The sequence below is a fragment of the Streptomyces sp. CB01249 genome (assembly GCF_001905735.1).
Lineage (GTDB): Bacteria > Actinomycetota > Actinomycetes > Streptomycetales > Streptomycetaceae > Streptomyces.
Genome location: NZ_LISW01000002.1, coordinates 1170980 through 1284512, shown reverse-complemented (window position 1 = coordinate 1284512; position 113533 = coordinate 1170980). Strand labels below are relative to the sequence as shown.

General features: G+C 71.5%; 103 protein-coding genes and 1 tRNA gene (2 of these 104 cut by a window edge). 43 read left to right on the top strand and 61 right to left on the bottom strand.

Annotated elements, in window-relative coordinates; all coding sequences use genetic code 11:
- Positions 1-2035, top strand: partial view of a M4 family metallopeptidase gene (locus AMK18_RS14325; protein ID WP_073863060.1) — the 3' portion only. The gene continues 17 nt to the left of window position 1, outside the view; only the last 2035 of its 2052 coding nucleotides appear in the window; the start codon falls outside the window, past its left edge; the stop codon is at positions 2033-2035.
- Between the two features lie 107 nt (positions 2036-2142).
- Here AMK18_RS14325 and AMK18_RS14320 read toward each other — a convergent pair whose 3' ends face one another.
- Both AMK18_RS14320 and glgP read right to left on the bottom strand, forming a co-directional pair.
- Entirely contained in the window at positions 2143-3357 is a 1215-nt protein-coding gene (locus tag AMK18_RS14320) for an alginate lyase family protein (RefSeq protein WP_073863059.1), read from the bottom strand.
- Between the two features lie 178 nt (positions 3358-3535).
- On the bottom strand, positions 3536-6139 hold the full coding sequence (glgP, locus tag AMK18_RS14315; protein WP_198956994.1) for an alpha-glucan family phosphorylase: 2604 nt from the start codon (positions 6137-6139) through the stop codon (positions 3536-3538).
- Positions 6140-6694: 555 nt separating this feature from the next.
- Between glgP and AMK18_RS14310 the strand changes: the two genes are divergently transcribed.
- The 4 genes from AMK18_RS14310 to glgB all read left to right on the top strand — a co-directional run bounded on the left by AMK18_RS14310 (position 6695) and on the right by glgB (position 14541).
- Positions 6695-8728 (top strand): alpha-1,4-glucan--maltose-1-phosphate maltosyltransferase, encoded by a 2034-nt coding sequence (locus tag AMK18_RS14310; RefSeq protein ID WP_073863057.1) that lies wholly within the window; start codon positions 6695-6697, stop codon positions 8726-8728.
- A complete protein-coding gene (gene treS, locus AMK18_RS14305; protein WP_018102566.1) occupies positions 8725-10431 on the top strand; it encodes a maltose alpha-D-glucosyltransferase in 1707 nt (568 codons plus the stop codon). Before AMK18_RS14310 ends, treS begins: the two co-directional genes overlap by 4 nt.
- 227 nt (positions 10432-10658) lie before the next feature.
- Positions 10659-12053, top strand: a complete 1395-nt coding sequence (locus AMK18_RS14300) for a maltokinase N-terminal cap-like domain-containing protein (RefSeq protein ID WP_073863056.1) — start codon at positions 10659-10661, stop codon at positions 12051-12053.
- Between the two features lie 67 nt (positions 12054-12120).
- The gene (gene glgB, locus AMK18_RS14295; protein WP_073863055.1) at positions 12121-14541 is read left to right on the top strand and encodes a 1,4-alpha-glucan branching enzyme; all 2421 of its coding nucleotides are present in this window, start codon (positions 12121-12123) and stop codon (positions 14539-14541) included.
- Positions 14542-14586: 45 nt separating this feature from the next.
- Here the strand turns inward: glgB and trxA are convergent, their stop codons facing one another.
- From trxA to AMK18_RS14280, 3 genes are read right to left on the bottom strand one after another with little or no spacing between them, the layout of a single operon-like run.
- Entirely contained in the window at positions 14587-14919 is a 333-nt protein-coding gene (gene trxA, locus AMK18_RS14290) for a thioredoxin (protein ID WP_073863054.1), read from the bottom strand.
- A 3-nt stretch (positions 14920-14922) separates the two neighbouring features.
- On the bottom strand, positions 14923-15327 hold the full coding sequence (locus AMK18_RS14285) for a MerR family transcriptional regulator (protein ID WP_018102570.1): 405 nt from the start codon (positions 15325-15327) through the stop codon (positions 14923-14925).
- Between the two features lie 42 nt (positions 15328-15369).
- The gene (locus AMK18_RS14280) at positions 15370-16743 is read right to left on the bottom strand and encodes a cation:dicarboxylate symporter family transporter (RefSeq protein WP_073863053.1); all 1374 of its coding nucleotides are present in this window, start codon (positions 16741-16743) and stop codon (positions 15370-15372) included.
- Positions 16744-17041: 298 nt separating this feature from the next.
- Here AMK18_RS14280 and AMK18_RS14275 point away from each other — a divergent pair, with 298 nt between their 5' ends.
- The 3 genes from AMK18_RS14275 (at position 17042) to AMK18_RS14265 (ending at position 20118) form a co-directional block, all read left to right on the top strand.
- Positions 17042-18643 (top strand): sensor histidine kinase, encoded by a 1602-nt coding sequence (locus AMK18_RS14275; RefSeq protein ID WP_073863052.1) that lies wholly within the window; start codon positions 17042-17044, stop codon positions 18641-18643.
- The gene (locus AMK18_RS14270) at positions 18640-19314 is read left to right on the top strand and encodes a response regulator (RefSeq protein ID WP_018102573.1); all 675 of its coding nucleotides are present in this window, start codon (positions 18640-18642) and stop codon (positions 19312-19314) included. The genes AMK18_RS14275 and AMK18_RS14270 overlap by 4 nt, the downstream gene beginning before the upstream one ends.
- Positions 19315-19488: 174 nt before the next feature.
- Positions 19489-20118: a helix-turn-helix domain-containing protein gene (locus tag AMK18_RS14265; RefSeq protein WP_073863051.1), complete on the top strand. Its 630-nt coding sequence runs from the start codon at positions 19489-19491 to the stop codon at positions 20116-20118.
- 26 nt (positions 20119-20144) lie between these two features.
- On the opposite strand, the gene AMK18_RS14260 is transcribed toward AMK18_RS14265, so the two are convergent.
- Positions 20145-21170 (bottom strand): ATP-dependent 6-phosphofructokinase, encoded by a 1026-nt coding sequence (locus AMK18_RS14260; RefSeq protein WP_018102575.1) that lies wholly within the window; start codon positions 21168-21170, stop codon positions 20145-20147.
- A 263-nt stretch (positions 21171-21433) separates the two neighbouring features.
- On the opposite strand from AMK18_RS14260, the gene pta reads away from it, so the two are divergent.
- From pta to pyk, 3 genes are all read left to right on the top strand, one after another.
- A complete protein-coding gene (gene pta / locus AMK18_RS14255; RefSeq protein WP_018102576.1) occupies positions 21434-23506 on the top strand; it encodes a phosphate acetyltransferase in 2073 nt (690 codons plus the stop codon).
- Between the two features lie 5 nt (positions 23507-23511).
- Positions 23512-24753: an acetate kinase gene (locus AMK18_RS14250; RefSeq protein ID WP_018102577.1), complete on the top strand. Its 1242-nt coding sequence runs from the start codon at positions 23512-23514 to the stop codon at positions 24751-24753.
- 74 nt (positions 24754-24827) lie between these two features.
- On the top strand, positions 24828-26252 hold the full coding sequence (gene pyk / locus AMK18_RS14245; RefSeq protein ID WP_018102578.1) for a pyruvate kinase: 1425 nt from the start codon (positions 24828-24830) through the stop codon (positions 26250-26252).
- Positions 26253-26321: 69 nt separating this feature from the next.
- Here pyk and AMK18_RS14240 read toward each other — a convergent pair whose 3' ends face one another.
- Both AMK18_RS14240 and AMK18_RS14235 read right to left on the bottom strand, forming a co-directional pair.
- Positions 26322-27086 (bottom strand): hypothetical protein, encoded by a 765-nt coding sequence (locus tag AMK18_RS14240; RefSeq protein ID WP_073863050.1) that lies wholly within the window; start codon positions 27084-27086, stop codon positions 26322-26324.
- On the bottom strand, positions 27070-28026 hold the full coding sequence (locus AMK18_RS14235) for a hypothetical protein (protein WP_073863049.1): 957 nt from the start codon (positions 28024-28026) through the stop codon (positions 27070-27072). Before AMK18_RS14235 ends, AMK18_RS14240 begins: the two co-directional genes overlap by 17 nt.
- Positions 28027-28098: 72 nt before the next feature.
- On the opposite strand from AMK18_RS14235, the gene AMK18_RS14230 reads away from it, so the two are divergent.
- Positions 28099-28734 (top strand): hypothetical protein, encoded by a 636-nt coding sequence (locus AMK18_RS14230; protein ID WP_073863048.1) that lies wholly within the window; start codon positions 28099-28101, stop codon positions 28732-28734.
- 73 nt (positions 28735-28807) lie between these two features.
- Here the strand turns inward: AMK18_RS14230 and AMK18_RS14225 are convergent, their stop codons facing one another.
- The 4 genes from AMK18_RS14225 to AMK18_RS14205 all read right to left on the bottom strand — a co-directional run bounded on the left by AMK18_RS14225 (position 28808) and on the right by AMK18_RS14205 (position 33035).
- Positions 28808-30121, bottom strand: a complete 1314-nt coding sequence (locus AMK18_RS14225; RefSeq protein WP_073863047.1) for a hypothetical protein — start codon at positions 30119-30121, stop codon at positions 28808-28810.
- Complete coding sequence (locus tag AMK18_RS14220; protein WP_073863046.1) at positions 30111-30686, bottom strand: DUF6114 domain-containing protein; 576 nt, start codon at positions 30684-30686, stop codon at positions 30111-30113. The genes AMK18_RS14225 and AMK18_RS14220 overlap by 11 nt, the downstream gene beginning before the upstream one ends.
- A 96-nt stretch (positions 30687-30782) precedes the next feature.
- Positions 30783-31385 carry a DUF6230 family protein gene (locus tag AMK18_RS14215; protein ID WP_018102583.1) on the bottom strand — a complete coding sequence of 201 codons (603 nt, stop codon included), beginning with the start codon at positions 31383-31385 and terminating at the stop codon, positions 30783-30785.
- 678 nt (positions 31386-32063) lie between these two features.
- Complete coding sequence (locus AMK18_RS14205; RefSeq protein ID WP_073863045.1) at positions 32064-33035, bottom strand: tetratricopeptide repeat protein; 972 nt, start codon at positions 33033-33035, stop codon at positions 32064-32066.
- A gap of 318 nt (positions 33036-33353) precedes the next feature.
- Between AMK18_RS14205 and AMK18_RS14200 the strand changes: the two genes are divergently transcribed.
- Positions 33354-34013 (top strand): TetR/AcrR family transcriptional regulator, encoded by a 660-nt coding sequence (locus AMK18_RS14200; RefSeq protein ID WP_026171454.1) that lies wholly within the window; start codon positions 33354-33356, stop codon positions 34011-34013.
- On the opposite strand, the gene AMK18_RS14195 is transcribed toward AMK18_RS14200, so the two are convergent.
- The 4 genes from AMK18_RS14195 to AMK18_RS14180 form a co-directional block, all read right to left on the bottom strand.
- Positions 33989-35689 carry an acyl-CoA mutase large subunit family protein gene (locus tag AMK18_RS14195; protein WP_018102586.1) on the bottom strand — a complete coding sequence of 567 codons (1701 nt, stop codon included), beginning with the start codon at positions 35687-35689 and terminating at the stop codon, positions 33989-33991. The two genes, AMK18_RS14200 and AMK18_RS14195, sit on opposite strands and share 25 nt — an antisense overlap.
- Positions 35690-35768: 79 nt before the next feature.
- Positions 35769-36104 (bottom strand): DUF3817 domain-containing protein, encoded by a 336-nt coding sequence (locus AMK18_RS14190; protein ID WP_037785884.1) that lies wholly within the window; start codon positions 36102-36104, stop codon positions 35769-35771.
- A 65-nt stretch (positions 36105-36169) separates the two neighbouring features.
- Complete coding sequence (locus AMK18_RS14185) at positions 36170-36679, bottom strand: MarR family winged helix-turn-helix transcriptional regulator (RefSeq protein WP_026171455.1); 510 nt, start codon at positions 36677-36679, stop codon at positions 36170-36172.
- Between the two features lie 10 nt (positions 36680-36689).
- Entirely contained in the window at positions 36690-38000 is a 1311-nt protein-coding gene (locus AMK18_RS14180; protein ID WP_073863044.1) for an MFS transporter, read from the bottom strand.
- Between the two features lie 72 nt (positions 38001-38072).
- Here AMK18_RS14180 and AMK18_RS14175 point away from each other — a divergent pair, with 72 nt between their 5' ends.
- Positions 38073-39056, top strand: a complete 984-nt coding sequence (locus AMK18_RS14175) for an ArsR/SmtB family transcription factor (RefSeq protein ID WP_073863043.1) — start codon at positions 38073-38075, stop codon at positions 39054-39056.
- 45 nt (positions 39057-39101) lie between these two features.
- Here AMK18_RS14175 and AMK18_RS14170 read toward each other — a convergent pair whose 3' ends face one another.
- Positions 39102-39395, bottom strand: a complete 294-nt coding sequence (locus tag AMK18_RS14170; protein WP_018102591.1) for an MTH1187 family thiamine-binding protein — start codon at positions 39393-39395, stop codon at positions 39102-39104.
- Entirely contained in the window at positions 39392-39742 is a 351-nt protein-coding gene (locus AMK18_RS14165; protein WP_018102592.1) for a DUF3817 domain-containing protein, read from the bottom strand. Before AMK18_RS14165 ends, AMK18_RS14170 begins: the two co-directional genes overlap by 4 nt.
- A 259-nt stretch (positions 39743-40001) precedes the next feature.
- Here AMK18_RS14165 and AMK18_RS14160 point away from each other — a divergent pair, with 259 nt between their 5' ends.
- From AMK18_RS14160 to AMK18_RS14150, 3 genes are read left to right on the top strand one after another with little or no spacing between them, the layout of a single operon-like run.
- A complete protein-coding gene (locus AMK18_RS14160; RefSeq protein WP_018102593.1) occupies positions 40002-40634 on the top strand; it encodes an AIM24 family protein in 633 nt (210 codons plus the stop codon).
- Entirely contained in the window at positions 40634-41284 is a 651-nt protein-coding gene (locus AMK18_RS14155) for an AIM24 family protein (protein WP_018102594.1), read from the top strand. The genes AMK18_RS14160 and AMK18_RS14155 overlap by 1 nt, the downstream gene beginning before the upstream one ends.
- On the top strand, positions 41281-42045 hold the full coding sequence (locus tag AMK18_RS14150) for an AIM24 family protein (protein WP_018102595.1): 765 nt from the start codon (positions 41281-41283) through the stop codon (positions 42043-42045). Before AMK18_RS14155 ends, AMK18_RS14150 begins: the two co-directional genes overlap by 4 nt.
- Positions 42046-42079: 34 nt before the next feature.
- Here the strand turns inward: AMK18_RS14150 and AMK18_RS14145 are convergent, their stop codons facing one another.
- Positions 42080-43300 (bottom strand): RNA-guided endonuclease InsQ/TnpB family protein, encoded by a 1221-nt coding sequence (locus AMK18_RS14145; RefSeq protein WP_198956993.1) that lies wholly within the window; start codon positions 43298-43300, stop codon positions 42080-42082.
- A gap of 277 nt (positions 43301-43577) precedes the next feature.
- Here AMK18_RS14145 and AMK18_RS14135 point away from each other — a divergent pair, with 277 nt between their 5' ends.
- Complete coding sequence (locus AMK18_RS14135) at positions 43578-44045, top strand: MarR family winged helix-turn-helix transcriptional regulator (protein WP_018102598.1); 468 nt, start codon at positions 43578-43580, stop codon at positions 44043-44045.
- 5 nt (positions 44046-44050) lie between these two features.
- Here the strand turns inward: AMK18_RS14135 and AMK18_RS14130 are convergent, their stop codons facing one another.
- Both AMK18_RS14130 and AMK18_RS14125 read right to left on the bottom strand, forming a co-directional pair.
- Complete coding sequence (locus AMK18_RS14130) at positions 44051-45502, bottom strand: sensor histidine kinase (RefSeq protein ID WP_073863040.1); 1452 nt, start codon at positions 45500-45502, stop codon at positions 44051-44053.
- Entirely contained in the window at positions 45499-46158 is a 660-nt protein-coding gene (locus AMK18_RS14125; RefSeq protein WP_073863039.1) for a response regulator transcription factor, read from the bottom strand. Before AMK18_RS14125 ends, AMK18_RS14130 begins: the two co-directional genes overlap by 4 nt.
- A gap of 126 nt (positions 46159-46284) precedes the next feature.
- On the opposite strand from AMK18_RS14125, the gene AMK18_RS14120 reads away from it, so the two are divergent.
- Positions 46285-46641: a PepSY domain-containing protein gene (locus AMK18_RS14120; protein ID WP_073863038.1), complete on the top strand. Its 357-nt coding sequence runs from the start codon at positions 46285-46287 to the stop codon at positions 46639-46641.
- A 259-nt stretch (positions 46642-46900) separates the two neighbouring features.
- On the opposite strand, the gene AMK18_RS14115 is transcribed toward AMK18_RS14120, so the two are convergent.
- The 4 genes from AMK18_RS14115 to AMK18_RS14100 all read right to left on the bottom strand — a co-directional run bounded on the left by AMK18_RS14115 (position 46901) and on the right by AMK18_RS14100 (position 53957).
- Positions 46901-49135, bottom strand: coding sequence for a protein kinase domain-containing protein (locus AMK18_RS14115; RefSeq protein WP_073863037.1), 2235 nt, complete (start codon positions 49133-49135; stop codon positions 46901-46903).
- Positions 49136-49189: 54 nt separating this feature from the next.
- Positions 49190-51610 carry a protein kinase domain-containing protein gene (locus AMK18_RS14110; protein ID WP_073863036.1) on the bottom strand — a complete coding sequence of 807 codons (2421 nt, stop codon included), beginning with the start codon at positions 51608-51610 and terminating at the stop codon, positions 49190-49192.
- A gap of 152 nt (positions 51611-51762) precedes the next feature.
- The gene (gene meaB, locus AMK18_RS14105) at positions 51763-52722 is read right to left on the bottom strand and encodes a methylmalonyl Co-A mutase-associated GTPase MeaB (RefSeq protein WP_073863035.1); all 960 of its coding nucleotides are present in this window, start codon (positions 52720-52722) and stop codon (positions 51763-51765) included.
- A gap of 32 nt (positions 52723-52754) precedes the next feature.
- On the bottom strand, positions 52755-53957 hold the full coding sequence (locus AMK18_RS14100) for an acetyl-CoA C-acetyltransferase (protein WP_073863034.1): 1203 nt from the start codon (positions 53955-53957) through the stop codon (positions 52755-52757).
- A 134-nt stretch (positions 53958-54091) separates the two neighbouring features.
- Between AMK18_RS14100 and mce the strand changes: the two genes are divergently transcribed.
- The 7 genes from mce (at position 54092) to AMK18_RS14065 (ending at position 63642) form a co-directional block, all read left to right on the top strand.
- Entirely contained in the window at positions 54092-54520 is a 429-nt protein-coding gene (gene mce, locus AMK18_RS14095) for a methylmalonyl-CoA epimerase (protein ID WP_018102605.1), read from the top strand.
- 132 nt (positions 54521-54652) lie between these two features.
- Positions 54653-58450, top strand: a complete 3798-nt coding sequence (scy, locus tag AMK18_RS14090) for a polarized growth protein Scy (RefSeq protein WP_073863033.1) — start codon at positions 54653-54655, stop codon at positions 58448-58450.
- Positions 58451-58636: 186 nt separating this feature from the next.
- Positions 58637-59575 (top strand): hypothetical protein, encoded by a 939-nt coding sequence (locus tag AMK18_RS14085; protein ID WP_018102607.1) that lies wholly within the window; start codon positions 58637-58639, stop codon positions 59573-59575.
- 76 nt (positions 59576-59651) lie between these two features.
- On the top strand, positions 59652-60644 hold the full coding sequence (locus tag AMK18_RS14080) for an ABC transporter ATP-binding protein (protein ID WP_073863032.1): 993 nt from the start codon (positions 59652-59654) through the stop codon (positions 60642-60644).
- Between the two features lie 2 nt (positions 60645-60646).
- Positions 60647-61426, top strand: a complete 780-nt coding sequence (locus tag AMK18_RS14075) for an ABC transporter permease subunit (RefSeq protein WP_026171458.1) — start codon at positions 60647-60649, stop codon at positions 61424-61426.
- Positions 61427-61573: 147 nt separating this feature from the next.
- A complete protein-coding gene (locus tag AMK18_RS14070) occupies positions 61574-62779 on the top strand; it encodes an ABC transporter ATP-binding protein (RefSeq protein WP_073863031.1) in 1206 nt (401 codons plus the stop codon).
- Positions 62776-63642 carry an ABC transporter permease gene (locus tag AMK18_RS14065; RefSeq protein ID WP_073863030.1) on the top strand — a complete coding sequence of 289 codons (867 nt, stop codon included), beginning with the start codon at positions 62776-62778 and terminating at the stop codon, positions 63640-63642. The genes AMK18_RS14070 and AMK18_RS14065 overlap by 4 nt, the downstream gene beginning before the upstream one ends.
- A gap of 12 nt (positions 63643-63654) precedes the next feature.
- Here the strand turns inward: AMK18_RS14065 and AMK18_RS14060 are convergent, their stop codons facing one another.
- Positions 63655-63984, bottom strand: a complete 330-nt coding sequence (locus AMK18_RS14060) for a hypothetical protein (RefSeq protein WP_026171459.1) — start codon at positions 63982-63984, stop codon at positions 63655-63657.
- 198 nt (positions 63985-64182) lie between these two features.
- Here AMK18_RS14060 and AMK18_RS14055 point away from each other — a divergent pair, with 198 nt between their 5' ends.
- Positions 64183-65223 carry an LLM class flavin-dependent oxidoreductase gene (locus AMK18_RS14055; RefSeq protein WP_073863029.1) on the top strand — a complete coding sequence of 347 codons (1041 nt, stop codon included), beginning with the start codon at positions 64183-64185 and terminating at the stop codon, positions 65221-65223.
- A 99-nt stretch (positions 65224-65322) separates the two neighbouring features.
- Here the strand turns inward: AMK18_RS14055 and AMK18_RS14050 are convergent, their stop codons facing one another.
- Positions 65323-65715, bottom strand: a complete 393-nt coding sequence (locus AMK18_RS14050; RefSeq protein WP_018102614.1) for an SCO5389 family protein — start codon at positions 65713-65715, stop codon at positions 65323-65325.
- A gap of 266 nt (positions 65716-65981) precedes the next feature.
- Between AMK18_RS14050 and nucS the strand changes: the two genes are divergently transcribed.
- Positions 65982-66653 (top strand): endonuclease NucS, encoded by a 672-nt coding sequence (gene nucS, locus AMK18_RS14045; protein ID WP_018102615.1) that lies wholly within the window; start codon positions 65982-65984, stop codon positions 66651-66653.
- Between the two features lie 86 nt (positions 66654-66739).
- Here the strand turns inward: nucS and AMK18_RS14040 are convergent, their stop codons facing one another.
- From AMK18_RS14040 to AMK18_RS14025, 4 genes are all read right to left on the bottom strand, one after another.
- Positions 66740-69202: an ATP-binding protein gene (locus AMK18_RS14040; protein WP_073863028.1), complete on the bottom strand. Its 2463-nt coding sequence runs from the start codon at positions 69200-69202 to the stop codon at positions 66740-66742.
- Positions 69203-69458: 256 nt separating this feature from the next.
- Complete coding sequence (locus tag AMK18_RS14035) at positions 69459-69782, bottom strand: STAS domain-containing protein (protein ID WP_018102617.1); 324 nt, start codon at positions 69780-69782, stop codon at positions 69459-69461.
- Between the two features lie 237 nt (positions 69783-70019).
- The gene (locus AMK18_RS14030) at positions 70020-70868 is read right to left on the bottom strand and encodes a 3-hydroxyacyl-CoA dehydrogenase family protein (protein ID WP_018102618.1); all 849 of its coding nucleotides are present in this window, start codon (positions 70866-70868) and stop codon (positions 70020-70022) included.
- A gap of 132 nt (positions 70869-71000) precedes the next feature.
- Positions 71001-71642 carry a TetR/AcrR family transcriptional regulator gene (locus AMK18_RS14025; RefSeq protein WP_073863027.1) on the bottom strand — a complete coding sequence of 214 codons (642 nt, stop codon included), beginning with the start codon at positions 71640-71642 and terminating at the stop codon, positions 71001-71003.
- Between the two features lie 80 nt (positions 71643-71722).
- Here AMK18_RS14025 and AMK18_RS14020 point away from each other — a divergent pair, with 80 nt between their 5' ends.
- The 3 genes from AMK18_RS14020 to AMK18_RS14010 are packed head-to-tail and all read left to right on the top strand — an operon-like array spanning position 71723 to position 73870.
- Entirely contained in the window at positions 71723-72502 is a 780-nt protein-coding gene (locus AMK18_RS14020) for an ABC transporter ATP-binding protein (protein WP_073863026.1), read from the top strand.
- Between the two features lie 17 nt (positions 72503-72519).
- Entirely contained in the window at positions 72520-73269 is a 750-nt protein-coding gene (locus AMK18_RS14015; RefSeq protein WP_073863025.1) for an ABC transporter permease, read from the top strand.
- Between the two features lie 13 nt (positions 73270-73282).
- Positions 73283-73870: a cob(I)yrinic acid a,c-diamide adenosyltransferase gene (locus AMK18_RS14010; protein WP_073863024.1), complete on the top strand. Its 588-nt coding sequence runs from the start codon at positions 73283-73285 to the stop codon at positions 73868-73870.
- Here AMK18_RS14010 and AMK18_RS14005 read toward each other — a convergent pair.
- Complete coding sequence (locus tag AMK18_RS14005) at positions 73867-74412, bottom strand: hypothetical protein (RefSeq protein ID WP_073863023.1); 546 nt, start codon at positions 74410-74412, stop codon at positions 73867-73869. The two genes, AMK18_RS14010 and AMK18_RS14005, sit on opposite strands and share 4 nt — an antisense overlap.
- A 94-nt stretch (positions 74413-74506) precedes the next feature.
- Between AMK18_RS14005 and AMK18_RS14000 the strand changes: the two genes are divergently transcribed.
- The 3 genes from AMK18_RS14000 to AMK18_RS13990 all read left to right on the top strand — a co-directional run bounded on the left by AMK18_RS14000 (position 74507) and on the right by AMK18_RS13990 (position 78397).
- Positions 74507-75694: a sensor histidine kinase gene (locus AMK18_RS14000; protein WP_073863022.1), complete on the top strand. Its 1188-nt coding sequence runs from the start codon at positions 74507-74509 to the stop codon at positions 75692-75694.
- A complete protein-coding gene (locus AMK18_RS13995; protein ID WP_073863021.1) occupies positions 75691-76338 on the top strand; it encodes a response regulator in 648 nt (215 codons plus the stop codon). The genes AMK18_RS14000 and AMK18_RS13995 overlap by 4 nt, the downstream gene beginning before the upstream one ends.
- 178 nt (positions 76339-76516) lie before the next feature.
- Positions 76517-78397 (top strand): glycoside hydrolase family 18 chitinase, encoded by a 1881-nt coding sequence (locus tag AMK18_RS13990; RefSeq protein WP_073863020.1) that lies wholly within the window; start codon positions 76517-76519, stop codon positions 78395-78397.
- An 83-nt stretch (positions 78398-78480) separates the two neighbouring features.
- On the opposite strand, the gene AMK18_RS13985 is transcribed toward AMK18_RS13990, so the two are convergent.
- Positions 78481-79227: a TetR/AcrR family transcriptional regulator gene (locus AMK18_RS13985; RefSeq protein ID WP_073863019.1), complete on the bottom strand. Its 747-nt coding sequence runs from the start codon at positions 79225-79227 to the stop codon at positions 78481-78483.
- Positions 79228-79328: 101 nt separating this feature from the next.
- On the opposite strand from AMK18_RS13985, the gene AMK18_RS13980 reads away from it, so the two are divergent.
- Positions 79329-80396 carry an alpha/beta fold hydrolase gene (locus AMK18_RS13980; protein WP_073863018.1) on the top strand — a complete coding sequence of 356 codons (1068 nt, stop codon included), beginning with the start codon at positions 79329-79331 and terminating at the stop codon, positions 80394-80396.
- A gap of 15 nt (positions 80397-80411) precedes the next feature.
- On the opposite strand, the gene AMK18_RS13975 is transcribed toward AMK18_RS13980, so the two are convergent.
- The 24 genes from AMK18_RS13975 to AMK18_RS13860 all read right to left on the bottom strand — a co-directional run bounded on the left by AMK18_RS13975 (position 80412) and on the right by AMK18_RS13860 (position 105015).
- Positions 80412-80858, bottom strand: coding sequence for a DUF2550 domain-containing protein (locus AMK18_RS13975; protein WP_020207372.1), 447 nt, complete (start codon positions 80856-80858; stop codon positions 80412-80414).
- Between the two features lie 139 nt (positions 80859-80997).
- On the bottom strand, positions 80998-81372 hold the full coding sequence (locus AMK18_RS13970; RefSeq protein ID WP_073863017.1) for a F0F1 ATP synthase subunit epsilon: 375 nt from the start codon (positions 81370-81372) through the stop codon (positions 80998-81000).
- Positions 81373-81481: 109 nt separating this feature from the next.
- Positions 81482-82924 carry a F0F1 ATP synthase subunit beta gene (gene atpD / locus AMK18_RS13965; RefSeq protein ID WP_018102631.1) on the bottom strand — a complete coding sequence of 481 codons (1443 nt, stop codon included), beginning with the start codon at positions 82922-82924 and terminating at the stop codon, positions 81482-81484.
- Positions 82924-83838 carry a F0F1 ATP synthase subunit gamma gene (locus tag AMK18_RS13960; protein ID WP_018102632.1) on the bottom strand — a complete coding sequence of 305 codons (915 nt, stop codon included), beginning with the start codon at positions 83836-83838 and terminating at the stop codon, positions 82924-82926. Before AMK18_RS13960 ends, atpD begins: the two co-directional genes overlap by 1 nt.
- A 3-nt stretch (positions 83839-83841) precedes the next feature.
- A complete protein-coding gene (gene atpA, locus AMK18_RS13955) occupies positions 83842-85413 on the bottom strand; it encodes a F0F1 ATP synthase subunit alpha (protein WP_018102633.1) in 1572 nt (523 codons plus the stop codon).
- Between the two features lie 136 nt (positions 85414-85549).
- Complete coding sequence (locus AMK18_RS13950; protein ID WP_073863016.1) at positions 85550-86365, bottom strand: F0F1 ATP synthase subunit delta; 816 nt, start codon at positions 86363-86365, stop codon at positions 85550-85552.
- A complete protein-coding gene (locus tag AMK18_RS13945) occupies positions 86362-86907 on the bottom strand; it encodes a F0F1 ATP synthase subunit B (RefSeq protein ID WP_018102635.1) in 546 nt (181 codons plus the stop codon). Before AMK18_RS13945 ends, AMK18_RS13950 begins: the two co-directional genes overlap by 4 nt.
- A 37-nt stretch (positions 86908-86944) precedes the next feature.
- Positions 86945-87193 (bottom strand): ATP synthase F0 subunit C, encoded by a 249-nt coding sequence (gene atpE / locus AMK18_RS13940; protein ID WP_018102636.1) that lies wholly within the window; start codon positions 87191-87193, stop codon positions 86945-86947.
- Positions 87194-87260: 67 nt separating this feature from the next.
- Positions 87261-88082, bottom strand: a complete 822-nt coding sequence (gene atpB, locus AMK18_RS13935; protein WP_026171462.1) for a F0F1 ATP synthase subunit A — start codon at positions 88080-88082, stop codon at positions 87261-87263.
- Between the two features lie 226 nt (positions 88083-88308).
- Positions 88309-88746 carry a hypothetical protein gene (locus AMK18_RS13930; protein WP_018102638.1) on the bottom strand — a complete coding sequence of 146 codons (438 nt, stop codon included), beginning with the start codon at positions 88744-88746 and terminating at the stop codon, positions 88309-88311.
- Between the two features lie 260 nt (positions 88747-89006).
- Entirely contained in the window at positions 89007-90428 is a 1422-nt protein-coding gene (locus tag AMK18_RS13925; protein WP_073863015.1) for an MraY family glycosyltransferase, read from the bottom strand.
- A gap of 91 nt (positions 90429-90519) precedes the next feature.
- Positions 90520-91161 (bottom strand): arsenate reductase/protein-tyrosine-phosphatase family protein, encoded by a 642-nt coding sequence (locus AMK18_RS13920; protein ID WP_018102640.1) that lies wholly within the window; start codon positions 91159-91161, stop codon positions 90520-90522.
- Positions 91158-91805: an L-threonylcarbamoyladenylate synthase gene (locus tag AMK18_RS13915; protein WP_018102641.1), complete on the bottom strand. Its 648-nt coding sequence runs from the start codon at positions 91803-91805 to the stop codon at positions 91158-91160. The genes AMK18_RS13920 and AMK18_RS13915 overlap by 4 nt, the downstream gene beginning before the upstream one ends.
- A 46-nt stretch (positions 91806-91851) precedes the next feature.
- Positions 91852-92697, bottom strand: coding sequence for a peptide chain release factor N(5)-glutamine methyltransferase (prmC, locus tag AMK18_RS13910; protein WP_018102642.1), 846 nt, complete (start codon positions 92695-92697; stop codon positions 91852-91854).
- Between the two features lie 48 nt (positions 92698-92745).
- The gene (gene prfA / locus AMK18_RS13905) at positions 92746-93822 is read right to left on the bottom strand and encodes a peptide chain release factor 1 (protein WP_018102643.1); all 1077 of its coding nucleotides are present in this window, start codon (positions 93820-93822) and stop codon (positions 92746-92748) included.
- Positions 93823-93973: 151 nt separating this feature from the next.
- Positions 93974-94198 carry a 50S ribosomal protein L31 gene (gene rpmE, locus AMK18_RS13900; protein ID WP_018102644.1) on the bottom strand — a complete coding sequence of 75 codons (225 nt, stop codon included), beginning with the start codon at positions 94196-94198 and terminating at the stop codon, positions 93974-93976.
- A gap of 154 nt (positions 94199-94352) precedes the next feature.
- Complete coding sequence (locus AMK18_RS13895) at positions 94353-95453, bottom strand: LCP family protein (RefSeq protein ID WP_073863014.1); 1101 nt, start codon at positions 95451-95453, stop codon at positions 94353-94355.
- A 299-nt stretch (positions 95454-95752) separates the two neighbouring features.
- The gene (gene rho, locus AMK18_RS13890; RefSeq protein WP_018102646.1) at positions 95753-97780 is read right to left on the bottom strand and encodes a transcription termination factor Rho; all 2028 of its coding nucleotides are present in this window, start codon (positions 97778-97780) and stop codon (positions 95753-95755) included.
- A 404-nt stretch (positions 97781-98184) separates the two neighbouring features.
- A complete protein-coding gene (gene thrB, locus AMK18_RS13885; RefSeq protein ID WP_018102647.1) occupies positions 98185-99102 on the bottom strand; it encodes a homoserine kinase in 918 nt (305 codons plus the stop codon).
- 458 nt (positions 99103-99560) lie between these two features.
- Complete coding sequence (gene thrC, locus AMK18_RS13880) at positions 99561-100631, bottom strand: threonine synthase (protein WP_018102648.1); 1071 nt, start codon at positions 100629-100631, stop codon at positions 99561-99563.
- Between the two features lie 6 nt (positions 100632-100637).
- Positions 100638-101948: a homoserine dehydrogenase gene (locus AMK18_RS13875; RefSeq protein ID WP_018102649.1), complete on the bottom strand. Its 1311-nt coding sequence runs from the start codon at positions 101946-101948 to the stop codon at positions 100638-100640.
- 125 nt (positions 101949-102073) lie between these two features.
- On the bottom strand, positions 102074-103465 hold the full coding sequence (gene lysA / locus AMK18_RS13870) for a diaminopimelate decarboxylase (RefSeq protein WP_026171463.1): 1392 nt from the start codon (positions 103463-103465) through the stop codon (positions 102074-102076).
- A 25-nt stretch (positions 103466-103490) separates the two neighbouring features.
- The gene (gene nrtL / locus AMK18_RS13865) at positions 103491-104561 is read right to left on the bottom strand and encodes an ArgS-related anticodon-binding protein NrtL (protein ID WP_073863013.1); all 1071 of its coding nucleotides are present in this window, start codon (positions 104559-104561) and stop codon (positions 103491-103493) included.
- 55 nt (positions 104562-104616) lie between these two features.
- A complete protein-coding gene (locus tag AMK18_RS13860) occupies positions 104617-105015 on the bottom strand; it encodes a response regulator (RefSeq protein WP_018102652.1) in 399 nt (132 codons plus the stop codon).
- A 216-nt stretch (positions 105016-105231) separates the two neighbouring features.
- Between AMK18_RS13860 and AMK18_RS13855 the strand changes: the two genes are divergently transcribed.
- Positions 105232-105303 (top strand) — tRNA-Arg (locus AMK18_RS13855).
- Between the two features lie 118 nt (positions 105304-105421).
- Positions 105422-105676, top strand: coding sequence for a hypothetical protein (locus AMK18_RS13850; RefSeq protein ID WP_073863012.1), 255 nt, complete (start codon positions 105422-105424; stop codon positions 105674-105676).
- A 45-nt stretch (positions 105677-105721) separates the two neighbouring features.
- On the opposite strand, the gene AMK18_RS13845 is transcribed toward AMK18_RS13850, so the two are convergent.
- The 3 genes from AMK18_RS13845 to AMK18_RS13835 all read right to left on the bottom strand — a co-directional run bounded on the left by AMK18_RS13845 (position 105722) and on the right by AMK18_RS13835 (position 107066).
- Complete coding sequence (locus tag AMK18_RS13845) at positions 105722-106027, bottom strand: AbrB/MazE/SpoVT family DNA-binding domain-containing protein (RefSeq protein ID WP_079199281.1); 306 nt, start codon at positions 106025-106027, stop codon at positions 105722-105724.
- 56 nt (positions 106028-106083) lie between these two features.
- Positions 106084-106536 carry an ATP-binding protein gene (locus tag AMK18_RS13840; protein WP_073863011.1) on the bottom strand — a complete coding sequence of 151 codons (453 nt, stop codon included), beginning with the start codon at positions 106534-106536 and terminating at the stop codon, positions 106084-106086.
- Between the two features lie 86 nt (positions 106537-106622).
- Positions 106623-107066: an ArsI/CadI family heavy metal resistance metalloenzyme gene (locus AMK18_RS13835; RefSeq protein ID WP_073863010.1), complete on the bottom strand. Its 444-nt coding sequence runs from the start codon at positions 107064-107066 to the stop codon at positions 106623-106625.
- A gap of 81 nt (positions 107067-107147) precedes the next feature.
- Between AMK18_RS13835 and AMK18_RS13830 the strand changes: the two genes are divergently transcribed.
- The 5 genes from AMK18_RS13830 (at position 107148) to AMK18_RS13810 (ending at position 110313) form a co-directional block, all read left to right on the top strand.
- Positions 107148-107519 carry an ArsR/SmtB family transcription factor gene (locus tag AMK18_RS13830; protein ID WP_073863009.1) on the top strand — a complete coding sequence of 124 codons (372 nt, stop codon included), beginning with the start codon at positions 107148-107150 and terminating at the stop codon, positions 107517-107519.
- Positions 107516-108604, top strand: coding sequence for an ACR3 family arsenite efflux transporter (gene arsB, locus AMK18_RS13825; protein WP_073863008.1), 1089 nt, complete (start codon positions 107516-107518; stop codon positions 108602-108604). Before AMK18_RS13830 ends, arsB begins: the two co-directional genes overlap by 4 nt.
- Positions 108597-109004 (top strand): arsenate reductase ArsC, encoded by a 408-nt coding sequence (locus tag AMK18_RS13820; protein ID WP_073863007.1) that lies wholly within the window; start codon positions 108597-108599, stop codon positions 109002-109004. The genes arsB and AMK18_RS13820 overlap by 8 nt, the downstream gene beginning before the upstream one ends.
- Positions 109005-109207: 203 nt before the next feature.
- Positions 109208-110071: a helix-turn-helix domain-containing protein gene (locus AMK18_RS13815; protein ID WP_073863006.1), complete on the top strand. Its 864-nt coding sequence runs from the start codon at positions 109208-109210 to the stop codon at positions 110069-110071.
- The gene (locus AMK18_RS13810) at positions 110068-110313 is read left to right on the top strand and encodes a DUF397 domain-containing protein (RefSeq protein ID WP_073863005.1); all 246 of its coding nucleotides are present in this window, start codon (positions 110068-110070) and stop codon (positions 110311-110313) included. Before AMK18_RS13815 ends, AMK18_RS13810 begins: the two co-directional genes overlap by 4 nt.
- Positions 110314-110373: 60 nt before the next feature.
- On the opposite strand, the gene glyA is transcribed toward AMK18_RS13810, so the two are convergent.
- Entirely contained in the window at positions 110374-111645 is a 1272-nt protein-coding gene (glyA, locus tag AMK18_RS13805; protein WP_073863004.1) for a serine hydroxymethyltransferase, read from the bottom strand.
- Between the two features lie 391 nt (positions 111646-112036).
- Between glyA and AMK18_RS13800 the strand changes: the two genes are divergently transcribed.
- A protein-coding gene (locus AMK18_RS13800) for a S53 family peptidase (protein WP_073863003.1) crosses the window boundary here: on the top strand, positions 112037-113533 show its 5' portion. 414 nt of this gene lie beyond the right edge of the window; the window shows 1497 of its 1911 coding nt (coding positions 1-1497); its start codon is at positions 112037-112039; its stop codon lies beyond the right edge, outside the window.

Sequence of the window (113533 nt, the reverse complement as noted above, 5' to 3'; positions counted from 1 at the left end):
CCGTCGTGCCACCGCGACCGGCGCTCTTATAGCCGCAGCAGCCCTTCTCGCCGTCGGCGTCCAGTCCGGACCGGCCTCCGCCGCCCCGGACAACGGCACCGCCCGGACCGCCTCGGCGTCCAAGGCGAACCCCGGCGCCCTCACCAAGCAGCTCTCGCCCTCGCAGCGCGCCGAGCTGATCCGCGAGGCCACCGCGAGCACGGCGGCCACCGCGAAGGAGCTCGGCCTGGGGTCCCAGGAGAAGCTCGTCGTCAAGGACGTCGTCCAGGACAACGACGGCACCACGCACACCCGTTACGAGCGCACCTTCGACGGCCTCCCGGTTCTCGGCGGCGACCTGGTCGTCCAGGAGTCGAAGGCCGGCGCGACCGAGAGCGTCGTCAAGGCGTCCCGCGCCACCACCGCCCAGCTGAAGGCCGTCGACACCGTCGCGGACATCACCCCGGCGGCGGCCTCCAAGCAGGCGCTCGGCGCGGCGAAGGCGGCCGGCTCGGCCAAGGCCGAGGCGGACAAGGCGCCCCGCAAGGTCGTCTGGATGGCCTCGGGCACCCCGCAGCTCGCGTACGAGACCGTGGTCGGCGGCCTCCAGGAGGACGGCACCCCGAACGCGCTGCACGTCATCACCGACGCTTCCACCGGGGCCAAGCTCTACGAGTGGCAGGCCATCGAGAACGGCGTCGGCAACACCGAGTACAGCGGCCAGGTCACCCTGGGGACCTCCGGGTCCTCCGGCTCGTACAACCTGACCGACACGGCGCGCGGCAGCCACAAGACGTACAACCTGAACCACGGCACGTCCGGCAAGGGCACCCTCTTCTCCGGCGCCGACGACGTCTGGGGAGACGGCAACGGCACCAGCCCGGAGACCGCGGCGGCGGACGCCCACTACGGTGCGGCCGAGACCTGGGACTACTACAAGAACGTCCACGGCCGCAACGGCATCAAGGGCGACGGCGTCGGCGCGTACTCCCGCGTCCACTACGGCAACAACTACGTCAACGCCTTCTGGGACGACAGCTGCTTCTGCATGACGTACGGCGACGGCAGCGGCAACGCCCACCCGCTGACCGCGCTGGACGTGGCGGCCCACGAGATGAGCCACGGCGTCACCTCGAACACGGCCGGTCTGAACTACAGCGGCGAGTCCGGCGGCCTCAACGAGGCGACCAGCGACATCTTCGGCTCCGCCGTCGAGTTCTACGCCAACAACTCCACCGACGTCGGCGACTACCTCATCGGTGAGAAGATCGACATCAACGGCGACGGCACGCCGCTGCGCTACCAGGACAAGCCGAGCCGCGACGGCATCTCGCCCGACAGCTGGTACTCGGGCATCGGCAACGTCGACGTGCACTACTCGTCGGGTCCGGCCAACCACTTCTTCTACCTGCTGTCCGAGGGCAGCGGCGCGAAGACCATCAACGGCGTCAGCTACAACTCGCCGACCTCGGACGGCCTGCCGGTGACCGGCATCGGCCGCGCGAAGGCCGAGCAGATCTGGTTCAAGGCGCTCTCCACCAAGTTCACCTCCACCACCAACTACGCGGGGGCCCGCACCGGGACGCTCGCGGTGGCCGGTGAGCTGTACGGCACGACCAGCGCCGAGTACAAGGCCGTCCAGGACGCCTGGGCCGGGATCAACGTCGGTGCGCGCTCCGGCGGCACCGACCCGACGGACCCGGGCGACGGCACGGTCTTCGAGAACAAGACCGCCGTGTCCATCCCGGACGCCGGCTCGGCCATCACCAGCTCGGTCACCGTCACCGGCCGCACCGGCAAGGCGCCCAGCGCCCTGAAGGTCGGCGTGGACATCACCCACACCTACCGCGGTGACCTGGTCATCGACCTCGTCGCCCCGGACGGCAGCACCTACCGGCTGAAGAACTCGAGCATCAGCGACTCGGCGGACAACGTCAAGACGACGTACACCGTCAACGCCTCGTCCGAGACCGCCAACGGCACCTGGAAGCTCAAGGTCCAGGACGTCTACAGCGGGGACACCGGGAAGATCAACAGCTTCAAGCTGACCTTCTGAAACCCCTCGGCGCCACCCCCCACAGCGTGGGTCGCCGCATGACCCGTCGCTGACACGACACGGCCGCCCGGGAGAAGACCCCTTCTCCCGGGCGGCCGCGCGTGTGCTCAGTTCGGGTTGTTCGCGTGGGTCAGCGTCTCCCAGGCGACGAACAGGTTGTTGGACCCGGCGGGCCGCTGCCGTTCGGTGAGGGTCTGGGTGTTGGTCATCGCGATGCCCATCCGGTTGTGCAGCGCGTTGAACCCGACCTCGGTGACCGGCCCGAGACTGTCCTTCAGGCTGCCGCCGCAGAGATTGCCCGGGACGGGGTTGCCCACCTGGTACTTGGCGTGCAGCCCCAGCGCGTGGCGCAGCCGCTCGGCGATCTCCGGGTAGAGGTCCTGCCCCTGGATGCGGCTGGTCTCGGCGATGTGCGAGATGGCCGAGAGGCCGTATCCGGTGTGGGTGAGGTCGCGGCAGGTCTCCTGGGAGAGCCCGTCCATGAACGTGGACTGCCCCTGCCAGTAGTTGATGATCTTGTCGCGGGTGTCGAGCCCGCTGCCGGGCGCGGTCTTCGGCAGCGCGCCGTCCGCGCTCACATAGATGTACGCGGGGACCCTGCCCCGGAACTTGGCGACCGCCTTGTCGTAGGCGGTCCGGTCCTCCAGGAAGACCGCGATGCCGATCGCGGCCTCGGTCATGGACAGCTCCCAGTTGCCGTTGCTGTTCGAGCCGTTGATGACCTTCGGCAGATAGACGTCGCGCAGCATGGTGGCGAAGCGGCCGGAGTTCGGCCAGGAGTTGTACGTGTACTTGATGATCTCGGCGGCCCGCGGCCAGGAGGAGCCCGCCCAGCCGGTCTGGAGCGGGGCGTTGCTGTTGGTGTGGTCCCTGATCACGGCCGACCAGGCGTCCATGATCTCGATCGCCTTCTGCGCGTACCGGCTGTCCTGGGTGATGTACCAGGCCAGCGAGAGCGTGTACGCGGCGATGGCGTCCTCGCGCTCGTCGGTGCAGCCGTAGTTGGGGTTGGAGTACGAGCCGCACTCGACGACCGCGCGGGGCTTGGCGGTCCGGCTGAGCGAGGCGTACTTGCTGCCCATCATCTGGTCGTAGGCGCTCTTCCAGGGCTGGGCGCCCGCCTGGACCTTGGAGCGTACGAAGTCGAGCTGGGGGCGGCTGACGAGTACGCCGGGATGGGTGAAGGCCGCGGGGGCGGCGGCCCGGGCCGGGGCCGGGGCGGCGGCCGGGCCGGCGGAGGCGGGGGCCGTGAAGAGGCCGGAGGTGAGGGCCGCGAGGGCGGCGGCGAGGCCGAGGCCGCGCGCGATGGTTCCGGTGCGCATGTGGGGGTGCCTTCCGGTTCGATGTTCATGTGTGTGAACGATGGGCCGGGTTGTGAACACTGCGATGGGTGAGGAACCTAAAGGCATTTCATGGACACGTCAAGGTTCTGTCTTCAGAAAGCGAAGGGCCCGGCACGGGGAAGGTCTTTCCCGTGCCGGGCCCCGGGGGCCGCACGCCTCAGCGCAGCAGCACTCCCCCGCCGTCACCCGTGGCCCCGGTCGGCTGCGCGACCAGGCCGAGTTCGGCACCGCTGGCCAGCAGCCGGTGGGCGGGCAGCACGCGCACGGTGTAGCCGTACGGTCCCGTGCGGTCCAGGGCGAGCGGGCCCTCGTACAGCCAGTGGCCCTCCAGGTCCTGGCCGCCCGCCGGCTTCAGCGGGAAGACCTGGGCCTCGGTGATCGCGTCGGCCGAGTCGACCCGCCCGGCCACCGCCTGCACCTCCACGTCGTCCGGCGCCAGCGCGCCCAGCGAGACCCGGACCCGCAGCGCCAGCGTGGAGCCCAGCTCCGCCGTCGTACCGGAGGCGGTCGGGGTCACCGCCTCCACGTGGTCGACGGCCACCCTCGGCCAGGCGGCCCGGACCTTCGCCTTCCAGCCCGCCAGCTCCCGCGCCCGGGGCACGTCCAGCGAGCGCTGGGCCAGCGCGGCGGGGGCGTACAGCCGCTCCACGTACTCCGCGACCATCCGGTCGGCGAGCACCTTGGGCCCCAGGGTGCCCATCGTGCGGCGGACCATCTCGATCCAGCGGCCGGGCAGCCCCTCGTCCCCGCGCTCGTAGAAGTGCGGGGCGACCCGGTCCTCGATCAGCTCGTACAGGGCATTCGCCTCCAGGTCGTCGCGCTGGTCCTCGTCCAGCGCACCGCCCTCGGCCGTCGGGATCGCCCAGCCGAAGTCCGGCTCGAACCACTCGTCCCACCAGCCGTCCAGCACGGACAGGTTGAGACAGCCGTTGAGCGCGGCCTTCATCCCGCTCGTGCCGCACGCCTCCAGCGGGCGCAGCGGGTTGTTCAGCCAGACGTCGCAGCCCGGGTAGAGCTTCTGGGCCATCGCCATCCCGTAGTCGGGCAGGAAGACGATCCGGTGCCGGACCCGGGCGTCGTCGGCGAACCTGACCAGCTCCTGGACCAGCCGCTTCCCGCCGTCGTCGGCCGGGTGCGCCTTGCCCGCGACGACGATCTGGACCGGCCGCTCCGGATCGAGCAGCAGCGCCCGCAGCCGGTCCCGGTCGCGCAGCATCAGCGTCAGCCGCTTGTACGAGGGGACGCGGCGGGCGAAGCCGATGGTGAGGACGTCCGGGTCGAGCACACCGTCGATCCAGCCGAGCTCGGCGGGCTGGGCGCCCCGGTGGCGCCAGGAGGCGTGCAGCCGCTGCCGGACCTCGGCGACCAGCTGTTCGCGCAGGGTGCGGCGCAGGTCCCAGAGCCGTCGGGCCGGGATGTCCGCGACGGAGTCCCAGCGGCCCGGGGTGCCGCCCGACTCGGCGCGCAGCCGGTAGACCTCGGGGGCGACCCAGGTCGGCGCGTGGACGCCGTTGGTGACGGAGGTGATCGGGACCTCCGGCGCGTCGAAGCCCGGCCAGAGCCCGGCGAACATCTCCCGGCTGACCGCGCCGTGCAGCGTGGAGACGCCGTTGGCGCGCTGGGCGAGCCGCAGCCCCATGACCGCCATGTTGAAGACGCCCGGGTCGCCGCCGGGGTAGGTCTCGGTGCCGAGTTCCAGGACGCGGTCGGCGGGGACGCCGGGCAGTTCGCCGTCCTCGCCGAAGTGACGGGCGACGAGTTCGCGGTCGAAACGGTCGATTCCGGCCGGGACCGGGGTGTGGGTGGTGAAGACGGTGCCGGCCCGGACGGACTCCACCGAGGAGTCGAAGTCCAGCCCGGTCGTGGCGAGTTCGCGGATGCGCTCCAGGCCGAGGAAGCCGGCGTGGCCCTCGTTGGTGTGGAAGACCTCGGGGGCGGCGTGGCCGGTGAGCCGGCAGTACGCGCGCACGGCGCGGACGCCGCCGATGCCCAGCAGCATCTCCTGGAGCAGCCGGTGCTCGCTGCCGCCGCCGTACAGCCGGTCGGTGACCTCGCGCTCGCCGGGGGCGTTCTCCTCGACGTCGGAGTCGAGCATCAGCAGGGGGACCCGGCCGACGTGGGCCTGCCAGATCTGGGCGTGCAGGGACCGGCCGCCGGGCAGGTCCAGGACGACCTGGCTCGGGGTGCCGTCGGCCTCGCGGATCAGGGTGAGGGGCAGCTCGTTCGGGTCGAGGACGGGGTAGTGCTCCTGCTGCCAGCCGTCCCGGGACAGGCTCTGCCGGAAGTAGCCGTGGCGGTAGAGCAGCCCGACGCCGATGAGGGGCACGCCCAGGTCGCTGGCGGCCTTGAGGTGGTCCCCGGCGAGGATGCCGAGCCCGCCGGAGTACTGGGGCAGGGCGGCGGTCACCCCGAATTCGGGTGAGAAGTAGGCGATGGCGGCGGGCAGCGCGTCGTCCTGCTCGCGCTGCTCCTGGTACCAGCGGGGGCCCTGGAGATACGCGCGGAGGTCGGCGGACGCCTCGGCGAGCCGGCGCAGGAACGCTTCGTCCCGGGCCAGCTCGGCGAGCCGCCCCGCGGACACGGAGCCGAGCAGGCGTACGGGGTCGCACTCCGCGTCGGAGCCGGCCGCCGGGTCGACGGCCCGGAAGAGCTCGCGGGTCTCGGTGTGCCAGGACCAGCGCAGGTTCCGCGCCAGGTCGCTGAGGGGTTGGAGGGAGTCCGGAAGGACGGGACGCACGGTGAATCGACGAATGGCCTTCACGTATTCCACCTTTACAGGGGACGTACGAATCCGAGCGGGACGCACCTCCATGTGCGCCGCTCCGTCACCCTCGACGGTAGCCGGGTCCCCGGCGCGCCGGACACGGCGCATGGTTTTCCCGTATGCCTCTGCCGTCCCGGAAGGCTTCACCGGGCCCGTACGTCACAGGCGTTATGGCCGATTCCTTCTCCTCATTCGGTCTTGTGGGCCTTCGCGGCACAAGGAAAGCTGCCGGGTGGCGCCCATTCCCACGTCCCCCGTACGACCGAGCAGATGACATATCACCGGATTGGCCCACCACGTTGCGGGGAAAGGCTTCTCCGGCACGCATGTCTTTCATTCCCCGGCCAACGGTGATCGGTCCCCCGGTTCGTATACGACCTGTTTGGACTGCCATTCGAGTGAACGCGCACAGGAGCGGCCATGCCCACACCCCACCAGTCATCCACGGAGCGGCTAGAAAGGACGCATCCCCACCTTCGCGGCGCGCGCGTTCAGCCTTCGGCGCACGCTGCCCACTTTGCCGAGTCCCAGCTCCAGCCCCCAGGTGATTCCATGATCGGTCGCATTCCCGTTCTCGACGTCCATCCGCTCGTCGACTGCGGCAGAAGGCCCGCCAAGGCCGTTGCCGGTGAGACCTTCCAGGTCACCGCGACCGTCTTCCGCGAGGGCCATGACGCGGTGGCCGCCAATGTGGTGCTGCGCAGTCCGAGCGGCCGTCCGGGCCCCTGGACGCCGATGCGCGAGCTGGCGCCGGGCACCGACCGCTGGGGCGCCGAGGTCACCCCGGACTCGGAGGGCCGCTGGACGTACACGGTCGAGGCGTGGAGCGACCCGGTCGCGACCTGGCGCCACGCGGCGGGGATCAAGGTCCCGGCGGGCATCGACACCGCGCTGGTCCTCGCCGAGGGCGCCGAGTTGTACGAGCGCGCCGCCGAGGGCGTCCCGAAGCGCGACGGCCGGGAGGCGGTACTGGCGGCGGTGGACGCGCTGCGCGACGCGTCCCGGCCGGCCGAGGCGCGCCTCGCGGCGGCCCTGGCGCCCGAGGCCCGGGAGGCGCTGGACCGCCACCCGCTGCGCGAACTGGTCACCGCGTCCCGCCCGCACCCGCTGGTGGTCGAGCGCCGGCGCGCGCTGTACGGCTCCTGGTACGAGATGTTCCCGCGCTCCGAGGGGGCCAGGTACGAGACCCCGAAGCCGCGCAAGGGCCGGGGCGCCAAGGCCGCCGAGCCGCAGCAGCCCCGGCTGGTCAGCGGCACCTTCCGGACGGCGGCGGAGCGGCTTCCGGCGGTCGCCGCGATGGGCTTCGACGTGGTCTACCTGCCGCCCATCCACCCCATCGGCACGACGCACCGCAAGGGCGCGAACAACTCGCTGACCCCCTCCGCGCACGACGTGGGCGTGCCCTGGGCGATCGGTTCGGCGGAGGGCGGGCACGACGCGGTCCACCCGGATCTGGGCACGCTGGACGACTTCGTCCACTTCGTGGAGACGGCCCGCAACCTGCGCCTCGAAGTGGCCCTGGATTTCGCCCTCCAGTGCTCGCCGGACCATCCGTGGGTGGAGGAGCACCCCGAGTGGTTCCAGCACCGGGCCGACGGCTCGATCGCGTACGCGGAGAATCCGCCGAAGAAATACCAGGACATCTATCCGATCGCCTTCGACAAGGATCTTCCGGGCATCGTCGCGGAGAGCGTCCGCATCCTGCGGTTCTGGATGGACCGCGGGGTGAGGATCTTCCGCGTCGACAATCCGCACACCAAACCGGTGATCTTCTGGGAGAAGGTCATCGCGGAGATCAACCGCACCGATCCCGATGTGATCTTCCTGGCCGAGGCATTCACCCGGCCGGCGATGATGCGCACCCTCGGCGCCATCGGGTTCCAGCAGTCGTACACGTATTTCACCTGGCGGAACACCCGTCAGGAACTCACGGATTACGTGACCGAACTGGCCGGTGAGACCGCCGCGTTCATGCGGCCGAATTTCTTCGTGAACACGCCCGACATCCTTCCGGGATACCTTCAGGAAGGCGGCAGGCCCGCGTTCGAGGCCAGGGCGGTGCTCGCGGCGACCCTTTCCCCCTCCTGGGGGGTGTACGCGGGGTACGAGCTGTGCGAGAACACCCCGATCCACCACGGCAGTGAGGAGTACCTCGACTCGGAGAAGTACGAGATCCGGCCCAGGGACTGGGAAGCCGCAGAGCGCGAGGGCCGTTCGCTCGCCCCGCTCATCACCTCGCTCAACCGGATCAGGCGCCGCCACCCGGCCCTGCAGCAGCTGCGTGACGTGCACTTCCACGCGTCCGACAACGACGCGGTGATCGCGTACAGCAAGCGTTCCGGTTCGAACATCCTTCTGGTGGTCGTCAACCTCGACCCGCACCACACCCAGGAGGCGACCGTCTCGTTGGACATGCCGCAACTCGGCCTCGACCGGCACGAGAGCGTGCCGGTGCGCGACGAGCTCACCGGCACTTCCTATCACTGGGGCAGGACGTTCTACGTGCGCCTAGAGCCGGGCGTCACGCCCGCGCACGTCGCCGTCCTGCGACCGTCCCCGCCGACCGGAGGGTCACCCACACCATGATCGTCAATGAGCCCGTCCACGACACGTTCGAGGACACCCCGGCCAAGGACCGCGATCCCGACTGGTTCAAGCGTGCCGTCTTCTACGAGGTGCTCGTCCGGTCCTTCCAGGACTCCAACGGCGACGGCATCGGAGACCTGAAGGGGCTCACCGCCAAGCTCGACTACCTCCAGTGGCTGGGGGTCGACTGCCTCTGGCTGCCGCCCTTCTTCAAGTCACCGCTGCGCGACGGCGGTTACGACGTCTCCGACTACACCGCCGTACTGCCGGAGTTCGGCGACCTCGCCGACTTCGTGGAGTTCGTGGACGCCGCGCACCAGCGCGGCATGCGCGTGATCATCGACTTCGTCATGAACCACACGAGCGATCAGCACGAGTGGTTCCAGCAGTCCCGGACCGACCCCGACGGGCCCTACGGCGACTACTACGTCTGGGCCGACGACGACAAGCAGTTCCCGGACGCCCGGATCATCTTCGTGGACACCGAGTCGTCCAACTGGACCTTCGACCCGGTGCGCAAGCAGTACTACTGGCACCGGTTCTTCTCGCACCAGCCCGACCTCAACTACGAGAACCCGGCGGTGCAGGAGGAGATCATCTCCGCCCTCCGCTTCTGGCTGGACCTGGGCATCGACGGCTTCCGGGTCGACGCGGTGCCGTACCTCTACCAGCGCGAGGGCACCAACTGCGAGAACCTCCCCGAGACCCACAACTTCCTCAAGCGGGTCCGCAAGGAGATCGACGCCAACTACCCGGACACCGTCCTGCTCGCCGAGGCCAACCAGTGGCCCGAGGACGTGGTGGACTACTTCGGGGACTACGGCTCCGGCGGGGACGAGTGCCACATGGCGTTCCACTTCCCCGTGATGCCGCGCATCTTCATGGCCGTACGGCGCGAGAGCCGCTACCCGGTCTCCGAGATCCTGGCGAAGACCCCGGCGATCCCGGACAACTGCCAGTGGGGCATCTTCCTGCGCAACCACGACGAGCTGACGCTCGAAATGGTGACGGACGAAGAGCGCGACTACATGTACGCGGAGTACGCCAAGGACCCGCGGATGCGGGCCAACATCGGCATCCGCCGCCGGCTGGCGCCGCTGCTGGACAACGACCGCAACCAGATCGAGCTGTTCACCGCCCTGCTGCTCTCGCTGCCGGGCTCCCCGATCCTCTACTACGGGGACGAGATCGGGATGGGCGACAACATCTGGCTGGGCGACCGGGACGCCGTCCGCACCCCGATGCAGTGGACGCCCGACCGCAACGCCGGGTTCTCCTCCAGCGATCCGGGGCGGCTCTACCTCCCCACGATCATGGACCCGGTCTACGGCTACCAGGTCACCAACGTCGAGGCGTCGATGGCCTCCCCGTCCTCGCTGCTGCACTGGACCCGGCGGATGATCGAGATCCGCAAGCAGAACCCCGCGTTCGGCCTCGGCACCTACAACGAACTGCCGTCGTCGAACCCGGCCGTGCTCGCCTTCACCCGTGAGCACGGGGACGACCTGGTGCTGTGCGTCCACAACTTCTCCCGGTTCGCACAGCCGACGGAGCTCGACCTCAGGTCCTTCAACGGGCGTCATCCGGTGGAGCTGATCGGCGGGGTGCGCTTCCCCGCCATCGGTCAGTGGCCCTACCTGCTGACTCTCGCGGGACACGGCTTCTACTGGTTCAGGCTGCGCAAGGACGCGCCGCCGAGCTGACGCGTACGGCACCGTGCGGGGCGGTTTCCGCCGCCTCGCACGGGGCACTCGCACCCATACCGGGTGGTTCAGGAAGCTTCCTGGATCCTCCTGGCGTTTCTATCCCCTCATGTCGAGTCCGTACGGATCATCCTGACCCGACACGTCCCGCACAGCCGGACAGCCAATGCCGCAATCCGGGACACTCTTCGCATCCTGTGGTGTGCCCGGGGAAAGGACGCGATGCCATGTCGGAGGCTGCATCCGCTCAGGTCACCCTGGCGAACAGCACAGCCCTGATCCCGTCTCTCGGACCGCTGCTCCACGAATGGCTGCCCCGGCAGCGGTGGTTCGCGGGCAAGGGACGGCCCATCACCGCCTTCTCGCTCGTCTCGGCCACCGAGATACTGCCGGTGGACGGCGGCGACGGCACCACCCCCGGGCTGCTGCACCTGCTGGTGCGGGTCCACCAGCCCACCATGCCCGCCCAGCCCCCCGTGGACTGCTACCAGTTGCTCCTCGGGGTCCGCTCCGCGCTGCCCCAGCACCTCGCGCCCGCCGCCATCGGCCGGGTGCCCGACGGGCCGCTGGCGGGGCTCGCGGTCTACGACGGGCTGCACGACGCACGCCTCGCCTCGCTGCTGCTGGAACGATTGCGCACCCCCGGCCGGCTCGGCGCGGTCCGCTTCGACCGGGGCGCGGCCCCGATCCCGGAGGACCTGCCGCCCCGGGTGCTGGACACCGAGCAGTCCAACTCCTCGCTGGTGTACGGCAACGCGTACATCCTGAAGATCTTCCGCCGGGTCTTCCCGGGCACCAACCCCGACCTGGAACTGCCGCTCGCCCTCTCCCGCGAGGGGTGCGGGCGGGTCCCGGCACCCGTCGCCTGGTTCGAGGCGGCGACGCCGGAGCGGCTGACGCTCGGGGTGCTCCAGCCCTTCCTGCGCGGCGCCCAGGACGGCTGGCAGCTCGCCCTGCGCGCCCTCGCCACCGGCCACGACTTCCTGGCCGAGGCGAAGGCGCTGGGCCGGGCCACCGCCGAGGTGCACACCGCGCTCGCCGCCGCCCTGCCCACCCCGCTGCTCCGCCGCTCCCAGACCGACGAGCTGGCCGCCGCCATGGTGGAGCGCCTGGAGGCCGCCGCCCACGCGGTCCCGGAGCTGGTCCCGTACGTCCCCGGGCTGCGCACCGCCTTCGACGCGGTCGCCGCGCTCGGGCACGAGGGGCGCAGCTGGGCCGCCCAGCGGGTGCACGGCGACCTCCACCTCGGCCAGACCCTGCGGGGCGCCGACGGCTTCTGGTCGCTGATCGACTTCGAGGGCGAGCCGGCCCGGCCGCTCCCGGAGCGCCGCAGCCCGCAGCCCCCGGTGCGCGACGTGGCCGGGATGCTGCGCTCCTTCGACTACGCGGCCCGCTCGCACCGGCCCTGGAAGCCCGAGTGGGCCGCCCGCTGCCGGGACGCCTACTGCGACGGCTACGCCGAGGCGGCGGGCGCCGACCCGCGCGCCGAGCCGGAGCTGCTGCGCGCCCACGAGACCGACAAGGCGGTGTACGAGGTGCTGTACGAGGCCCGGCACCGGCCCGACTGGCTGCCGGTCCCGATGGCCGCGATCCACCGCCTGGCCGCGGACTCCGCCGGCTGAGGATGCCCCCTCCCCCGTACCGCCCCGCCCGTCCCACCCCGCCAACACCTCCGAGGAGGCTGTCCCTGTGACCGCCCGCAAGCCGTCCCGCAAGTCCGAGCCCGCCGTGTCCGCCACCCCCGCCGCGCCCGCCGCCGAGCTCCCGCTCACCGAGGAACCGATCGCCGCCACGCTGTCCTCCCCGCAGGCCGGGCCGCCCGCGAAGAAACGCGCCCCGAAGAAGACCCCCGCGACAGGGTCCGCCGCCGCCCCGCCGAAGCGCGCGAAGAAGGCCGCCGCGCCGCCCAAGCCCCGCAGCGCCGGAAGCCAGGAGCTGCGCCCCGCCACCCCGCTGCACGACGCCGACCGGGGCCGGCTGCTGGCCGGCGAGCACCACGACCCGCACGGCCTGCTGGGCGCGCACCAGGTGGGCGACGGGGTGGAGATCCGGGTGCTGCGCCCGTTCGCCCGGGCGGTCACCGTGCTCGCGAAGGGGCTGCGGGCGCCGCTGCACAGCGACGGGGACGGGCTGTTCTCCGGGGTGCTGCCGCTGCCGGAGGTCCCGGAGTACCGGCTGCTGGTCACGTACGACGACAACGAGATCGAGGTCCACGACCCGTACCGCTTCCTGCCCGCGCTAGGGGAGCTGGATCTGCACCTGATCCGGGAGGGGCGGCACGAGGAGCTGTGGACCGCGCTCGGGGCGCGGCCGATGGAGCACCAGGGGGTCGCCGGGACGCGGTTCACGGTGTGGGCGCCGAACGCCCGGGGCGTGCGGGTGTGCGGTGACTTCAACTACTGGGACGGCACGGGCTTCCCGATGCGGTCGCTGGGCTCGTCCGGGGTGTGGGAGCTGTTCCTGCCGGGGACCGGGGAGGGCGCGCTGTACAAGTTCGACATCTGCCGCCCGGACGGTTCGCACACGACGCGCTCGGACCCGATGGCCCGGCACACCGAGGTGCCGCCCGCCACCGCCTCGGTGGTGACGGCCGCGCACCACGTGTGGCAGGACGAGGAGTGGATGGCGAACCGCGGGAACGTGCCGGTGCACGAGGCGCCGTTCTCGGTGTACGAGGTGCACCTGCCGTCCTGGCGGCCCGGTCTCTCGTACCGGCAGCTGGCCGAGCAACTGCCCGCGTACGTCGCGGAGCTGGGCTTCACGCACGTCGAGCTGATGCCGGTGTCGGAGCACCCCTTCGGCGGCTCCTGGGGCTACCAGGTGACCGGGTTCTACGCCCCGACCTCCCGGATGGGCTCGCCGGACGACTTCCGCTTCCTGGTGGACGCGCTGCACCGGGCCGGGATCGGCGTGATCATGGACTGGGTGCCGGCGCACTTCCCGCGCGACGACTGGGCGCTCGCGGAGTTCGACGGGCGGCCGCTGTACGAGCACGAGGACCCGAAGCGGGCCGCGCACCCGGACTGGGGGACGCTGGAGTTCGACTACGGGCGGACCGAGGTCCGCAACTTCCTGGTCGCCAACGCCACGTACTGGTGCGAGCAGTTCCACATCGACGGGCTGCGGGTGGACGCGGTCGCCTCGATGCTCTACCTGGACTACTCGCGCGAGGACGGCCAGTGGTCGCCCAACGAGTTCGGCGGGCGGGAGAACCTGGACGCGGTCGCCTTCCTCCAGGAGATGAACGCCACGGTCTACCGGCGCAATCCGGGCGTGGTCACCATCGCCGAGGAGTCGACCGCCTGGGACGGCGTGACCCGGGCCACCGACCACGGCGGGCTCGGCTTCGGGCTGAAGTGGAACATGGGCTGGATGCACGACTCGCTGGTGTACGTCTCCAAGGAGCCGGTGCACCGCAAGTACCACCACAACGAGATGACGTTCTCGATGGTGTACGCGTACAGCGAGAACTACGTGCTGCCGATCTCGCACGACGAGGTGGTGCACGGCAAGCAGGCGCTGGTGAGCAAGATGCCGGGCGACTGGTGGCAGCAGCGCGCCAACCACCGCGCGTACCTGGGCTTCATGTGGGCCCACCCGGGCAAGCAACTGCTTTTCATGGGGCAGGAGTTCGCCCAGGGCGCGGAGTGGTCGGAGGGCCACGGCCCGGACTGGTGGCTGCTGGACCCGGCGTACGAGGCGTCCGGCGACCACCGCGGGGTGCGGGAGCTGGTGGGCGACCTCAACAGGGTGTACGGAGCGACGCCCGCGCTCTGGCAGCGCGACACCCGTCCGGAGGGCTTCGCCTGGGTGGACGGGGGTGCGGCGGAGGACAACGTGTTCGCGTTCCTGCGCCACGACGCGAAGGGCGCGCCGCTGCTGGCGGTCTCCAACTTCTCGCCGGTGGTGCGGCACGACTACCGGCTCGGGGTGCCGGAGGGTCCCCGGCTGTGGGCGGAGGTCCTGAACACGGACGCGGCCCGGTACGGGGGCGGCGGGGTGGTCAACGAGGAGCCGCTGAAGCCGGAGGACGTGCCGTCCCACGGCAGGCCGTCGAGCGTGTCGCTGACGCTGCCGCCGCTGGCGACGGTGTGGTTCAAACCGGCGTGACGCGGTGAGGGGGCGGGGCCGCGGTGGCCCCGCCCCCTCGGGCGGTCAGAGCACGTCCTCCAGCTCCTGGAGCAGCCGCCGCTTCGGGCGGGCGCCGACCATGGACTTCACCGGTTCGCCGTCCCGGAACACCATCAGGGTCGGCATCGACAGGACGCCGTACCGGGTGCTGGTCCCCGGGTTGCGGTCGACGTCGATCTGGACGACGCGGAGCCGTTCGCGCTCCTCCTCGGCGATGGCGCCCAGGACCGGGGCGAGCTGGCGGCAGGGGCCGCACCAGTCGGCGGTGAACTCCACCAGCACGGGCCGGGCCTCCCCCCGTACCTCGGCGTCGAAGGTCTCGTCGGTGAGCTCGTCGACGCCCGTGACGTGGATCATCTGTCATCCTCCCAGTTCGCAGCGTGGTTCGGGGCCGCCGGGCAGTTCGGCGGACGCCTCCAGCTCGGCGCGGGCCAGCTGGGCGCCCACCTCCGTGCGGACGGCCCGCAGCTGCTCGATGAGCCGGTCGAGCTCGCCGAGCTTGCGCCGGTAGACGGCGAGCGAGGCGGGGCAGGCGTCCCCGGCGGGGTGCCCGGCGCGCAGGCACTCCACGAAGGGCCGGGTCTCCTCCAGGTCGAACCCGAAGTCCTGGAGGGTCCGGATCTGCTGGATGAGCCTGAGGTCGCCCTCGTCGTACGTGCGGTAGCCGTTCACCGCGCGCCGCGCGGGCAGCAGCCCCCGCGACTCGTAGTAACGCAGCGTCCGCGTCGTCGTCCCGGCCCGTTCGGCCAGCTCCCCGATTCGCATACCGCGACCGTAATCCTTGACGCCGACGTCAAGGCAAGGGCGTCAGACCTTGGTGAGCGAGGGCCGGTCCTCGCCGCCCTCGCGGGCCTCGGGGACGTACGGCTCGGCCGGGCCCTCGTCGCTGAGCATCTTCTCGTCGAAGGGGATCGCGCCGGAGAGCACCTGGTCGACCCTTTCTCGGTCGATCTCCTTGGTCCAGGTACCGACGAGGACCGTGGCGACCGCGTTGCCCGCAAAGTTGGTCAGGGCGCGGGCCTCGCTCATGAAGCGGTCGATGCCGACGATCAGGCCGACGCCGTCCACCAGCTCGGGGCGGTGCGACTGGAGGCCGCCCGCGAGCGTGGCGAGACCGGCGCCGGTGACGCCCGCGGCGCCCTTGGAGGCGATGACCATGAAGACCAGCAGGGAGATCTGCTCGCCGATGCTCAGCGGGTCGCCGGTCGCGTTGGCGATGAACAGCGAGGCCATCGTCAGGTAGATCGCGGTGCCGTCCAGGTTGAAGGAGTAGCCGGTCGGCACGGTGATGCCGACGACGGGCTTGCTGACGCCCATGTGCTCCATCTTCGCGATCAGCCGGGGCAGCGCCGACTCCGAGGAGGAGGTGGACAGGATCAGCAGGAACTCGCGGCCGAGGTACTTCAGCAGCGCGAAGATGTTGACCCCCGCGACCAGGCGCAGGATCGCGCCGAGCACCACGAAGACGAAGAGCGCGCAGGTGACGTAGAACCCGATCATGATGACCGCGAGGGACTTCAGCGCGTCCACGCCGGTCTCACCGACCACCGCGGCCATCGCGCCGAACGCGCCGACGGGCGCCGCCCACATGATCATGGCGAGGATGCGGAAGACGAGGCGCTGGATGTGCCCGATGCCGCGCAGCACCGGCTCACCGGCCGAGCCCAGGGCCTGGAGTGCGAAGCCCGCGAGCAGGGCGATCAGCAGGGTCTGGAGGACCTCGCCCTCGGTGAAGGCGGAGACCAGGGTGGTCGGGATGATGCCGAGCAGGAAGTCCGTGGTGGACTCGCCGGCCCCCGCCGCCTGCTTCTCACCGGCGGCGCGGACCGCCTCGGTGATGTGAAGGCCGGAGCCGGGCTCCAGGATGTTGCCAACGATCAGGCCGATGGCCAGCGCGACGGTCGACATGACCAGGAAGTAGCCGAGGGCGAGCCCGCCGACGGCGCCGACCTTGGCGGCCTTGCGGACGGAGCCGACGCCCAGGACGATCGTGCAGAAGATGATCGGCGAGATCATCATCTTGATCAGGTTCACGAACCCGGTGCCGATGGGCTTGAGCTCCACGGCGGCGTCGGGGGCGACGAAGCCCACGAGGATGCCGAGGCCCACGGCCACGATCACGGCGAGATACAGATACTTCGTACGGTCCGGCTTGGTGCGTTCCGGCTCGGCGGCGCTCACAGCCACGGGGGTCTCCTCGGGTCGTCGTCGTCCCACCCCCGTGCCGGGGGTCCCGGCGACTATCCCGCCCGCTGTGACGCCGGTCACCGTTGCGTGCATTTCGTTCACAGGTGGGGCCGGCCACCGGGGGGTGGAAGAAGGAGCGGGGCTGGGTGCGTGCAGCTGCAAGGCGGAGGATTGAGCCAACGCGGAGCGTTGGTGATTGACGACAACGCCGCAGATGCGCGTGCCCAGCCCCGCGACGCCGCCCCCCGGTGGCCGGCCCCACCTAGGTTTTCGGCCAGGCACACTTATCCGCATGCGTTTTCCCCGTACCCGACCGCGCAGCCTGGCCGGCCAGCTGTTCGCGTGGCAGGTGGTGCTGGTGGCGGCCGTCGTGGCGGGGTGCGCGTTCTTCGCGTACGTCTCCGGACGCGGCCAGGCCGAGGAGACGGCGGCGCGGCAGGTGCGGGCGGTGGCCCTCTCGGTGGCCGGATCGCCGTCCGTCCGGGAGGCGATCCGCAGCGACGACCCGTCCGCCGCGCTCCAGCCGTACGCGGAGCGGGTACGCAAGGACACCGGGATCGCCTTCATCACGATCATGAGCCCGGACCGGGTCCGCTGGACGCACCCGGACGCCGACCGCATCGGCGAGACCTTCCTCGGGCACACCGCCCGGGCGCTGCGCGGGGAGACCTTCTCGGAGACGTACACCGGCACGCTCGGGCCCTCGATCCGGGTCGTCACCCCGGTCCGCGACGGCGGCCGGATCACGGGGCTGGTCAGCGCGGGCATCACCGTGGACCGGGTCTCCTCGCAGGTGCGGGCGCAGCTGGGCGCCCTCGCGCTGGCGGCCGGCGCGGCCCTGGTGCTCGGCGGGCTCGGCACGTACGTGATCAACGCGCGGCTGCGGCGGCACACGCACGGGATGAACGCGGCGGAGCTGAGCCGGATGCACGACTACCACGAGGCGACCCTGCACGCGGTGCGCGAGGGACTGCTGATGCTGGACGGGCAGCGCCGGATCGCCCTGGTCAACGACGCGGGCCGGGACCTGCTCGGCCTGGCCCCGGGCGCCGTCGGCCGCCGGGTCGCCGACCTCGATCTGCCGGCCCCGCTGACCGGGGCGCTGCTCGCCTCCGAGGAGCGGGTGGACGAGGTGCACCTGACGGCGGACCGGGTCATCGTCGTCAACACCCGTCCGGTGGTCGGCGGCGAACGGCGCGGGACCGTGGTGACCCTGCGCGACCACACCGAGCTCCAGGCGCTCTCCGGGGAGCTGGACTCGGAGCGCGGCTTCACCCGGGCGCTGCGCTCCCAGGCGCACGAGGCGGCGAACCGGCTGCACACCGTGGTCTCGCTGATCGAGCTGGGCCGGGCGGACGAGGCGGTGGGCTTCGCCACGGCCGAACTGGAGCTGGCCCAGGCGCTCACCGACCGGGTGGTGGGCGCGGTCGCCGAACCGGTGCTCGCGGCCCTGCTCCTGGGCAAGGCGGCGCAGGCGAACGAGCGGGGCGTGGAGCTGGTGCTCGCGGAGGACAGCCTGATAGACGACGGCGCCCTGCCCGCGTCGCTCCCCGCCCGCGATCTGGTGACCATCCTCGGCAATCTGATCGACAACGCGGTGGACGCGGTGACCCAGGAGGCGCCCGTGCGCGGCCGGGTCACCGTCACCGCGCTCGCCGACGGGGGCGAACTGCTGCTGCGGGTCGCGGACAACGGGGCCGGGGTCGCCCCGGCGGACACCGCCGAGGTGTTCCGGGCCGGCTGGTCGACGCACGGCGCGGGGCGCGGCCTCGGCCTGGCCCTGGTCCGGCAGGCGGCGCACCGGGGCGGCGGGACGGTGGCGCTGGAGCGGGGTCCGGGCGGGGGCGCGGAGTTCACCGTACGGCTGCCGCTGGGCGCGGGGGTGCGGTCGTGATCCGGGTGCTGGTCGTGGAGGACGACCCGGTGGCGGCGGACGCGCACCAGCTGTACGTGGGCAGGGTGCCGGGCTTCGCCGTGGCCGCCGTGGCGCACTCGCGCGCCGAGGCCGTACGCGCCCTGGAGCGCACCCCGGTCGACCTGCTGCTCCTCGACCTCTATCTGCCCGACGGGCACGGGCTCCAGCTGCTGCGCTCGCTGCGGGCGGCCGGGCACTCGGCGGACGTGATCGCGGTGACCTCGGCCCGCGACCTGGCCGTGGTCCGGGAGGGCGTCTCGCTGGGCGTCGTGCAGTACGTGCTGAAGCCGTTCACCTTCGCCACGCTGCGGGACCGGCTCGTGCGGTACGCGGAGTTCCGGGCGGCGGCCGGTGAGGCGAGCGGGCAGGACGAGGTGGACCGGGCGCTCGCCGCGCTGCGGGCCCCGGAGCCGGCCCGGCTGCCCAAGGGGCTGAGCGGTCCGACCCTGGAGGCGGTGACCGGGGCGCTGCGGGCGGCCCCGGACGGACTGACGGCTGCGGCGGCGGGCCTGGAGCTGGGGATCTCGCGCATCACCGCGCGCCGCTATCTGGAGCACCTGGTGACGGCCGGGCGGGCGGTGCGCAGTCCGCAGTACGGGCAGGTGGGACGGCCCGAGCTGCACTACCGGTGGCGGCCGGAGGGGCGCTGAGCGGGGGCGACCGGTCCCGTGGCGCGGCTTTTGTCCCTAGGACCTTCCTATGAGCCGTGTTCTCGGGCGAACACACCGTAGTCAGCGGGGCCCCGACCTCCTTACGGTGTCCCCGTGCACCCCTCTCCGCCTTTCAACGCCCCCGCCGCCCGAAGACTCCGCGAGGCCCTGGGTATGGCTCCCGGCCATGTCGCCTACGGCCTCGGCGCTCAGTACGGACTACGGATCACCGCCGAGACGGTGGCCGCCTGGGAGCGCGGGCTCGCGCTCCCCACGGAATACGAACTCACCGCACTGGCCGGGGTGCTGTGGTGTGCCCCGGGCGAGCTGCTGACGGCCGCGCGCAGCCTGCGCGAGCACCGGGTCTCCCGGGAGCTGTCGCCGGACGAGTTGGCCGCCCGGGTGGGAATGGCCACCTCCGCGTATCTGCGGATGGAGGAGTCGGGGCGCTGGCGGGGCAACGAGCGGCAGTCCGCCGCCCTGAGCGAGGCGCTGGGCCTGACGCCCGCGGACTTCGTGACGGCGACCGGGCGCGAGGAGGAGCTGGCGGACCTGCTGCGCAGCGCGGTGACGACGCGGTGGCAGGCGTACGCCCGGCCGGTGGCCAAGCTGGCACCGGTGGACCGGCGCCGCGTCCAGGAGGTCCTGGAGCGGCTGCACGGCGACTACCAGGCGCTGATGGTCTCCACGCTGAGCTGGAGCAGCGCGGGCACGGACCGGCCGGGCAACACCGGCGAGGAGGGCCGGGCCTTCCTCGCCGGGATCGTGCCCCGCTTCTGGGAGGCGGCCGGCCCTCCGGCGTAACGGGCCGCCCCTTCCGCGCAACGGACTCAGAAGACGGACTCGGCCTCGTGCATCCGGTCCAGCGGGACCGTCTTGAGCTGGGTGACGGCCTCGGCGAGCGGGACCATCTCGATGTCGTTGCCGCGCAGCGCGGTCATCCGGCCGAAGTCGCCGCGGTGCGCGGCCTCCACCGCGTGCCAGCCGAAGCGGGTGGCGAGGACGCGGTCGTACGCGGTCGGGGTGCCGCCGCGCTGGACGTGGCCGAGGATGACCGGGCGGGCCTCCTTGCCGAGCCGCTTCTCCAGCTCGACGGCCAGCCGGTTGCCGATGCCCTGGAACCGCTCGTGTCCGAACTGGTCGATCTCGCCCTTGGCGTACGGCATCGAGCCCTCGGCCGGGTGCGCGCCCTCGGCGACGCAGATGACGGCGAACTTCTTGCCGCGCGCGAAGCGCTCCTCGACCATCTTGACCAGGTCGTCCACCTCGAACTTGCGCTCGGGGAGACAGATGCCATGGGCGCCGCCGGCCATGCCGGACTCCAGCGCGATCCAGCCCGCGTGGCGGCCCATCACCTCGACCACCATCACGCGCTGGTGGGACTCGGCGGTCGTCTTCAGACGGTCTATGGCCTCCGTCGCGACGCCCACGGCGGTGTCGAAGCCGAACGTGCGGTCGGTGGAGGAGATGTCGTTGTCGATGGTCTTCGGGACGCCGACGACGGGCATTCCGGCGTCCGCGAGCATCCGGGCGGCGGTGAGCGTGCCCTCGCCGCCGATCGGGATCAGCGCGTCCATGCCGTAACGCCGGCTCAGCTCGGCGCAGTTCTCGGCGGCCTCGCGCAGCCGGGCGCGCTCCAGGCGGGCCGAGCCGAGGATGGTGCCGCCGCGGGCGAGGATGCCGCTGACCGCGTTCAGGTCGAGGGGCCTGAAGTGGCCGTCGAGAAGGCCCTTGAAGCCGTCCTCGAAGCCGATGACCTCGTCGCCGTGGCCGACGACGGCCCGGTGGACGACCGAACGGATCACTGCGTTCAGGCCGGGGCAGTCGCCGCCTGCGGTGAGAACTCCGATGCGCATCCTGTTCCGTCTCCTGCTCGCTGGGCCCGTCCACTGGCATCCGGAACGGGGGCTTCTTCCGCCTCCCCCGTACCGTGAGTCACGACGAGTGTCCCACGCCGGGCGCGCGGCTCGCGCTCCCGGCTGCTCCGGGGCGGCCTGCGGGCGCCTTCGCGGGGCAGTCGTCCGGCGGGCGGCCCCTCCGCCCCCACGGGTATCGTCAAACGGGCGATTACCACTCGAACCGGGCACCATACCGGACCAGAGACGACGGGAGAGCACGCGTGACGCGCAGCGTGTACGTGACCGGGATCGACCGGGGAGACGGCCGCCAGGTCGTGGACCTGGGCGTCATGGAGCTGCTGACCCGCCAGGTGGACCGGGTCGGGGTGTTCCGCCCCCTGGTGCACGACGACCCCGACCGGCTCTTCGAGCTGCTGCGGGCCCGCTACCGGCTCTCCCAGGACCCGGGCACGGTCTACGGGATGGACTACCACGAGGCCTCCGCGATCCAGGCCGAGCAGGGCACCGACGAACTCGTCTCCCGGCTGGTCGAGCGCTTCCACCGGGTGGCCGTCGACTACGAGGTGGTCCTCGTTCTCGGCACCGACTTCGCCGCCACCCAGCTCCCCGACGAGCTGGCGCTCAACGCCCGCCTGGCCAACGAGTTCGGCGCCTCGGTGATCGCGGTGGTCGGCGGCCAGGCCCAGAACGCGGAGTCGGTGCGCGCCGAGACCCGCAACGCGTACCGGGCCTACTCGGGCCTGGGCTGCGACGTGCTCGCGATGATCGTGAACCGGGTGGCCCCCGCCGACCGGGACGTCGTCGCGGAACGCCTCACCGCGACCCTGCCGGTCCCCTGCTCGGTGCTGCCGGACGAGCCGGCCCTCTCGGCGCCGACGGTCGCCCAGATCGCCGCGGCCCTGGACGGCACGGTGCTCCTCGGCGACGACTCCGGGCTCGCCCGGGACGCGCTGGACTTCGTCTTCGGCGGGGCGATGCTGCCGAATCTGCTGAAGGCGCTGACCCCGGGGTGCATGGTGGTGACGCCCGGGGACCGCGCGGACCTGGTGGTCGGCTCGCTCGCCGCGCACAGCGCCGGGACGCCGCCGATCGCCGGGGTGCTGCTGACCCTGGACGAGCGGCCCGGCGAGGAGATACTCACGCTGGCCGCGCGGCTCGCACCGGGCACCCCGGTCGTCTCGGTGGCCGGCGGCTCCTTCCCCACCGCCGCGGAGCTCTTCACCCTGGAGGGGAAGCTCAACGCGGCGACCCCGCGCAAGGCGGAGACCGCGCTCGGCCTGTTCGAGCGCCACGTCGACACCGCCGCCCTCCTCGACCGGATCTCGGTCGCCCGCAGCGGCCGGGTCACACCGATGATGTTCGAGCACGAGCTGCTGGAGCAGGCGCGCGCGGACCGGCGCCGGGTGGTGCTCCCGGAGGGCACCGAGGAACGCGTGCTGCGCGCCGCCGACGTGCTGATGCGCCGGGACGTCTGCGACCTCACGCTGCTCGGCGACGTCGACGTCATCCGCAAGAAGGCCGCGGACCTCGGCATCGACCTGGCCGAGACCCAGCTCATCGACCCGCAGACCTCGGAGCTGCGCCAGTCGTTCGCCGAGCGGTACGCACAGCTGCGGGCGCACCGCGGAGTGACGGTCGAGCTGGCGTACGACGTGGTCTCGGACGTCAACTACTTCGGCACCCTGATGGTCCAGGAGGGCCTGGCCGACGGGATGGTCTCCGGGGCGGTGCACTCCACGGCGGCGACGATCCGGCCCGCCTTCGAGATCATCAAGACCAAGCCGGACGCCTCGATCGTCTCCTCGGTCTTCTTCATGTGCCTCGCGGACAAGGTGCTGGTGTACGGCGACTGCGCGGTCAACCCGGACCCGGACGCCGAACAGCTCGCGGACATCGCCGTGCAGTCCGCCGCCACGGCCGCCCGCTTCGGCGTCGAGCCCCGGATCGCGATGCTGTCGTACTCGACGGGCACCTCGGGCACCGGCGCCGACGTGGACAAGGTGCGCGAGGCGACGGACCGGGTGCGCGGGAGCCGCCCGGACCTGAGGATCGAGGGCCCCATCCAGTACGACGCGGCGGTCGAGCCGAGCGTGGCCGCGACCAAGCTGCCGGGCTCCGAGGTGGCCGGGCAGGCGACGGTCCTGATCTTCCCGGACCTGAACACCGGCAACAACACGTACAAGGCCGTGCAGCGCTCGGCGGGCGCGGTGGCGGTCGGCCCGGTCCTCCAGGGACTGCGCAAGCCGGTCAACGACCTGTCCCGGGGCGCGCTCGTGCAGGACATCGTGAATACCGTGGCCATCACCGCGATCCAGGCCCAGGGCGAGGAGTGACCCGCATGACCACCCCGAACACCGAAGACGCGGCGGCGGCCCGGAAGCCGAGCCGGGTGCTCGTGCTCAACTCCGGCTCGTCCTCCGTGAAGTACCAGCTCCTCGACATGGACGACCGCTCCCGGCTGGCGTCCGGCCTGGTCGAGCGGATCGGCGAGGAGACCTCCCGGCTCGTCCACACCCCGCTGGCCGGGGGCGGCGAACCCCGGGAGCGCGAGGGCCGGATCGCCGACCACGACGAGGCGCTGAAGGCGGCGGCCGAGGAGCTGGCCGCCGACGGGCTCGGCCTGGACTCCCCCGAGCTGGCGGCGATCGGGCACCGGGTGGTGCACGGCGGGCTGCGGTTCACCGAGCCGACCGTGATCACCGACGAGGTCCTCAAGGAGATCGAGCGCCTGGTCCCCGTGGCGCCGCTGCACAACCCGGCCAACATCACGGGCATCCGCACCGCCCAGGCGCTGCGCCCGGACCTGCCGCAGGTGGCGGTGTTCGACACGGCCTTCCACACGACGATGCCGGAGTACGCGGCGCGGTACGCGATCGACGTGGAGACGGCCGACGCCCACCGCATCCGCCGCTACGGCTTCCACGGCACCTCGCACGCGTACGTCTCCCGCAGGGCGGCCGAGCTGCTGGGCAAGGAGCCGGCGGACGTCAACGTCATCGTGCTGCACCTGGGCAACGGGGCGTCCGCGTCGGCGGTCGCGGGCGGGCGGTGCGTGGAGACGTCGATGGGCCTGACCCCCTTGGAGGGGCTGGTGATGGGTACCCGGTCCGGGGACATCGATCCGGCCGTCACCTTCCATCTGAAGCGGGTGGCGGGGATGTCGGCGGACGAGATCGACGTCCTGCTCAACAAGAAGAGCGGCCTGGTGGGGCTGTGCGGTGACAACGACATGCGGGAGATCCGGCGCCGGGTGGACGAGGGCGACGAGCGGGCCGCGCTCGCCTTCGACATCTACGTCCACCGGCTGAAGAAGTACATCGGCGCCTATGCGGCGGTCCTCGGCCGGGTGGACGCCGTGGTCTTCACGGCGGGGGTGGGCGAGAACTCGGCCCCGGTGCGGGAGGCTGCCATCGCCGGTCTGGAGGAGCTGGGCCTCGCGGTGGACGCGGATCTCAACGCCGTACGGTCCGGCGTACCGCGGCTGATCTCGCCGGATTACGCACGGGTCGCGGTCGCCGTGGTGCCGACGGACGAAGAGCTGGAGATCGCCAACCAGACCTTCGCACTGGTCGACAACTGAGCGGACCCCCGCCCTTTTGTATCTTCCACCAGCCGGAATATTCCGCAGCGAAACAAACCGATAGGATCCGCCTCATGCGCCGTTCCAAAATCGTCTGCACCCTCGGCCCCGCCGTCGACTCCCACGAGCAGCTCGTCGCTCTGATCGAGGCCGGCATGAGCGTGGCCCGTTTCAACTTCAGTCACGGCTCCCACGCGGAACACCAGGGTCGTTACGACCGGGTCCGCAAGGCCGCCGCCGAGACCGGGCGGGCGGTCGGCGTGCTCGCCGACCTCCAGGGCCCGAAGATCCGCCTGGCGAAGTTCGCCGAGGGTCCGGTCGAGCTGGTCCGCGGGGACGAGTTCGTCATCACCGCCGAGGACGTCCCCGGGGACAAGTCGATCTGCGGCACGACCTACAAGGGCCTGCCCGGTGACGTCGCCAAGGGCGACCCGATCCTGATCAACGACGGCAACGTCGAGCTCAAGGTCGTCTCCGTGGACGGCCCCCGGGTCCACACCATCGTCATCGAGGGCGGGGTGATCTCCGACCACAAGGGGATCAACCTGCCGGGTGCCGCGGTCAACGTCCCGGCCCTGTCCGAGAAGGACGTCGAGGACCTGCGCTTCGCCCTGCGGATGGGCTGCGACCTGGTCGCGCTCTCCTTCGTCCGCGACGCCAACGACATCAAGGACGTCCACAAGGTGATGGACGAGGAGGGCCGCCGGGTCCCCGTCATCGCCAAGGTGGAGAAGCCGCAGGCCGTCGAGCACATGGAGGGCATCGTCATGGCCTTCGACGGTGTGATGGTCGCCCGTGGCGACCTCGCCGTCGAATATCCGCTGGAGAAGGTCCCGATGGTGCAGAAGCGCCTGGTGGAGCTGTGTCGGCGCAACGCCAAGCCGGTGGTCGTGGCGACCCAGATGATGGAGTCGATGATCACCAACTCCCGCCCGACCCGCGCCGAGGCGTCCGACGTCGCCAACGCGATCCTGGACGGCGCGGACGCGGTCATGCTCTCCGCGGAGTCCTCGGTCGGCGCGTACCCGATCGAGACCGTCAAGACCATGTCGAAGATCGTGGTCGCCGCCGAGGAGGAGCTGCTCTCCAAGGGCCTCCAGCCGCTGGTGCCGGGCAAGAAGCCCCGTACGCAAGGCGGTTCGGTGGCCCGCGCGGCCTGCGAGATCGCGGACTTCCTGGGCGGCGAGGCCCTGGTCGCCTTCACCAAGTCCGGTGACACCGCCCGCCGGCTGTCCCGCTATCGCGCCGCGCAGCCGATCCTGGCCTTCACCACGGACGAGTCCACCCGCAACCAGCTGGCGCTCAGCTGGGGCGTCGAGGCCCATGTCGTCCCGCACGTGGACACCACGGACGCGATGGTCGACCTGGTCGACTCGGAGCTGCTGAAGCTCGGCCGCTACAACGAGGGCGACACGATGGTCATCACGGCCGGCTCGCCCCCCGGTGTCCCCGGCACCACCAACATGGTCCGCGTCCACCACGTGGGCGGCCAGGACTGACCCGCTCCGCGCGGGCGGTGCCCCCGGTTCCGGAACGCTCCGGAACCGGGGGCGCCGCCGTTTCCGGGCTCAGACCGGCGGCAGCAGATCGCTCGCGCTGACGGTGCGGTCCAGTGCGGGGTACGCGAAGTCCGTCTCCTCGTTCTCGCGGCGCCGCAGCCCGTAGAACTCCCGGCCCCGCGCCTCGTCCGCGAGCGTGAGCGGTACGCCCTGCGGGAGGTACGGGACGCCGTCGCGGAAGCGGAGGAGGGTCTTCGACGTCCGGAACGTGAGGCCCAGCCACTCGTTGTCCCCGGCCCCGCCCGCCGGGTCCGCAAGGATCCGGTGCCGCAGGCGGCGGTTCGCCGCCACGGAGAAGGCGACCACGCCGTTGTGGACGAGCGGGATCTCCAGCGTCCCGGCGTCCGGCCGCTCCTTGGACTCGAAGACCAGCTTCCGGCGCGGGTACGCGTCCGGGTCCCGGTAGCAGGAGAAGACCGCGATGAAGGTGTCCTCGGCCAGGTCGAGCGCCTGGTCGCAGTGGCGGCCCATCGTCGTGTACGCGCTCGCGTAGCGCTCGGCCAGCGCGTTGTCGAAGGCGGCCGGGAGCCCCGCCCGTTCCCGCACCTCTGCGGCCAGCCGCGCGTGTACGTCCCGGAAGCGCAGCGCGGGACGCGCGTACCGCGTGGTCGTCCGTACGAGCGGCACGCCGCCGTCCGTGTCCGGCCTGGTGAGTACGGCGCCCTTCCGGCCCTTCCCCACGTCCTCCATGGGCGTCGCCGCGCACAGCTCCGCGAAGCGGTCCGCCTCCCCCGGCAGCGCGCACCGGACGATGTCCTCAGATCCGGGGAGCACGGTAGTCCCCCGCGTTCATGCTGAAGCGGAACCGGTCGCCGTACTCGATGAACGACGTGGAGCGGTTCTCCTCGGCGTACAGCCCGCGCAGCTCCGCCATGCCCTCCTCGGTGGGCTGCTCCAGCTCCACCGGTCCCGCGGCGCCCTTGAGGTACGTACGGCCGTCCCGGTGCACGGCCTCGGTGCTGGAGCAGCGCACCACGTATCCCAGGCGGGTCGGCAGGTACTCGGCGTTCAGCGTGGAGGGCCGGACCTCGTGCGTGTACAGGCGGTTGGTGGACAGCGGCATGAGGAAGACGGAGCCGGGGTGCAGCGTCAGCGTGAACTGCGCGGGCCGGTCCTCGCGTTCGGCGGCCGGGTCCTTGAGCCGGAAGCGGAGCCGGGTGAGCGCGCTGGCCCGCCCCACGCCGTAGTCGTAGGGGTCGTCGGCCATGGGGCTCAGCCCGTCGAGCCGGTCGTAGAAGGTGCAGAAGGCCATGATGCCGTTGCGGGGCATGTCCTTGGTCTTGTCGGCGTGCGACGAGATCCGGGCCTTGGTCTGCTTGCGCTCCGCGGTGGCACGGGTGTTGTGGTACGTCTGCGCCAGCACGTGGTTCAGCGGCGCGTGCCCCCGGAAGAGGCCGGCCGCCTCCCGGTTCAGCGCGTCCACGATCTCCGTATCGGTCGCCCGGAAGTTCTCGGTCGGCCCGGAGAGGTTCGTGGAGCACCGGAGCAGCCGGAAGTGCAGCGCGTCCCCCTCGCGGGTCACGGGCGTGAGGTAGACCCCGGTCCGGTGGGCCGTCCCGGCCTTGGTGGACTCGGTCAGCGACTGGAACGCGTGCTCGGCACGGATGCGCCCGAAGTGGTCGTCCCCCGGCTCGAAGAACCGCGGGTAATAAACCCCGCCCCCGAGCCCGCCCGGCGCCTCGCTCCGCGCTTCACCCGGCTGTGTCGCGTACAACGAAATCACGTCTCCCCCGTTGCGGCATCGCCCATACCCTCGTGCAGGCACATTCCACGCTAGGAGCATCGGGTGCATCGGTCCACTGAGTTCACTTTCGGCCTCCCCTGGGTCGCGAGCTTCTTCCATCAGGACTGGAAGCTGGACGCGTCCTCCGAAGCCCATGCCGTCGCCGGTCAGTTCGTGGAGGAACTGGACCCGGAATCGGTGCTGTTGGTACGCCGTGACGCGCGCATGCTCCACGAGCGGCTTTCCGCCGAGCGGATCACCACCCTGTGGAGTGGATGTGTGGAGAACGGCGAGCGCTTCTTCCTCAACAGTCGGCTCACCGACGGTGCCGAATGGGTGCGGCAGGTGATCGAGGTGTGCGACGCATGGCTCCTTCGCCATCCGCATGCGGTGACGCTCTCCGAGGCGGACCGGTACGAGGGCCGGGAATTGGACGGTCGGGTCGGGAACATGATCAAGGAATTCGCGGACTGGTTCGACCGGGATATGGTCCAGGCGCTCACCGAGTGCGTCGACCGCTGCACCCCAGATCTCGCCTTCAGGCTGTTCCTGCAGGCATTGCCCGAAGCAAGCATGGCGTTTTCTCCGGATTACCTGGAGCTGTCGCGGGAGCAGTACGCACGGCTGGCTTCCCTGGGACGGGAGTTCCGGTACGGCGAGTATGTCGTGAGCGATGTCGAGCATCTCGCAGGCGGCTAGCCTCAGCGAGAAAACGGCTGTGGGCCGCACCCTCGGAGTGCGGCCCACAGCCTTTGTGCGACTCCCGGACGCGTCAGGCGCCGTCCTTGGTGAAGTAGTTGTGCAGTCCCGGGACGGTCAGGGTGCCGCCGAACTGGCCGGCCTGGGTGACCTTGACCTTGGTGAAGAAGGCGAACGGGACGTTCAGCGGGGGCGGGGTCTCCGGGCTGAAGGTGATCGGGATGAGGCCGAAGAGGTTGCCCTTCAGCTCCTCCGTGTACATCGTCACCGTGCCGTTGCGGATGGTGGAGGTGGAGCCCTTCCGCGCCTGCACGTGGCCGGTGGTGCCCGGCATCGGGCCGGTCGTCAGCTGGTGCAGGTCCTTGATGTCGATCGAGGACGCGGTGAACTTCAGCACCTTCTTGGTGGCGCCGTCGCCCGTGCGCACCTCCACGATGCCCTTGTAGTCGAGCCCGTTCAGGGTGAGCAGCGAGCTCTCCAGGATCCACGGGTCGGTGGGCAGGTTCGGGATGCCCGGCTCCGCCTTCGCGTTGGCCAGGGCCTCCGGGTCCGCGCTGGGACACGGGAACGGCTGCTTGGCGCCGTCCGGGATGTCCTCGTCCTTCTTGGCGTCGGTGCCCTTGACGTCCTCGTCCAGGTCCTCGACCGTGCGGCCCGCCTTGCCGGCCGCGTCGCGGATGGCCTTGGTGGTCTTGTCGGCGGTGTCGGCGGTGTCCTTCACCGCGTCCTTCGCCGCGTCGGTGGCCTTGTCCGTGGGCTCGTCCTTGGAGTCCTCGGTGTCCGCGGTGGCGGACGGCTTCGGAGACGCCGTGGTGGGGCTCGGGGACGGGCTCGCCGTCTCCTTGTCCTTGTTGCCGTCGAAGAGGTCCTTGAGCGCGTCGCCGAGGCCCAGCGGGTCGAGCGGGTTCCTCGTCTTCGTGGGCGACGGCGTGGCGGCCGGGGTCTCGGCCGGGGCGGCGTCGGTGCTCTTCTTCGCGGCGTCGGTGCTCTTCGCGGTGTCGTCCGCCGAGCCCGTGGCCGTGGGCTTCGGGGTCGCCTTGTCGGTCGTCTCCGGCGTCGGCTTCGCGCTCTCGCTCGTGGACGGCGACGGCGTCTTCGACGCGGAGGGCGTCGGGTACGCCGACTCGCTCGGCTCGTCGGAGCGCGTGACACAGGGGCCGGGTGCGAAGGGGATGTCCGCCGTGTCGTCGGCCATCGCCAGGCGGGGCGTGAGGCCCATCCCGACGAAGACCGCCGTCGGCATCGCGGCGAGCGCGAACGCCTTCTTGCCGACGGGCATGTGGAGCTTCGTCAGCAGCGACTTCCTGGGGGCGGCGTGGCGGGGACCTCTGCGTTCGCGGGTCCCGTTCTCGTCCGCGCCGTTCATCTGCTCGTCGTCACCCCGCACGGTGCCTCCCGCCCTCGGCCTCGACCGTGGTGTCGTACGGGGCCTGCGGCTGCTCGGGAACACCGGCGCCGTGGAGCGCGCCCTCGGGGAACGGCTCGTCCTTCGCGAACGAGACGGTCTCCGGGGCCTCCTCGGCGGAAGCGGGCTCCGCCTCGGCCTCCGGCTGCGGTTCGCCCGGGGCCCAGGACACGGAGAGCGCGCCGCCGAGCAGGGCGAAGATGAAGCCGATCAGGAAGCCGCCGATGTTGGCGACGGGTATGGAGATGAGGGCCAGCAGAATCGCCGCGACACCGGCGAACACGCGGACGATGCTGTGGAACCACATCGTCAGGCCCAGCGTGACGAGCAGGACCCCGATGATCAGCGAACCGGCGCCGGCCGTGGTGGACATCGCCAGCGTCACGTTGCCGAGGTGCATGTTCGCGTACGGGAAGTACATGATGGGCACGCCGCCCAGCATGGTGAACAGTCCGGCCCAGAACGGCCGGTCACCCCGCCAGGTGCGGAAGCCTCGCCGGGAGAGGGTGAGGTAGTGCTCGTTCTGCCCTTGGGATTCGGGGCTCATGGAAAACAGCTCCCTGGGAACCGGTACTGCTGTGAGAAAGAGAAGGGTGGGCGGCCGGGGACCCGTTGTGCGCCCCCGGCCGCCCGGGCCAGTGCCCTAGTAGCACTCGTTGACGCCCTTGGACAGCCCAAGGTGCAGACCCGGCAGCTTGAACGTTCCTGCCGTGGTGGCCCACGCCCGCTGCTTGACGTTCGTCAGCTTGGCGGTCTCAGCGCGCTGCGCGAACCCGTTCGGGTTGACGTACTTGCCACCGTTGGGCTGGACGCCCGGGTTCTTCAGATCGCCCGTGCGCACACCGATGTCGATGTTGCCGAACTCGGCGTCACCCTGGAGATCCGAGACGTCGAGGTACAGGCCGGTGGCGTCGACCTTCTTGTCGGTGTCCTTCGGGTCACCGGCGGTCAGCCGCAGCGTCACGCTGCCCAGCCCGAACGGCAGGTTGGGGGTGACGACCGACTGGCACATCTTGGTGATGGTGGCGTGACTGAACCCCGAGACGGCAACGGCGTGCGCCTTGCCCTCCTTCGCGGGGTCGGCGCCGTCCTCGGTCGCGATGCTGCCGTACTGGACGAAGTTCTCGCCGTTCAGTTCGGCGGCCGTGACCTTGAACTCCTGGCCCGACACGCTGAAGGACGCGGCGAGCGCGCCCTGGGCCAGACCGACGCCGACGGCGGCGGTGGCTATGACGCTCGGCACCATGACGACAGCGAAACGCTTCCATCTCGTGCCACCGCGAACCTGGGAACTCATACTTTTCCTCCTTCTCGGACGTACATCTCCGGTCAGGCATCCTGCCCGACCCGGGATGGGAGAAGTGCTACGTCCTCGGAAAGGAGAGCGCCCGCGAACGGAGGCTGTACCGCGTCCGCTTCACCGGCGATCACCCCCGAGCGACAACCACTGGTCACGCACGTACGCGACCTGATCGGACAGGCCCTGCCGGCCGGCAGGAACCCCCCTGTCCGGAGCCGGCGCCACTGCCGCCGACCCGCCCGGCGGGGACCCAACGGAGCCGCCGCTCCCGACTGGCAGCCGGACTGGCGTTATTGGACCGAGCGTGGCCGATCGTGGTCCATTCCCGGCCGTGACACAAGGGGGTTCGTTACTCGCTGGTAACGCCCTCATAACCGGGCCACGACCTGCTGGCACCGAGCGGCCACGCAGGGTGGCCCCGGACCAACGGACGAAAAGGAGGAAGCGCGAGCGAAACGGGGCAGATCGCAAAGATCGATTTACTGCGAGTAACAGGCCGTGCTTTTATCAAGATTTGGTAAAGCAGGGCCCACTCTTATCGCCTGATCGCGAAAACGGCCGCGGCGCCCGGAGGCGGCCGCGGCCGTGTTGTCAGTTCAGAACAATCGGATCGGACAGACCGGATCAGAACAGGACGCGCGCGAGTGCGGTACGCGCGGCACCGACCCTCGGGTCCTCCGGGCCGATCACCTCGAAGAGGTCGAGCAGCCGCAGCCGGACCCGGTCGCGGTCCTCGCCGAACGTCCGGCGCACGGTCTCGACCAACCGGCCGAAGGCGTCCTCGACATGGCCGCCGACGAGGTCGAGGTCGGCCGCCGCCAGCTGCGCGTCCGCGTCGCCCGGCTTCTCCGCCGCCTCCGCGCGCACCTTCTGCGGGTCCGTCGCCCGGACCCGGGCCAGCAGCTCGGCCTGGGCGAGGCCCAGCTTCGCCTCGGTGTTGGCCGGGTCGTCGGACAGCACGTTCTTGTACGCCTGGACGGCGCCCGCGAAGTCGTTGGCGTCCAGCGCCTGCGCCGCCGCCTCCAGGAGGGAGTCGTAGGGGCCCGGCGGAACCGGTGCCGCCGCCTGGGCCGGCTCGCCCGCCGCCGGGTCGACCGCGATGCCGGTCAGGCCGAAGCGCTCCTCGCCGACCTGGATCAGCTGGTCCAGGGTCTGCCGGATCTGGGCCTCGGGGGCCGCGCCCTGGAAGAGGGGCAGCGCCTGTCCGGCGACGACCGCGAAGACCGCCGGGATGCCCTGGATGCCGAACTGCTGCATCAGCATCTGGTTGGCGTCGACGTCGACCTTGGCCAGCAGGAAGCGGCCGTTGTACTCGCGAGCCAGGCGCTCCAGGAGCGGGCCCAGCTGCTTGCACGGCTCGCACCACTCGGCCCAGAAGTCGATGACGACGGGCACTTCGGCGGAGCGCTGGAGGACGTCGTTCTCGAAGCCCGCCTCGTTGACGTCGATCACGAGGGAGGACGCGGGGACGGCCGCGGGGCCGCCCTGGCGTGCGGACTCGGCGCGCGCCTGCTCCGCCTTCGCCTTGGCCTCTCCGGCCGCCTTCACCGCGGCGAGGTCGACGACGCCGCTCATGGACATGTTTCTGGGCTGCATGCTTACATCCTCCCCCTTCGGTGCGCGGTTCCGGAAAGCGATACGTGAACCGCGCCCGTCCGCGACCCCCGCCGGTGTGCGGGGTGGGCGGACAGACACGGTTGTGGGGCCCCTGAAAGACCCGGTTCGGCGCCCGGTCCCCACCCGGCGCCTGTGGCTGTCGTTCGTTCGTGGCGTCCACGACGGTCCGGACCGTCGCCTTACGCTACGACCCGTAGCGTAACTGGCCACGCCCCCTCACGCACAAGAGTGTTCGGTGATCTGTCTCACGGCTTCGGGGGCCGGTCGGATTTACCTACTGACGGGTATGGTCGCCGCATGCTCAGCCGCAGCCACCCCAAACCCGCACGATCGGGACGTCCTCGCAGCACCGAGGCCGACGAGGCGATTCTGGAGGCGACCAGAGCCTCGCTCGTGGACCTCGGCTGGTCGAAGCTGACCATGGGTGACGTGGCGACGCGGGCCGGGGTCGCCAAGACGACCCTCTACCGGCGCTGGGCGGGCAAGAACGAACTGGTCGTGGACGCGGTGGCCGTCCTCTTCGACGAGTTGGAGATGCCGGACCTGGGCAGCCTGGCCGCCGATGTGGAGGCGGTCGTGCTGCAGTTCGCCGCACTGCTCGACCGGCCGGAGACCCGGACCGCGCTGATGGCGGTGGTCGCGGAGTCGACGCGGGACGAGGCGCTGCGGGCCCGCATCCGCGACTCGATCGTCAACCGGCAGAAGCGGCTCGTGCTCCAGGGGCGGCGGCGGGCGCAGGAGCGCGGCGAACTGCCCGTCGAGCCGGACGAGGCCACGGCCGACCTGACGGCGGACCTGATCTTCGATGTGATCGCCGGTGCGGTGGTGCACCGGACACTGGTGAGCGCCGAGCCCGTCGATGCCGACTGGGCCCGGCGCTTCACGCTGCTGCTGCTGGCGGGGCTTGGCGCGGCCGCCGGACAGCCGGTACGTCAGAAGCCCGCCGGCTCCGTGTAGACGCCCCACTCGTCGCGCAGGACGCCGCAGATCTCGCCGAGGGTCGCCTCCGCGCGGACCGCGTCGAGCATCGGCGCGATCATGTTGGAGCCGTCGCGGGCGGCGGCCAGCATCGCGTCGAGGGCGGTCTTGACCCGGGCGTCGTCGCGGGCCTCCTTGCGGCCGGCGAGGACGCGGACCTGCTCGCGCTCGACCTCGTGGCTGACGCGCAGGATCTCCAGGTCGCCGGTGACGGAGCCGTGCGCCACGTTGACGCCGACGACCCTCTTGTCGCCCTTCTCCAGGGACTGCTGGTAGCGGAACGCGGACTCGGCGATCTCGCCGGTGAACCAGCCGTCCTCGATGCCGCGCAGGATGCCGGAGGTGATCGGGCCGACCGGGTGCTGCCCGTCCGGGTGGGCGCGGGTGCCGCGCTCCTTGATCTGCTCGAAGATCTTCTCGGCGTCGGCCTCGATGCGGTCGGTGAGCTGCTCCACGTACCAGGAACCGCCCAGCGGGTCGGCCACGTTGGCGACGCCGGTCTCCTCCATCAGCACCTGCTGGGTGCGCAGCGCGATCTCGGCGGCCTGCTCGGAGGGGAGCGCCAGGGTCTCGTCCAGGGCGTTGGTGTGCAGCGAGTTGGTGCCGCCGAGGACGGCGGACAGGGCCTCCACGGCGGTGCGTACGACGTTGTTGTACGGCTGCTGCGCGGTGAGGGAGACCCCGGCGGTCTGGGTGTGGAAGCGGAGCCACTGGGCCTTGTCGGTCTTCGCGCCGTACGTCTCCTTCATCCAGCGGGCCCAGATGCGGCGGGCGGCGCGGAACTTGGCGATCTCCTCGAAGAAGTCGAGGTGCGCGTCGAAGAAGAAGGACAGGCCGGGCGCGAAGGTGTCGACGTCGAGGCCGCGGGAGAGGCCGAGCTCCACGTAACCGAAGCCGTCGGCGAGGGTGTACGCCAGCTCCTGCGCGGCCGTCGCCCCGGCCTCGCGGATGTGGTAGCCGGAGACGGAGAGCGGCTTGTACGCGGGGATGGAGGCGGCGCAGTGCTCCATCAGGTCCCCGATGAGGCGCAGATGGGGCTCGGGCTGGAAGAGCCACTCCTTCTGCGCGATGTACTCCTTGAAGATGTCGGTCTGGAGCGTGCCGTTGAGGACCGCCGGGTCGACGCCCTGGCGTTCGGCGGCGACCAGGTACATGCAGAAGACCGGGACGGCCGGGCCGCTGATCGTCATCGACGTCGTGACGTCGCCGAGCGGGATGTCCCGGAACAGGACCTCCATGTCGGCGGCGGAGTCGATGGCGACGCCGCAGTGGCCGACCTCGCCGAGCGCGCGGGGGTCGTCGGAGTCGCGGCCCATCAGCGTCGGCATGTCGAAGGCCACGCTGAGCCCGCCGCCGCCGGCGGCCAGGATCATCTTGTAGCGCTCGTTGGTCTGCTCGGCGTTGCCGAAGCCGGCGAACTGGCGGATGGTCCAGGTGCGGCCCCGGTAGCCGGTCGGGTGGAGCCCCCGGGTGAAGGGGTACTCACCGGGCCAGCCGATCCGCTCGAAGCCCTCGTACGCGTCCCCGGGGCGGGGGCCGTAGACCGGCTCGACCGGGTCGCCCGAGAGCGTGGTGAAGTCCGCGTCACGTTTGCGGGCCTTGTCGTAACGGGCCTGCCAGCGGCGGCGGCCTTCCTCGATCGCGTCAGCGTCCATGCCCTCCAATTTACTAGGACGTCCTAGTAAATGTCGATGACAAACCGCCCGGCGCTTCGCGCGGGGCGGTTCGGCGAGGTCAGACGTTCGCGGGGGCCGCGGGCGTCGCGTCGGCGACCAGCGGCTCGACCTCGCGGACGACCTTGCGCTCCACGAAGAACGCGGCCGTCGGGATCGTGCCCGAGAGCAGCACCCAGGCCAGCTTGCCCAGCGGCCACTTCGCCTTGGAACCCAGGTCGAAGGCGAAGATCAGGTAGATGATGTACAGCACGCCGTGGATCTGGGAGACGACGAGCGTCAGACCCTCGCCCTTGTCGAAGCCGTATTTGAAGATCATGCACACGCAGAGGATCAGCAACATGACGGCGGTGACGTAAGCCATCACCCGGTATCGGGTCAGCACACTGCGTTTCATGCCCACGAGCGTAACCGGACGTCCGGGGCGATCTTGCAGCGGGCCGGGCACCGGAACGGCGCCTCTCAGATCTCCTCGAAGTCCTGCGCGGCGATGCGCAGGGGCCGCAGCAGGGCGAAGATCTCGGCGCACTCCTCGGCGTCGTACACCCCGAGTCCGAACTCCATCGCGACCAGGTCCCGGGTGGCCGATTCCACGACCTCGCGGCCCTTGTCGGTGATCGAGGCCAGCGTGCCCCGGCCGTCGTTCGGGTTCGGGCGCTTGTCGACCAGGCCGGAGCGCACCAGCCGGTCCACCGTGTTCGTCACGGACGTCGGGTGGACCATCAGCCGCTCGCCGATCTTGGACATCGGCAGCTCGCCCGCCTTGGAGAAGGTGAGCAGCACCAGCGCCTCGTACCGCGCGAAGGTCAGTCCGTACGGCTTGACGACGGCGTCGACCTCGGCGAGCAGGATCTGCTGCGCCCGCATGATCGAGGTGATCGCCCCCATGGACGGGACCGGGCCCCAGCGCTGCTGCCAGAGCTCGTCGGCGCGGGCGATGGGATCGAAGGGAAGGCTGAGCGGCTTCGGCACGGCCACGACCTTACCCATGGGGAACTTGTCGGTCCTCCCCGTCTCGCACTTCGGTCCGGCTCCCGGCAACGGGTGCGGTTCTGCGGACCTCCGCGACCAGCGGGAGCAGGCAGAGCGTGCCGAGGACGGCCGCCCCCGCGACCACCTGGTGCACGGGGAAGAACTCGGCGGCGAGCCCGGTGAGCGCCATCCCGACGCCCTGGAGCGTCATCAGCCCGGCGGTGAGCAGGGTCATGGCCCGCCCGCGCAGTTCCTCCGGCACGGCGGCCACGAACCACTGGTCGAGGCCGATGTTGTACGCGGACGAGGCGCCGACCACCACCAGCGCGGCGGCCGCCGCCGCGACGCCCGGCGTCAGCGCGTACACCGCGAGGGGCAGCAGCCCGGCGACGGCCAGCGGCAGCACGATCCGCTCCCGGGTGCGCGGGCGCAGCGCGGAGCCCGCGTACAGCTCGGCGGCGATGTGGCCGACGGGCATGGCGCACATCAGCAGCCCGAGCGCGGCCGGGCCGACGCCGATCTCGTCGGCGTACGGCGCCGCGACCGCCTCCGGGGCGACGACGAACAGCGGGGGCAGCCAGAACAGCAGCATCAGCGCCCGCAGGCGGCGGTGGCCGAGGACCAGCCGGGCGCCGGACAGGGACTCCCGCAGCAGTCCGGCGCCTCCTTCGCGGGCACGGGCGGGCCGGTCACGGGTGCCGAGGCGCAGCAGCGCCGCCGAGCAGAGGAAGGTGGCGACGGTGATCGTGATCGCGCCGCGCGGCGTGAGCACGGTCAGCAGCACCCCGCCGACGCCGAAACCGGCGAGCAGCGACCCCTGCGAGATGATCCGCAGCAGCGAGCGCCCCAGCACGAACAGCTCGCCCTCGCCGAGGATGTCGGTGAGCGCGGCCATCCGCGTCCCGGTGAAGACCGGCGAGACGGCGGCGACCAGGCAGCGCAGCACCAGCAGCCCGGCGACCGGGGTGCCCGGCAGCACCATCACGGCGACGCAGACCGCGCAGACCAGGTCGCAGGTGACCAGGACCCGGCGGGCCGGGTAGCGGTCCGCGATCCCGGCGAGCAGGGTGCCGCCGACGAGGTACGGCAGCATGCCGAGCGCGAAGGTCAGGGCGCTGAGCAGGGGCGACGAGGTGAGGTCGTAGACGAGGACGGTGAGCGCCAGCTCGCTGACGACGACGCCGAGCAGCGAGAGCAGATGCGCGGCGAACACCGCCCGGAACTCGCGTACGGCGAAGACGGCGCGGTAGCCGCGAGGGGTGGACGGGGTGTCCGCCGTGTCGTGGACGGTGCCCTGCGGGCGGGTGCTGTTGCTCGGCATGGCGGCAGCTTGGAGGAGCCGGTACCTCGCTCCGTAGACTTTCGGCTGACACCGAATCTTCCCGGGGCCGCCATGCCGTTCCACCTGCATCTCGACGAGAACGATCTGCTGCGCTGCCGGTTCGCGCTCTCCCCGCTCTGGGAGACGCAGGCCGCCGTGCGTACGCTGCTGCGCCCGCGGCGGCACGGGTACCACCAGCCCTGGCTGCGGCGCATCAAGGGCGCGGCCTCGGGGCTCGATCTGCGGCCGCTGTGGTCGCTGATGACCGACGGCGGGCACAATCCGGACTTCCTCTGCCCGCCTCCCACGGGGCCCTACGTCGCGTTCGAGGACGAGATCGCGGCCGTACGCGCCACCGACCCGGAGCTGGTCGCCCAGGACCTGAAGCTGACGCTGGCCGACCGGCCCGGCGGCCCGCACTCCCCCGACGGCCGGGCGCTGCTCGCCGACCCGGCACGGACCCTGCGGGACCTGGCCGATCTGCTCGAAGAGGCCTGGCGGACGCTGATCGAACCGGACTGGTCGCGGCTGCGCGCCCTGCTGGAGGCCGATGTCGCGTACCACTCGCGACGGCTGGCCGAGGTGGGATTCGCACGGCTTCTCGGGGAGTTGAGCCCGCAACTGACGTGGACGGACTCCACCCTGACCCTGGTGGGGATGCGCGGCCGGCACTCCCGGGTGCTCGGCGGGCAGGGCCTCGTGCTGATCCCGAGCGTCTTCGCCTGGCCGGACGTGGTCAGCGGTTACGAGCCGCCCTGGCCACCCGCCGTGATCTACCCGGCGCGCGGCATCGGGGGCCTGTGGACGGAGCCGGGCGCGAGTACCCCTCAGGCGCTGGCCCGGCTGCTCGGGCGGGCGCGGGCGGACGTGCTGTGCGCGCTGGACGAGCCCGCGGGCACGAGCACGCTCGCCCACCGGCTGGGCCTGGCGGCGTCCTCGGTGTCGGCGCATCTGTCGGTGCTGCGGGCGGCGGGGCTGCTGACCTCGCGGCGCTACGGACACCAGGTGCTGTACGAGCGGACGCCGCTGGGGATCGCGCTCGCGGTGCCGGAATGAGGAGAGCCCCCGCCGGTCCGGCAGGGGCTCATGGGCGGTGCGGGGTCACTGCGCGAGGTAGCGCTCGACCGTCTCGACCTTGGAGGTCAGGCCGTCGGTGACCCCGGGGCGGATGTCCGCCTTCAGGACCAGGGAGACCCGGCCCGCCCGCGCCTCGACGGCCGCGACGGCGCGCTTGACGACGTCCATGACCTCGTCCCACTCCCCCTCGATGGAGGTGAACATGGCGTCCGTGCGGTTGGGCAGCCCCGACTCGCGGACGACCCGGACGGCGTCGGCGACGTACTCGCCCACGTCCTCGCCGACCCCGAGCGGGCTGACGGAGAAGGCGACGATCATGCGCTGACCGTGCCTTCGCGGCGGGCCCGGGCGGCGATGACGCTGTCCGCCTCGTAGCGCTTGAGCACCTTGTCCCCGTACAGACCGCCGAACGGCAGCACGCACAGCAGGAAGAAGAACGCGACGCGCTTCAGCGGCCACTTGGTCTTCGCCCACACGTCGAGCAGCAGCACGACGTAGATCACGAAGAGCACGCCGTGCAGCATGCCCAGCGGCATCATCAGGAAGTCGATGTCGGAGACCCGGCTGAGCACCGAGCCGAAGAGGATCAGCGCCGGGAAGGACAGCGCCTCGGGAATCGAGATGAGGCGCAGCCGGTGCAGGGCGGTAGCGGTCTTGATGTCCACGGGGGCACCTTCGGTGGGAGGGTCGTGACAGCTTGTGAACGCACGCACAAGCGGCACCCATTGTGACATCGCGGGCGGGCGGCTCCGGCGCCGGGTCCGGACGGGCCGCCGGCCCCGGCGCCCGTCGCTCCGTAAGAAGTACGTCCCCATCGCGTCCGGATCCCGTACCGGATGCGTATCAGGGGCGGTCACGGGCGCCCGATCGCGTGGCTGCCCCTGTTCCGGCGGCGGTGGCTGCGGTTATTTTCGCCGGGTGGCAATGTTCCGGCTTGAGGGAAACAAGACGCTCGCCGTCGATCTGGCAGGCGATGCCGTCAAGGCGAAGAACGGCTCGATGGTCGCGTACGAGGGCCAGATGACGTTCAAGAAGATGACGGGCGGCGGTGAGGGACTGCGCGGGATGGTGACCCGCAGGCTGACCGGTGAGTCGATGGCGGTGATGCAGGTGACCGGCCAGGGCACCTGCTACTTCGCGGACCGGGCGAGCGAGATCAACCTCGTCTCGCTGCACGGCGACAAGCTGTACGTCGAGGCGAGCAATCTGCTCTGCACCGACGCGGGCCTGCGCACCGGCACCACGTTCACCGGCCTGCGCGGCGGGGCGACGGGCAACGGCCTGTTCACCACCACCGTGGAGGGGACCGGCCAGGCTGCGATCATGTCGGACGGCACGGCCGTGGTGCTGCGGGTCTCCCCGCAGTACCCGCTGTTCGTGGACCCGGGCGCGTACATCGCGCACCAGGGCAACCTCCAGCAGAACTTCCAGTCCGGGGTGAACTTCCGGACGCTGATCGGCGAGGGCTCCGGCGAGTCCTTCCAGATCCGGTTCGAGGGCGACGGACTGGTCTACGTGCAGCCCAGCGAGCGGAACACGATCGGGGGGAACGTCTGATGCCGTTCCGTGAGATCAACTCGAAGATGGTCGAGGCGACGGTGGTCCCCGGCCAGAAGATGTTCAGTCAGCGCGGGGCGATGCTCGCGTACCGGGGTGAGGTGGCGTTCACGCCGAACATCCAGGGCGGCCAGGGCGGCATGATGTCGATGATCGGCCGCCGGATGGCGAACGAGGCGACCCCGCTGATGACGGTCGAGGGCAACGGCACGGTGATGTTCGGCCACGGCGGCCACCACATTCACGTGATCAACCTCTCCGGGGACACCCTCTACGTGGAGGCGGACCGGCTGCTCGCCTTCGACGGGACGCTCCAGCAGGGCACGATGTTCATGGGCTCGCAGGGCGGGGTGATGGGCATGGTGCGCGGCCAGGTGACCGGGCAGGGCCTGTTCACCACGACGCTCAAGGGGCACGGGGCGGTGGCCGTGATGGCGCACGGCGGGGTGATCGAGCTGCCGATCACGCCGGGCCGCGAGGTGCACGTCGATCCCCAGGCGTACGTCGCCCACCACGGCGACGTACGCAACAAGCTCTCCACCGCGCTCGGCTGGCGCGAGATGGTGGGGCGCGGCTCGGGCGAGGGCTTCCAGCTGGAGCTGAGCGGCAGCGGTGCGGTGTACGTCCAGGCGTCGGAGGAGAAGCTGTGAACGGGCCCGTGGTCTTCGACCCGATGACGCTGCCGGCGGACGACAACGTCAACGCGTACACCTTCTGTGTGGAGCTCAAGGGGAGCCAGTGGTTCCTCCAGAAAGGCAAGATGATCGCCTACTACGGGCAGATCAACTTCGACGGCATCGGGCACGGCCGCTTCGAGCGGCTGGTCCGGTCGAGCTTCCACTCCCCGCTGCACGCGAGCGACTGGGTGGTGGCCGAGGGCAGCGGCAAGATGCTGCTCGCGGACCGGGCGTTCGATGTGAACTCCTACGACCTGGACGACGGGAACCTGACCATCCGGTCCGGCAACCTGCTCGCGTACCAGCCGTCGCTGGCGCTGAAGCAGTCGATCGTGCCCGGCTTCCTGACGCTGATCGGCACGGGCAAGTTCGTCGCCGCGTCCAACGGACCGGTGGTCTTCATGGAGCCCCCGCTGCGGGTGGACCCGCAGGCCCTGGTCGGCTGGGCGGACTGCCCGTCCCCCTGCCACCACTACGACCACGGCTACATGACCGGCCTCCTGGGCGGCCTGCGCGGGCTGACCGGGATCGGCGGCGCCTCGGGCGAGGAGCACCAGTTCGAGTTCGTCGGCGCCGGTACGGTGCTGCTCCAGTCCTCCGAGGAGCTCATGGCCGAACAGGCGACGGGGGCGGTGCCGCAGCAGGCGGGGGTGCCGGGCGGAGGCGCCGGACCGGGGCAGACGCCCCGGGCGCCCGGTCAGCTGGGGGACCTCCAGCGTCGCTTCGGTTTTTGAAACCTCCCCTCCCTGGCGGGAGGGGATTCCTGGCTCAGGCCGCCTGCCGGAGCGACGCCCCGGCAGGTCTTCCACCATCAGCACCAGCCGGGTCGAGACCAGCCCGGACGAGCATCACGCGTGCGGAGTTCTTGTCCCTGGGAGACACGGCTCCGCACGCCGTGCACGCGTAGGTTCGTTCGGACAGGGGCAGTGCGTGCTTGGTTCTCGCTCCGCACTGTGCGCAGTCCATCGTGGTGTGCGCCGGGTGCACCAAGTGCACGACGCGGCCATGTTTACGGGCCATCGCGATCAACGCGGTCTTGGTCGCACCGATCGCCGCGTCAGCGGCCTTGCGGGCCATCGTGGACTTGGCGAGGAACTTGGGGCGGAAGTCCTCGACAGCGAGCTCGTCGAAGTCGCGCACCACCTTCTTCGCCCACTTACGGCCGACGTCCTGGCGCTGCCGGGCGATCTTCTTGTGTACCTTCGCCGCCGCACGACATGCCTTGCGGTAGCCCTTCGATGCGGCCTTTCCTCGCGCGGGCTTCCGCCTCGCCATCTGCTTCTGGTGTCGGGCGAGCTTCGCGGCAGCGCGCTTCCCGTGCTGCGCGTGAGGAAGGTCGTGCGGGTCGCTGGTCGTGGTGGCCGTCTCCCTGACGCCCCAGTCGATACCGATCGCCCGGTGGGTATCAGGAAGCGGCTGGATTCTGACGGCTACGACGAACGAGGCGTACCAGTGGCCGAGGCTGTCCCGGAAAACGCGCACAGACGTGGGGGCGGCAGGGAGATCACGGGACCACACCACCGTCAGCCCGATGCCGCCCGCGAGGTGGAGACGCCCGCCCTTCAACCGAAATCCCCGCCGGGTGTAGTTCAGCGAGGGGAGCGCATCCCGCTTGCGCTTGGCACGGGGCATTCTCGCGCGCTGCCGCATCGGCAACCCCGCCTTGATGTCCCGCAATGCCTTCGTGCGGGACTTACCGAAGTCGCGGATGATCTGCTGCTGCGGCACCGACGAGCCTTCGCGCAGCCACACCGTGGCAGCGCGGGCCTCGGTCAGCATCTTGTCGAGCCGCGCCGGGCCGCACGTCGGTCTCCCGGCATCGGCCGCGTTCAGGCCGTGGACCCTGCGGGACACCGCCACGCACTCGTTCCACACCCACCGGCAGCGCGCCCACTCGGCCTCCAGCTGGGCGAGCGCGCCGGATGAGACGCGGAGCCGGTAGGTGTACCGGACCTGCCCGGCCCCCTCGCCGGCAACCGCTGTCGTCATGATCCGCAACGTAACAGTCCGCACTGACAACGAAAGAGCGTGCAGGTCAGGGGAGATGCGCAGAGAGCTCCGGCGCTCCTTGACCCCGCGACGGGAACCCGCTTCTCCGTTCTCCGGATGACCGGGCATCCTGGCGGCCGTGGAGTGAACGGTAGTCTGCGGAGTGTGACATCGAACGTCTGCGCCCCGGTGCGGGCCGCCCGTGCGGGTGGTGCGGTGCCGGGTGTCACACCTTCACACTTCGTCCGGCTTTCAACTTCTTAGGTAGAATCCATACATGGAGACCGAGACGGCCACCCGCTGGCTGAGCGACGCCGAGCAGTGCGCCTGGCGCACCCACCTGGACGTCAGCAGGCTGCTGATGCACCAGCTGGAGAAGGACCTCCAGCCGTTCGGGCTGACCAACAACGACTACGAGATCCTCGTCAACCTCTCGGAGTCGGACGACCGCCGCATGCGGATGAGCGACCTCGCGGGGGCGACCCTGCAGTCCAAGAGCCGGCTGTCGCACCAGATCACGCGCATGGAGAGCGCGGGTCTTGTGCGGCGGGAGAACTGTGAGTCGGACCGGCGGGGGTTGTACGCGGTGCTGACGGAGGAGGGGGCGGAGACGATGCGGCGGGTGGCGCCGCACCATGTCGCTTCGGTCCGCAAGCACTTCATGGATCTGCTGTCGCCGGAGGCGCTGGCGGAACTGCGGGCGGCGTTGACGCCGGTGGCGGAGCATTTGCGGGGACAGCGGTAGGGGGCCTACCTGTAAGCCCCTCCGGCGATTGAGGAGCGGAGGTTCGGGGGCAGCGCCCCCGGGTGGGGCAGCCGTAGTTCGAAGCGCGCTCCCGACACCGTGAGGGTGCCGCCGTGGTGCGTGGCCACGTCTCGGGCGATGGCCAGGCCCAGGCCCGCCCCGCCGTCGTCCCGGGCCCGCGCCTCGTCGAGGCGGACGAAGCGCTCGAAGACGCGCTCCCGCTCCGCATCCGGCACCCCGGCCCCGTCGTCCGTCACGGCGACGAGCACCTCCCCCGCGTCCCGGGCCACCGTGACGGACACCGCACGCACCGCGTGCCGCTGCGCGTTGTCCAGCAGGTTGCCGAGGACCCTGGCCAGGCGGGCGCGCGAACCGGTCACGTCGAGGCCGCCGTCGCTCACGGACACCGTGACCGGGACGCGGTCGCCGACGCGCTGGGACACCTCCTCGCGGACCAGCGCCCCCAGGTCGAGCCGCGTGAGCCCCGCCCGCTCCCCCGCGTCAAGGCGGGCCAGCAGCAGCAGGTCCGCGGCGAGTGCCTGGAGGCGTACGGTGTCGGCGACCGCGCCCGGCACGTCCAGCAGCTCCGGGTGCGCGGCGCCCACCTCCAGCTGGGTGCGCAGCGAGGCGATCGGGCTGCGCAGCTCGTGCGAGGCGTCGGCCACGAAGCGCCGCTGCCGGCCGACGGACTCCTCCAGCGCGGCGAGGGTCTCGTTGGTCGTACGGGCCAGCCTCGCGACCTCGTCATGGGAGCCCGGTTCCGGCACCCGCCGGGCCAGGTCCTCGGACGCGGTGATCGCCGCCATCTCGCGCCGGATGCCCTCCACCGGGCGCAGGGCCCGCCGGGTCACCAGCCAGGTCACCCCGGCGACGACCAGGAGCACCACGGGCAGCCCGGCCAGCATGGCCGAGCGCACGCTGTCCACGGCCCGCCGCTCGGCGGCGAGCGGGGCGCCCGCGTGGACGGTCAGGGTGCGTCCCGCCGGGTCCGTCGCCTCGACCGCGGCGAACCGGTAGTCGGCGCGGTCGCCGTCCACGGTGGCGGTGCCGTTGCCGAAGTCCGGTTCGTCCGTGGAGACCTCGCCGCGGCCCGGGTCGTCGTCGCCGTCGCGGTCGTCGTGGTCGTCGTCGCCCGTCCCGGCCGTCCCCGACGCGGCGACCCGGTCCGTGCCGGTGCCGGATATCGACTCCAGGTCCTTGGATACGGCGACCACGCGCCCGTCCTCGTCGGTAACCTGGACCGGGTGCTCCTCCTCGTCCCCCGTGTCCAGCTCGGCGTACGGCACACCGAGCGCCAGCTGTCCGGCGACCTCCCGGGCCGCCACCTCGGCCTGGAGGCCCGCCTGGTCGGTGAGGTTGGCGCGCAGAACGAGCAGGACGGCGAGCCCGGCGGCGCCCAGGGCCAGGGCGACGACCACGGTGGCGCCGAGCGCGGCCCTGGCCCGTACCGACCTCACAGCGCCTCCAGCCGGTAACCGGCGCCCCGCACCGTGCGGATGGCGGCCGCGCCGAGCTTGCGGCGCAGGGTGCTGACGTACACCTCGACGATGTTCGGGTCGCCGTCGTACGCGAAGTCCCAGACGTGCTCCAGGATCTCCGCCTTGCTCACCACCTGACCGGCGTGCAGGGCGAGTTGTTCGAGCACCGCGAACTCCTTGGCCGTCAGGGCGATCTCCTCGCCGTCGAGGTGCAGGCGGCGGGCGGCGGTGTCCACGCGCAGGGCCCCCACGGTGACCACCGGTGAGCCGGTGCCGCCCCGGCGGCGCAGCAGGGCGCGGACCCGGGCGACCAGCACCACGTAACTGAAGGGCTTGGTCAGGTAGTCGTCGGCGCCCGTGTCCAGGCCCTCCGCCTCGTCGTACTCGCCGTCCTTCGCGGTCAGCATCAGCACCGGTACGTCGTGGCCCGCGGCGCGCAGGGCGGCGCAGACGCGGTAGCCGTTCATCCCGGGCAGCATGATGTCGAGGATCACCAGGTCATAGGCGCCGTCCGTCGCCCGGTGCAGGCCCTCGGCCCCGTCGTGCACGACGTCCACGGCGAATCCCTCGGCGGTGAGCCCCCGGGCCAGGGAGATCGCCAGCCGCTTCTCGTCCTCCACGATCAACAGGCGCATGCGCCCAGCGTCCCAAACGGAAGCTGAAGACGGTTTCAGGTGGCTTCAGGCTGCGTTCAGGGTGGCGCGGGCAGTGTGGGAGGCGTCTCAGTTCGGTGATTCTTATCGATTCCGGGAGGAAACCTCATGAAGCGGAAGATCGTGATCGGTGTGGTGACGGCGGTGCTGATCGGTGGTGGGGCCGCCGGCGCGGCGGTCGCCGTGGGGGGTGACGACGACCGGGCCGCGCCCGCGCGGGTTCCGGCCGGGGCGAAGGCCGTGCCCGGCACGGTGACGGAGGCGGAGCTCGATGAGGAGGACGGGCGGCTGGTCTGGGAGCTGGAGGTGTACGGCTCCGACAAGGTGTGGCATGACGTGACGGTGGATGCGGAGAGCGGGAAGGTCGTCGGGAGCCGGGTGGACCGGGACGAGGACGGGCGCGGGGCGCCTCGGGGTGGGGTCGTGTCGTTGGACGACGCGGTGAGGGCGGCGACGGGGGGCTGACCCCGGAGCGCGGCGCCTGCGGCGGGCCTTGTCCCCTCCCCGCCCCTTCCCGAAACCGGGGCTCCGCCCCGGGCCCCGCTCCTCAAGCGCCGGAGAGGCTGGATTTCGGGGCTCCGCCCCGGACCCCGCGCCTCAAACGCCGGCGAGGCTGATCTTTGCCTCTCGTCGCCGCACATCTGCGGCGGCAGGAGCGAAAATCAAGCCCCTCCGGCGATTGAGGAGCGGGGGTGCGGGGGCAGCGCCCCCGCTGCAGCCCGGGTCACGGGGCGTACGCCGACAGGACCGTGCCGTTCTCGAAGCCCGCGAGCACCGTGTCGCCCTGGGCGACGAAGGACACCGTCGCCGGGTCGAAGCGTTCGAGCGCCGGCTTCGGCCAGCCCTTGACCTCGCCGCCCCTCGGCAGGACCTCGCCCTCGGACGTGAGCGGTACGGCCCCCGGGCCGTAGCCCTGCACGATCATCGCGCGGTCGCCGACGATGAACGGGGCGCCCGACTGGGCCATCGCGTCGTCGCAGTCGCAGGTCGACCACCGCGTCTTGCCGGACGCCAGGTCCACCCCGAAGATCCGGTTCCGGCTGCTGACCACGACCGTGCCGTCGGACGCCAGGGCGGGGCGGTACGCGAGGTCCACGCCGGGGACGAGCGTGCGCCGTTTTCCGGGGGACGTCACGTCGGCCACCGTCAGGCCGTCCGGGCCCGGGCACAGGAGCCGGCTCCCCTTCAGGGCCGGGGTGCGGCACGGTGTCCCGGACTCCGCGACGCGGGAACCGTCCGACGCCCTCAGGACCGTCACCGCGTCGCCCGCCGCGACCAGGCGGCCGTCGGCCAGGAGGAGTTCGGGGGTGTCGGACGGCTCCCGCCACTCCTTGTCCCAGAGCCGGGCGCGGTCACCGGTCAGGCGGCGCGCGGTCAGCCGGCCCGTCGCGGCGCCCCGCGCCTTCGTGGCGTAGTACAGGGTGTCGCCCGACTGCACGGAGTCCGCCGCGGCCACCCCGTCCGGCAGCGGTTCGCGCCACTTCTCGGTGCCGTCGGACAGCGCCCGCGCCACCAGGGCGCCGCCCTCGAAGGCGTACACCGTGCCGTCCAGGACCGCCGCCACCGACGTGGGCCCGGACGCCGTTCGCGCGCCGCGCCACAGCCGCTTGCCGTCCGCCGACGCGAGCGCGGTGATCCGGCGGGGGCCCGCGCACACCACGGACGTACCGGCGTACACGCAGGCGACCGGGCCGTCGTCCACCTGGGTGTGCCAGGCCCGCCAGCCCTCCGGGCGGGTGGAGACATCGGCCGCCGCCGTACCGAAGTCACCGGTACGGCCCGGGTCCGCGCCCGGGAAGACGACCTGGCCGGCGCCCCCGGCGGACGCCGTCGGCCAGGCGGCCCCGGACGCGTCATCCGGCCCGTCGTCACCGGAGAGGAGCCCCGGGAGGAGCACCGCGCCCAGCGCGACGCACGCCGCCCTCGCCAGCGCGGCGAGCCCGAGCCGCAGCCGCCTGCCGCCCTTCCGGGCCCCCGGCACCGCCACCGGCACGACCGGGGTGCGGGCGAACGCCGGATGGTGGGGCGGGAGCGGCGGGGCGGCCGGGGGCGGTGCCGCCGCCCGTGCGCAGGCGTCGGCCGCCGCCGCGTGGGCCGCCAACTGCCCCCGTACCGCATCGGTCCACGGGAACGCGCCCGGCGCGGGCCGCTCCGGCAGCAGCAGGTCCGCCAGGCGGGCGGGGGTGGGCCGGGCCGCCGGGTCGGTGCGCAGGCACGCCTCGATCAGCGGGCGCAGGGCCGGCGGTACGCGGGAGAGCTCGGCCTCGCCCCGCGAGATCCGGAAGATCACGGCGGCCATGTCGGAGTCGTCGAACGGCCCGCGCCCCGTCGCCGCGAACGCCAGTACCGCGCCCAGGCAGAACACGTCGGACGCGGGCACCAGGGCGCGGGAGCCGTTGACGTGCTCGGGCGAGATGTAGCCGGGGCTGCCGACGACGACGCCGGTCCGGGTGAGCTGCGTGGCGTCGAACGCCTGGGCGATCCCGAAGTCGATGACCTTGGGCCCGTCCGGGCCGAGGAGCACATTGCCCGGCTTCAGGTCGCGGTGCAGGACGCGTACGGCGTGCATGTCCGCGAGGGCCAGGGCCAGACCGGCGCCGAGGGCCCGGACCACCGGTTCGGGGAGCGGTCCGCCCCGGGCCACCGCCTCGGCGAGCGAGGGTCCCGGGACGTACTCGGTGGCCAGCCACGGCAGCCGGGCGCTCGCGTCGCCGCCCACCAGCGCGGCGGTGTGCGGGCTGCGGACGGCCTCGGCAGCGGCGATCTCGCGGCGGAAGCGGACCCGGAAGCCGTCGTCCAGGTCCAGGTCGGGGCGGACCGTCTTGAGGGCGACGAGGGCCGGCGGGCCGGCCGCGGGCCGGGCGAGGAACACCTCGCCCATGCCGCCCGCGCCGAGCAGCCCGAGCAGCTGGTACGGCCCGGTCAGCCGGGCCCGGCCGGGCGGCAGCGGCTGGATCACGGTGCGCTCTCCTCCGTGCGGGGTTGCGGGCGGTGTGCGGGGGTGACGGGCGGTTCAGTCCGGCAGGCGTACGGAGACCGCCGTGCCGTCGTCGTACACCACGTGCACCACCCCGCCCACGGGCAGCACCCGGGGCGGCAGCAGTTCCTTGCCGAATTCGATGCCCTGGGCCCGGTCGTAGTCGGGGGTGGCGCTCGGGCCGGGGGCGCCGGGGACCTCGGTCTTCCTCAGGGGACCGAGCGTGCCGTCGGGGCGCACGGCCACCGTGTACAGCGTCGCGGTGTCCGCCCAGACCACCGTGTCGGCGACGATCAGCGGGGCGGAGACCGGGTTGCTCGTCCCCTCCTCGGGGTGGACCGTCACCGGGAAGCGGCCGAGGGTGCGGCCGTCCGCCCGGCTCACCACGTCGATCTCGTCGGGCACGCTCTCCACGTACTCGTCGCCCCTGCTCAGCACGACCACCCGGTCGTCGACGGCGGCCAGCGTGGCGCCGGAGACCAGCCCGACGTCCAGCTTCAGCCGCCCCGCGGACCTGAGGTCGCCGGCCGTGAACCGCAGCACGGCGACGTCCTCGCCGAACCCTGAGTCGCCCTCGTCGTTGGGCGTGAACGTCGCGCAGAAGGCGGAGGCGCCGCGCACCCGCAGGTCCGCGCAGCCGGAGTTCGTGGACTTCTGGGTGGCGTCGCCCCGGGCCGTGCCCAGCAGCCGGCCGTCCCCGGGGCGGAAGGCCTTCGGGCCCTCCAGGCCGATCGCGTACACCACCTCGCCGTCCGTGGCGACGGGCCAGAAGTTGCCCTTCTGCGCCATGGCGATGTCCTCCTCCGCCAGCCGCTTCCGCCACTTCTCGGCGCCCGTCCTCCGGTCGTACGCGGCGAGTTCGGCCCCTCCGGAGGCCGAGGCGGCGGCGAAGACGAGGTCGCCGACGACCAGCGGCGCGCTCTCCAGGGACAGGGCCGCGCCCGCCCTGGTCTCCCAACGCCCCTTTCCCGTACGGGCGTCCAGCGCGTGGAGGCGGTCGCCGACGGCGAGCAGGACGGTGTCGTCGTACACCGTGGGCAGGGTGGCCCCGGCCGGCATGAAGAACGCGCCGCTGGGCCCGTAGCCCGCCTGCCGGCCGGACATCTCCTGGCCCGAGTCGAACGTCCACAGGTGGTGCCCGTCGGCGGCCGACAGCCCCTCGTACGTGCCGTCGAGCAGCCGGCACACCAGCACGTCACGCCCCGTCGCGCAGCCGAGCGGGGGCTCCGCGAACGCGCCCCGCCACGGCTTCTTCCAGCCGGTGGGGCGTACGTCACGGCCGTACGGGACGGTCCCCGACGCGTCCGGGCCGCCCCTCTCGCCCACGCCCGCCACCATCGGCGCCGTCCCGGGCGCACCGCCGCCGCGCTCGCGCCACCCCAGGTACCCGCCGGTGGCCGCCCCCAGCACGACCAGGGCCACCAGCGCGGCCGCGAGCCCCCGCCTCGGGCGCCGCGCGGGCGCGGGAAGGCCAGGGCCCTGGGTGGGGGCGAGGTGGACCGGGTGGGGCGGGGCGGCCGGGACCCCCGTCGCGGCCTGGGTGGGCGTGTAGCCGGGCAGCAGGGGCCCGTCCAGCGCGGTGACCCGGGCCAGCTCCCGGCCGTACTCCGCGATCTGCGCGCCGACCTGGGCGGGCCAGCCGGAGGCGGCGCCGGGGGTCAGCCGTTCGGCGAGGGCGGCGGCGGTGGGGCGGGCGGCCGGGTCGGCGGTGAGGCAGTCGTCCAGGACCGCGCGCAGCCCGTCCGGCACGTCCGCGAGGTCGGCCTCGACGTATTTGACGCGGTACAGGACGGCCGCCACGGGCCCGTCGCCGAAGGGGTCGCGGCCGGTGGCGGCGAAGCAGAGCACGGAGGCGAGGCAGAAGACGTCGGAGGCCGGGACGACGCGTCCGCTGCCCGCGACGTGCTCCGGGGACATGAAGGCGGGGCTGCCGACCATCCGGCTGGTCGTGGTGAGCGGGGTGGCGCCGGTGTCCCGGGCGATCCCGAAGTCGATGAGCCGGGGCCCGTCGGCGGCGAGCATCACATTGCCCGGCTTCACGTCCCGGTGCACGATCCCCGCCGCGTGCACGGCCGCCAGCGCGCGGGCGAGCCCGGCGCCCAGCAGCCGTACCTCGGCCTCGTCCAGCGCGCCCGCCCCGCGCACGGCGGCGGAGAGCGTCGGCCCGGCCACGTACGCGGTGGCGAGCCAGGGCACGTCGGCGTCGGCGTCCCCGTCGAGCAGCGGGGCGAGGTGGGGGCCGGTGACGGACCGGGCGACGGCGATCTCGCGGCGGAAGCGGTCGCGGAAGCCGGGGTCCTGCGCCACGTCGCGCCGGACGGTCTTGACGGCGGCGGGCGCGGTGGAGCCGCCCCGGTCGCCGAGGAAGACCTCCCCCATGCCGCCCGCGCCCAGCCGGGCCCGGATCGTGTACGGGCCGATGGCCCTGGGCGAGTCGTCCCTGAGCGGACCGAGCATGTGGCACTTCCCCCCTCGTGCGCATGACCGGCGGCCATCCTGCCACGGGGGTACGGGAGTTGAGGCGGGTACGGTCCTCTCGGACGCGGCCCGCACGCGGCGTACGGGTCCTCCCGGGGCGCGGCCCGTACGCCGCGTCCCGGGAGTGGCCGTCAGCTCTCGCCCGTCAGTCCCGCCACGAGTTCGTCCGCCGCCGCGTACGGGTCCAGGTGACCGGCCACGATGCGTTCGGCCAGGGCGTCCAGGCGGCGGTCGCCGTGCAGGGAGCCGATGCGTTCGCGGAGGCGGGTGACCGCGATCGTCTCGACCTCGCGGGCGGCGCGGGCCGCCCGGCGTTCGCCGAGGACCCCGCGCTCCTCCATCCACGCCCGGTGCTTCTCCAGCGCCTCGACCACCTCGTCGACGCCCTCGCCCCGGGCGGCGACCGTCTTCACGATCGGCGGCCGCCAGTCGCCGGGCCCCCGGGACTCCCCGAGGCCCAGCATGTGGTTGAGCTCGCGGGCGGTGGCGTCCGCGCCGTCCCGGTCCGCCTTGTTCACCACGTACACGTCGCCGATCTCCAGGATCCCCGCCTTCGCGGCCTGGATGCCGTCGCCCATGCCGGGGGCGAGGAGGACGACCGAGGTGTCGGCCTGCGAGGCGATCTCCACCTCGGACTGGCCGACGCCCACCGTCTCCACCAGGACCACGTCGAAGCCCGACGCGTCCAGCACCCGGATCGCCTGCGGGGCCGCCCAGGCGAGGCCGCCGAGGTGGCCCCGGGTCGCCATGGAGCGGATGTAGACGCCCGGGTCGGAGGCGTGGTCCGACATCCGGACCCGGTCGCCGAGCAGCGCCCCGCCGGAGAACGGCGAGGACGGGTCGACGGCGAGCACCGCGACCCGCTTGCCCTGCTTCCGGTACGCGGAGACGAGCGCCGACGTCGACGTGGACTTGCCGACGCCCGGCGAACCGGTCAGGCCGACCACGTACGCGTTGCCCGCCAGCGGCGCCAGGGCCGCCATCACCTCGCGCAGTTGCGGCGAGGCCCCCTCCACCAGGGAGATGAGCCGGGCCACCGCCCGGGGTCCGCCCGCGCGGGCCTGCTCCACCAGGGTGGGGACGTCCACCATCACCGCTCCGTTCCGCTCGTTCCCGTACCGCTCTACTTGCCCGGCACGCGCAGGATCAGCGCGTCGCCCTGGCCGCCGCCGCCGCACAGTGCCGCCGCACCGGTGCCGCCGCCGCGCCGCTTCAGCTCCAGCGCCAGGTGCAGCACCACGCGGGCGCCGGACATGCCGATGGGGTGGCCGAGCGCGATGGCGCCGCCGTTGACGTTGACCTTGTCCGAGGTGACGCCGAGGTCCTTCATGGACTGGACGGCGACGGCCGCGAACGCCTCGTTGATCTCGATGAGGTCCAGGTCCTCGACGCCGATGCCCTCCTTCTTCAGGGCGTGCCGGATGGCGTTGGACGGCTGTGACTGGAGCGAGTTGTCCGGGCCCGCCACATTGCCGTGGGCGCCGATCTCGGCGATCCACTCCAGGCCCAGTTCCTCGGCCTTGGCCTTGCTCATGACGACGACCGCGGCGGCGCCGTCGGAGATCTGCGAGGAGGTGCCCGCGGTGATCGTGCCGTCCTTGGCGAAGGCCGGGCGCAGCTTGCCCAGGGACTCCGCGGTGGTCTCGGGGCGGATGCCCTCGTCCTTGGAGAAGAGGACCGGGTCGCCCTTGCGCTGCGGGATCTCGACCGGGGTGATCTCGGCCTCGAACAGGCCGTTCTTCTGGGCGGCGGCGGCGCGCTGGTGGGAGAGGGCACCGATCTCGTCCTGCGCGGCGCGGTCCAGGCCGAGGCGGGTGTTGTGCTTCTCGGTGGACTCGCCCATCGGGATGTTCTCGTAGGCGTCGGTCAGACCGTCGTACGCCATCGAGTCGAGCATCTCGATCGCGCCGTACTTGTGGCCCTCGCGGGACTTCGGGAGCAGGTGCGGGGCGTTCGTCATGGACTCCTGGCCGCCGGCCACGACGACGTCGAACTCACCGGCGCGGATGAGCTGGTCGGCCAGGGCGATGGCGTCGAGCCCGGAGAGGCACACCTTGTTGACGGTGAGCGCGGGGACGTTCATCGGGATGCCGGCCTTGACCGCGGCCTGGCGGGCGGGGATCTGGCCCGCGCCGGCCTGGAGCACCTGGCCCATGATCACGTACTCGACCTGGTCGCCGCCGATTCCGGCCCGGTCCAGCGCCGCCTTGATGGCGATACCGCCGAGGTCCGCGCCGGAGAAGGTCTTCAGGGAGCCGAGGAGCCGGCCCATGGGCGTCCGCGCGCCCGCGACGATCACGGAGGTGGTACCGGTCGTTCCTGACATGAGGCACAGCCCCTTGGAGTAGATGTGAACGAGGGTTTACTTGAATGTACTGAGCGGTACCCGCCCCGTCATCCGCCCGCGAGTGTGATCGCGCGCACCTTGCGTAACCGTCGGGAGCACGCTGCACTGTCCCCATGCTGACGCGAATCGACCACATCGGGATCGCCTGTTTCGACCTCGACAAGACCGTCGAGTTCTACCGCTCGACCTACGGGTTCGAGGTCTTCCACTCCGAGGTCAACGAGGAGCAGGGCGTACGCGAGGCCATGCTCAAGATCAACGATACGTCCGACGGCGGCGCCTCCTACCTCCAGCTCCTGGAGCCCACCCGGGAGGACTCGGCCGTGGGCAAATGGCTGGCCAAGAACGGGGAGGGCGTGCACCACATCGCCTTCGGTACGGCGGACGTCGACGCGGACGCCGCGGACATCCGCGAGAAGGGGGTCAGGGTGCTGTACGACGAGCCCAGGACGGGTTCGATGGGGTCCAGGATCACCTTCCTCCACCCGAAGGACTGCCACGGCGTCCTCACCGAACTGGTCACGGCGAAGAAGGAGCACTGACCCCAGCCATACCCGCCCGGTAGAGTGGGCTCTTCCGGGCCGGGGCCGGGTCGGGGGCGCGCCGCGTCCCCAGCCGTTGATCTGTCACCATTCCCCGAACGTTGAGAGCTCGGGGAAGGATGGGACCGCGCAGTGCGGGGCTACGAACGCCAGGAGAGCCACCGAGCTGAAGACGACCATCTCTCGCGGTTCGAGGCCGAGATGGACCGGCTCAGGACCGACCGGGAGAAGGCCGTCCAGCACGCCGAGGACCTCGGCTACCAGGTCGAGGTCTTGCGCGCCAAGCTGCACGAGGCCCGGCGCAGTCTGGCGATGCGTCCCGCCTACGACAGCGCGGACATCGGCTACCAGGCGGAGCAGCTGCTCCGGAACGCCCAGGTCCAGGCCGAGCAGCTGCGCAGCGACGCCGAGCGCGAGCTGCGTGACGCCCGCGCCCAGACGCAGCGCATCCTCCAGGAGCACGCCGAGCACCAGGCCCGCCTCCAGGCCGAGCTGCACAACGAGGCGGTCCAGCGCCGCCAGCAGCTCGACCAGGAGCTCGCGGAGCGCCGTCAGACCGTCGAGTCCCACGTCAACGAGAACGTCGCCTGGGCCGAGCAGCTGCGGGCCCGGACGGAGTCGCAGGCCCGCCGCCTGATGGAGGAGTCCCGGGCCGAGGCCGAGCAGGCGCTCGCCACCGCCCGGGCCGAGGCCGCCCGGCTGGCCGAGGAGACCCGTCAGCGCGCCGGTGCCGAGGCGGAGTCCGCCCGGGCCGAGGCGGAGTCGATCCTGATGCGGGCCCGCAAGGACGCGGAGCGGATGCTCAGCGCCGCCGCCGGCCAGGCGCAGGAGGCCACCAGCCACGCGGAGCAGCTGCGGCAGACGACGACCGCGGAGACCGAGCAGACCCGGCAGCAGACCACCGAGCTGAACCGGGCCGCCGAGCAGCGCATGCAGGAGGCCGAGACCCGGCTGCGCGAGGCGCGCCTGGAGGCGGAGAAGGTCCTCGCCGAGGCCAAGGAGGCCGCGGTCAAGCGACTGGCGTCCGCCGAGTCGCAGAACGAGCAGCGCACCCGGACCGCCAAGACGGAGATCGCCCGGCTGGTCGGCGAGGCGACCAAGGAGTCCGAGTCCCTCAAGGCGGAGGCCGAGCAGGCGCTCGCGGACGCCCGCGCCGAGGCCGAGCGGCTGCGCTCGGAGGCGGCCGAGGCCGCGCGCACCGCCGCCGCCGAGGACGCGGCGGCCCAGCTCGCGAAGGCGGCCCGGTCCGCCGAGGAGATCCTGACCAAGGCGTCCGAGGACGCGAAGGCGGCCACCCGGGCGGCGGGCGAGGAGGCCGAGCGCATCCGCCGCGAGGCCGAGGCCGAGGCGGACCGGCTGCGCGGCGAGGCGGCCGAGCAGGCCGACCAGCTCAAGGGCGCGGCCAAGGACGACACCAAGGAGTACCGGGCCAAGACGGTCGAGCTCCAGGAGGAGGCGCGCCGGCTGCGCGGTGAGGCCGAGCAGCTGCGGGCCGAGGCGGTCGCGGAGGGCGAGCGGATCCGGGGCGAGGCCCGCCGCGAGGCCCTTCAGCAGATCGAGGAGGGCGCGAAGACCGCCGAGGAGCTCCTTGCGAAGGCCAAGGCCGACGCGGAGGAGCTGCGCGGTACGGCGACGGCCGAGGGCGAGCGCGTACGGACCGAGGCCACGGAGCGGGCGGCCGCGCTGCGCAAGCAGGCGGAGGACGCGCTCGACCGGGCCCGCGCCGAGGCCGAGCAGCTGCGTACGGAGGCCGAGGAGCAGGCCGAGGCGGCGAGGACCGCTGCCGAGGAGGCGGCGGCCGCGCTGCGCGAGGAGACCGAGCTCGCCGTCGCGGCCCGGCAGGCGGAGGCGGCCGGTGAGCTGACCCGGCTCAAGGACGAGGCCGAGACCCGGGTCACCGCCGCCGAGCAGGCGCTGGGCGAGGCGCGTACGGAGTCGGAGCGCATCCGGCGCGAGGCCGGTGAGGAGTCCGAGCGGCTGCGCGCGGAGTCCGCCGAGCGGCTGCGGACGCTCCAGGAGCAGGCGGAGGCCGAGGCCCAGCGGCTGCGTGACGAGGCCGCGGCGGACGCCTCGCAGTCGCGTGCGGAGGGCGAGGCCGTCGCCGTACGGCTGCGCACCGAGGCGGCCACCGAGGCGGAGCGGCTGCGGACCGAGGCGCAGGAGACCGCGGACCGGCTGCGGTCGGAGGCCGCGGCGGCCGCGGAGCGCGTGGGCACGGAGGCCGCCGAGGCGCTGGCCGCCGCCCAGGAGGAGGCGAACCGGCGCCGGCGCGAGGCCGAGGAGACGCTGGACGCGGCCCGCTCCGAGGCGAACCAGGAGCGCGAGCGCGCCCGTGAGCAGAGCGAGGAGCTGCTGGCCTCCGCGCGCAAGCGGGTCGAGGAGGCGCAGGCCGAGGCGCAGCGCCTGACCGGCGAGGCGGAGACCCGGGCGGCCGAGCTGGTCGCGGCGGCCGAGCAGACCGCCCAGCAGGTGCGGGACTCGGTCAGCGGGCTCCAGGAGCAGGCCGAGGCGGAGATCGCCGGGCTGCGCTCGACGGCGGAGCATGTCGCGGAGCGGACCAAGTCGGAGGCCCAGGAGGAGGCCGACCGGCTGCGGGCCGACGCGCACGCCGAGCGGGAGCGGGCGGGCGAGGACGCCGCGCGCATCCGCCAGGTGGCCAAGGAGGAGACGGACGCCGCGAAGGCGATGGCGGAGCGTACGGTCTCCGACGCGATCGCGGAGTCCGAGCGGCTGCGGGCGGACACCGCCGAGTACAGCCAGCGGATGCGCACCGAGGCGTCGGACGCGCTGGCGTCCGCCGAGCAGGACGCGTCGCGCAGCCGGGCGGAGGCCCGCGAGGACGCCAACCGGATGCGGACCGAGGCGGCGGCCCAGGCCGACCTGCTGGTGTCCGAGGCGACCGCGGAGTCCGAGCGGCTGCGCACGGACGCGGAGCGCCAGGCGGCCCGGACGGTGGACGAGGCGGCGGGCGACGCGGAGCGGATGCGCGCGGAGGCTTCGGCCACGGTGGGCTCCGCGCAGGAGCACGCGGCGCGCACCCGGGAGGAGGCGGAGCGGCTGCGGGCGGACGCGGAGGCTGCCGCCGAGCAGATGCGGGCCGAGGCGCGCCAGGAGGCGGACCGGCTGCTGGACGAGGCGCGCGAGGCGGCGTCGAAGCGCCGGGCGGACGCGGCGGAGCAGGCGGACCAGCTCATCGCCAAGGCTCAGGAGGAGGCGCTGCGCGCCGCCACGGAGGCCGAGGAGCAGGCCGACACGATGGTCGGCGCGGCGCGCAAGGAGGCCGTGCGGATCACCTCCGAGGCGACGGTCGAGGGCAACTCGCTGGTGGAGCGGGCCCGGACGGACGCGGACGAGCTGCTGGTCGGCGCGCGCCGGGACGCGACACAGATCCGGGAGCGGGCCGAGGAGCTGAAGACCCGGGCGGAGACCGAGGTCCAGGAGCTGCACGACCGGGCGCGCCGGGAGACGGCGGAGCAGGTCAAGACGGTCGGCGAGCGCGTCGACAAGCTGATCAAGGCCGCCACCGAGCAGCGCGAGGAGGCCGCGGCGAAGTCCAAGGAGCTGCTGGCGGACGCCAATTCGGAGGCGAGCAAGGTCAGGATCGCCGCCGTGAAGCGGGCCGAGTCGCTGCTGAAGGAGGCCGAGCAGAAGAAGGCCAGCCTGGTGCGCGAGGCCGAGAAGCTGCGGGCGGACGCCGAGGCGGAGGCGAAGCGGGTGGTGGACGAGGGCCGGCACGAGCTGGAGGTCCTGGTCCGCCGGCGCGAGGACATCAACACGGAGATCTCCCGTGTCCAGGACGTGCTGGAGGCGTTGGAGTCTTTCGAGACCCCTGCGGCGGGCGGTAAGGGCGGGGGCTCCGCACCGGCCGCCGGCGTCAAGGCCGGGGCCGCGGCGGGCACTCGATCGAGTGGCAAGCAGTCCGATGGGTAGCCGACCGGCCGTCGTCCGTGGTTGCGCATGGACCGTCATTCGTCCGAGTGGCAAGGGTTACGGGGGGTCAGCCACTCAAAAGGGGGGTCATTCTGCAGATCAAACCGGCATCTGCTCGATGACACGCCGTTCCGGCCCCTAGGATTCCCTCTATCACCTCACCGGTCTCACTTCGACAGGAACCCCATGAGTGACCCTTCCTCCCCCTTCGGCTTCGAACTCGTGCGGCGTGGTTACGACCGCGGTCAGGTGGATGACCGCATTACCAAGCTCGTCGCCGACCGTGATAGTGCTCTCGCCCGCATCACATCGCTGGAAAAGCGCATCGAGGAGCTGCACCTCGAAACGCAGAACGCCCAGGCCCAGGTGAACGACGCGGAGCCGTCGTACGCGGGTCTCGGCGCGCGTGTGGAGAAGATCCTCCGTCTGGCCGAGGAGGAGGCGAAGGACCTGCGCGAGGAGGCCCGTCGCGCCGCCGAGCAGCACCGCGAGCTCGCCGAGTCCGCCGCCCAGCAGGTGCGCAACGACGCCGAGACCTTCGCCTCCGAGCGCAAGGCCAAGGCCGAGGACGACGGTGTGCGCATCGTGGACAAGGCCAAGGGTGAGGCCACCGCGCTGCGCGCCGACGCGCAGAAGGACGCGGCGCAGAAGCGCGAGGAGGCCGACGCCCTCTTCGAGGAGACCCGCGCCAAGGCCGCCCAGGCCGCCGCGGACTTCGAGACCAACCTCGCCAAGCGCCGCGACCAGTCGGAGCGCGACCTCGCGTCCCGCCAGGCCAAGGCCGAGAAGCGACTCGCCGAGATCGAGCACCGCGCCGAGCAACTGCGCCTGGAGGCCGAGAAGCTGCGCACGGACGCCGAGCGCCGGGCCCGTCAGACGGTCGAGACCGCGCAGCGCCAGTCCGAGGACATCGTGGCGGACGCCAACGCGAAGGCCGACCGCATCCGCAGCGAGTCGGAGCGCGAGCTCGCGGCCCTCACCAACCGCCGCGACTCGATCAACGCGCAGCTGACCAACGTCCGCGAGATGCTGGCGACGCTGACCGGTGCCGCGGTGGCCGCCGCCGGCACCCCGGCCGACGAGGAGCCCGCCTCCCGCGGCGTCCCGGCCCAGCAGACCCGCTGATTCCCGCTGCCGCGTCCGCGTGCCCGGTTCCGCCCTTGTGGTGGCGCCGGGCACGCGGCCGTTCTAGCGTGAACGCATGATCGAGCTCGATGGCCTCACGAAGAGGTACGGGAACAAGGTCGCCGTCGACCAGTTGTCGTGCGTGATCAAACCGGGAATGGTGACGGGTTTTCTGGGACCCAACGGGGCGGGCAAGTCCACCACGATGCGGATGATGCTCGATCTCGACAACCCCACCAGCGGTTCCGTGCGGATCGACGGCAAGCACTACCGAGAACTCCCCGAACCGCTGAAGTACATCGGGGCGCTCCTGGACGCCAAGGCGATGCACGGCGGGCGCAGCGCGTACAACAACCTGCTCTGCCTGGCGCAGAGCAACCGCATCCCCGAACAGCGGGTGGCGGAGGTGCTGGAGACCGTCGGCCTGACCGCGGTGGCGCGGAAGAAGTCCAAGGGCTTCTCGCTCGGCATGGGCCAGCGCCTGGGCATCGCCTCGGCGCTGCTCGGTGACCCCCGGATCCTGATGTTCGACGAGCCGGTGAACGGTCTCGACCCCGAGGGCATCCACTGGATCAGGAACCTGATGAAGACGCTCGCCTCGCAGGGCCGGACGATCTTCGTCTCCTCGCACCTGATGAGCGAGATGGCGCTGACCGCCGACCACCTGATCGTGATCGGCCAGGGCAGGCTGCTCGCCGACACGTCGATGGCCGACTTCATCCAGGAGAACTCGCGCAGTTACGTCCGGCTGCGCTCCCCGCAGCAGGAGCGGCTGCGCGACGCGCTGCACCAGGAGGGCGTGGTCGCCGTCGAGGCGGACGGCGGCACGCTGGAGGTGGACGGTGCCACCACCGAGGACCTGGGTGAGCTGGCCGCCCGGCACGCGATCACGCTGCACGAGCTGAGCGCCCAGCGGGCGTCGCTGGAGGAGGCGTTCATGCAGATGACGGCGGGCTCCGTCGAGTACCACGCGCACTCGGAGCCGGGCGGGGGCGCACCACCGCCGCCCGAGGGCCCGCAGTGGGGCGAGGGCTGGGTCCAGCGGCCCGGCGGCGGAGAGGGGGCGTGACGATGGCTTCGGTGCCCGCGGTCCTGACCTCCGAATGGACCAAGATCCGCACGGTCTCCTCCACCACATGGACGCTGATCTCGGCGTTCCTGGTCACCGTGGCGATGGGCGCGGCCCTGTGCGCGGTGATGAACGCCCAGTTCGATGATCTGTCGGAGGCCGAGCGGCTGACCTTCGACCCGACGTTCATCAGCTTCTCCGGGATGATCCTCGGCCAGCTGGCGATGGTGGTGTTCGGGGTGCTCGTCGTCGGTACGGAGTACAGCTCCGGCATGATCCGCACCTCGCTGGCGGCCGTGCCGCGGCGGGCGACCTTCCTGTTCAGCAAGATGCTGGTGGCCGGGGTCCTGGCGCTGGTGGTGGGGCTGCTCACCAGCTTCGTCACGTTCTTCCTCGGCCAGGCGCTGCTGGGCGACCACGGTACGGACATCGGCGCGGACAACGTGCTGCGCGCGGTGGTCGGCGGCGGCCTCTACATGGGCCTGATCGCGCTGTTCTCCATGGGGGTCACGGCGATGCTGCGCAGCTCGATGCTGTCGCTGGGCATCCTGGTGCCGTTCTTCTTCCTGGTCTCGCAGATCCTGTCGGCGGTGCCGGGCGCCAAGAAGGTCGCCCAGTACTTCCCGGACCAGGCGGGCTCCAAGATCATGCAGGTGGTGCCGGACGCGATGAACAGCGATCCGGCGCCGTACGGGCCGTGGGCCGGGCTGCTGATCATGGTGGGCTGGGTGGCGGCCGCGGTGCTCGGCGGCTACCTCGTACTGAAGAAGCGGGACGCCTGAGGGCCCCGTACGACAGGGCGGCCCGGGACTCGCCCCCGTAACGACTTGGCCGGAACCGTCAAGGCGCGGATATCCTCCTAACTCTTACGGGGGCGTACGGCCGGACGGCGTGTGCCCCGACGACAGATAAGTCGATGGGGCTGGAGCATGATCGAGGCAGTCGGCCTGACCAAGCGCTATGGCGCGAAGACGGCCGTGTACAACCTTTCCTTCCAGGTGCGGCCGGGGGCCGTCACCGGGTTCCTCGGTCCCAACGGGTCGGGCAAGTCGACCACCATGCGCATGATCCTCGGCCTGGACCGGCCGACGGCCGGCCGGGTGACCATCGGCGGCCACGAGTTCCGGAGCCTGCCGAACGCGCCCCGCCAGGTGGGCGCCCTGCTCGACGCGAAGGCGGTGCACGGCGGGCGCAGCGCCCGCAACCACCTGCTCTCGCTCGCCCAGCTGGCCGGCATCCCGGAGGCCCGGGTGGACGAGGTGCTGGGCGTCGTCGGCCTCCAGGACGTGGCCCGTAAGCGCTCCAAGGGGTTCTCGCTGGGCATGGGGCAGCGGCTCGGCATCGCGGCGGCGCTCCTCGGCGACCCGCAGGTGCTGCTGTTCGACGAGCCGGTCAACGGCCTCGACCCGGAGGGCATCCTCTGGGTCCGCAATCTGATGAAGATGCTGGCCTCCGAGGGCCGCACGGTCTTCGTCTCCTCGCACCTGATGAGCGAGATGGCCCTCACCGCCGACCACCTGATCGTGATCGGGCGCGGCCAGCTGATGGCCGATATGAGCGTCAAGGACTTCATCTCGGCCAACTCGGCCGACTTCGCCCGGGTCCGCGTCCCGGACGAGACGCCGGAGCAGCGGGAGAAGCTGACCACCACGCTGACCGAGGCGGGCGGCCAGGTCCTGTCGGAGCCGGACGGGGCCCTGCGGGTCACCGGCCTGGCGCTCCCCCGCATCAGCGACCTGGCCCACGAGTCGGACGTCCGGCTCTGGGAGCTCTCGCCGCACCAGGCCTCGCTGGAGGAGGCGTACATGCGGATGACGCAGGGCGCCGTGGACTACCGCTCGACGGTCGACCAGCGGGCCCACCTCCAGCAGCAGCCGCCGCATCCCGGCTACGGGCAGCAGCCGGGGTACGCCCCGCCGCCGCAGCAGCCCGTGCCGGACGTGCCGCAGCAGGGCTGGTACGCCCCGCCGCCGCCCGGACAGAACCCGTACGCGGCCGGTGCGCCGGCCCAGGCGCCCGTGCCCCCGGCCCAGGCGCCCGCTCCCGCCCCCACCGCTCCCGCCCCGGCGGCGCCCGCCGAGGCCCCCGCCCCCGCAGACCTGACCAAGCGCGAGACCAGCGAGGACCCCCGATGACCACGCCGCCGGCGCCGCAGGCGCCGTACCAGCAGCCCGCACCGCAGCAGGCGTACCAGCAGGGGCAGGGCTTCTACGTCTCGCCGATCCCGCTGCGTCCCGCGACGTTCGGGGACGCGGTCGCCTCGGAGTGGACCAAGATCCGGTCCGTGCGCTCGACCATGTGGACGCTCGGAGTCATGACCGCGCTGCTGCTGGTCATCGGAGTGCTCGCGGCCGTCACCGTCTCCGCGTCCGACGCGGACCTGGGCGAGACGCCGGTGCTGAGCCTCGGCTTCTTCGGGGTGCTGCTCGGCACGATCTGTGTGATCACGCTCGGCGTGATGACGATCGCCTCGGAGTACGGCACCGGCATGATCCGTACGACGCTGACGGCCTGCCCGAGCCGGGGCCGGGTGCTCGGCGCCAAGGCGCTCGTCTTCTTCCTGCTCACCTTCGTCATCACCACGGTGATGACGTCGGTGGTCGCCCTGATCCAGTCGTCCATGCTGGACGCGGTGTCGCCGACCAGCGGGGAGTGGCTGCGCGCCACGGTCGGCGTCTCGCTCTACGTGGCGACGCTGGGGCTGCTGGCGCTCGCCGTCGGCGCGCTGATCCGGCACTCGGCCGGCGCGATCACGATCATGATCGGCGTGGTGCTGCTGCCGCTCGTGCTGGCCATCTTCATGTTCGCGTCGTCGCTGGCGACGGTCCAGGAGAAGCTGCTGGAGTACTCGATCCCCAACCAGCTGAGCGTCTTCTACGACAACTCGGTCACGTCGTCCGGCGGCCCGTCCGGCTGGCAGCCGCTGTGGATCCTGCTCGTCGTGACGGCGGTGGCCATGGGCGGGGCGTACCTGTCGATGAACCAGCGCGACGTCTGAGGCCGCGCCGCCTCAGTAGCGGGGCGCGTTCCGGGACCGCTGCACCTTCGTGGTGCGGCGGTCCTTCGCGTTCCAGCAGGCCTTGTGCCAGTGCCTGCGGTCGTCCACCCCGCCGTACTCGGACCAGGCCACCAGATGCGGGACGCCGGACGGGATCTCCTGGTCGCAGCCCGGGCAGCGGTAGCGCTTGCCGGCCGCGCTCGCGCCGCTGACCGGGCGCACCGACCACTCCTCGCCCTGCCACTCCTCCGTACGCCCTCCCCCGCCGTACCGGTCCGCCGACTCGCTCGCACTGTCGTTGGGGCTCTCGCCGCCTCGGGGGCGGTTGCGGCGCGGGGACACGTTTCACCTCACGGAACGGGCAGGGCGGGACCCGTCCAGCGTAGGGCCATTCGGGCGGGGTACCCGCCTCCCTGGGTTCGTGGCGCCAGCGGTTACCGGAAAATCGCAACAACTCCGCGCCGGACCGTGCCTTTGGCACGTGTCAGACGTTGTTGCCAGTAGGGGAGAGCCGCGGCGGCCGCAAGGAGGCAATTGGCGATGCGTGTCGGAACGTTCGTACTGGCGGCCCAGTTTCCGGGCCAGGGGCCGGGGGAAGCGCTGCACCGCGCGATCCGGTCCGCCGAGGTCGCCGAGGAGTCCGGGCTCGACTCGGTCTGGCTGGCCGAACATCACTTCGTGCCGTACGGGGTCTGCCCGTCCGCTGTCACCCTGGCCGCGCAGCTGCTCGGCCGGACCCGCCGCATCCGCGTCGGTACGGCGGTGAGCGTGCTGCCCACGCAGCACCCGGTGGCCCTCGGCGAGCAGGCCGCGCTGCTCCATCTGACCAGCGGCGGCCGGTTCAGCCTCGGCGTCGGCCGGGGCGGTCCGTGGGTGGACCTGGAGGTGTTCGGCGGCGGACTGGAGGCGTACGAGAAGGGGTTCCCGGAGTCCCTGGGGCTGCTGCTCGACTGGCTGCGGAAGCCGCGCGTGGCGGGCCGGGGCGAGCGGTACCCGTTCCGCGAGGTCGCGGTCGTCCCCCGGGCCGACGAGCTGATCGACGCGGACGGGGCGGAGGGGGCCGGGCCCGAGGTGATCGTCGCGTGCACCTCCCGCAAGACCGTGGAGCTCGCCGCCGACCAGGGGCTGCCGATGCTGCTCGGCATGCACTGCGGGGACGAGGACAAGGCGGAGATGGTGGCGCTCTGGCGGTCCCGCGCGCTGGCGGCCGGCCACGCGCCGGAGCGGGTCCACGGGGCGGGGCACGTCTCGGCCGGGGTGGCCCAGATCGCCGACCGCACCGAGGACGCCGTCGAGACGCTGGTCAAGGCGATGCCGGGCTGGCTGCGCCAGGGGCTCGGCGCCCATGTCACCGTCGACGGGCGGCACCGCGTGATGCGGGACCCCGTCGGGTACGCGGAGCTGCTGTGCGGCCTTCATCCGGTGGGCACGCCGGAGCTGGCGGCCGAGCGCCTCGCGGTCACCGCCGAGCGCACGGGCATCACCCGCTTCGCGCTCCTGGTGGAGGGTTCCGGAGATCTCGTCGCCACGGAGGAGAACGTAGCGCGGCTGGGCACGGAGGTACGGCCACTCCTCGAATGACCCCCGCGCACGGACGGAAGGGTGTACGGCGGTGCGCTTACGGAGCCGCCGCCCCGGACCAGTTGCACCTCCCGCGGCCCGGAACGGCGACGGAAGCGTTCAGCAGTCCCGTAGTTCGGGCGACTGGTTGAGCAACTGGCCCCTCACCGAGGTGAACTTGGCCAGTCGGTCGTCGACCGAGGCGTCCAGCGGGAACACCGCGACGCGGTGGCAGTTCTGGAATGCGAGACGCACCCCGAAGTGCCGCTGCAGCGCTCCGCGTATCGCATCACTCGCGAGCGCGCGCAGCAGCTGACCACGTGCCTGCTCGTTGGGCGGCGGCGTCTGGTTGTCGGCGAACTCCCCGCCGTCGACCTTCAGCTGAGCCACCAACGAGCTGATCATCTCCCATGCGTAGGGCAGGGAGGTCCGGACGCAGTCGACGAAGTCGGCTTCGTCGACCTCGCCTCGCTCGGCCTGTTCCAACAGAGCCGGTGAGACGTCGAGCGACATGGGTTCTCCTCTCGCGGCCCCGGCGGATTACCGGAGCCTTACGGGCAGGGAAGAAGGCCGACGACGACGCAGCGTGCACGCACGGCGACCTCCCGCTTCCACGGTAAGGGCGCAGTCCGGGCCGCACCAGGAGATTGGGAACACAACCGGCCAATAACGAAGGGGTTCAAAGAGGGGCAAGACAGAAAGCGTCAACTCCGGAAGGGACGGGAGTGACGGATGGGTGAATCGCGCCGGGCCCCCGACGTCGAGTAGCGTTGCCGACCATGCGTCTCGTCATCGCCCGCTGCTCCGTGGACTACGCCGGCCGGCTCACGGCCCACCTGCCCTCCGCTCCCCGCCTCATCCTGGTGAAGGCGGACGGGAGCGTGTCGATTCACGCCGACGACAGGGCGTACAAACCGCTCAACTGGATGTCGCCGCCCTGCACCCTGAAGGAGGGCAGCGGCGACGCCGAGGGCGTCTGGACCGTGGTGAACAAGGCGGGCGAAAAACTGATCATCACGATGGAGGAAATCCTCCACGACTCGAGCCATGAACTGGGCGTCGACCCGGGCCTGATCAAGGACGGTGTCGAGGCGCACCTCCAGGAACTGCTCGCGGACCGCATCGAGACCCTGGGCGAGGGCTACACGCTGATCCGCCGCGAGTACTTCACGGCGATCGGCCCGGTCGACATCCTGTGCCGCGACGCGGACGGGCAGACGGTGGCCGTCGAGCTGAAGCGGCGCGGCGACATCGACGGCGTCGAGCAGCTGACGCGCTATCTGGAACTCCTCAACCGCGATCCGCACCTGGCCCCGGTGAAGGGCATCTTCGCGGCCCAGGAGATCAAGCCGCAGGCCCGCGTCCTGGCCACGGACCGCGGCATCGGCTGCGTGGTCCTGGACTACGACGCGATGCGAGGCATCGAGGACGACAAGCTCCGCTTGTTCTGAGCGCAGGGGCCGGACGGGCGGGCATTTCAAGCCCGTCCGGCGCTTGAGGACGGAACCCTCGGGCCGGGGGCCGGCGCACTCTCGGACTACTCCCCCGTGGGGCTACCGCTCGCCGCACCCGTGGACCCACTCGCCTGCTCAGGCGTCTCCGGCTTCGTGGGCGGCTCTTCCGGATCCTCCGTCGGAGACTCCGTCTCCGTCGGCGTCTCGGTGGGCGTCGGCGAGCCCGCCGTCTTCGTGGGCGTCGGCGAAGAGGACGTCGGCGGCTTGTGGGACGACTCCGTCGCGCGCGGCGACGACGGCGATCCGGAGGACGACGGCGTGTCCGGCGCCGAGGACGTCGCCGAGGGCGTCACCCCGCCGACCGGCGCCGATTCGCTCCCCGTGGCGGACGGTGTCACCGAGGCCGACGCGGACGCGGATCCCGAGGGCGCCTCGGTCGTGGACGGCCCGTCCGCCGGCTCCCCGGTGTCCACCTCCTCGTCGTAGATGCCGTCGTCCGGCGCCTCCTGCTCGGTCGACGTACCGGCCCCGCCCTGCGGGTCGCTGTTCGACGTCAGCCCGAGCGTCACCACCGTGCCGAGGACCCCGGCCAGCAGGACCCCCGCCCCGGCGGCGACCAGGTTGCGCCGGGCCCCGCCGATGAGGGCCAGCGGCCCGCCCCGCGCCGCGCCCTTGCCGCCGCCCGCCGCGGGCGAAGGCACCGCCACGGTCATCGGCTCCTGCCGGGGCACCGCGGCGGTGTCGGCGAACGCGCTCGTCATCGAGACCGGCACGACGGCGGGCAGCCCCAGCGGCGGCGACGCCTCGAACGCCCCGTCGGCCGCCGGACCCGCGGCCCGGTCCTCGACCAGCGCGAGCGCGCGCCGTCCGGCCACCGCGCCGCTCTTGTCGGCGAGCGCCCCGCGCATGCTGATCGCGGTCTCCAACTCGGCCCGGGCCCGGTCGGGGTGACCGGTACAGAGCGCGAGGACGCCCAACTCGTGGTGGAAGTACGCCTCTTCCGCGACCTCCCCGGCGAGCCGTCCGGCCTCCTGGCCGATCCGGAGCGCCCGTTCCCAGGCCCCCCAGAGCAGCCCGGCCGCGAAGGCGGGCGCCGCGCTGCGGGCGAGGAGCACGGCGGCGCTCGTCCCTCCGGCCCCCTCCCCCGGCACCAGCCGGGCCAGGGCGGCGATGATCGCGTCGGCCTCGGCGGCCGCCCGTTCGGGGGTGACCGAGGGGTGCCCGGTCCACCAGGCGTAGTGCTGGGCGGCGGTGCGGGCGCGGTCGGCGGCCTCGTCCTCGTAACCGGCCGCCGCCAGCTGGGCCAGGACCCCGGCGGCCAGCCGGTAGCGGGAACCGGACGGGGAGAGCAGCCCGCAGCCGGCCAGCTCACCGAGGGCGGCGTCGGCGTGGGTGTCCCCGACGAGCGCGGGCAGATGGGCCTGGTGCGGCACCTCGCCGCCGAGGGCCACGGCGAAGCGCAGCGTGTCCTGGGCGGCGCCGCTCAGCCGGGAGGCGAGCAGGGCCGCGGGCGCGGCGCCCTCGCCGAGGCTGGGCAGCGGCACCTCGGACTCCCCGGCCGCCTCGGGCGCGGGCGGCGCGTCGGCGGGCCGGTTCTCCAGATAGCCGTACTCGTCGTAGGCGGTGGCGTCCGTGTGCAGCTGGTCGCGCTGGCGCAGCAGCGCACCGGCCTGGACGAAGCGCAGGGGCAGGCCCTCGGACTCGAACCAGAGGTCTCCGGCCCAGTTGGCCTCCTCCTCGGTGAGCTGCCGTTCGACCACCCGGCGCAGCAGGTCGAGGGAGGTGGCGCGGTCGAGGCCGGTGAGGAAGACCTCTTCGAGCGCGGAGTCGGCGCCGGGCGCGGCGACCTCGGGCGTGGCGGCGAGCAGGAAGGCGCACTCGGGGGTCGCGTCGAGGAGTTCGTCCAGGGCGGCGCCGCCGAGCTCCAGGTCGTCCAGGACGACGACGGCTCCGGTGGAGCGCAGCGTCTCCAGCAGGAGCGCCCGGTCCGGCCGGTGCAGGGGGGCGTCGTGGACGGCGTCGAAGAGCGCGTACAGCAGATCGGTGGCGGTGCGCTTGTGGCCGCTGAGGCGGACGACCCCGTCGGGCGCGAAGTCCGCGCAGTCGGCGGCGACGGCGTCGAGCAGGGCGGTACGGCCGGAACCCGCCGGTCCGGTGAGCCGGACGGAGCGGCCGCGGGCGAGGAGGCGGGTCAGCCGTTCGCGTTCCTCGTCGCGCCGCAGCAGCGGGAGCTGGAGGACGGGCGGGCCCGGCGGGACGGGGGGCGTCGCGGCGCGGGCCCGGGCGGCGCGCTCCTCGGGGGTGCGGCGGACGGGCGCGGCGGGCCGCTCACCGGGCGGGCACGGCTCGACCTCGCTGCCGTCGACGGGGTTGACGGTGAGCGTCAGGTCGCCGGCGACGAGGGTGACCATGCGGACCTGCTGCGGTGTTTGCTGACCGAAATCCGGGGTCAGTGGATCGCGGGAGGGGCGGCGTCGGCCGGCCTCGTCGGCGAAGTCCTTGCTGTCGTGGCCGAACTCTTCCGGCCCCCGGTGTATCGGGTCCATCGCCAAAGCCCCCAAGACGTGTCGAGCGCGGTTGTCCCTCCCGGCCTCGCACGTCCAGATGCCGCCCACGGTCCGGTGTCCGCCGGTCGGGTCCGTCAATCGGCAGACGGCCGAACCCTAAACCTTCGCACAGTATCCATGACCATCCGGGGTGGCGCGCCGCCCCGAGATCACGGTCTCGTGAGGATTGTGTGCCCTGTGAGCCGTACGGTCACCGAGGGTCCGCCGGGGGCCACGGGGCGTCCCCGTGAACCCGTCAGACGCGGGGCAGGGACTCCGCCGCGATGCCGCCCTCGATGGCGAGGATGCGGTGCAGCCGGGTGGCCACCAGGAGGCGTTGCATCTGCGGAGGCACACCGCGCAGCACGAGGCGCCGTCCGGCGCGCCCGGCCCTGCGGTGTGCGCCCATGATGACGCCGAGACCGGTGGCGTCCCACGAATCCAGCTCGGTCAGGTCGAGCACCAGATCGCCGACTCCGTCGTCCAGGGCCGAGTGCAGGACCGTACGGGCGTCCGCCGCGCTTCGGACGTCGAGGCGGCCCCCGACGACCAGCTCGGCGTGGTCGCCCCTGATGTGCATATGCGCTCCCCTGGAATGCTCCGTGGCCCGGTCCGTCTGTCCGAAACTGTCTCTGCCCCAACTGACTGCGGCAGCGACAGGGTAGTTGCCGTCTGTAAGCGAACCGATACCGAATTCACTCCGAGGAGTGATGCGGGAGGGTCGCGAACGCTGGTGGATCCGGTGGATCCGGACGGCGTTTCCCGAACGGCACCCGGTCTGGCTGACAGCGGATCAGCCGGACCGGACCGAAAATGATCAGTAGGTGTAGAAGCCCTGCCCGCTCTTGCGCCCGATGTCACCTGCATCGACCATCCGGCGCATCAGCTCCGGGGCGGCGAACTTCTCGTCCTGCGACTCGGTGTAGATGTTGCTCGTGGCGTGCAGCAGGATGTCGACACCGGTGAGGTCCGCGGTCGCGAGCGGCCCCATCGCGTGGCCGAAACCGAGCTTGCACGCGACATCGATGTCCTCGGCCGTGGCGACGCCCGACTCGTACAGCTTGGCGGCCTCGACCACGAGCGCCGAGATCAGCCGGGTGGTGACGAAGCCGGCCACATCGCGGTTGACGACGATGCAGGTCTTGCCGACGGACTCGGCGAACTCCCGCGCGGTGGCGAGGGTTTCGTCGCTGGTCTTGTAGCCGCGTACGAGCTCGCAGAGCTGCATCATCGGGACCGGCGAGAAGAAGTGCACGCCGACCACGCGCTCCGGGCGCTCCGTCACGGCCGCGATCTTGGTGATCGGGATGGCGGAGGTGTTGGAGGCGAGCACGGTGTCGTCCCGGACGATCTTGTCGAGCGACCGGAAGATCTCGTGCTTCACCTCCAGCTTCTCGAAGACGGCCTCGACCACGATGTCCGCGTCGGCGACGGCGTCGAGGTCGGTGGTCGTGGTGATCCGGCCCAGCGCGGCCTCGGCGTCGGCCGCGTCCAGCTTGCCCTTGGCGACGAACTTGTCGAAGGAGCCCTTGATGCCGTCGCGGCCGCGGGTCAGGGCCTCGTCGGTGACGTCGCGCAGGACGACGTCCCAGCCGGCCTGGGCGGAGACCTGCGCGATGCCGGACCCCATGAGTCCGGCTCCGATGACGGCGAGCTTCCTGGCCACGTTGGCACCCCTCTGTATATGTCGCTGGTTCTGGTCCATGCCCTCCGGCGGAGGTTAGTACCCGGGGCGGGTGCTGGGGCGGCGAAGAGATGCGCGTCACGTCTCAAATGACGGACATCACACCGGGGGCCGTCATTCGGCGGTGCGCCGGGCGTAGTTGAGCACCTTTTCGCCCAGCAGGTCCTCGATGTCGTCCAGCAGGACGAGCGCCCGCCTGGACACCTCGGCGGGCTTGCCGCCGGCCACCATCTCCTGCCCGATGCACGCCATGAGGGTGCTGTGGACCCAGGAGAGCTGACCGGCCACCAGGACCGGCGTCCGGTCCTCCGCCCCGGCGCCGCTCACCTCCACGAGGGTGGCCTCCAGGTGCCGCGCGGCCTCCTGCTGGATGTGCCAGAGCCGGGCCTTGAGGCTGTCGGCCTCCTCGATGACCCGCATGAAGCGGGCGTACCCCTCCATCAGGCCGACGGTGGGCGAGACGCTCTCGACCTGGATGCGCAGCTCCCGCAGCACGGCATCGGCCGCGGACTCGCCCTCGTCGCGGCCCCTGACGTACCGCGAGAGGCGTTCCACGACGCCCTTGCTCCGGTCGAGGAACAGGTCCTCCTTGGCGGGGAAGTAGTTGTACACGGTGTTGACGGAGACGTCGGCGGCGTGGGCGATCTCGGCGATCGTCACCGCGTCGAAGCCCCGCTCCAGGAAGAGGCCGGTGGCCACGTCCGAGAGGTGCTGCCTGGTCTGCCGCTTCTTGCGCTCCCTGAGTCCCTCAGCCATGCCTCCATCGTAGATCGTCTGGGGTCCCTGCAAATTTGGGGTCATTGCATTTTTTCAGTGACTCTGTTTTCGTGGGGGCCATGACCGTCATCAGCACGTCCGGGCTCGCCCGGACCTTCATGAGCAAGTCCGGCCCCGTCGAGGCCGTCCGCTGCCTGGACCTGACCGTCGCGGCCGGCGAGATCGTCGGCCTGCTCGGCCCGAACGGCGCGGGCAAGACGACCACCCTGCGCATGCTCACCACGCTGCTCGCCCCCACCGGCGGCGCGGCCACCGTCGCCGGCCGAGACCTCGTCGCCGACCCGGCGGGCGTACGCGAGCAGTGCGGTTACGTCGCCCAGTCGGGCGGGGTCGACCCGCACGCCACCGTGCGGGAGGAACTGGTCACCCAGGGCCGGATGTACCGGCTCGGCAAGGCGGCCGCGGTCGCCCGGGCCGCCGAACTCGCCGGGGAACTGGGCCTGTCGGACCTGCTCGACCGGCGCACCGCGACCCTCTCCGGCGGCCAGCGCAGGCGCCTCGACATCGCCATGGGGCTCACCCACCGCCCCGCCGTGCTCTTCCTGGACGAGCCGACCACCGGGCTCGACCCGGGCAGCCGCGCCGACCTCTGGGACCTGGTGCGCCGACTGCGCGACGCGCACGGCACCACCGTCGTGCTCACCACGCACTACCTGGACGAGGCGGACGCGCTCGCCGACCGGCTCGTCGTCGTCGACGGCGGCCTGGTCGCGGCGGAGGGCACCCCCGCCGCGCTGAAGACCCGGTACGCGGGCTCGCCCGACGCCACGCTCCAGGACGCCTTCCTCGCCGTCACCGGACGCGCCCCCGCCGCCGACACCGCTCCCCTCGCGGTCTGACACCTCCCGGGACACCCATGCTGCTGCACGACACCGCGCTGATCTTCGGGCGCTACGCCCGCCAGACCCTGCGCTCCAAGTTCCAGGTCCTCTTCGGCATCCTGATGCCCCTCCTCTACCTGCTCTTCTTCGGCCCGCTGCTCACCGAATTGCCGCTCGGCGGGGGCACCGACTCCTGGCAGGTCCTGGTGCCCGGGCTGCTGCTCCAGCTCGGCCTGTTCGGCGCCTCGTTCGCCGGGTTCGGCCTGATCATCGACAAATCGACCGGGGTGGTCGAGCGGATGCGGGTGACCCCGGTGAGCCGGGCGGCGCTGCTGCTGGGCCGGGTGCTGCGGGACGCGCTGCTGTTCGTGTTCCAGGCGGTGCTGCTGGTGCTCGTCGCCGTACTGATGGGGCTGCGGGCGCCGCTGGCCGGGGTGCTGATCGGCTTCCTCTTCGTCGGCCTGCTGACGGTCTCGCTGGCCTCGCTCTCGTACGCACTGGCCATGCGGGTCTCGACGCCGCAGGAGTTCGGGCCCGTCATCAACTCCCTCACCATGCCCGCGATGCTGTTGTCCGGCCTGATGCTGCCGATGACGCTCGGCCCGAAGTGGCTCGACGTCCTCTCGCACTTCACACCGTTCCGCTACCTGGTGGACGCGGTGCGGGACGCGTACGTCGGCTCGTACGCCACCGCGCACATGCTGTACGGGGTCCTGGTCGCCCTCGGCTTCGCGGCGCTGGCCGTGACGGTGGGCACAGGTGTCTTCCGGAAGGCCGGGGCGTAACTACTCTGGCCGCATGGTCAATCTGACGCGCATCTACACCCGTACCGGCGACAAGGGCACCACCGCCCTCGGCGACATGAGCCGCACCGCCAAGACCGATCTGCGGATCTCCGCGTACGCCGACGCCAATGAGGCCAACGCGGTCATCGGCACCGCGATCGCCCTCGGGGGGCTGGACGAGGACGTCGTGAAGGTCCTCGTCCGCGTGCAGAACGACCTGTTCGACGTGGGCGCGGACCTCTCCACGCCGGTGGTCGAGGACCCGGCTCTTTCAAAAACGATGGCCCCGCCGCTGCGCGTCGAGCAGTCGTACGTGGACAAGCTGGAGGCCGACTGCGACCACTACCTGGAACAGGTGGAGAAGCTCCGCAGCTTCATCCTCCCGGGCGGTACGCCGGGCGCGGCGCTGCTCCACCAGGCGTGCACCGTGGTCCGGCGCGCCGAGCGGTCCACCTGGGCGGCGATGGAGGTGCACGGCGAGGTGATGAACGCGCTGACGGCGACCTACCTCAACCGCCTCTCGGACCTGCTGTTCATCCTGGCCCGGGTGGCGAACAAGGAGGTCGGCGACGTCCTCTGGGTGCCGGGCGGCGAGCGCTAGGGAATCGGGCCCGGCTCCCGTTTCGGGAACAGCGTGTAGCTCGCGGCGATCACCAGGTTGATCCCGATGACCAGCAGCATCGTCCGCTGCCAGGACCGCAGCGAGCTCACGTCCCCGTCGCCGCCCACGTACCAGACGGCCGCCTGGAGCAGCGCCAGCGCGGTCGCGGCGGCCACGGTCCAGCGGCCGGCGACCCTCCACTCGTGGACCGCCCGCGCCTTCCCGTACTTCGGCGGCTTCACCGGCGGCGGGCCACCGGCGAACCGGTGGGCGACGCGGGCGTCGGCCCACTTGATGGTGGAGTGCCCGAGGCCGACGGTGAAGCCGATGTACACCGCGGCGAGCCCGTGCTTCCAGTCCGGCTCGGCGCCGTTCTTCAGGTCGACGGCGGTCACCGCGAGCAGGACCAGCTCCAGCACCGGTTCGCACAGCAGCACCGCGGCGCCCAGGCGCGGCTTGCGCGCCCCGTACCGCAGGGCGAGCCCGGCGGCCAGCAGCACCCAGAAGGCGATCTCGCAGGCGACGATGAGTGTGACGATCACGGGTCCGCTCCTTTGCGCTCCCCTCCAGCCTGGCCGCCGCGCGGGCCCGGGGCGTCGGCCCAGGTGACGAAAGACGACTGCATACTTCGATGTAGTGCCGACGCTCTCCCTGCCCCGCCCGCACCGCGACGACGTGCTCATCGCGGTCCTCGGGCTGCTCGGCGGACTGGTGCTGTGGTCGCTCAACCTGTACATGCGGACCGGTGACGTCTTCGGGGACACCCGCCTGCCGCTCGTCCCGCTCGTCGTGATGGCGGCGGCGGAGCTGCTGCGCAGGACCGCGCCGCGCACCGCCCTGGCCGTCGGCTCCGTCGCGCTCGTCGCGGACCAGTGCACCCACGGCAATCTGGCCACCGTGGCGATGTACACCGACGTCATGTACGCGGCGGTGCTGTACGGCACCCCGGCGGCGGCCCGCCGCATCCCGGTGGTGACCTTCCTGATCTCCCTGGTCGTCACCATCGGCTCGCTCGCCTGGATCCGCAGCCCCGAGGCCCTGCTCCTCGGCATCGTCACCGCCCTCGTCGTCTTCGTGCCCGCCCTCACCGGGGTCAGCGTGCGCAACCACCGGGACGCCGCCGACGCGGCCCGGCTGCGCGCCGACCAGACCGCCCTGCTCGCCGAGATGGACCGCACCCAGGCGGTGACCGCCGAGCGGGCCCGGATGGCGCGCGAGCTGCACGACCTGGTCGCCAACCACCTGTCCGCGATCGCCATCCACTCCACCGCCGCGCTCTCCCTCGGCGACCCGGAGACCTCGCGCAACGCCCTCGGGGTCATCCGCGAGAACTCCGTCGAGGGTCTGGCCGAAATGCGCCGCCTGATCGGGCTGCTGCGCACCGGGGCCGCCGACGCGGAGCCCAGCAGCTCGCCGTCCCTGGGTTCGCTGGACGCGCTGGTCGAGCAGCACCGCGCGGCCGCCGCGGACGGCGGGCTGACCTGCGTACTTGAGGACACCAGGGACGGCGGGGCGCCCCTGCCGGCGCCGGTCGGGCCGGCCGCGTACAGGATCGTGCAGGAGTCCCTGACCAACGCGCTCAAGCACGCGGCGCCGGGCCCGGTGACGGTGCGGCTGGGACAGACGGGGCGGCGGCTGACGGTGGAGGTGAGCAGCGTGCTCGGGGACCGGGCGGGGCCGCGCGCGCCGGGGTCGGGGGCCGGTCTGGTGGGGATGCGGGAGCGGGTGGCGCTGCTCGGCGGGGAGTTCGAGGCGGGGCCGGTGAGCGGGATGTGGCGGGTGCGGGCCGAACTGCCCGTGGACGAAGGAGGCGTGGGGTCATGACGGTCCGGGTGGTGGTCGCGGAGGACCAGACGGCGGTACGGGCGGGGCTGGTGCTCATCCTGGGCAGCGCGCCGGACATCGAGGTCGTCGGGGAGGCCGGGGACGGCGAGGAGGCGGTGCGGCTGGCCCGGGAGCTGCGGCCGGACCTGGTGCTGATGGACGTGCAGATGCCGCGCCTGGACGGGGTCGCGGCGACCCGGCAGGTGACCGCCGAGGGGCTGGCGGACGTCCTGGTGCTGACGACGTTCGACCTGGACGCCTATGTGTTCGGGGCGCTGCGGGCGGGGGCCTCGGGCTTCCTGCTGAAGGACACCGAGGCGGTCGGGCTGCTCGACGCGGTGCGCACGGTGGCGCGCGGTGAGGGGCTGATCGCCCCGGCCGTGACGCGGCGGCTGATCGCGGAGTTCGCCGGGGGCGGTTCCGTACGGGCGGACGCTCCGGACGCGTCGGTGCTGGAGGCGCTGACCCGGCGGGAGCGCGAGGTGCTGGGGTGCCTCGGCGAGGGATTGTCGAACGCGGAGATCGCCGAACGGCTGTCCATGGCGGAGGCGACGGCGAAGACGCACGTCAGCCGGTTGCTGGGCAAGCTGGAGCTGCGCAGCAGGGTCCAGGCGGCCGTGCTGGCACAGGAGTTGGGTGTCTGAGGTTTATTCAGCGGACGGTCACGATCTTTGGTCCAGACCTCTTGACGATTGGTCCAGACCTTCTTAATCTCACCGAACACACTGCGGTGAACCTGCCATGACAAAGCGGGTTCAGGGCGGCGCAGGGTTGCAGTTCACGGACCACCCCGTATGTCCGGACCTCACCCGAGGAGCACCGTTGAGCACTGAGACCCCCCGCCGTACCCGATTCAGACTCGGGTCCGGTCGAGCCACCAGAAGCAGAGCCGTCGCGGGCCTCACCGCGCTGCTCCTTCCCCTTGCCGCCATGGTCGGCATGGCCTCCCCCGCCGAGGCGGCGACCTCCGCCACGGCCACGTACGTCAAGAAGTCCGACTGGGGCACCGGCTTCGAGGGCCAGTGGACGGTGAAGAACACCGGCACCACGTCCCTCAGCTCCTGGACCATCGAGTGGGACTTCCCCAGCGGCACCGGCGTCGGCTCCGCCTGGGACGCCACCGTCACCCACACGGGCAACCACTGGACCGCCAAGAACGTCGGCTGGAACGGCACCGTCGCCCCCGGCGCCAGCGTCTCCTTCGGCTTCAACGGCACCGGCTCCGGCAGCGGCGCCGCCACCAACTGCACGCTGAACGGCGCCTCCTGCGACGGCGGCCCCACCGTCCCGGGTGACAATCCCCCGTCGGCGCCGGGCACCCCCACCGCGAGCGCCGTCACCGACACCTCGGCGAAGATCAGCTGGACCGCGGCCACCGACGACAAGGGCGTCAAGAACTACGACGTGCTGCGCGACGGCTCGGTCGTCGCCACGGTCACCGGCACCACGTACACGAACACCGGCCTCACCGCGGGCACGGACTACTCGTACAGCGTGCAGGCGCGGGACACCGCCGACCAGACCGGCCCGGTCAGCGGCGCGGTCAAGGTCCACACCACGGGCGGTGGCGGCACCGACCCCGGCACCGGCGACAAGGTCAACCTCGGCTACTTCGCCGAGTGGGGCGTCTACGGGCGCAACTACCACGTCAAGAACCTGGACACGTCCGGTTCGGCCGCGAAGATCACGCACATCAACTACGCCTTCGGCAACGTCCAGGGCGGCAAGTGCACCATCGGCGACTCCTACGCCGACTACGACAAGGCGTACACCGCCGACCAGTCCGTCGACGGCGTCGCCGACACCTGGGACCAGCCGCTGCGCGGCAGCTTCAACCAGCTGCGCAAGCTGAAGGCGAAGTACCCCCACATCAAGGTGCTGTGGTCCTTCGGCGGCTGGACCTGGTCCGGCGGCTTCGGCCAGGCGGCCCAGAACCCGGCCGCGTTCGCCGACTCCTGCTACAGCCTGGTCGAGGACCCGCGCTGGGCCGATGTCTTCGACGGCATCGACATCGACTGGGAGTACCCCAACGCCTGCGGTCTGACCTGTGACTCCAGCGGCCCGGACGCGCTGAAGAAGCTCACCTCGGCGCTGCGCACCAAGTTCGGCAGCAACAACCTGGTCACCGCCGCCATCACGGCCGACGGCTCCCAGGGCGGCAAGATCGACCTGGCGGACTACGCCGGCGCCGCGCAGTCGCTCAACTGGTACAACGTGATGACGTACGACTTCTTCGGCGCCTGGGACGCGAAGGGCCCGACCGCCCCGCACTCCCCGCTGAACTCGTACTCCGGCATCCCGATCGCGGGCTTCAACTCCGCCGACGCCATCGCCAAGCTGAAGGCCCAGGGCGTCCCCGCGTCCAAGCTGCTGCTCGGCATCGGCTTCTACGGCCGCGGCTGGACCGGCGTCACCCAGGACGCGCCCGGCGGCACCGCCACCGGCGCCGCCCCGGGCACGTACGAGGCGGGCATCGAGGACTACAAGGTCCTCAAGAACACCTGCCCGTCCACCGGCACGATCGCCGGCACCGCGTACGCCCACTGCGGCACCAACTGGTGGAGCTACGACACCCCGGCCACCATCAAGTCGAAGATGGCCTGGGCGAAGTCGCAGGGCCTGGGCGGCGCGTTCTTCTGGGAGTTCAGCGGGGACACCAGCAACGGTGAACTCGTGAGCGCCATGAACACCGGCCTCAACTAGCCCCCGAGGCTCAACCCCCCGAAAACGCCGGGGAGACAGGTCCGCCCCCTGTCTCCCCGGTTTTTCGCGTGCCCGCGGCGCCTTTACGGTGCCGTCGCGTCGATCAGCGCCTGGACGCCGTCGAGGATGCGGTCCAGACCGAAGTCCGGCGAGTCGGTGCCGCTCGCGTCGAAGGCCCCGGCCGCGATGGCCCGGGTGAGCGCGGGGAACCGGTCGGCGTGCCGTTCCAGGAGCTCCCCGGTCAGCCGGCCCCACTCCCGGGCGTGCTCCACGTCGAAGTCCGCCGTCTGCTGGGCGAGGCTGCGCACCTGGCCGATCAGCAGCAGGACGACCTGCTGCCGGTCGGCGGCCCCGAGCCCCGTCGGCTCCAGCGCGGCGTGGGCCGCGTCCAGCCAGCCCAGCTGGTGCGGGCCCATGATCTGCCGGCGCATCGCGGTGGCCGTGAGCAGCCACGGGTGGTCCGCGTACACCTGCCGGGACCGCCGGCTCCAGGCGGCCAGCCGCTCCCGCCAGCCCGGCCCCGCGTCCGCGAGGTCGGGTACGTCGGCGAGGGCCACCTCCACCATGAGCTCGACCAGCTCCGTCTTGCCGGGCACATAGCGGTAGAGCGCCATCCCGGAGACCCCGAGCCCGGCCGCGACGCGCCCCATCGAGACCGCGTCCAGGCCCTCCGCGTCGGCGACGGCGACCGCCTCGTCGGCGATCCGGCGCGGGGTCAGCGAGGGCTTGGGGCCCCGGGCGGGCCGCTCCCGCTCACCCCAGAGCAGCTCGACCCCGGCCCGGATGTCCCTCGGCCCCGTCCGCTTGCTTCTCCCGGCTGCCCCGGCCATCGCGTACTCCCTGGTCTCCGTCGGACGGTTGACACCATCTAAACAACTGTATATACCTTAAGCACTACCGCTTATGCCATAAACAGTTTAAGGAGTCAGCCATGCCGGCCACGATCGTCACCGCGTCCGCCGCCGCCCTGATAGCCGCCCCCGCCGCCGGAATGCTGGGCTACCGGCAGCTCAAGCGCACCGCCCACGCCCGGAAACTGCGCATCACCGCACCGCACGGGATCGAGGAGTCGGGCTTCGTCCGGATCGGCGGCATCGACCAGTGGATCTCCGTACGCGGCGACGACCGCGCCAACCCGGTGATCCTGGAGATCCACGGCGGCCCCGGCGCCTCCAACCACATCTTCCTGCCGCGCACCCGGGCCTGGGAGCGGCACTTCACCGTCGTCCGCTGGGACATGCGCGGCGCCGGCCGCACCTTCGCCGCGCACGGCCCCGACGGCCAGGGGGAGTTCACCCTGAACCGGCTGTACGAGGACGCCCTGGAGGTCACCGACCACATCAGGGCCCGGATGGGCGTCGACAAGGTGCTGCTGGTGGCCAACTCGTTCGGCACGGTCATCGGACTGCGGCTGGCCCGCAGCCACCCCGAGCGGTACTCCGCGTACGTCGGCACCGACCAGAACATCAACGGGGGCGGCCGCGACCGAAGCGCCCACGACGCCCTGCTGGAACGGTTGCGGGCGGCCGGGAAGCGCAAGGACCTGGCCGCCATCACCGCGATGGGCCCCGACCCCGCCGCCTGGACCCCGGAACAGTGGTCGGCCCGAGCGAAGATCGTCGTGACGTCCGACCCGCTGACCTACGACACCATGAAGACCGTGGTGGTCCGCTCGCTGTGGTTCTCACCCCTGCACACGCTGCGCGGGCTGCGCTCCTACCTGCGGGGCATGACCTTCTCGGAGCGCGTCGCGCCCGAGGCCGTGGGGATCGACGAGTGGGCCGAGGGCACCGACTTCGCCCTGCCGTTCTTCGTCTTCCAGGGGGCGCACGACGTGCTGACGCCGCCGGAACCGGCACGCGCGTTCTACGAGGCCGTCACGGCACCGGCCAAGGACTTCGCGCTGATCGAGGACGCGAGCCACTTCGCGTCGTTCCGGCACCCGGACCGCTTCCTGGAGCTGATGCTGACCCGGGTGCGCCCGACGGTCGCGGCCTGATCCGGCGTAAAAGCGCTAGGCGACGTTGACCCGCTGGCCGGGCGGGGCCGCCTCCAGCCAGGCGAGGAAACCGGTCAGCGCGTCCTCGCTCATCGCCAGCTCCAGGCGGGTCTCCCGGTGGAGACAGCCGAGCACGATCGCGTCGGAGAGCAGCGCCAGCTCCTCCTCGCCCTCCGGCATCCGGCGGGCCACGACCTCGATCGCGGACCGTTCCAGGACCCGGCGCGGACGCGGCGAGTAGCTGAAGACCCGGAACCAGTTCACCTTGTCGCCGCTGTACCGGGCGACGCCGTACACCCAGCCCTTGCCGGACAGGTCGGGTTCCTCGGGTACGTTCCACCGGAGACTGCAGTCGAAGGTCCCGCCGGAACGCTGGATCAGCCGCCGGCGCAGACCGAAGACGAAGAGTCCCAGCGCGACCAGTGCGACGACCAGTCCGCCCACCCACAGCGCGAGGTACATCTCCACCGACCTCCTCGCATCATCGAGTAAACGGACACCGTCCGTACGTCACCTGCATCTGCATCGCCTCAGCCGCGACACGGTCCGGAGAGTCTCCGGACCGGGCCGCGGCTGAGGGTAAATCCATGTCGTGAGGTGGCTAGTGTGCCGCCACCGCACGCAGTCGTACTTCGGCACGCCGCTCGGAAGCGGCGTCCGTGTCCGACTTCGCACGCTCCAGCGCACGCTCGGCGCGCTGGACGTCGATCTCGTCGGCAAGCTCCGCGATCTCCGCGAGAAGCGAAAGCTTGTCGTCGGCGAACGAGATGAAACCGCCGTGCACGGCGGCGACGACGGTCGCGCCCTCGCTCGTACGGATCGTCACCGGGCCCGATTCCAGCACACCCAGAAGCGGCTGGTGACCGGGCATGACGCCGATGTCGCCGGACGTGGTGCGCGCGACGACCAGGGTGGCCTCGCCGGACCAGACACTGCGGTCCGCGGCGACCAGCTCGACGTGCAGCTCAGCAGCCAAGGGTGGCTCCTCGGGTCACCACCCGGCGGTCGTGCCGGGTGTTGGGTCAATTCTACGGGGCGTGGTGAGGGGGACGGGACGCACCCGCCCCCCTCGGTGAGCCGGGGGCTCAGGAGACGCCGAGCTCCTTGGCGTTGGCCTTCAGGTCCTCGATGCCACCGCACATGAAGAACGCCTGCTCGGGGAAGTGGTCGTACTCACCGTCGCAGATGGCGTTGAACGCGGCGATCGACTCGTCGAGCGGAACGTCCGAACCGTCCACGCCGGTGAACTGCTTGGCGACGTGGGTGTTCTGCGACAGGAAGCGCTCGACGCGACGGGCACGGTGGACAACGAGCTTGTCCTCCTCGCCCAGCTCGTCGATACCGAGGATCGCGATGATGTCCTGGAGGTCCTTGTACTTCTGGAGGATCCCCTTGACACGCATGGCGGCCTCGTAGTGGTCCGCCGCGATGTACCGCGGGTCGAGGATGCGGGACGTCGAGTCCAGCGGGTCCACGGCCGGGTAGATGCCCTTCTCGGAGATCGGACGGGAGAGAACCGTCGTCGCGTCGAGGTGGGCGAAGGTGGTCGCCGGCGCCGGGTCGGTCAGGTCGTCCGCGGGGACGTAGATCGCCTGCATCGAGGTGATCGAGTGACCGCGGGTCGACGTGATGCGCTCCTGGAGCAGACCCATCTCGTCGGCCAGGTTCGGCTGGTAACCCACCGCGGACGGCATACGGCCGAGCAGGGTGGACACCTCGGAACCGGCCTGGGTGTACCGGAAGATGTTGTCGATGAAGAAGAGCACGTCCTGCTTCTGCACATCGCGGAAGTACTCCGCCATGGTCAGACCGGCCAGGGCGACGCGGAGACGGGTCCCCGGCGGCTCGTCCATCTGGCCGAAGACGAGCGCCGTCTTGTCGATGACGCCGGAGTCGGCCATCTCCTCGATGAGGTCGTTGCCCTCACGGGTGCGCTCACCGACGCCCGCGAACACCGACACACCGTCGTGGTTGTTGGCGACGCGGTAGATCATCTCCTGGATCAGCACGGTCTTGCCGACACCGGCACCACCGAACAGACCGATCTTTCCACCCTTGACGTACGGGGTGAGGAGGTCGATGACCTTGACGCCGGTCTCGAACATCTCGGTCTTGGACTCGAGCTGGTCGAAGTTGGGCGCCTTGCGGTGGATCGGCCAGCGCTCGGTGACCTCGGCCTCGGCCTCGGGCTTGTTCAGGATCTGGCCAAGGGTGTTGAACACCTTGCCCTTGGTGATGTCGCCGACGGGGACCGTGATGCCGGTGCCCGTGTCGGTGACCGGGGCCTGGCGGACCAGACCGTCGGTCGGCTGCATCGAGATCGCGCGGATCACGCCGTCACCGAGGTGCTGGGCGACCTCGAGCGTCAGCGTCTTGAGCTTGCCGTCCTCGGCCGGGTCGGCCACCTCGACGGTCAGCGCGTTGTAGATGTCCGGCATCGCGTCGACGGGGAACTCCACGTCGACGACCGGGCCGATGACCCGGGCGACGCGGCCCGTGGCAACGGCCGTCTCAACTGTGGTCGTCATTACTTGTCACTCCCCGCGGTCGCGTCGGCCAGCGCACTGGCACCACCGACGATCTCGCTGATTTCCTGGGTGATTTCGGCCTGGCGGGCCGCGTTGGCAAGCCGGGAGAGCGTCTTGATGAGCTCACCGGCGTTGTCGGTGGCCGACTTCATCGCGCGGCGGCGGGCGGCGTGCTCGGAAGCAGCGGCCTGCAGCAGCGCGTTGTAGATACGGCTCTCGACGTACCGCGGAAGCAGGGCGTCGAGGACGTCCTCCGCCGACGGCTCGAAGTCGAAGAGCGGCAGGATCTCGCCCTTGCCGGTCTCCTGCTCCGTGGCACCGAGACTGAGCGGCAGCATCCGGTCGTCGACCGGGTTCTGCGTCATCATCGACACGAACTCCGTGAAGACGATGTGCAGCTCGTCGACGCCGCCCTCGGCGGTCTCCTGGGACACCGCCTCGATCAGCGGGGCAGCCGCCCGCTTGGCATCCGCGTACGTCGGGCTGTCGGTGAAGCCGGTCCACGAGTCCGCGATCTTGCGCTCGCGGAACCCGTAGTAGGCGACACCCTTGCGGCCGATCACGTACGTGTCGACCTCCTTGCCCTCACCGCGCAGCCGCTCGGTCAGCTTCTCCGCGGCCTTGATGGCGTTGGAGGAGTAACCGCCGGCCAGACCGCGGTCGCTCGTGATGAGCAGGATCGCGGCCCGGGCCGGGGACTCGGCCTCGGTGGTCAGCGGGTGCTTGGTCGTGGAGCCGGTCGCCACCGCCGTCACCGCGCGGGTCAGCTCGGTGGCGTACGGCGTCGACGCCGCCACCTGGCGCTGCGCCTTGACGATGCGCGAGGCGGCGATCATCTCCATCGCCTTGGTGATCTTCTTCGTGGCGGTGACGGAGCGGATGCGGCGCTTGTAAACGCGAAGCTGAGCGCCCATCGATCAGCCCTCGCCCAGGAGCTTGCCGTCCGAGGTCTCGAACTGCTGCTTGAAGGCGGCCACGGCGTCGGCGATCGCTTCCAGCGTGTCGTTGGACATCTTGGCGCCCTCGCGGATGCTGGTGAGGAGGTCCTTGCGCTCGCGGCGCAGGTACTCCAGCAGCTCCGTCTCGAAGCGGCGGATGTCCTCGACCGGGACGTCGTCCATCTTGCCGTTGGTGCCGGCCCAGACGGAGACGACCTGCTCCTCGACGGGGAACGGGGCGTACTGCGGCTGCTTCAGCAGCTCGACCATGCGCTTACCGCGCTCCAGCGAAGCCTTCGAGGCCGCGTCCAGGTCGGAACCGAAGGCGGCGAACGCCTCCAGCTCGCGGTACTGGGCGAGGTCCACGCGGAGTCGGCCGGACACCTGGCGCATGGCCTTGTGCTGGGCGGAGCCACCGACGCGGGAGACCGAGATACCGACGTTCAGGGCCGGACGCTGACCGGCGTTGAACAGGTCGGACTCCAGGAAGCACTGGCCGTCGGTGATGGAGATGACGTTGGTCGGGATGAACGCCGACACGTCGTTCGCCTTGGTCTCGACGATCGGGAGACCCGTCATCGAACCGGCACCCATGTCGTCGGAGAGCTTGGCGCAGCGCTCCAGCAGACGCGAGTGGAGGTAGAAGACGTCGCCGGGGTACGCCTCACGGCCCGGCGGACGGCGCAGCAGCAGGGAGACGGCGCGGTAGGCGTCGGCCTGCTTCGAGAGGTCGTCGAAGATGATCAGGACGTGCTTGCCCTGGTACATCCAGTGCTGGCCGATGGCCGAGCCGGTGTACGGCGCGAGGTACTTGAAGCCGGCCGGGTCGGACGCCGGGGCGGCGACGATGGTCGTGTACTCCAGCGCACCGGCCTCTTCGAGGGCGCCGCGCACGGACGCGATCGTGGAGCCCTTCTGCCCGATGGCGACGTAGATGCAGCGCACCTGCTTGTTCACGTCGCCCGAGCGCCAGTTGTCGCGCTGGTTGATGATCGTGTCGACGGCCAGAGCGGTCTTACCCGTCTGACGGTCACCAATGATCAGCTGACGCTGGCCGCGGCCGATCGGCACCATGGCGTCGACGGCCTTGTAGCCGGTCTGCATCGGCTCGTGCACCGACTTGCGGACCATGACGCCAGGGGCCTGCAGCTCGAGGGCGCGGCGGCCGTCGGTCGCGATCTCGCCGAGACCGTCGATCGGGTTGCCGAGCGGGTCTACGACGCGGCCGAGGTAGCCCTCGCCGACGCCGACGGAGAGCACCTCACCGGTGCGCTGCACCGGCTGGCCCTCCTCGATGCCGCTGAACTCGCCGAGGACGATCGCACCGATCTCGCGCTCCTCGAGGTTGAGGGCGAGACCGAGGGTGCCGTCCTCGAACTTCAGCAGCTCGTTCGCCATGGCGGAGGGCAGGCCCTCCACCTTCGCGATGCCGTCGCCGGCAACGCTGACCGTACCGACCTCCTCGCGCGAGGCCGCGTCCGGCTTGTACGACTGGACAAAGTTCTCCAGCGCGTCCCGGATCTCCTCCGGCCGGATCGTGAGCTCCGCCATCTGGGTTCCCTGCTCTCCTTGTTGGGCCCGAAGTTTCTTAAGGGGGTCTGGGGGCGACCCCCAGGAATCTTCTGCAGTTTCTGCACGGCCCAACCGGGCCGCTGGTCTTGCTCTGTTCTGTTGCTCCGCGCCTGCGTCAGCCGGCCATACGGCGGGTCGCCTCGTCGAGGCGGTCCGCGATGGTGCCGTTGATGACCTCGTCGCCGACCCGCACCGCGATCCCGCCGAGGACCGAGGGGTCCACGTCCAGGTTCAGGTGCATCGCGCGGCCGTAGATCTTCGCCAGGGCGGACCCCAGGCGCTGCTTCTGCCGGTCGCTGAGCGGCACCGCGGAGGTGACGATCGCGACCATGCGCTCCCGGCGCTCCGCGGCGAGCTTGGACAGGGAGTCGAGTCCCGCTTCCAGGCTACGTCCACGCGGCTGGGTGACAAGCCGCACGATGACGCGCTCGGTGGCGGGCCGCGCCTTGCCGCCGAGCAGGCTGCGGAGCAGCTCGCCCTTGGCGGCGGGGGTCGCGGTCCGGCTGGTGAGCGCGGCACGCAGGCCGGTGTCCGAGGCGACGATGCGGCCGAACCGGAAGAGTTCGTCCTCGACGTCGTCCAGGTCGCCGGTGCGCTGGGCGGCGGTGAGGTCGGCGGTGTTCGCCAGTTCCTCGACCGCGTCGACCAGGTCCCGCGACTGCGACCAGCGCGAGCGGACCATGCCGGAGACCAGGTCGACGGCTTCGCCGCCCACCTGGCCGCCGAGCAGGCGGCCTGCCAGCTCGGCCCTGGCCTCGCCCGGCTGCGCCGGGTCGGTCAGGACCCGGCGCAGCGACACCTCGCGGTGCAGCAGCGCCGTGACGCCGGCCAGGTCCTCGGCGAGCTTCGCCGCGTCGACCGACGTGGAGTCGGTCAGCGCGTCGAGACGCTCGCGTGCGGCAGCCAGTGCCTCGCGGCTCGCGCTGTTCATCGGACGGCCTCGGCCTTCGCTTCGAGCTCGTCGAGGAAGCGGTCGACGGTGCCACTCTGCCGGGCGTGGTCCTCCAGGGACTCACCGACGAGCTTGCCGGCCAGGTCGGTGGCGAGCTTGCCCACGTCCTGGCGCAGCGCGGCGGCGGCGGCCTTGCGGTCGGCCTCGATCTGGGCGTGGCCGGCGGCGACGATCTCGTCGCGCTGGCGCTGACCCTCGGCGCGCATTTCCTGCAGGATCACGGCGCCCTGCTCCTGCGCCTCCTGGCGCATGCGAGCGGCTTCGTGGCGGGCCTCGGCGAGCTGAGCCTTGTACTGCTCAAGAACGCTCTGGGCCTCGGTCTGGGCCGCATCGGCCTTCTCGATACCGCCTTCGATGGCCTCGCGGCGCTCTTCCAGAACCTTGTTGATGTTCGGGAGGAGCTTCTTGGCGAGGAAGCCGAAGACGATGACGAAAGCGATGAGGCCAATGACGAGCTCAGGGATCGGCGGAATGAGCGGGTTTTCCGCTTCCTCCGCCGCGAGCTGAACCAGGGGGTTCACGTCAGTGCCTTCCGTCGAATGGGCTGTTCGCGACCGGTCAGGAGGTCGGGTAGACGAACGGCATGACCAGACCGATCAGGGCGAGCGCCTCACAGAAGGCGAAGCCGAGAATCTGGTTGGCGCGGATGAGACCGGCAGCCTCGGGCTGACGGGCGAGCGCCTGGGTGCCGTTACCGAAGATGATGCCGATGCCGACGCCGGGGCCGATCGCGGCGAGGCCGTAACCGATCGAGCCGAGGTTGCCCTTGATTTCGACGCCGGCGGCGAGGGTCTGGAGAGCGGACATGCCGGTTCTTCCTTCTCTTTCAATGTCCGGTGGGGGTTGGCCACCGGGTGCTTCAGGAGTGGGGTGCTCAGTGGCCCTTGGCGAGAGCGCCCTGGATGTAGCTGCAGGCCAGCAGCACGAAGACGTAAGCCTGAACAGCCTGGATGAAGAGTTCGAAGGCCGTCATCACGAGGACCATCACGAACGACACGCCCGCGTAGGCGATGCCGATGCCGTTGAGCATGTACCAGCTGGCGATCGTGAAGAGCAGCAGGAGCGTGTGGCCCGCGAACATGTTGGCGAAGAGTCGGACCGCGTGCGTGAACGGCCGGACCAGGAGGTTCGAGAAGAACTCGATGGTCATCGAGAGCGGCAGGACCCCGCCGAGGTTCTTGTCGTAGCCCGTGAAGTTCTTGAGGGCGCCGACGAACCCGTGCTTCTTGAAGGTCAGACCGACCCAGAGCAGGTAGACGATTCCGGCGAGGACCGCCGGGTACGAAATGATCGCCGTCACGGGGAACTGGGCAATCGGGATGATGGACCAGAGGTTCATCATCCAGATGACGAAGAACAGGGAGACCATCAGCGGGACGTACTTCTCGCCGTCGCGCTTGCCGATCGTCTCGTAGACGATGCCGCGGCGGATGAAGTCGTATCCGGCCTCGGCCGTCATCTGGAGCTTGCCGGGCACCAACTTCGGCTTGCGGAAGGCGGCCCAGAAGAAGCCCACGATGATCACCGAGCCGAGCAGGGCCAGCAGCATCGTCTTGTTGAAGTACAAGTTGCTGTCCGCGTCGCCCCAGAGGGGCTCGAACAGGAACGAGTGCAGGCCGGGTGCCGGAAAGCCACAACCGTCGAAGAGGTGGCAATCGGTCTCGAAGGCGAGCACCTGTGTCGGGTCAGCACTCACCGCGGGCTCCTTCAGCGTGGCGCATAGGTACGGCAACCTCGTTGTGTCGGCGCGGCGCGCAGCCGCGGTTCGGCACTGGACTGGTGTTTCGGATGTGTGAGCGGCAGTCAGGCATGTGAGCCTCGCGATCGAGCAGGCGTCAGCTCACATGCACGCGCCCGCAGTGCCGCAGTTGGAACCGGACGATAGCAGGGTCCTGACCCCGCACTTATTCCGCCCCTACCCTTCACGCGTCGGACCCCGGTTTCCCGGCCTTGTCGGCCTTCTCGGATTCGGGTTCCACGTAAAGGATCTTCGCCTTCATATGCGCACGCGCCTGTGCGCCGATCCACACGAGGGTCGTCGCGACCAGGGTGATCGCGAACGCCTTCGGGTTGAACAGCGAGGTGTTCTTGAATACGGCGACGAAGATGAACAGCAGCAGGAGCTGTGCCGTGTAGAGCGCGAGCCCCATCGCCTGGAACAGGTGGGGCATGGACCTCGCGGTCCGTTGCAGGACCAGGAGTCCGATCCCCATGAAGAGGATGACCACGACCGTCCCCACGATCGCGCCCAGGGCTCCCTTGCCACCGGCGACGCCAGCGCTGATCGCGGCGGCTACGGCGCCGGCGGCAGCGGTGGGTACGGCGGTCTGGAGGAGAGTCCGGACGTCGTTGGACGGCATGGCGGCAGCTCCGCTTGCAGGGGGTGGGCAGTGTGTCGTCATGGACGAGCGTAGGCCCGGTCCGAGTCGATGCCTCGGGCCGATGGACCGTGCTACATCAGGTCCTTCGGCTCTGTCACCGGGCTTCGTGAACGGTATCACAAACTATTTGATGAGGTCTTTACCTAGAAAGTGTGCTTGCTGTCACACGTGAGGGCTAACGAGCACGCGTGAGCGAGGCACGGCGTCGCTTTGTCTGCTAATGGGCGCCGGTGCCCGATTCAGTGACGGGTGGAACCGGCCGCCCGGCGGTCGGTCGTACGCGAACGGTGGCCGATCGCGGTCGCCCCGTTGACGCCCGAGACACCCGCGGCGACGGGAGCCCCGGCAGCCGCCTCACGCGCCTCTGCCGCACCTCCGGCCCCCTCGGCCCCATCCGTCTCCATCTGGCCGCCCACGGCCCCCTGTTGGCCCTCCGCGGCCTCCTCCGACGCGGCGGCACCCGGCCCCTCCGGCAGACGCCGTCTGCGGCGGTAGCGCGGCGGCACGAAGCGTTCCGCCCAGCGCGGGGCGCGCGGGGTGAACCGGGGCATCAGCAGCAGGATCAGCCCGAGCGCGCTCAGCCCCACGATCACGATCACGATCCACAGGGACGTCGAGTGCACCGAGTACCCCACCGCGCCGAACGCGATCAGCGCCGACCAGAAGTACATGATCAGCACCGACCGGCTGTGCGAGTGGCCGATGTTGAGCAGCCGGTGGTGCAGGTGGCCCCGGTCCGCCGCGAACGGCGACTGGCCGTTCCAGGTGCGCCGGACGATCGCCAGCACCAGGTCCGCCGCCGGGATCGCGATGATGGTCAGCGGCAGCAGCAGCGGGATGAAGACCGGGAGCATCGCGTGGGTCGCCTGGCGCTCACTGCCCTCGAAGATCTTCATGGTGTCCGGGTCGACCTGCCCGGTCACCGAGATCGCGCCGGCCGCGAGCACCAGGCCGATGAGCATCGAACCCGAGTCGCCCATGAAGATCCGCGCGGGATGCATGTTGTGCGGCAGGAAGCCGAGGCACATGCCCATCAGGATCGCCGCGAACAGCGTCGCCGGGGCGGCGGCCTCGATGGTGTGCCCGTACCAGAGCCGGTAGGTGTACAGGAAGAACGCGGCGGCGGCGATGAGGACCATGCCGGCCGCGAGCCCGTCCAGGCCGTCCACGAAGTTGACGGCGTTGATCGTGATGACGACCAGAGCCACGGTGAGCAGCGTGCCCTGCCACGGGGTGAGGGCCACCGTGCCGACGCCCGGGATCGGCAGCCACAGGATCGTGAGGCCCTGGAGGACCATGACGGCGGCGGCGAGCATCTGCCCGCCCAGCTTGATCAGGGCGTCGATCTCGAACTTGTCGTCGAGGACCCCGATGAGCCAGATCAGCGCCGCTCCGGAGAGCAGCGCCCTCGGTTCGCTGGAGAGCTCGAAGACACCGTCGAGGTTCGCCAGGTGGTTGGCGACGATGAGCCCCGCGCACAGCCCGCCGAACATGGCGATGCCGCCGAGCCTCGGGGTCGGTTCGCGGTGGACGTCGCGCGCGCGGATCGCGGGCATCGCCCCGACCGCGATGGCGAACTTGCGCACCGGACCGGTGAGCAAGTAGGTCACAGCGGCCGTGACACAGAGTGTCAGCAGGTAATCACGCACGGGCTGCCCCACAGATATCGCCGGCCATCTCAGCCCACACCTTAACTAGACAGGTCCCATGGTTGAGGACACGGAGTCCGCCGCGATGGTTGCACAGAGGAAGTCAGTGGGGCGCGGAGACGCCGGTCAGCGCGGTGACGACCGGGTCCAGGGCCTGGCTGATCTCGTCGCCGATGGACCGGAAGAAGGTGATCGGGGCGCCGTACGGGTCGTGGACCTCGTCAGCGTCCGGGGTCGGGGCCAGCAGCCAGCCGCGCAGTGCCGCGGCGGCCCGGACCAGGGCGCGGGCACGCTCGACCACGCCCTCCTCGCGGGCGTCGGGCAGGGTGGCCGGGTCTATGGCCCGCACCAGCCTGGTGAACTCCTTCAGCGTGAAGGTGCGCAGCCCGGCCGAGTGGCCCATGGAGATGACCTGGGCGCGGTGGTCGCGGGTGGCCGTGAGCACGAGGTCGGCACGGATCACGTGCTCGTCCAGCAGCTCACGGCCGGTGAAGCCGGTGGCGTCGGCGCCGAAGTCGGCGAGGACCACCTCGGCGTTGGCCTCCATCGGGGCGCCCTCGTGACCCCAGGTCCCGGCGCTCTCCACGATCAGCCCGCCCTGGAGCGGGTCCCCGAGCCGGTGCACCAGGGCGTGCCGGGTCAGCCGCTCGGTGATCGGCGAGCGGCAGACGTTGCCGGTGCTGACGTGGAGGATGCGGAAAGTGTCGGGCCGCCCCGCTATGCCACGCCCCTCGGGGGCGGTCAATTGGCCACCTCGAGGTCGGGGACCACCTTGCGCAGCTCCTCCGCCGAGATCGCTCCGGCGCGCAGCAGGACGGGCACCTTGCCGGTGACGTCCACGATGGAGGAGGGCACGATGCCGGGGGTCGGGCCGCCGTCGAGGTAGACGGAGACGGAGTCGCCGAGCATCTCCTGGGCCGCGTCGCAGTCCTCCGGCGAGGGGTGGCCGGTCAGGTTGGCGCTGGAGACGGCCATCGGGCCGACCTCGGTGAGGAGCTCGATGGCGACCGGGTGCAGCGGCATCCGGACGGCGACGGTGCCCCGGGTGTCGCCGAGGTCCCACTGGAGCGACGGCTGGTGCTTGGCGACCAGGGTCAGGGCGCCCGGCCAGAACGCGTCGACCAGCTCCCACGCCTGTTCGGAGAAGTCGGTGACCAGGCCGTGCAGGGTGTTCGGGGAGCCGATGAGGACCGGCGAGGGCATGTTGCGGCCCCGGCCCTTGGCCTCCAGGAGGTCGCCGACCGCCTCGGAGGCGAAGGCGTCCGCGCCGATCCCGTACACGGTGTCGGTGGGCAGCACGACGAGCTCGCCGCGGCGGACGGCCGACGCGGCTTCGCGCAGCCCCGTCGTACGGTCGGTCGCGTCGTTGCAGTCGTATCGCCGTGCCATCAGCCGGCCTCCTCAAGCATGTACGGGTAGGGGTGCGGGGCGCGGGTCACGGCATCGCCTTGCGGGCGGTGGCGAACCGGGGTCGCCGGTTGAGGTCGGGGTGGTCGGCCGCGTCGGCCCAGCCCCGTTCCTCGGTGAAGATCCAGGGCACCTGGCCGCCCTGGGTGTCGGCGTGCTCGATGACGACGAGGCCGCCGGGGCGGAGCAGGCGGTGCGCGGTGCGCTCGATGCCCCGGATGGTGTCGAGGCCGTCCTCGCCGGAGAACAGCGCCATCTCGGGGTCGTGGTCGCGCGCCTCGGGCGCCACGTACTCCCACTCGGTGAGCGGGATGTACGGCGGGTTGGAGATGACCAGGTCGACCTGGCCGTCCAGCTCGGGCAGGGCGGTGAGCGCGTCGCCGCGGTGAACGGTGACGCGGGAGTTCTCGGCGTTCTTCCGGGTCCACTTCAGGGCGTCCTCGGAGAGCTCCACGGCGTGCACGCGGGAGCGCGGGACCTCCTGGGCCATGGCGAGGGCGATGGCGCCGGAGCCGGTGCACAGGTCCACGATCAGCGGCTCCACCACGTCCATCGCGCGGACGGCGTCTATGGCCCAGCCGACGACCGACTCGGTCTCCGGGCGGGGCACGAAGACGCCGGGCCCGACCTGGAGCTCCAGGTAGCGGAAGAAGGCGCGTCCGGTGATGTGCTGGAGGGGTTCGCGGGCCTCGCGGCGGGCGATGGTCTCCCAGTAGCGGGCGTCGAAGTCGGCGTCCGGCACGTTGTGCAGCTCGCCCCGCTTGACGCCGTGGACGAAGGCGGCGAGTTCCTCGGCATCGAATCTCGGTGAGGGAACACCGGCGTCGGCCAGCCGCTGGGTGGCCTGGGCCACCTCGGCGAGCAGCAGGTTCATCGCGGTTCTCCGTACGGGTTCACGAGCGGGGCGGGGCAGGTGGTGGGCTCAGGCGGCGGCCAGCTTGGCGGCGGAGTCGGCGTCGACGCACGCCTGGATCACCGCGTCCAGGTCGCCGTCGAGCACCTGGTCCAAGTTGTACGCCTTGAAGCCGACGCGGTGGTCCGAGATCCGGTTTTCCGGGAAGTTGTACGTCCGGATCTTCTCGGAACGGTCGACCGTACGCACCTGGCTGCGACGTACGTCCGAAGCCTCCTGCTCGGCGGCCTCCTGGGCGGCGGCGAGGAGCCGGGAGCGCAGGATGCGCATGGCCTGCTCCTTGTTCTGGAGCTGGCTCTTCTCGTTCTGGCAGGAGGCGACGACGCCGGTCGGCAGGTGCGTGATGCGGACGGCGGAGTCGGTCGTGTTGACGGACTGGCCGCCGGGGCCGGACGAGCGGTAGACGTCGATGCGGAGGTCGTTGGCGTGGATCTCGACGTCGACCTCCTCGGCCTCGGGCGTCACGAGGACACCGGCGGCGGAGGTGTGGATGCGGCCCTGGGACTCGGTGGAGGGCACGCGCTGCACGCGGTGCACCCCGCCCTCGTACTTCATCCGGGCCCAGACGCCCTGGCCGGGCTCGGTGGCCCCGTTGCCGCCCTTGGTCTTCACGGCGACCTGGACGTCCTTGTAGCCGCCGAGCTCGGACTCGGTGGAGTCGATGATCTCGGTCTTCCAGCCGACGCGCTCGGCGTAGCGCAGGTACATGCGCAGGAGGTCGCCGGCGAACAGCGCGGACTCGTCGCCGCCCGCCCCGGCCTTGATCTCCAGGAGCACGTCCTTGTCGTCGCTGGGGTCGCGGGGAACGAGCAGGAGGCGGAGCTTCTCGGTGAGCTCCTCGCGCTGCTGCTCCAGCTCCTTGACCTCGGCGGCGAAGTCGGGGTCGTCGGCGGCGAACTCGCGGGCGGTCTCGATGTCGTCACCGGACTGCTTCCAGGAGCGGTACGTCGCGACGATCGGGCTCAGCTCCGCGTAGCGCTTGTTGAGCTTGCGCGCGTTGCCCTGGTCGGCGTGGACCGCGGGGTCGGCGAGCTGCTTCTCGAGATCGGCGTGCTCACCGATCAGTTCCTCGACCGCCTCGAACATCTCGGGCTCCTGGTTCCTTCGCTCGTCGTGCCTGCCGGCCGGTGGGTGCCTGCCGGGGCCGGGATACGGAGACCCCGTGCCCGGACCGGAAAAAAACGCCGGCCACGGCGCCCCCGGGAAGAGGGCACCGCGGACCGGCGCGGACGGCTCGCTACTTGCCGGCGGCCTTGGCGCCCTTGCCGAAGCGGGCCTCGAAGCGGGCCACACGGCCACCGGTGTCGAGGATCTTCTGCTTGCCCGTGTAGAACGGGTGGCACTCGGAGCAGACCTCGGCACGGATGGTGCCGCTGTCCAGCGTGGAGCGGGTGGTGAACGACGCGCCACAGGTGCAGCTGACCTGCGTCTCGACGTACTGGGGGTGGATGTCGCGCTTCAAGGGTGTCTCCTAGGTTCGGGAGGGCACCGGGTCGTACGCGCGGATTGCGCGTCCGTGAACCGGGGCCGACGTACCAGTCTGCCAGGACCGGCCGTATCTCCCAAAACCAGGGTGGACGGCCGGGTATTCCCCCGGACACGGCCGGGGGCCCGGGTCACCGGACGAGCTTGCCCGCGTCGCCCTTGTCGCCGGCCGACTGCTTCGTCGCCGATGCGGGGACCGGCTTGTCGGCGTTCAGGGCGTCCCAGACCTGCCGGTCGGCCTTCTCCAGCGGGATGACGCGGTTGGGGTCGGCGGGGTCGTACTCGACGGGCAGGGTCACCATGTTCACGTTGTCGGAGCCGAGGCCCTTGAGGCCCTTGGCGAAGCTCGCGAGCTTGGTGACCGAGCCGAGGTCGGAGTCGGTGGTGACGGCCTTGGTGGCGGTGTCCGCGATCCCGTAGAGCTTGGTGCCGTCGAACACGCCCACGCTCTTGACCTGCTGCATCAGCGCCTTGATGAATGCCTGCTGGAGCTGGATGCGGCCGAGGTCGCTGCCGTCGCCGACGCTGTGCCGGGTGCGGACCAGGCCGAGCGACTGCTCGCCGTCCAGGGTGTGGGTGCCGGGTTGGAGGTCCAGGTGGCTGTCGGGGTCGTCGATCGCCTTGGTGGTGGTGATCTCGACGCCGCCGAGCTTGTCGATCAGCTTCTTGAAGCCGGTGAAGTCGACCTCGATGTAGTGGTCCATGCGGATGCCGGACATGGATTCCACGGTCTTGACCGCGCAGGCAGGCCCGCCGACCTCGTACGCCGTGTTGAACATGGCGCGCTGCTGCCCGGCCACCGGATCACCGCTGACGTCGCCGGTGCAGTCGGGCCGGGTGACGAGGGTGTCGCGCGGGATGGAGACCACACTCGCGGTCTTGTGCCCCTTGTTGACGTGGACGACCATCGCGGTGTCGGAACGGGCCCCTCCGCCGTCCTCGCCGTACTTGCCGTTCGCGCCGGAGCGGGAGTCGGAGCCCAGGACGAGGATGTCCTCGGAGCCGTTGTCGACGTTCTCGGGGCGGTCCTTGCCGAGCGCGGTGTTGATGTCGACGGCCTGGAGGTTGCCGTTGAGGTGGACGTACGCGTAACCGAGGCCCGCACCGCCCACGACGACCGCGCCGGCCAGGCTCCAGACGGCTATGCGCGTGGCCCTGCGGCCGCGGGACGGTTTCTTCCGGCGCTTGCCGGTGGCCCGTATTCGGCCGTTGCTCCCGCTTCGCTCGCTCATGCGTCTCCCTCGTTCCGTCGGCTGCTGTCCGGGTACCCCCTCTTTCCGTGGTGGCGACAAAAAGCGTGGCACAGGACGCTGTGGCCCCCCGAGGAGCCCGGAACCGCTCGGGCGGCTGCGGGAACGGCCCGTATTCCGGCGCTCACCTGCGGTTTCATGGCCCGTACAACGGTCGTACGAGGGTCCCGCGCGGCCGTGCCCGTGTGGCGAAGGTCTCGGAACGGCAACGGGATACGGCACAGGGCCGCCCCCGCACCGGAGGTGCGGGGGCGGCCCTGTGTGCTGCCGGAGGGCGACGACTAGTCGTTGTTGCCCGGGGCCGGCGTCGTCTTCTGGATCTGGAGCAGGAACTCCGCGTTCGACTGGGTCTTCTTCATCCGGTCGAGCAGGAGCTCGATGGCCTGCTGCTGGTCGAGCGCGTGCAGCACCCGGCGCAGCTTCCAGACGATCCCCAACTCCTCGCTGCCGAGCAGGATTTCCTCCTTGCGGGTGGAGGACGCGTCGACGTCCACCGCCGGGAAGATCCGCTTGTCGGAGAGCTTGCGGTCGAGCTTGAGCTCCATGTTGCCGGTGCCCTTGAACTCCTCGAAGATCACCTCGTCCATGCGCGAGCCGGTCTCGACCAGCGCGGTGGCCAGGATGGTCAGCGAGCCGCCGTCCTCGATGTTGCGCGCGGCACCGAAGAAGCGCTTCGGCGGGTAGAGCGCGGTCGAGTCGACACCACCGGACAGGATGCGGCCGGAGGCCGGGGCGGCGAGGTTGTACGCGCGTCCCAGGCGGGTGATCGAGTCCAGCAGGACGACCACGTCGTGACCCAGCTCCACGAGGCGCTTGGCGCGCTCGATGGCCAGCTCGGCGACCGTGGTGTGGTCCTCGGCGGGGCGGTCGAAGGTCGAGGAGATGACCTCGCCCTTCACCGACCGCTGCATGTCGGTGACCTCTTCCGGACGCTCGTCCACCAGGACGACCATCAGGTGGCACTCGGGGCTGTTGACCGTGATCGCGTTGGCGATGGCCTGGAGGATCATGGTCTTGCCGGTCTTCGGCGGGGCCACGATCAGACCGCGCTGGCCCTTGCCGATGGGGGCGACCAGGTCGATGATCCGCGTCGTCAGGACGTTGGAGTCGGTCTCCAGGCGGAGCCGGTCCTGCGGGTAGAGCGGGGTCAGCTTCTGGAACTCGGGGCGGCCGCGGCCCGATTCGGGCGCTCCGGCGTTGACCGTGTCGAGGCGGACCAGCGCGTTGAACTTCTCGCGGCGCTCGCCGTCCTTGGGCTGGCGCACCGCACCGGTGACGTGGTCGCCCTTGCGCAGGCCGTTCTTGCGGACCTGGGCGAGCGAGACGTACACGTCGTTCGGGCCGGGCAGGTAGCCGGAGGTCCGGATGAACGCGTAGTTGTCGAGGATGTCCAGGATGCCCGCGACGGGGATCAGGACGTCGTCGTCGGTGACGGGCGGGGCGTCGGCGAACTCGTCGCGCCCACGACGGCCCCGGCGGTCGCGGTAGCGCCCGCGACGGCCGCGCCGGCCGCCGTCGTCGTCGAAGTCGTCCTGCGGCCCGTTGTTGCCGCCCTGGTTCTGGCCGCCGCCGCCCTGGCCCTGGCGCCGGTTGCCGCCCTGGTCGTCGCCCTTGCCGCGCCGGCCGTCGCGCTGACGGTCGCGGCGCTGCTCGCCACCGCGGTCCCCGCGCTGGCGGTCGCCGCGGTCGCCCCGGCGGCCCTCGGCGTTGTCCGCGCCGGACTCGGCCTTGGACTCGGCGGAGCGGTCCTCGGCGGGCGCCTCGTGCTTCTGGTCCTGCTTCGGCTCGTCCTGGGCGCGGTCCTTGCTCTGCGCCTTGGCGTCCGGCTTGCTCTCCGGGCTGCCCGCCTGCGCGGTGGCGCGGCGGCGACGACGCTCGCCCGCGGGCTGGTCGTCGCTGGCCGGCTGGCCCGGGATGTCGATCTGCTGCTGGGCCGTGGCCTTGTCGGCGGGCGCGGCGGCCGGGGCCTCGTCGGCGCCGGTGCGCGTCTTGGAGGTGGCGCGGCGCTTCGGCTTGGTCTCGGCTGCCTCGGCGGGGGCCGCGGCGGCCTTGGCCTTGGGGGCGGAGGAGCCGCCGCCGGCCTGGGCCTCCTTGATGACCTCGATCAGCTGGCTCTTGCGCATCCGCGCGGTGCCCTTGATACCGAGGCCGGACGCGACCTGCTGCAGCTCGGCCAGGACCATGCCCTCAAGGCCGGTGCCGGAGCGGCGGCGCCGTGCGGTGGTGCCAGTGGCAGCACCTTCGGCGGGCGCGGCGCTGTCGACGCTCTTGTCGGCAGTCACGCCCATCAGATCGGTGGTGTCGCTCACGAAGGGTCCTTCCCTGGAGCGGACGTCGGCCTTCTGGCTCGGCGACCGGTTGTGCTGTCCGGCTGCGGTCCTCGGTTGGTGCGGCCCGTGCCGGGGCGGTGGTCCGCCGGATGGAACGGCGGAGAGATGAGGTGTGCATGTGCCCGGCGCGAGCATCCCCCTGCTCGGCCCACTCCTGGACGAGCGAGGGGTGTCGTGCCGGTTCCGGAGCGTGCTCGCAACTGCTCAGGCAGGCTGCTCAGGCAGTTGGGGAGGCTCCCGGAAGAAATGGTGGTCCCGAAGGGGACACGAAGCAACGCGCCTCTTGGACGTCGATTGCAGACTTGAGATTAACACTACCGGCTCCAACAAACATTCCCCCTCTCACTCACCGGCAATCACTTCTCGGCCAGCGGCCTCGCGGGCTACGGGGCCAGCGGCAGGACGCTGGCGCCCTGCGCGTCGAGAGCGAGCCGGTTGGCCGCCCAGCCCTCGCCCGCCAGTCGGGCGACCTTGTCGGCGTCGCCGTCCCCGGCCAGAGCCAGCACCGTCGGTCCCGCGCCGGAGATGACCGCGGGGACGCCCTCGGCGCGCAGCCGGCCGACGAGCTCGACGCTCTCGGCCATGGCGGGCGCGCGGTAGTCCTGGTGCAGCCGGTCCTCGGTGGCCGTGAGCAGCAGCTCGGGGCGCCTGGTCAGGGCCTCGACGAGGAGGGCGGCACGGCCGGCGTTGAACGCGGCGTCGACGTGCGGGACGGTGCGCGGCAGGAGTCCGCGGGCGGTTTCGGTGAGCACCGGCTTGCCGGGGACGAAGACCACCGGAACGATGGAGTCAGCGGGGTCCATCCTGATCGCGCGGGCGGAGGCGCCGTCCATCCAGGCGAGCGTGAATCCGCCGAGCAGGCAGGCCGCGACGTTGTCGGGGTGGCCCTCGATCTCCGTGGCGAGCTCCAGCAGGGCCGCGTCGTCGAGGCGGGCGTCACCGCCGGTCGTCACGGCGCGGGCGGCGACGATTCCGGCGCAGATGGCGGCGGAGGAGGAGCCGAGGCCGCGTCCGTGCGGGATGCGGTTGGCGCAGACGATCTCCAGGCCGCGCGGCTGTCCGCCGAGCAGGTCGAAGGCGGTGCGCAGGGAGCGTACGAGCAGGTGCTTCTCGTCGCGGGGCAGGGTGTCCGCGCCCTCACCGGCGATGTCGATGTGCAGTCCGGAGTCGGCGACGCGGACGACGACGTCGTCGTACAGGCCGAGCGACAGGCCGAGGGCGTCGAAACCGGGGCCCAGGTTGGCGCTGGTCGCGGGGACGCGCACCCGGACGGCGGCGGCTCGGAAGGCGGGACCGGCCATCGCTGTGACGACTCTCCTTGTGAGGCGGCGGGGATTCCGGGGGCTGCGGGCGGGGGTTCTTCGGGGGAGCCGCAACGGCCCGGGGCACCCCGGCAGATGCGGCGGGGCGGGTTGGGTACAGCTTATCGAAGGAAGGTTCTGTGGCGACATAGGGCGCACAGGAGGCGCACGATGCGTGTCGCACGCCCGCGGTGCGCTCTTGTTGCCGGAAAGGGCCGGTAGGAGCCCTTTCTGACGAGTCGTCGCGCAGGGCCTTTCGTTTGGATCAGGCCGGATCAGGGAGCGGGGCCTGGTGCCGTGCATCGCAAGGCGGAGGATTGAGGCAACGCGGAGCGTTGGTGATTGACGACAACGCCGCGAGGTGCGGCACCAGGCCCCGCGAGCCCGGCATGATCCAAACGAAAGGCCCTGACCCCGGGCCGTCGTCCGGACCGGCCCGGGGGTGTGGCGTTACGTGGTTACGCCAGGCCCAGCTTCTCGGCGGCGGCGGCCGCGTCGACCGGGACGGTGACGGGCTGCGGGGCGCCCGCGACGGCCCAGTCGGGGTCCTTGAGGCCGTTGCCGGTCACCGTGCAGACGATGCGCTGGCCCGGGTCGACCTTGCCCTCCTCGGCGGCCTTGAGCAGACCGGCGACGGACGCGGCCGAGGCGGGCTCCACGAAAACGCCCTCCTGGGAGGCCAACAGCCGGTACGCGGAGAGGATCTGACGGTCCGTGACCTCATCGATGAAGCCGCCCGACTCGTCCCGCGCGGCCAGCGCGTAGTTCCAGGAGGCCGGGTTGCCGATCCGGATCGCGGTGGCGATGGTCGACGGGTCCTTGACGACCTCGCCGCGCACGATGGGCGCCGAGCCGGACGCCTGGAAGCCCCACATGCGCGGCTTGTGCGCCGCCATGCCGTCCCCGGCGTACTCGGTGTAGCCCTTCCAGTACGCGGTGATGTTGCCCGCGTTGCCGACCGGGAGGACGTGGATGTCCGGGGCGTCGCCGAGTGCGTCGACGATCTCGAACGCGGCGGTCTTCTGGCCCTCGATACGGACCGGGTTGACCGAATTGACCAGCGCGACCGGGTAGTTGTCCGAGAGCGAGCGGGCCAGCGTGAGGCAGTCGTCGAAGTTGCCGTCGACCTGGAGGATCTTGGCGCCGTGCACGAGCGCCTGGCCCATCTTGCCGAGCGCGATCTTGCCCTGCGGCACGAGGACCGCGCAGACCATCCCGGCCCGGACCGCGTAGGCGGCGGCCGAGGCGGAGGTGTTGCCGGTGGAGGCGCAGATGACGGCCTGCGCGCCCTCCTCCTTGGCCCGGGTGATGGCCATGGTCATGCCGCGGTCCTTGAAGGACCCGGTGGGGTTGGCGCCCTCGACCTTGAGGTGCACCTCGCAGCCCGTGCGCTCGGAGAGGACCTGAGCGGGGACGAGCGGCGTACCGCCCTCACGGAGCGTGACGACCGGCGTCGTGCTCGTGACCGGGAGACGGTCCCGGTACTCCTCGATGATGCCGCGCCACTGGTGGGTGCCCTTGGTGGTCATGGGTCCTTACTCCCCTTCAACACGCATGATGCTGGCGACACCGCGCACGGTGTCGAGCTTGCGCAGCGCCTCGACGGTCCCGGAGAGGGCGGCGTCGGGCGCGCGGTGGGTGACGACGACGAGCGATGCCTCGCCGTCGGTTTCCTGACTGTCCGGCCGGCTCTGCTGGCGGACCGTATCGATGGATACGCCCTGGTCGGCGAAGACCGTCGCGACCTGGGCGAGCACGCCCGGCTTGTCGGCCACGTCGAGGCTGATGTGGTACCGCGTGACGACGTCGCCCATGGGGCTCACCGGCAGGCGCGTGTACGCGGACTCGCCGGGCCCGGGGGCCTCGTTGAGCTTGTTGCGGCAGACGGCCACGAGGTCGCCGAGGACCGCGGACGCGGTGGGCGCCCCGCCCGCGCCGGGGCCGTAGAACATCAGCTGCCCGGCCGCCTCGGCCTCCACGAACACCGCGTTGTACGCCTCGCGCACCGAGGCGAGCGGGTGGCTGAGCGGGATCATCGCGGGGTGCACCCGGGCCGTGACGGAGGCGCCGTCGGCGGCGCGCTCGCAGATGGCGAGGAGCTTGACGGTGCAGCCCATGCGGCGGGCGGAGGCGATGTCGGCGGCGGTGACCTCGGTGATGCCCTCGCGGTGCACGTCGCCGATCCTCACCCGGGTGTGGAAGGCGATCCCGGCGAGGATCGCGGCCTTCGCGGCGGCGTCGAAGCCCTCCACGTCGGCGGTGGGGTCGGCCTCCGCGTAACCGAGGGCGGTGGCCTCGTCCAGCGCCTCGGAGTAGCCGGCGCCGCTGGTGTCCATCTTGTCGAGGATGAAGTTGGTGGTGCCGTTGACGATGCCGAGCACCCGGTTGACCTTGTCGCCGGCCAGGGACTCGCGCAGCGGTCGTACGAGGGGGATGGCACCGGCCACGGCGGCCTCGTAGTAGAGGTCCCGGCCGTGCTGCTCGGCGGCGGCGTGCAGGGCCGCGCCGTCCTCGGCGAGCAGGGCCTTGTTGGCGGAGACGACGCTCGCGCCGTGCTCGAAGGCGGTCCTGATCAGCGTGCGGGCGGGCTCGATGCCGCCGATGACCTCGATGACGACGTCGATGTCGCCGCGTTTGACGAGGGCGGTCGCGTCCGTGGTGATCAGGGCGGGGTCGATGCCCTCGCGCACCTTGGAGGGCCGGCGTACGGCGACGCCGGCGAGCTCCACCGGCGCGCCGATGCGCGCGGCGAGGTCGTCGGCGTGCGTCGTCATGATGCGCGCCACCTCTGAGCCGACCACACCACAGCCCAGCAGCGCCACCTTCAGCGGACGCGTACGCATCATCCGACCTCGTTTCCTTTACACCTGTAGTACGGACCAGTCTCACTCACCGGACGGGTGTTCCCGCCACCCGTCCGGATCCTGAGATGTTTACGGGGATAGCGTGGTACGCCCCCGGAAATACGGCATCAGCCGACATCGAGACGCAGGAGATCTTCCTCCGTCTCGCGCCGGACGATCACCCGCGCCTCCCCGTCCCGCACGGCGACGACCGGCGGGCGCAGGGCGTGGTTGTAGTTGCTCGCCATGGAGCGGCAGTACGCGCCGGTGGCGGGCACGGCGATCAGGTCGCCGGGGGCCAGGTCCGCCGGCAGGAAGGCGTCCTTGACCACGATGTCGCCGCTCTCGCAGTGCTTGCCGACGACCCGGACGAGCATCGGTTCGGCGTCCGAGGTCCGCGAGGCGAGCGCGACGCTGTACTCGGCGTCGTACAGCGCGGTCCGGATGTTGTCCGACATGCCGCCGTCGACGCTCACGTAGGTGCGCAGACCCTCCAGCGGCTTGATCGTGCCGACCTCGTACAGCGTGAAGGCGGTCGGGCCGACGATGGCGCGGCCGGGCTCGACGGAGATGCGGGGGGTGGCGAGCCCGGCGGACTCGCACTCGCGGGTCACGATGTCGCCGAGCGACTTGGCGATCTCGTGCGGTTCGCGCGGGTCGTCCTCGGAGGTGTACGCGATGCCGAGACCGCCGCCGAGGTCGATCTCGGGCAGTTCGACGCCGTGCTCGTCGCGCACCTCGGCGAGCAGCTGCACGACGCGGCGGGCGGAGACCTCGAAGCCGGCCATGTCGAAGATCTGGGACCCGATGTGGGAGTGGATGCCGACGAGTTCGAGCCCGTCCAGGGTGAGCGCCCGGCGCACGGCCTCGGCGGCCTGTCCCCCGGCGAGCGCGATGCCGAACTTCTGGTCCTCGTGGGCGGTGGCGATGAACTCGTGGGTGTGCGCCTCGACGCCGACGGTGACCCGGATCTGGACGCGCTGGCGCTTGCCGAGGCTCTGCGCGACGTGGGCGACGCGGACGATCTCCTGGAAGGAGTCGAGGACGATGCGCCCGACGCCCGCCGTGACGGCGCGCTCGATCTCCTCGACGCTCTTGTTGTTGCCGTGGAGGGCGATGCGCTCGGCGGGCATCCCGGCGTCGAGCGCGGTGGCCAGCTCGCCGGCCGAGCAGACGTCGAGGTTGAGCCCCTCCTCCTTGAGCCAGCGCACGACGGCCCGGGAGAGGAACGCCTTGCCCGCGTAGAAGACGTCGGCCCCGGGCCCGAAGGCGTCGGACCAGGCGCGGCAGCGGGCGCGGAAGTCGGTCTCGTCCAGGAAGTAGGCGGGGGTGCCGAACTCCTCGGCGAGGCGGGACACGGTGAGCCCGCCGACGGTCAGGGCGCCGTGCTCGTCGCGGGTGACGGTGCGGGACCACACCTTCTCGTCCAGGACGTTGAGGTCGTCGGCGGGGGCGAGGTAGTGGCCCTCGGACATGACGTCGGCGTGACGGGGTCCGGCGGGGTGTGCGGATCGGCTCATCGTGTGGCTCTGCTCTCTCGGGTGCTCAGAGGTGTTCGGGCGCGCTGACGCCGAGCAGGGACAGGCCGCCGGCCAGCACCGTCCCGGCGGCTTCGGCGAGGGCCGTCCGGGAGCGGTGGGCGGCCGAGGGTTTCTCGTCCCCGACGGGGAGCGGTGGGGCGGCGTCGTGGAAGTCGAAGAAGGCGGCGGCGACCGCGTCGAGGTGCCGGGCGAGCCGGTCGGGGGCGCGGTGGCGGGCCGCGCCCGCGAGGACGGCGGGGTGCGCGTCGAGCAGCGCGAGCAGGGCGTCGGCCCCGGTGGCGTCGATGTCCTCACCGGCCCCGGCGACGGCGAACCCGAGCCGGTCCGCGCCCCGGAGCACGGCGCGGGCCCGGGCGTGGGCGTACCGGACGCGGAAGAGGGCGTTGGCCTCGGTCTGCGCGATCAGCTCGGGCCCGAGGGGGGCACGGTCGTGCCCGGCGGCGCGGAGGAGGCCCCAGCGGGCGGCGTCGGGGCCGAGGCGGTCGAGCAGGGCGGCGGCGGTGTCCCCGGCGGGGACGGGGCGTATGGGGTTTTCCGCCTGGTCGTCGGACGCCTCCGTGCGCACCCCGAGGCGCGTCCAGTCCGGGTCCGGCTCCCCGTCGCAGCCGACGCTCACGTCGGCACCCTGGGCGGCCAGCAGCCGGCGGACGGCGTCGGCGGTGACGGCGGCCCGGACCTCGCGGGCGTGGACGAGCCGCAGCCGCTGTCCGGCGAGGGCGTCCCCGTACCCGTACCGCTCCCCCTGCGCCCGCACCCGGTGGACGAGGTCGCGGTGGGCGGCGGCGCCGGTGGCGGCGTCGAGCGTGAAGTTGAGGAAGCCGGGTCCGGTGATCTCGACCCCGGCGACCCCGGGGGCTCCGGCGAGCCGGTCGCGCAGGATCTCGGCGACCTCGCGGGCGCGGAGCCCTGCGGGTCCGGCGAGCTGGAGCGCGACGGCGCTGGCGTAGTCGCCGCGCCCGCCGGGCCGGGTCCTCTCCACCCGCACGCGCGCGGGCACGGGCGCGCGCAGGGCGTCCTCGCGGACCGCGCGGCGCACGGCGTGCAGCACGGTCGTGGAGAGATCGACGGGGGTCACGGCACAAGCGTAGGGGAGGGAGGGGGGCCCTTCGCGAACCGGTTTCGCCATGCGGTCAGCCCGCGGCGCTCTCCGCCCGCCCGTCGAGCGCGGCCGTCCGGCCGCGCTCCATCAGCCGGCGCACGAGCCGTACCAGCTCGGTCGGCTCGAAGGGCTTGGCGAGGAACGCGTCGACCCCGGCGGCGACCCCGCTGTCCACCTCGTACGGCGTGCACGCGCTGACGATCGCGAGCGGCAGATGCCGGGTGCGCGGGTCGGACCGCAGCCGGGTGGCGGTCTGGAGGCCGTCGAGCCGGGGCATGACCACATCGAGCGTGATCACGTCGGGACGGACCCGGTGCACGAGATCCAGACACTCGGCACCATCGCCCGCGGTCACGACCTCGAAGCCCTCCAGCTCGAGATTGACCCTGATCAACTGCCGGATGACCTTGTTGTCGTCGACAACAAGCACGCGGCCGCATGCCCCAGACACCCTTCGAGAGTAGGCGCGCCGGAGGGGCTGCGTCCGGGTTTTGCCCACTTCCGCCCCCGGAGGAGCCCCCATAAGGATGGCCGGATGTGTGTACGAGGGGGTGCGCACCGTCACGCGATGACGCGGAATACCTGTTCACGGGCACCCCGTCGGAGCTGGTAGTGTTTCACCCGTCGCAGAGCAGCACAGCGATACGCCCCCGTAGCTCAGGGGATAGAGCATCGGCCTCCGGAGCCGGGTGCGCAGGTTCGAATCCTGCCGGGGGCACTTCTCAGGAAGTGCCGAAAAGACCCCGCCGTCAGTGGAAACACTGAGGTCGGGGTCTTCGCGTATGTACGATGCGGCCGAGCCGCGCCGGCCGTGGCGCGCGTGTCCAGGGGGGACCATGTTCGTCATCATCGTGGGGTTGCTCATCGCGCTCGCCTTCACCGTCTTCGGGGTGCGGATGGTCCGGAACGCCACCGCGATGGCGCGACGCCACCAAGAGGGCATCGCGCTGTGGGCGTTGACCGAGGGCATGCCCGTCACGTCGCGTTTCGCCTGGCCCCCGGTGCTCTTCCGTTGCATCGGCGTACTCAGCGCGCTGGCCGGCACGGCGGCGGCGCTGTTCGCGGTGGCGGCCTTGATCGTCGCCGTCTGAGGGGCGACGCGGACCGGCGGCAGGGCCGCCTGGCCCCCCGTCACCTCACCGGCGACCCGGCGCCGGTGAGGTGAGGTGCGCGAACATCTCGTCCACGCCCTCGTGCCGGGTGGTGCGCCCGGCGGCAACGTCCTCGCTCGCCTCACGCTCACCCGCCTGCCACCGCTCCGTCGAGAACCACGCCTGGTCCGCACGGATCTTCCGTAGTCCGTGCACCTCGACAACGCCGTCGTCATTGATGGCGAACTCAAGCTCGTCACCCGGGGAGACTCCGAGCACCTCTCGGATTCCTGCGGGCAGCGTCAGCTCTCCCTTGTCGCGCACGGCGGCACGAAACGTGGTCGCAGCCATAAGCAGCCTCCGTCTCCCACTCTCCCACGCGGTACACCCGGGCCCGCAGTCCGCTGTCAGCGCGGCAGTTCCAGCTCGACCGCGACCGTCTTGCCGATAGGGGCCCGGTCCAGCACCTCCCACCGGTCGGCGAGCGCCGCGACCAGGAGCAGTCCTCGGCCCTCCTCGGCAAGCGGTGCGGGCTCGGCCACGGCGCCGGACGGCGGGCGGTGTTCGCCCCTGGTGTCGGAGACCTCGATGCGCAGGGTGCGGCCGGTGAGCCGGACGACCAGCTCGAAGTCGCGGCCGGGGACGCGGCCGTGAGTGACGGCGTTGGCGGCGAGCTCGGCGACCAGCACGGCGGCGGTGTCGGACGCCGTGCTGCCGTACGGCACGCCCCAGGCGTCGAGCTGGTGCAGGGCGAGCCGCCGGGCGAGCCGGGCGCCGCGCGGGGTGGAGCTGAAGCGCTGGGTGAACGCGTTTGCGGTGGCCGGAGCTTGGGGGGCGACCGCGGTGGGCAGTGGTGTCATGCCCTCAAATCTGGCGGCACGGCCCCGCCCCGCACCAGTGATCACCTGCGTACTCCCTGTGAGCGTACGTGCTCAGGGCGTCCGCATCAGCTCGCGGTCGCCGGGGATCGGTCGGCGCAGCAACCGGCTTCGGCCTCGATTGCCGGGGTCTTGCCCAGTTGGTCGGCGTCGGCCTTGACGACGTAGACCTCCCAGGGTTCCTTGCCGGGGCCGTGGACCCAGACCTTGTCCTGGAGGGCGTAGCAGCAGGAGGTGTCGTTCTCCTCGAACGTGGCGAGGCCGGCCTCCTTGAGGCGGTCGGTGGCGGCGGTGACGGCCGCGGTGGTCTCGACCTCGACGCCGAGGTGGTCCAGGCGGGTGTCCTGGCCGGGCTCGCCCTCGATCAGGACGAGCTTGAGCGGGGGCTCCGCGACGGCGAAGTTGGCGTAGCCGGGGCGGCGCTTGGCCGGTTCGACGCCGAACAGCTTGGAGTAGAAGGTCACCGAGGCTTCGAGGTCGGCGACGTTGAGCGCGAGCTGGACACGGGACATGGCGGTACTCCCCGAACGGGTTGATTCGATGTCTGTCGATACAAGCTTGCGTCGTGGATTGAAGGACGTCAATATAGAAGCATGTCGAAACAAGAGCTCGTGGTGATCGGCCAGGACGGTGCCGAGGGATGCTGCCCGGCGCTGCTGACCGCCCCGCTGGACGAGGACCAGGCCGCCGACCTGGCGAAGGTGTTCAAGGCGCTGGGTGATCCGGTGCGGCTGCGCCTGCTGTCGATGATCGCGTCCCGCGCGGGCGGGGAGGTCTGCGTCTGCGATCTGACGCCTGCCTTCGACCTGTCGCAGCCGACGATCTCCCATCACCTGAAGCTGCTGAAGCAGGCCGGGCTCATCGACTCCGAGCGGCGCGGGACCTGGGTGTACTACCGCCTGCTGCCCGCGATGACGGACCGGCTCGCCGCGATCCTCACCCGCCCCGCCGGACCCGTCTCGTGACGACGGACGCCGCTGCCGCACCGGCACCGGTCGCCGGACGGCTGGCGTTCCTCGACCGCTTCCTCGCCGTGTGGATTCTGCTCGCGATGGCGGCCGGGCTCGGCCTGGGGCGTCTCGTGCCCGGTCTCGGGGACGCGCTGGCCGGGGTGACCGTCACCGGCGTCTCGCTGCCGATCGCGCTGGGCCTGCTCGTGATGATGTACCCGGTGCTGGCCAAGGTCCGCTACGACCGCCTCGACACCGTCACCCGCGACCGCCCGCTGCTCCTGACGTCTCTGGTCCTCAACTGGGTTGTCGGTCCGGCGCTGATGTTCGCGCTCGCCTGGATCTTCCTGCCGGACCTGCCCGAGTACCGCACCGGCCTGATCATCGTCGGGCTCGCCCGCTGCATCGCCATGGTCGTCATCTGGAACGATCTCGCCTGCGGCGACCGCGAGGCCGCCGCCGTCCTGGTCGCCCTGAACTCGCTCTTCCAGGTGCTCGCCTTCGCCGCACTGGGCTGGTTCTACCTGTCCGTGCTGCCCGGTCGACTGGGCCTTGAGCAGACCGCGCTGGACGTCTCCGTGTGGGAGATCGCCCGCTCGGTCCTGATCTTCCTCGGCATCCCCCTGCTGGCCGGTTTCCTCACCCGGCGTCTCGGCGAGAAGGCCCGGGGGCGCACCTGGTACGAGACGAAGCTGATCCCCCGGATCGGCCCGGTCGCCCTGTACGGGCTGCTGTTCACCATCGTCGTGCTCTTCGCCCTCCAGGGCGACGCCATCACCTCCCGCCCCCTGGACGTCGCCCGGATCGCGCTGCCGCTGCTGGCGTACTTCGCGCTCATGTGGGCCGGGTCCATGGCCGTCGGCCGTGCCGTGGGGCTGGACTACCCGAGGACGACGACGCTGGCGTTCACCGCGGCCGGCAACAACTTCGAGCTCGCCATCGCCGTCGCCATCGCCACCTTCGGCGCCACCAGCGGCCAGGCCCTCGCCGGAGTCGTCGGCCCCCTCATCGAGGTCCCCGTCCTGATCGGCCTCGTCCACGTCGCCCTCGCCGCCCGCCGCCACTTCCCCGCCTCCCCGGAAGGCTCCGCCCATGCCTGAACCCAAGCCGTCCGTGCTGTTCGTGTGCGTCCACAACGCGGGCCGCTCGCAGATGGCCGCCGCCTTCCTGACCCATCTCTCCGAAGGCCGCGTCGAGGTCCGCTCCGCCGGGTCCGCCCCCGCGGCCTCGGTGAACCCGGCCGCCGTCCGGGCCATGGCGGAAGTCGGCATCGACCTCTCCGCCGAGACCCCGAAAGTGCTGACCGTCGAAGCGGTACAGGCATCGGACGTGGTGATCACCATGGGGTGCGGAGACGCCTGCCCCGTCTTCCCCGGCAAGAAGTACCTCGACTGGTCACTCGAAGATCCCGCCGGTCACGGGATCGAGGCCGTCCGGCCGATCCGCGACCGCATCGAGCGGCACGTCCGTGACCTCCTCGCCGAGCTCCGGCCCCGCTGAGCGGATCAACGGACCCGTCCGAAACGAAAGCGTGTGCAAGGCTTCGCACGCAACGCCGAAATCCCCGCTCGCACCAGGTCCGCAGCGCGTACGCTGCGTCAGCGTACGCACACGCCTGGTGGACAGTACGTAGCCCCCGCCTCGACCATGACACCGAGTCAGAAGCGGTACGACGGGGTGCGGCGGCGCGAAAGGTGGCCACGATGGCCTACGGGAACACGGACGGCGTTACGGGATCTGCGGGCGGTACGGAGCCGGAGGCTTCGGACAGTCTGCGCACCTTCGGCGCGGTCGTCCATGCCCTACGCGAACACGCGGGCCTGAGCCGCGAGCAGTTCGGCAAACTGGTCGGCTATTCAAGGCACACGATCGCCTCCATCGAGCAGGGCCGCCGGTGGCCGGAGCGCGGCTTCGTGGAGAGCGCGGAACCGGTCCTCGGCAACACGGGTGCCCTGCGCAAGGCCGCGCCCTACCTCACCCGGCAGGCCGGGCTGGCGAACTGGTTCGTGCAGTGGGCGCGCCTCGAATCGACGGCGATCAGCGTCTACACGTATGAATGCCGGGTGATCCCTGGCCTGTTGCAGACAGAGGCGTACGCCCGTGCCATCTCGCTCGCCGTGCCGCCGCTCCCGGACCCGGAGGAGTTGGAGCAGCGGATCACGGCACGCATGGCCCGTCAGGAGATTCTTTCCGTCAACCGGAAGCCGCCGACCGCGTTCAGCTTCATCGTGGAGCAGTCGGTCCTGGAGCGGCACACGGGTGGGGACGATGTCACGCGTGAACTCCTGGACCACCTGATCGAGTTGATCGAGGGAAATTGGAACGTCGAGTTTCAGATCATGCCTACGCGGCGGGTCTCGCATGCGGGGACCGATGGGCCCATCGTGCTGGCGGAGACTCCTGAGCACCGGTGGTTCGCCTACTCGGAGGGACAGAAGAACGGACGGCTCATCTCCGACCCCAAGGAGATCAGCGTGCTCCAGCAGCGGTATGCGAAACTGCGCTCGCAGGCTCTGACGCCCGAGGACTCGCTGAGCCTGCTGAAGCGAATGCGAGGAGCGCTATGAGCACGTCCGGCCTGGCCTGGTTCAAGAGCAGCTACAGCGGCTCGGAGGGAGACAACTGCGTCGAGGTGGCGATGGACTGGCACAAGTCCAGCTACAGCGGCTCCCAGGGGGACGCTTGCGTCGAGGTCGCCACCTGCCCCACCGCCGTCCACGTCCGTGACTCCAAGGACCAGCACAGCCCCGAACTCGCCCTCTCCCCCACGACGTGGAACGAGTTCATCGCGTACGCCGCCCAGAACTGAGCCACACACCGTGCCCCGCACCGGACAACTCCGTTGCGGGGCACAGTCGTACGCGGCGGCTCACCCCACCGGCAGCCCCGGCGCCGGGTACGCGTCCATCAGTTCCTTCACCTCCGCGCGCACCTTCCCGATCGTGTCCTCATCACCCGTGATCACGCGGTCGATCCACCCCGCGATCCTGGCCATCTCCGAGACCGGGATGCCCCGCGATGTCAGCGCGGGCGTGCCGAGGCGGATGCCCGACGGGTCGAACGGCTTGCGCGGGTCGTACGGGACCGCGTTGTAGTTGGCGACGATGCCCGCGCGGTCCAGGGCCTTGGCCGCGGGCTTGCCGGGGATGTTCTTGGCGGTGAGGTCCACCAGCAGCAGGTGGTTGTCGGTGCCGCCGGAGACCAGGTCGAAGCCTCGGGCCGCCAGCTCCTCGCCCAGCGCGCGGGCGTTGGCCACCACCGCGTGGGCGTACGCGCGGAAGTCCGGGGTGGCCGCCTCCTTCAGGGCTACGCCGATCGCGGCCGTGGTCTGGTTGTGCGGGCCGCCCTGGAGGCCGGGGAAAACGGCGCGGTCCAGGGCGCGGGCGTGCTCGGCGCGGCTGAGGAGCATCGCGCCGCGCGGGCCGCGCAGGGTCTTGTGGGTGGTCGTGGAGACGACGTCCACGTGCGGCGCGGGCGAGGGGTGGGCGCCGCCCGCGACCAGGCCCGCGATGTGCGCGATGTCGGCGACGAGGACCGCGCCGACCTCGCGGGCGATCTCCGCGAAGCCCGCGAAGTCGATCTCGCGGGGCACGGCGGTGCCGCCGCAGAAGATGAGCTTCGGCCGCTCGGCGAGGGCCAGATCGCGGACCTCGTCCAGATCGACACGGCCGGTGTCGCGGCGGACGCCGTACTGGACGCCGTTGAACCAGGTGCCCGTGGCGGAGACGCCCCAGCCGTGCGTGAGGTGGCCGCCCATGGGCAGGGCCATGCCGAGCACGGTGTCGCCGGGCTTGAGGAAGGCCAGGTAGACGGCGAGGTTGGCCGGGGAGCCGGAGTACGGCTGGACGTTGGCGTGGTCCATGGCGAAGAGGGCCCGGGCGCGGTCGGCGGTCAGGGTCTCGACCTGGTCGATGACCTGCTGGCCCTCGTAGTAGCGCTTGCCGGGGTAGCCCTCGGAGTACTTGTTCTGGAGCACGGTGCCGGACGCTTCGAGCACCGCTGCGGAGACGTAGTTCTCGCTGGGGATCAGGCGCAGGGTGTCCGCCTGGAGCCGCTCCTCGGCGGCCACGAGGGCGGCGAGTTCGGGGTCTGCCTCCGCCAGGGCGGGGTGGCGGGGCTGTGCGGGTACGGACGCGGTCACGGGTTCCTCCCGGGTCGGACGCATCGCTGCGGCGTGGACCCGGATGCCCAGGCGGACGGCTCTCCGGCATGACGCCCCCGGGCACGCCCGGGGTGTGCCGCTCCCTCGTGGTCGATTCCACTGAGCACCCCGCGAGGAGTGCGCGCCAGTCGCGGCCCTCCGCACCTTACCGGGCGGCGGGGCGGGGTGCGCGGCGGCAGGTGAACCGACCCGCTTGCCACGGCACTTGGCCGAGTCTTGGGGAATGCATGCCCCCTGCATGAAGGGTTACTCGCCAGAGTGGCGCATTACATGTGCACTTCATTCGGCACATGCTCCGTACGCGAGACCCATATCGCAGGGGGTTGTTGTTTTGATATTCAGCCGCGCCGGACGACGCGCCGGGCTGAGCATGGCAGTGACACTGCCGTTGCTCGCCGGGGCGCTCGCCCTCGGGATGCCCGACGCCAGTGCCGATGCCGGGCACGGGGGCCGGGACGCGTTGCAGGGCACCAAACCGGCCTGGGCGACCGCCTCGGCCGACCAGGGGGCCGCTTCCGACAGCACGAAGGTGGCCGTCCGGGTGCACCTGGCGGGCCGGGACGCGAAGGGGCTCGCCGCCTACGCCGCCGCCGTGTCGGACCCGGACTCGTCCTCGTACGGGAAGTTCCTGAGCCCCGCGCAGGCGCAGGCCCGGTTCGGGGCCACGCCGGAGCAGATCGAGCGGGTCAGTCAGTGGCTGAAGGCCGGTGGGCTGACCGTCACCGGGGCGAACCAGCACTACGTCTCGGCCACCGGTGACGTCGCCGCCGCCGAGAAGGCGTTCTCCACCCAGCTGCGCAACTACCGCAAGGGCGGCCGCACTTACCGAGCCCCGTCCAGCACCGCCTCGGTCCCCGCCGGGCTGGGCGACGCCGTGCTCGCCGTGTCCGGCCTGGACAACGCCCCGCACACCGCCCGCCACGACGACGTGCTGCCGCCGCCGGACGCGGTGTTCCGCAACTCCGGTCCGTTCTCCTCGTACTTCGGGTCGAAGACGGCCTCCTCGCTGCCGAAGGCGTACGGGTCGAAGGCGCCGTACGCCATCAAGGGCTACACCGGCAAGCAGCTGCGCGCCGCGTACGGGGCCGGGAGCTACACCGGCAAGGGCGTGACCGTCGCCATCACCGACGCGTACGCCTCGCCGACCATCGCGAAGGACGCCGCCGAGTACGCGAAGCGCAACGGCGACGCCCCTTACAAGCACGGCCAGTTGAGCCAGGTGCTGCCCAAGGAGTACACGAAGACCGAGGAGTGCGGCGCCTCCGGCTGGTACGGCGAGGAGACCCTCGACGTCGAGGCCGTGCACGCGGTCGCGCCCGCCGCCGACATCGTGTACGTGGGCGGCGCGTCCTGCTACGACAACGACCTGCTCGACTCGCTGAACAAGGTCGTCGACCACCACCTCGCGGACATCGTCTCCAACTCCTGGGGCGATGTGGAGGCCAACCAGACGCCGGACCTGGCGCTCGCCTACGACCACGTGTTCCAGATGGGCGCGATCGAGGGCATCGGCTTCTACTTCTCCTCCGGCGACGCGGGCGACAACGTCGACTCGACCGGTACCAAGCAGATCGACGTCCCGTCCAACTCGGCCTGGGTGACCTCGGTCGGCGGCACCGCGCTCGCGGTCGGCAAGCACGACAAGTACCTCTGGGAGACAGGCTGGGGCACGCTCAACGCCCCGCTGGCGGCGGACGGCCGCAGCTGGGAAGGGTTCCCCGGCGCCTACACCTCGGGCGCGGGCGGCGGCACCAGCTCCACCGTGAAGCAGCCGTTCTACCAGCGCGGGATCGTGCCCGACTCGCTGGCGCGGGCGAACGGGAAGACCCGGATGCGCACGGCGCCGGACATCGCGGCCGTCGCGGAC

What these genes read in the sequence shown, in the direction of transcription:
- AMK18_RS14320 (WP_073863059.1), bottom strand. Translation starts at nt 3,357, where the DNA reads ATGCGCACCGGAACCATCGCGCGCGGCCTCGGCCTCGCCGCCGCCCTC.
- AMK18_RS14310 (WP_073863057.1), top strand. Translation starts at nt 6,695, where the DNA reads ATGATCGGTCGCATTCCCGTTCTCGACGTCCATCCGCTCGTCGACTGC.
- treS (WP_018102566.1), top strand. Translation starts at nt 8,725, where the DNA reads ATGATCGTCAATGAGCCCGTCCACGACACGTTCGAGGACACCCCGGCC.
- AMK18_RS14300 (WP_073863056.1), top strand. Translation starts at nt 10,659, where the DNA reads ATGTCGGAGGCTGCATCCGCTCAGGTCACCCTGGCGAACAGCACAGCC.
- trxA (WP_073863054.1), bottom strand. Translation starts at nt 14,919, where the DNA reads ATGATCCACGTCACGGGCGTCGACGAGCTCACCGACGAGACCTTCGAC.
- AMK18_RS14285 (WP_018102570.1), bottom strand. Translation starts at nt 15,327, where the DNA reads ATGCGAATCGGGGAGCTGGCCGAACGGGCCGGGACGACGACGCGGACG.
- AMK18_RS14275 (WP_073863052.1), top strand. Translation starts at nt 17,042, where the DNA reads ATGCGTTTTCCCCGTACCCGACCGCGCAGCCTGGCCGGCCAGCTGTTC.
- AMK18_RS14265 (WP_073863051.1), top strand. Translation starts at nt 19,489, where the DNA reads ATGGCTCCCGGCCATGTCGCCTACGGCCTCGGCGCTCAGTACGGACTA.
- AMK18_RS14260 (WP_018102575.1), bottom strand. Translation starts at nt 21,170, where the DNA reads ATGCGCATCGGAGTTCTCACCGCAGGCGGCGACTGCCCCGGCCTGAAC.
- AMK18_RS14250 (WP_018102577.1), top strand. Translation starts at nt 23,512, where the DNA reads ATGACCACCCCGAACACCGAAGACGCGGCGGCGGCCCGGAAGCCGAGC.
- pyk (WP_018102578.1), top strand. Translation starts at nt 24,828, where the DNA reads ATGCGCCGTTCCAAAATCGTCTGCACCCTCGGCCCCGCCGTCGACTCC.
- AMK18_RS14220 (WP_073863046.1), bottom strand. Translation starts at nt 30,686, where the DNA reads ATGAGCCCCGAATCCCAAGGGCAGAACGAGCACTACCTCACCCTCTCC.
- AMK18_RS14215 (WP_018102583.1), bottom strand. Translation starts at nt 31,385, where the DNA reads ATGGTGCCGAGCGTCATAGCCACCGCCGCCGTCGGCGTCGGTCTGGCC.
- AMK18_RS14205 (WP_073863045.1), bottom strand. Translation starts at nt 33,035, where the DNA reads ATGCAGCCCAGAAACATGTCCATGAGCGGCGTCGTCGACCTCGCCGCG.
- AMK18_RS14200 (WP_026171454.1), top strand. Translation starts at nt 33,354, where the DNA reads ATGCTCAGCCGCAGCCACCCCAAACCCGCACGATCGGGACGTCCTCGC.
- AMK18_RS14195 (WP_018102586.1), bottom strand. Translation starts at nt 35,689, where the DNA reads ATGGACGCTGACGCGATCGAGGAAGGCCGCCGCCGCTGGCAGGCCCGT.
- AMK18_RS14190 (WP_037785884.1), bottom strand. Translation starts at nt 36,104, where the DNA reads ATGAAACGCAGTGTGCTGACCCGATACCGGGTGATGGCTTACGTCACC.
- AMK18_RS14180 (WP_073863044.1), bottom strand. Translation starts at nt 38,000, where the DNA reads ATGCCGAGCAACAGCACCCGCCCGCAGGGCACCGTCCACGACACGGCG.
- AMK18_RS14175 (WP_073863043.1), top strand. Translation starts at nt 38,073, where the DNA reads ATGCCGTTCCACCTGCATCTCGACGAGAACGATCTGCTGCGCTGCCGG.
- AMK18_RS14170 (WP_018102591.1), bottom strand. Translation starts at nt 39,395, where the DNA reads ATGATCGTCGCCTTCTCCGTCAGCCCGCTCGGGGTCGGCGAGGACGTG.
- AMK18_RS14160 (WP_018102593.1), top strand. Translation starts at nt 40,002, where the DNA reads ATGTTCCGGCTTGAGGGAAACAAGACGCTCGCCGTCGATCTGGCAGGC.
- AMK18_RS14155 (WP_018102594.1), top strand. Translation starts at nt 40,634, where the DNA reads ATGCCGTTCCGTGAGATCAACTCGAAGATGGTCGAGGCGACGGTGGTC.
- AMK18_RS14145 (WP_198956993.1), bottom strand. Translation starts at nt 43,300, where the DNA reads ATGACGACAGCGGTTGCCGGCGAGGGGGCCGGGCAGGTCCGGTACACC.
- AMK18_RS14135 (WP_018102598.1), top strand. Translation starts at nt 43,578, where the DNA reads ATGGAGACCGAGACGGCCACCCGCTGGCTGAGCGACGCCGAGCAGTGC.
- AMK18_RS14125 (WP_073863039.1), bottom strand. Translation starts at nt 46,158, where the DNA reads ATGCGCCTGTTGATCGTGGAGGACGAGAAGCGGCTGGCGATCTCCCTG.
- AMK18_RS14120 (WP_073863038.1), top strand. Translation starts at nt 46,285, where the DNA reads ATGAAGCGGAAGATCGTGATCGGTGTGGTGACGGCGGTGCTGATCGGT.
- AMK18_RS14110 (WP_073863036.1), bottom strand. Translation starts at nt 51,610, where the DNA reads ATGCTCGGTCCGCTCAGGGACGACTCGCCCAGGGCCATCGGCCCGTAC.
- meaB (WP_073863035.1), bottom strand. Translation starts at nt 52,722, where the DNA reads ATGGTGGACGTCCCCACCCTGGTGGAGCAGGCCCGCGCGGGCGGACCC.
- AMK18_RS14100 (WP_073863034.1), bottom strand. Translation starts at nt 53,957, where the DNA reads ATGTCAGGAACGACCGGTACCACCTCCGTGATCGTCGCGGGCGCGCGG.
- mce (WP_018102605.1), top strand. Translation starts at nt 54,092, where the DNA reads ATGCTGACGCGAATCGACCACATCGGGATCGCCTGTTTCGACCTCGAC.
- AMK18_RS14085 (WP_018102607.1), top strand. Translation starts at nt 58,637, where the DNA reads ATGAGTGACCCTTCCTCCCCCTTCGGCTTCGAACTCGTGCGGCGTGGT.
- AMK18_RS14080 (WP_073863032.1), top strand. Translation starts at nt 59,652, where the DNA reads ATGATCGAGCTCGATGGCCTCACGAAGAGGTACGGGAACAAGGTCGCC.
- AMK18_RS14075 (WP_026171458.1), top strand. Translation starts at nt 60,647, where the DNA reads ATGGCTTCGGTGCCCGCGGTCCTGACCTCCGAATGGACCAAGATCCGC.
- AMK18_RS14070 (WP_073863031.1), top strand. Translation starts at nt 61,574, where the DNA reads ATGATCGAGGCAGTCGGCCTGACCAAGCGCTATGGCGCGAAGACGGCC.
- AMK18_RS14065 (WP_073863030.1), top strand. Translation starts at nt 62,776, where the DNA reads ATGACCACGCCGCCGGCGCCGCAGGCGCCGTACCAGCAGCCCGCACCG.
- AMK18_RS14055 (WP_073863029.1), top strand. Translation starts at nt 64,183, where the DNA reads ATGCGTGTCGGAACGTTCGTACTGGCGGCCCAGTTTCCGGGCCAGGGG.
- AMK18_RS14050 (WP_018102614.1), bottom strand. Translation starts at nt 65,715, where the DNA reads ATGTCGCTCGACGTCTCACCGGCTCTGTTGGAACAGGCCGAGCGAGGC.
- nucS (WP_018102615.1), top strand. Translation starts at nt 65,982, where the DNA reads ATGCGTCTCGTCATCGCCCGCTGCTCCGTGGACTACGCCGGCCGGCTC.
- AMK18_RS14040 (WP_073863028.1), bottom strand. Translation starts at nt 69,202, where the DNA reads ATGGACCCGATACACCGGGGGCCGGAAGAGTTCGGCCACGACAGCAAG.
- AMK18_RS14035 (WP_018102617.1), bottom strand. Translation starts at nt 69,782, where the DNA reads ATGCACATCAGGGGCGACCACGCCGAGCTGGTCGTCGGGGGCCGCCTC.
- AMK18_RS14025 (WP_073863027.1), bottom strand. Translation starts at nt 71,642, where the DNA reads ATGGCTGAGGGACTCAGGGAGCGCAAGAAGCGGCAGACCAGGCAGCAC.
- AMK18_RS14020 (WP_073863026.1), top strand. Translation starts at nt 71,723, where the DNA reads ATGACCGTCATCAGCACGTCCGGGCTCGCCCGGACCTTCATGAGCAAG.
- AMK18_RS14015 (WP_073863025.1), top strand. Translation starts at nt 72,520, where the DNA reads ATGCTGCTGCACGACACCGCGCTGATCTTCGGGCGCTACGCCCGCCAG.
- AMK18_RS14010 (WP_073863024.1), top strand. Translation starts at nt 73,283, where the DNA reads ATGGTCAATCTGACGCGCATCTACACCCGTACCGGCGACAAGGGCACC.
- AMK18_RS13995 (WP_073863021.1), top strand. Translation starts at nt 75,691, where the DNA reads ATGACGGTCCGGGTGGTGGTCGCGGAGGACCAGACGGCGGTACGGGCG.
- AMK18_RS13985 (WP_073863019.1), bottom strand. Translation starts at nt 79,227, where the DNA reads ATGGCCGGGGCAGCCGGGAGAAGCAAGCGGACGGGGCCGAGGGACATC.
- AMK18_RS13980 (WP_073863018.1), top strand. Translation starts at nt 79,329, where the DNA reads ATGCCGGCCACGATCGTCACCGCGTCCGCCGCCGCCCTGATAGCCGCC.
- AMK18_RS13975 (WP_020207372.1), bottom strand. Translation starts at nt 80,858, where the DNA reads ATGTACCTCGCGCTGTGGGTGGGCGGACTGGTCGTCGCACTGGTCGCG.
- atpD (WP_018102631.1), bottom strand. Translation starts at nt 82,924, where the DNA reads ATGACGACCACAGTTGAGACGGCCGTTGCCACGGGCCGCGTCGCCCGG.
- AMK18_RS13960 (WP_018102632.1), bottom strand. Translation starts at nt 83,838, where the DNA reads ATGGGCGCTCAGCTTCGCGTTTACAAGCGCCGCATCCGCTCCGTCACC.
- atpA (WP_018102633.1), bottom strand. Translation starts at nt 85,413, where the DNA reads ATGGCGGAGCTCACGATCCGGCCGGAGGAGATCCGGGACGCGCTGGAG.
- AMK18_RS13950 (WP_073863016.1), bottom strand. Translation starts at nt 86,365, where the DNA reads ATGAACAGCGCGAGCCGCGAGGCACTGGCTGCCGCACGCGAGCGTCTC.
- atpE (WP_018102636.1), bottom strand. Translation starts at nt 87,193, where the DNA reads ATGTCCGCTCTCCAGACCCTCGCCGCCGGCGTCGAAATCAAGGGCAAC.
- AMK18_RS13930 (WP_018102638.1), bottom strand. Translation starts at nt 88,746, where the DNA reads ATGCCGTCCAACGACGTCCGGACTCTCCTCCAGACCGCCGTACCCACC.
- AMK18_RS13915 (WP_018102641.1), bottom strand. Translation starts at nt 91,805, where the DNA reads ATGGCACGGCGATACGACTGCAACGACGCGACCGACCGTACGACGGGG.
- prmC (WP_018102642.1), bottom strand. Translation starts at nt 92,697, where the DNA reads ATGAACCTGCTGCTCGCCGAGGTGGCCCAGGCCACCCAGCGGCTGGCC.
- prfA (WP_018102643.1), bottom strand. Translation starts at nt 93,822, where the DNA reads ATGTTCGAGGCGGTCGAGGAACTGATCGGTGAGCACGCCGATCTCGAG.
- AMK18_RS13895 (WP_073863014.1), bottom strand. Translation starts at nt 95,453, where the DNA reads ATGAGCGAGCGAAGCGGGAGCAACGGCCGAATACGGGCCACCGGCAAG.
- thrB (WP_018102647.1), bottom strand. Translation starts at nt 99,102, where the DNA reads ATGGCCGGTCCCGCCTTCCGAGCCGCCGCCGTCCGGGTGCGCGTCCCC.
- thrC (WP_018102648.1), bottom strand. Translation starts at nt 100,631, where the DNA reads ATGACCACCAAGGGCACCCACCAGTGGCGCGGCATCATCGAGGAGTAC.
- AMK18_RS13875 (WP_018102649.1), bottom strand. Translation starts at nt 101,948, where the DNA reads ATGATGCGTACGCGTCCGCTGAAGGTGGCGCTGCTGGGCTGTGGTGTG.
- lysA (WP_026171463.1), bottom strand. Translation starts at nt 103,465, where the DNA reads ATGAGCCGATCCGCACACCCCGCCGGACCCCGTCACGCCGACGTCATG.
- AMK18_RS13850 (WP_073863012.1), top strand. Translation starts at nt 105,422, where the DNA reads ATGTTCGTCATCATCGTGGGGTTGCTCATCGCGCTCGCCTTCACCGTC.
- AMK18_RS13845 (WP_079199281.1), bottom strand. Translation starts at nt 106,027, where the DNA reads ATGGCTGCGACCACGTTTCGTGCCGCCGTGCGCGACAAGGGAGAGCTG.
- AMK18_RS13840 (WP_073863011.1), bottom strand. Translation starts at nt 106,536, where the DNA reads ATGACACCACTGCCCACCGCGGTCGCCCCCCAAGCTCCGGCCACCGCA.
- AMK18_RS13835 (WP_073863010.1), bottom strand. Translation starts at nt 107,066, where the DNA reads ATGTCCCGTGTCCAGCTCGCGCTCAACGTCGCCGACCTCGAAGCCTCG.
- AMK18_RS13830 (WP_073863009.1), top strand. Translation starts at nt 107,148, where the DNA reads ATGTCGAAACAAGAGCTCGTGGTGATCGGCCAGGACGGTGCCGAGGGA.
- AMK18_RS13820 (WP_073863007.1), top strand. Translation starts at nt 108,597, where the DNA reads ATGCCTGAACCCAAGCCGTCCGTGCTGTTCGTGTGCGTCCACAACGCG.
- AMK18_RS13815 (WP_073863006.1), top strand. Translation starts at nt 109,208, where the DNA reads ATGGCCTACGGGAACACGGACGGCGTTACGGGATCTGCGGGCGGTACG.
- AMK18_RS13810 (WP_073863005.1), top strand. Translation starts at nt 110,068, where the DNA reads ATGAGCACGTCCGGCCTGGCCTGGTTCAAGAGCAGCTACAGCGGCTCG.